The sequence below is a fragment of the Rahnella rivi genome (assembly GCF_019049655.1).
GTDB classification, from domain to species: Bacteria; Pseudomonadota; Gammaproteobacteria; order Enterobacterales; family Enterobacteriaceae; genus Rahnella; species Rahnella rivi.
On the sequence record NZ_JAFMOX010000067.1, the window covers coordinates 170907 to 286249 of the forward strand.

General features: G+C 53.5%; 100 protein-coding genes, 1 other RNA gene and 1 other annotated feature (2 of these 102 cut by a window edge). Of the genes, 53 read left to right on the forward strand and 48 right to left on the reverse strand.

Features of this window, described 5'->3' with window-relative positions; genetic code table 11:
* Both folD and ybcJ read left to right on the forward strand, forming a co-directional pair.
* A protein-coding gene (folD, locus tag J1779_RS23905) for a bifunctional methylenetetrahydrofolate dehydrogenase/methenyltetrahydrofolate cyclohydrolase FolD (RefSeq protein ID WP_056771390.1) crosses the window boundary here: on the forward strand, positions 1–449 show its 3' portion. The gene continues 424 nt to the left of window position 1, outside the view; only the last 449 of its 873 coding nucleotides appear in the window; its start codon lies beyond the left edge, outside the window; the stop codon is at positions 447–449.
* Positions 450–481: 32 nt separating this feature from the next.
* Positions 482–703 (forward strand): ribosome-associated protein YbcJ, encoded by a 222-nt coding sequence (ybcJ, locus tag J1779_RS23910; RefSeq protein WP_056771387.1) that lies wholly within the window; start codon positions 482–484, stop codon positions 701–703.
* A gap of 95 nt (positions 704–798) precedes the next feature.
* Here ybcJ and J1779_RS23915 read toward each other — a convergent pair whose 3' ends face one another.
* Positions 799–1857 (reverse strand): DUF1176 domain-containing protein, encoded by a 1059-nt coding sequence (locus J1779_RS23915; protein WP_238485287.1) that lies wholly within the window; start codon positions 1855–1857, stop codon positions 799–801.
* Positions 1858–2137: 280 nt separating this feature from the next.
* On the opposite strand from J1779_RS23915, the gene J1779_RS23920 reads away from it, so the two are divergent.
* The gene (locus J1779_RS23920) at positions 2138–3313 is read left to right on the forward strand and encodes a hypothetical protein (RefSeq protein ID WP_122095963.1); all 1176 of its coding nucleotides are present in this window, start codon (positions 2138–2140) and stop codon (positions 3311–3313) included.
* Between the two features lie 93 nt (positions 3314–3406).
* Here J1779_RS23920 and nudK read toward each other — a convergent pair whose 3' ends face one another.
* Complete coding sequence (nudK, locus tag J1779_RS23925) at positions 3407–4027, reverse strand: GDP-mannose pyrophosphatase NudK (protein ID WP_056771376.1); 621 nt, start codon at positions 4025–4027, stop codon at positions 3407–3409.
* A gap of 70 nt (positions 4028–4097) precedes the next feature.
* Positions 4098–4382: a winged helix-turn-helix domain-containing protein gene (locus J1779_RS23930; protein WP_056771375.1), complete on the reverse strand. Its 285-nt coding sequence runs from the start codon at positions 4380–4382 to the stop codon at positions 4098–4100.
* Between the two features lie 303 nt (positions 4383–4685).
* Between J1779_RS23930 and acrD the strand changes: the two genes are divergently transcribed.
* Positions 4686–7841 carry a multidrug efflux RND transporter permease AcrD gene (gene acrD / locus J1779_RS23935; protein ID WP_056771372.1) on the forward strand — a complete coding sequence of 1052 codons (3156 nt, stop codon included), beginning with the start codon at positions 4686–4688 and terminating at the stop codon, positions 7839–7841.
* A 194-nt stretch (positions 7842–8035) separates the two neighbouring features.
* Here the strand turns inward: acrD and ypfM are convergent, their stop codons facing one another.
* Positions 8036–8095 (reverse strand): protein YpfM, encoded by a 60-nt coding sequence (gene ypfM / locus J1779_RS25805; RefSeq protein ID WP_112168684.1) that lies wholly within the window; start codon positions 8093–8095, stop codon positions 8036–8038.
* Positions 8096–8294: 199 nt separating this feature from the next.
* Here ypfM and J1779_RS23945 point away from each other — a divergent pair, with 199 nt between their 5' ends.
* From J1779_RS23945 to J1779_RS23960, 4 genes are read left to right on the forward strand one after another with little or no spacing between them, the layout of a single operon-like run.
* Positions 8295–8678, forward strand: a complete 384-nt coding sequence (locus tag J1779_RS23945; protein ID WP_122095965.1) for an ArsC family reductase — start codon at positions 8295–8297, stop codon at positions 8676–8678.
* A gap of 1 nt (position 8679) precedes the next feature.
* On the forward strand, positions 8680–9807 hold the full coding sequence (gene dapE / locus J1779_RS23950; protein ID WP_217204958.1) for a succinyl-diaminopimelate desuccinylase: 1128 nt from the start codon (positions 8680–8682) through the stop codon (positions 9805–9807).
* Positions 9804–10484, forward strand: a complete 681-nt coding sequence (locus J1779_RS23955) for a M15 family metallopeptidase (RefSeq protein WP_217204959.1) — start codon at positions 9804–9806, stop codon at positions 10482–10484. Before dapE ends, J1779_RS23955 begins: the two co-directional genes overlap by 4 nt.
* A 10-nt stretch (positions 10485–10494) precedes the next feature.
* On the forward strand, positions 10495–10680 hold the full coding sequence (locus J1779_RS23960; RefSeq protein WP_056771358.1) for a YpfN family protein: 186 nt from the start codon (positions 10495–10497) through the stop codon (positions 10678–10680).
* Between the two features lie 44 nt (positions 10681–10724).
* Here the strand turns inward: J1779_RS23960 and ypfH are convergent, their stop codons facing one another.
* The 7 genes from ypfH to dapA form a co-directional block, all read right to left on the reverse strand.
* Entirely contained in the window at positions 10725–11369 is a 645-nt protein-coding gene (gene ypfH / locus J1779_RS23965; RefSeq protein WP_217204960.1) for an esterase, read from the reverse strand.
* Between the two features lie 108 nt (positions 11370–11477).
* A complete protein-coding gene (locus tag J1779_RS23970) occupies positions 11478–13472 on the reverse strand; it encodes a tRNA(Met) cytidine acetyltransferase TmcA (RefSeq protein ID WP_217204961.1) in 1995 nt (664 codons plus the stop codon).
* A gap of 1 nt (position 13473) precedes the next feature.
* Entirely contained in the window at positions 13474–13926 is a 453-nt protein-coding gene (locus tag J1779_RS23975; RefSeq protein WP_056771350.1) for a DUF441 domain-containing protein, read from the reverse strand.
* Positions 13927–14049: 123 nt separating this feature from the next.
* A complete protein-coding gene (gene ypfJ, locus J1779_RS23980; RefSeq protein ID WP_056771347.1) occupies positions 14050–14928 on the reverse strand; it encodes a KPN_02809 family neutral zinc metallopeptidase in 879 nt (292 codons plus the stop codon).
* Positions 14929–15152: 224 nt separating this feature from the next.
* Positions 15153–15866 carry a phosphoribosylaminoimidazolesuccinocarboxamide synthase gene (gene purC / locus J1779_RS23985; protein WP_217204962.1) on the reverse strand — a complete coding sequence of 238 codons (714 nt, stop codon included), beginning with the start codon at positions 15864–15866 and terminating at the stop codon, positions 15153–15155.
* Positions 15867–15922: 56 nt separating this feature from the next.
* Complete coding sequence (gene bamC, locus J1779_RS23990; protein ID WP_217204963.1) at positions 15923–17002, reverse strand: outer membrane protein assembly factor BamC; 1080 nt, start codon at positions 17000–17002, stop codon at positions 15923–15925.
* A 16-nt stretch (positions 17003–17018) separates the two neighbouring features.
* Positions 17019–17900 carry a 4-hydroxy-tetrahydrodipicolinate synthase gene (gene dapA / locus J1779_RS23995; RefSeq protein ID WP_056771342.1) on the reverse strand — a complete coding sequence of 294 codons (882 nt, stop codon included), beginning with the start codon at positions 17898–17900 and terminating at the stop codon, positions 17019–17021.
* 145 nt (positions 17901–18045) lie between these two features.
* Between dapA and J1779_RS24000 the strand changes: the two genes are divergently transcribed.
* Together J1779_RS24000 and bcp are read left to right on the forward strand one after the other, a co-directional pair.
* Positions 18046–18612 (forward strand): glycine cleavage system transcriptional repressor, encoded by a 567-nt coding sequence (locus tag J1779_RS24000; protein ID WP_056771339.1) that lies wholly within the window; start codon positions 18046–18048, stop codon positions 18610–18612.
* A gap of 25 nt (positions 18613–18637) precedes the next feature.
* A complete protein-coding gene (gene bcp / locus J1779_RS24005; protein ID WP_056771336.1) occupies positions 18638–19111 on the forward strand; it encodes a thioredoxin-dependent thiol peroxidase in 474 nt (157 codons plus the stop codon).
* A gap of 77 nt (positions 19112–19188) precedes the next feature.
* Here bcp and J1779_RS24010 read toward each other — a convergent pair whose 3' ends face one another.
* Positions 19189–20253, reverse strand: coding sequence for an AI-2E family transporter (locus J1779_RS24010; RefSeq protein WP_056771333.1), 1065 nt, complete (start codon positions 20251–20253; stop codon positions 19189–19191).
* Positions 20254–20512: 259 nt separating this feature from the next.
* On the opposite strand from J1779_RS24010, the gene bepA reads away from it, so the two are divergent.
* Positions 20513–22048 (forward strand): beta-barrel assembly-enhancing protease, encoded by a 1536-nt coding sequence (bepA, locus tag J1779_RS24015; protein ID WP_217204964.1) that lies wholly within the window; start codon positions 20513–20515, stop codon positions 22046–22048.
* Between the two features lie 23 nt (positions 22049–22071).
* Positions 22072–22428: an arsenate reductase (glutaredoxin) gene (gene arsC, locus J1779_RS24020; protein WP_217204965.1), complete on the forward strand. Its 357-nt coding sequence runs from the start codon at positions 22072–22074 to the stop codon at positions 22426–22428.
* A gap of 49 nt (positions 22429–22477) precedes the next feature.
* Here the strand turns inward: arsC and hda are convergent, their stop codons facing one another.
* From hda to upp, 3 genes are all read right to left on the reverse strand, one after another.
* Positions 22478–23185: a DnaA inactivator Hda gene (gene hda / locus J1779_RS24025; RefSeq protein WP_122096119.1), complete on the reverse strand. Its 708-nt coding sequence runs from the start codon at positions 23183–23185 to the stop codon at positions 22478–22480.
* A 176-nt stretch (positions 23186–23361) separates the two neighbouring features.
* Positions 23362–24654, reverse strand: a complete 1293-nt coding sequence (gene uraA / locus J1779_RS24030) for a uracil permease (RefSeq protein WP_056771322.1) — start codon at positions 24652–24654, stop codon at positions 23362–23364.
* Between the two features lie 80 nt (positions 24655–24734).
* Complete coding sequence (gene upp, locus J1779_RS24035; RefSeq protein ID WP_056771320.1) at positions 24735–25361, reverse strand: uracil phosphoribosyltransferase; 627 nt, start codon at positions 25359–25361, stop codon at positions 24735–24737.
* Positions 25362–25592: 231 nt separating this feature from the next.
* On the opposite strand from upp, the gene purM reads away from it, so the two are divergent.
* The 5 genes from purM (at position 25593) to ppx (ending at position 32054) form a co-directional block, all read left to right on the forward strand.
* Positions 25593–26630: a phosphoribosylformylglycinamidine cyclo-ligase gene (gene purM, locus J1779_RS24040; protein WP_056771315.1), complete on the forward strand. Its 1038-nt coding sequence runs from the start codon at positions 25593–25595 to the stop codon at positions 26628–26630.
* 35 nt (positions 26631–26665) lie between these two features.
* Positions 26666–27304, forward strand: coding sequence for a phosphoribosylglycinamide formyltransferase (gene purN, locus J1779_RS24045; protein ID WP_217204966.1), 639 nt, complete (start codon positions 26666–26668; stop codon positions 27302–27304).
* 223 nt (positions 27305–27527) lie between these two features.
* Positions 27528–28103, forward strand: a complete 576-nt coding sequence (gene speG, locus J1779_RS24050) for a spermidine N1-acetyltransferase (RefSeq protein ID WP_056771309.1) — start codon at positions 27528–27530, stop codon at positions 28101–28103.
* 310 nt (positions 28104–28413) lie between these two features.
* A complete protein-coding gene (gene ppk1, locus J1779_RS24055; protein WP_217204967.1) occupies positions 28414–30483 on the forward strand; it encodes a polyphosphate kinase 1 in 2070 nt (689 codons plus the stop codon).
* A 23-nt stretch (positions 30484–30506) separates the two neighbouring features.
* Positions 30507–32054, forward strand: coding sequence for an exopolyphosphatase (gene ppx, locus J1779_RS24060; protein WP_056771304.1), 1548 nt, complete (start codon positions 30507–30509; stop codon positions 32052–32054).
* A gap of 84 nt (positions 32055–32138) precedes the next feature.
* Here the strand turns inward: ppx and J1779_RS24065 are convergent, their stop codons facing one another.
* Positions 32139–34379 carry a sensor domain-containing phosphodiesterase gene (locus J1779_RS24065; protein ID WP_136375633.1) on the reverse strand — a complete coding sequence of 747 codons (2241 nt, stop codon included), beginning with the start codon at positions 34377–34379 and terminating at the stop codon, positions 32139–32141.
* 513 nt (positions 34380–34892) lie between these two features.
* On the opposite strand from J1779_RS24065, the gene J1779_RS24070 reads away from it, so the two are divergent.
* The 3 genes from J1779_RS24070 to J1779_RS24080 all read left to right on the forward strand — a co-directional run bounded on the left by J1779_RS24070 (position 34893) and on the right by J1779_RS24080 (position 39835).
* The gene (locus J1779_RS24070; RefSeq protein ID WP_056771298.1) at positions 34893–35111 is read left to right on the forward strand and encodes a YfgG family protein; all 219 of its coding nucleotides are present in this window, start codon (positions 34893–34895) and stop codon (positions 35109–35111) included.
* Positions 35112–35120: 9 nt separating this feature from the next.
* Positions 35121–36560, forward strand: coding sequence for a magnesium transporter (gene mgtE / locus J1779_RS24075; protein WP_056771295.1), 1440 nt, complete (start codon positions 35121–35123; stop codon positions 36558–36560).
* A gap of 281 nt (positions 36561–36841) precedes the next feature.
* Entirely contained in the window at positions 36842–39835 is a 2994-nt protein-coding gene (locus J1779_RS24080; protein ID WP_338019881.1) for a PAS domain S-box protein, read from the forward strand.
* Here the strand turns inward: J1779_RS24080 and alkA are convergent.
* Together alkA and cysS are read right to left on the reverse strand one after the other, a co-directional pair.
* A complete protein-coding gene (gene alkA, locus J1779_RS24090; protein WP_238485299.1) occupies positions 39832–40695 on the reverse strand; it encodes a DNA-3-methyladenine glycosylase 2 in 864 nt (287 codons plus the stop codon). The genes J1779_RS24080 and alkA overlap by 4 nt on opposite strands.
* A 75-nt stretch (positions 40696–40770) precedes the next feature.
* Positions 40771–42162, reverse strand: a complete 1392-nt coding sequence (gene cysS, locus J1779_RS24095; protein WP_217204970.1) for a cysteine--tRNA ligase — start codon at positions 42160–42162, stop codon at positions 40771–40773.
* A 227-nt stretch (positions 42163–42389) separates the two neighbouring features.
* On the opposite strand from cysS, the gene ppiB reads away from it, so the two are divergent.
* Together ppiB and lpxH are read left to right on the forward strand one after the other, a co-directional pair.
* Complete coding sequence (ppiB, locus tag J1779_RS24100) at positions 42390–42884, forward strand: peptidylprolyl isomerase B (protein ID WP_056771274.1); 495 nt, start codon at positions 42390–42392, stop codon at positions 42882–42884.
* Between the two features lie 11 nt (positions 42885–42895).
* Entirely contained in the window at positions 42896–43618 is a 723-nt protein-coding gene (gene lpxH, locus J1779_RS24105; protein WP_217204971.1) for a UDP-2,3-diacylglucosamine diphosphatase, read from the forward strand.
* On the opposite strand, the gene J1779_RS24110 is transcribed toward lpxH, so the two are convergent.
* A complete protein-coding gene (locus tag J1779_RS24110) occupies positions 43602–44234 on the reverse strand; it encodes a MiaE family protein (RefSeq protein ID WP_056771997.1) in 633 nt (210 codons plus the stop codon). The genes lpxH and J1779_RS24110 overlap by 17 nt on opposite strands.
* 180 nt (positions 44235–44414) lie before the next feature.
* On the opposite strand from J1779_RS24110, the gene purE reads away from it, so the two are divergent.
* On the forward strand, positions 44415–44924 hold the full coding sequence (gene purE / locus J1779_RS24115; protein ID WP_122095978.1) for a 5-(carboxyamino)imidazole ribonucleotide mutase: 510 nt from the start codon (positions 44415–44417) through the stop codon (positions 44922–44924).
* Entirely contained in the window at positions 44921–45985 is a 1065-nt protein-coding gene (purK, locus tag J1779_RS24120) for a 5-(carboxyamino)imidazole ribonucleotide synthase (protein ID WP_122095979.1), read from the forward strand. The genes purE and purK overlap by 4 nt, the downstream gene beginning before the upstream one ends.
* Positions 45986–46026: 41 nt before the next feature.
* On the opposite strand, the gene ybbP is transcribed toward purK, so the two are convergent.
* Together ybbP and ybbA are read right to left on the reverse strand one after the other, a co-directional pair.
* On the reverse strand, positions 46027–48459 hold the full coding sequence (gene ybbP / locus J1779_RS24125) for a putative ABC transporter permease subunit YbbP (protein WP_217204972.1): 2433 nt from the start codon (positions 48457–48459) through the stop codon (positions 46027–46029).
* On the reverse strand, positions 48456–49142 hold the full coding sequence (gene ybbA / locus J1779_RS24130) for a putative ABC transporter ATP-binding protein YbbA (protein ID WP_056771257.1): 687 nt from the start codon (positions 49140–49142) through the stop codon (positions 48456–48458). The genes ybbP and ybbA overlap by 4 nt, the downstream gene beginning before the upstream one ends.
* On the opposite strand from ybbA, the gene tesA reads away from it, so the two are divergent.
* From tesA to J1779_RS24160, 6 genes are all read left to right on the forward strand, one after another.
* Positions 49113–49742: a multifunctional acyl-CoA thioesterase I/protease I/lysophospholipase L1 gene (tesA, locus tag J1779_RS24135; RefSeq protein ID WP_122096121.1), complete on the forward strand. Its 630-nt coding sequence runs from the start codon at positions 49113–49115 to the stop codon at positions 49740–49742. The genes ybbA and tesA overlap by 30 nt on opposite strands.
* 121 nt (positions 49743–49863) lie before the next feature.
* On the forward strand, positions 49864–50640 hold the full coding sequence (locus J1779_RS24140) for an SDR family oxidoreductase (protein WP_217204973.1): 777 nt from the start codon (positions 49864–49866) through the stop codon (positions 50638–50640).
* Positions 50641–50727: 87 nt separating this feature from the next.
* Positions 50728–51585 carry a co-chaperone YbbN gene (locus J1779_RS24145; RefSeq protein WP_217204974.1) on the forward strand — a complete coding sequence of 286 codons (858 nt, stop codon included), beginning with the start codon at positions 50728–50730 and terminating at the stop codon, positions 51583–51585.
* A gap of 403 nt (positions 51586–51988) precedes the next feature.
* A complete protein-coding gene (locus J1779_RS24150; RefSeq protein WP_217204975.1) occupies positions 51989–57970 on the forward strand; it encodes a S6 family peptidase in 5982 nt (1993 codons plus the stop codon).
* A 239-nt stretch (positions 57971–58209) separates the two neighbouring features.
* Positions 58210–59130: an SPFH domain-containing protein gene (locus J1779_RS24155; RefSeq protein WP_056771239.1), complete on the forward strand. Its 921-nt coding sequence runs from the start codon at positions 58210–58212 to the stop codon at positions 59128–59130.
* The gene (locus J1779_RS24160) at positions 59130–59585 is read left to right on the forward strand and encodes an NfeD family protein (protein ID WP_217204976.1); all 456 of its coding nucleotides are present in this window, start codon (positions 59130–59132) and stop codon (positions 59583–59585) included. The genes J1779_RS24155 and J1779_RS24160 overlap by 1 nt, the downstream gene beginning before the upstream one ends.
* Here the strand turns inward: J1779_RS24160 and cueR are convergent.
* The 3 genes from cueR to J1779_RS24175 form a co-directional block, all read right to left on the reverse strand.
* Entirely contained in the window at positions 59582–59983 is a 402-nt protein-coding gene (cueR, locus tag J1779_RS24165) for a Cu(I)-responsive transcriptional regulator (protein ID WP_056771234.1), read from the reverse strand. The two genes, J1779_RS24160 and cueR, sit on opposite strands and share 4 nt — an antisense overlap.
* Before the next feature lie 71 nt (positions 59984–60054).
* Positions 60055–60840 (reverse strand): molybdate ABC transporter permease subunit, encoded by a 786-nt coding sequence (locus J1779_RS24170; protein WP_122095984.1) that lies wholly within the window; start codon positions 60838–60840, stop codon positions 60055–60057.
* Entirely contained in the window at positions 60812–61732 is a 921-nt protein-coding gene (locus J1779_RS24175) for an extracellular solute-binding protein (protein ID WP_217204977.1), read from the reverse strand. The genes J1779_RS24170 and J1779_RS24175 overlap by 29 nt, the downstream gene beginning before the upstream one ends.
* A 184-nt stretch (positions 61733–61916) precedes the next feature.
* On the opposite strand from J1779_RS24175, the gene copA reads away from it, so the two are divergent.
* The 6 genes from copA to J1779_RS24205 all read left to right on the forward strand — a co-directional run bounded on the left by copA (position 61917) and on the right by J1779_RS24205 (position 70606).
* Positions 61917–64424 (forward strand): copper-exporting P-type ATPase CopA, encoded by a 2508-nt coding sequence (gene copA, locus J1779_RS24180; protein ID WP_217204978.1) that lies wholly within the window; start codon positions 61917–61919, stop codon positions 64422–64424.
* A 77-nt stretch (positions 64425–64501) separates the two neighbouring features.
* Positions 64502–65302 (forward strand): TraB/GumN family protein, encoded by an 801-nt coding sequence (locus J1779_RS24185; RefSeq protein WP_056771223.1) that lies wholly within the window; start codon positions 64502–64504, stop codon positions 65300–65302.
* 248 nt (positions 65303–65550) lie between these two features.
* Positions 65551–66030, forward strand: coding sequence for a Cys-tRNA(Pro)/Cys-tRNA(Cys) deacylase YbaK (gene ybaK / locus J1779_RS24190; protein WP_217204979.1), 480 nt, complete (start codon positions 65551–65553; stop codon positions 66028–66030).
* A gap of 42 nt (positions 66031–66072) precedes the next feature.
* A complete protein-coding gene (locus J1779_RS24195; protein WP_056771217.1) occupies positions 66073–67290 on the forward strand; it encodes an MFS transporter in 1218 nt (405 codons plus the stop codon).
* Between the two features lie 230 nt (positions 67291–67520).
* Positions 67521–69212, forward strand: coding sequence for a YbaL family putative K(+) efflux transporter (gene ybaL / locus J1779_RS24200; RefSeq protein ID WP_056771213.1), 1692 nt, complete (start codon positions 67521–67523; stop codon positions 69210–69212).
* Positions 69213–69370: 158 nt separating this feature from the next.
* Positions 69371–70606, forward strand: coding sequence for a sensor domain-containing diguanylate cyclase (locus tag J1779_RS24205; RefSeq protein WP_217204980.1), 1236 nt, complete (start codon positions 69371–69373; stop codon positions 70604–70606).
* 37 nt (positions 70607–70643) lie between these two features.
* On the opposite strand, the gene J1779_RS24210 is transcribed toward J1779_RS24205, so the two are convergent.
* The 7 genes from J1779_RS24210 to dnaX form a co-directional block, all read right to left on the reverse strand.
* Positions 70644–71963, reverse strand: coding sequence for an inosine/guanosine kinase (locus J1779_RS24210; RefSeq protein ID WP_056771206.1), 1320 nt, complete (start codon positions 71961–71963; stop codon positions 70644–70646).
* A 38-nt stretch (positions 71964–72001) separates the two neighbouring features.
* Entirely contained in the window at positions 72002–72964 is a 963-nt protein-coding gene (gene hemH, locus J1779_RS24215) for a ferrochelatase (RefSeq protein WP_217204981.1), read from the reverse strand.
* Between the two features lie 225 nt (positions 72965–73189).
* Positions 73190–73834, reverse strand: a complete 645-nt coding sequence (adk, locus tag J1779_RS24220; RefSeq protein ID WP_056771200.1) for an adenylate kinase — start codon at positions 73832–73834, stop codon at positions 73190–73192.
* A 182-nt stretch (positions 73835–74016) separates the two neighbouring features.
* Complete coding sequence (gene htpG / locus J1779_RS24225) at positions 74017–75882, reverse strand: molecular chaperone HtpG (protein ID WP_056771993.1); 1866 nt, start codon at positions 75880–75882, stop codon at positions 74017–74019.
* A gap of 171 nt (positions 75883–76053) precedes the next feature.
* Complete coding sequence (gene recR, locus J1779_RS24230) at positions 76054–76659, reverse strand: recombination mediator RecR (protein ID WP_056771197.1); 606 nt, start codon at positions 76657–76659, stop codon at positions 76054–76056.
* Entirely contained in the window at positions 76659–76988 is a 330-nt protein-coding gene (locus J1779_RS24235; RefSeq protein ID WP_056771195.1) for a YbaB/EbfC family nucleoid-associated protein, read from the reverse strand. Before J1779_RS24235 ends, recR begins: the two co-directional genes overlap by 1 nt.
* Positions 76989–77029: 41 nt before the next feature.
* Complete coding sequence (gene dnaX, locus J1779_RS24240) at positions 77030–79009, reverse strand: DNA polymerase III subunit gamma/tau (RefSeq protein ID WP_217204982.1); 1980 nt, start codon at positions 79007–79009, stop codon at positions 77030–77032.
* Positions 77633–77697, reverse strand: a sequence feature (DnaX frameshifting element). It overlaps the preceding gene by 65 nt.
* A gap of 321 nt (positions 79010–79330) precedes the next feature.
* Between dnaX and J1779_RS24245 the strand changes: the two genes are divergently transcribed.
* Entirely contained in the window at positions 79331–81394 is a 2064-nt protein-coding gene (locus tag J1779_RS24245; protein WP_217204983.1) for an alpha-amylase, read from the forward strand.
* A 62-nt stretch (positions 81395–81456) separates the two neighbouring features.
* Here J1779_RS24245 and apt read toward each other — a convergent pair whose 3' ends face one another.
* Complete coding sequence (gene apt / locus J1779_RS24250; protein WP_056771179.1) at positions 81457–82008, reverse strand: adenine phosphoribosyltransferase; 552 nt, start codon at positions 82006–82008, stop codon at positions 81457–81459.
* Positions 82009–82192: 184 nt separating this feature from the next.
* Positions 82193–82561 carry a DUF454 family protein gene (locus J1779_RS24255; protein ID WP_122095994.1) on the reverse strand — a complete coding sequence of 123 codons (369 nt, stop codon included), beginning with the start codon at positions 82559–82561 and terminating at the stop codon, positions 82193–82195.
* Between the two features lie 104 nt (positions 82562–82665).
* Between J1779_RS24255 and priC the strand changes: the two genes are divergently transcribed.
* On the forward strand, positions 82666–83202 hold the full coding sequence (gene priC, locus J1779_RS24260) for a primosomal replication protein PriC (protein ID WP_056771173.1): 537 nt from the start codon (positions 82666–82668) through the stop codon (positions 83200–83202).
* A 95-nt stretch (positions 83203–83297) separates the two neighbouring features.
* Positions 83298–83471: a pleiotropic regulatory protein RsmS gene (gene rsmS, locus J1779_RS24265; RefSeq protein ID WP_072158052.1), complete on the forward strand. Its 174-nt coding sequence runs from the start codon at positions 83298–83300 to the stop codon at positions 83469–83471.
* 75 nt (positions 83472–83546) lie between these two features.
* On the opposite strand, the gene mscK is transcribed toward rsmS, so the two are convergent.
* Both mscK and acrR read right to left on the reverse strand, forming a co-directional pair.
* Positions 83547–86942, reverse strand: a complete 3396-nt coding sequence (mscK, locus tag J1779_RS24270; RefSeq protein ID WP_136376040.1) for a mechanosensitive channel MscK — start codon at positions 86940–86942, stop codon at positions 83547–83549.
* 165 nt (positions 86943–87107) lie between these two features.
* Positions 87108–87755 (reverse strand): multidrug efflux transporter transcriptional repressor AcrR, encoded by a 648-nt coding sequence (gene acrR, locus J1779_RS24275; RefSeq protein ID WP_217204984.1) that lies wholly within the window; start codon positions 87753–87755, stop codon positions 87108–87110.
* 141 nt (positions 87756–87896) lie between these two features.
* Between acrR and J1779_RS24280 the strand changes: the two genes are divergently transcribed.
* From J1779_RS24280 to ykgO, 4 genes are all read left to right on the forward strand, one after another.
* Positions 87897–89072, forward strand: coding sequence for an efflux RND transporter periplasmic adaptor subunit (locus tag J1779_RS24280; RefSeq protein WP_217204985.1), 1176 nt, complete (start codon positions 87897–87899; stop codon positions 89070–89072).
* 16 nt (positions 89073–89088) lie between these two features.
* Positions 89089–92241, forward strand: coding sequence for a multidrug efflux RND transporter permease subunit AcrB (gene acrB / locus J1779_RS24285; RefSeq protein WP_056771158.1), 3153 nt, complete (start codon positions 89089–89091; stop codon positions 92239–92241).
* Between the two features lie 121 nt (positions 92242–92362).
* Positions 92363–92617 (forward strand): type B 50S ribosomal protein L31, encoded by a 255-nt coding sequence (locus tag J1779_RS24290; RefSeq protein ID WP_056771154.1) that lies wholly within the window; start codon positions 92363–92365, stop codon positions 92615–92617.
* Between the two features lie 21 nt (positions 92618–92638).
* Positions 92639–92779 carry a type B 50S ribosomal protein L36 gene (gene ykgO, locus J1779_RS24295; RefSeq protein WP_015698299.1) on the forward strand — a complete coding sequence of 47 codons (141 nt, stop codon included), beginning with the start codon at positions 92639–92641 and terminating at the stop codon, positions 92777–92779.
* 124 nt (positions 92780–92903) lie between these two features.
* Here the strand turns inward: ykgO and J1779_RS24300 are convergent, their stop codons facing one another.
* The 3 genes from J1779_RS24300 to J1779_RS24310 are packed head-to-tail and all read right to left on the reverse strand — an operon-like array spanning position 92904 to position 95408.
* The gene (locus J1779_RS24300; RefSeq protein ID WP_217204986.1) at positions 92904–93782 is read right to left on the reverse strand and encodes a metal ABC transporter substrate-binding protein; all 879 of its coding nucleotides are present in this window, start codon (positions 93780–93782) and stop codon (positions 92904–92906) included.
* Between the two features lie 43 nt (positions 93783–93825).
* Positions 93826–94683, reverse strand: coding sequence for a metal ABC transporter permease (locus tag J1779_RS24305; RefSeq protein WP_183848827.1), 858 nt, complete (start codon positions 94681–94683; stop codon positions 93826–93828).
* Entirely contained in the window at positions 94680–95408 is a 729-nt protein-coding gene (locus tag J1779_RS24310; protein WP_183848824.1) for a metal ABC transporter ATP-binding protein, read from the reverse strand. Before J1779_RS24310 ends, J1779_RS24305 begins: the two co-directional genes overlap by 4 nt.
* A 356-nt stretch (positions 95409–95764) precedes the next feature.
* Here J1779_RS24310 and J1779_RS24315 point away from each other — a divergent pair, with 356 nt between their 5' ends.
* The 3 genes from J1779_RS24315 (at position 95765) to J1779_RS24325 (ending at position 96978) form a co-directional block, all read left to right on the forward strand.
* Positions 95765–96118, forward strand: a complete 354-nt coding sequence (locus J1779_RS24315; RefSeq protein ID WP_056771146.1) for a hypothetical protein — start codon at positions 95765–95767, stop codon at positions 96116–96118.
* A 242-nt stretch (positions 96119–96360) separates the two neighbouring features.
* Positions 96361–96729 (forward strand): Hha toxicity modulator TomB, encoded by a 369-nt coding sequence (gene tomB, locus J1779_RS24320; RefSeq protein WP_056771141.1) that lies wholly within the window; start codon positions 96361–96363, stop codon positions 96727–96729.
* Between the two features lie 45 nt (positions 96730–96774).
* On the forward strand, positions 96775–96978 hold the full coding sequence (locus tag J1779_RS24325; RefSeq protein WP_056771138.1) for an HHA domain-containing protein: 204 nt from the start codon (positions 96775–96777) through the stop codon (positions 96976–96978).
* 83 nt (positions 96979–97061) lie between these two features.
* Here J1779_RS24325 and J1779_RS24330 read toward each other — a convergent pair whose 3' ends face one another.
* Positions 97062–98009: a LysR family transcriptional regulator gene (locus J1779_RS24330; protein WP_056771135.1), complete on the reverse strand. Its 948-nt coding sequence runs from the start codon at positions 98007–98009 to the stop codon at positions 97062–97064.
* A 140-nt stretch (positions 98010–98149) separates the two neighbouring features.
* Between J1779_RS24330 and J1779_RS24335 the strand changes: the two genes are divergently transcribed.
* Positions 98150–99937 carry an adenine deaminase gene (locus J1779_RS24335; RefSeq protein WP_217204987.1) on the forward strand — a complete coding sequence of 596 codons (1788 nt, stop codon included), beginning with the start codon at positions 98150–98152 and terminating at the stop codon, positions 99935–99937.
* Between the two features lie 70 nt (positions 99938–100007).
* Positions 100008–101357, forward strand: coding sequence for an NCS2 family permease (locus J1779_RS24340; protein WP_217204988.1), 1350 nt, complete (start codon positions 100008–100010; stop codon positions 101355–101357).
* Between the two features lie 77 nt (positions 101358–101434).
* On the opposite strand, the gene ffs is transcribed toward J1779_RS24340, so the two are convergent.
* Positions 101435–101531: signal recognition particle sRNA small type (gene ffs, locus J1779_RS24345), an RNA gene on the reverse strand.
* 192 nt (positions 101532–101723) lie between these two features.
* Here ffs and J1779_RS24350 point away from each other — a divergent pair.
* Positions 101724–102032 carry an MGMT family protein gene (locus tag J1779_RS24350; protein WP_217204989.1) on the forward strand — a complete coding sequence of 103 codons (309 nt, stop codon included), beginning with the start codon at positions 101724–101726 and terminating at the stop codon, positions 102030–102032.
* A gap of 52 nt (positions 102033–102084) precedes the next feature.
* On the opposite strand, the gene J1779_RS24355 is transcribed toward J1779_RS24350, so the two are convergent.
* Entirely contained in the window at positions 102085–102666 is a 582-nt protein-coding gene (locus J1779_RS24355) for a YbaY family lipoprotein (RefSeq protein ID WP_122096003.1), read from the reverse strand.
* Positions 102667–102912: 246 nt separating this feature from the next.
* Between J1779_RS24355 and tesB the strand changes: the two genes are divergently transcribed.
* Entirely contained in the window at positions 102913–103779 is an 867-nt protein-coding gene (gene tesB, locus J1779_RS24360) for an acyl-CoA thioesterase II (RefSeq protein WP_056771119.1), read from the forward strand.
* A gap of 139 nt (positions 103780–103918) precedes the next feature.
* Here tesB and amtB read toward each other — a convergent pair whose 3' ends face one another.
* The 5 genes from amtB to J1779_RS24385 all read right to left on the reverse strand — a co-directional run bounded on the left by amtB (position 103919) and on the right by J1779_RS24385 (position 110124).
* The gene (gene amtB / locus J1779_RS24365) at positions 103919–105208 is read right to left on the reverse strand and encodes an ammonium transporter AmtB (protein ID WP_056771114.1); all 1290 of its coding nucleotides are present in this window, start codon (positions 105206–105208) and stop codon (positions 103919–103921) included.
* A gap of 80 nt (positions 105209–105288) precedes the next feature.
* Positions 105289–105627: a P-II family nitrogen regulator gene (gene glnK / locus J1779_RS24370; protein ID WP_009639071.1), complete on the reverse strand. Its 339-nt coding sequence runs from the start codon at positions 105625–105627 to the stop codon at positions 105289–105291.
* 339 nt (positions 105628–105966) lie between these two features.
* Positions 105967–107751: a SmdB family multidrug efflux ABC transporter permease/ATP-binding protein gene (locus J1779_RS24375; protein ID WP_217205062.1), complete on the reverse strand. Its 1785-nt coding sequence runs from the start codon at positions 107749–107751 to the stop codon at positions 105967–105969.
* A 7-nt stretch (positions 107752–107758) separates the two neighbouring features.
* On the reverse strand, positions 107759–109531 hold the full coding sequence (locus J1779_RS24380; RefSeq protein WP_217204990.1) for a SmdA family multidrug ABC transporter permease/ATP-binding protein: 1773 nt from the start codon (positions 109529–109531) through the stop codon (positions 107759–107761).
* A 137-nt stretch (positions 109532–109668) separates the two neighbouring features.
* The gene (locus tag J1779_RS24385) at positions 109669–110124 is read right to left on the reverse strand and encodes an Lrp/AsnC family transcriptional regulator (RefSeq protein WP_056771107.1); all 456 of its coding nucleotides are present in this window, start codon (positions 110122–110124) and stop codon (positions 109669–109671) included.
* A 120-nt stretch (positions 110125–110244) separates the two neighbouring features.
* Between J1779_RS24385 and J1779_RS24390 the strand changes: the two genes are divergently transcribed.
* Positions 110245–111288 carry a PLP-dependent cysteine synthase family protein gene (locus J1779_RS24390; RefSeq protein ID WP_136376381.1) on the forward strand — a complete coding sequence of 348 codons (1044 nt, stop codon included), beginning with the start codon at positions 110245–110247 and terminating at the stop codon, positions 111286–111288.
* Between the two features lie 67 nt (positions 111289–111355).
* On the opposite strand, the gene cof is transcribed toward J1779_RS24390, so the two are convergent.
* Entirely contained in the window at positions 111356–112177 is an 822-nt protein-coding gene (gene cof, locus J1779_RS24395) for an HMP-PP phosphatase (protein WP_122096006.1), read from the reverse strand.
* A gap of 192 nt (positions 112178–112369) precedes the next feature.
* Here cof and J1779_RS24400 point away from each other — a divergent pair, with 192 nt between their 5' ends.
* Together J1779_RS24400 and queC are read left to right on the forward strand one after the other, a co-directional pair.
* The gene (locus J1779_RS24400) at positions 112370–114082 is read left to right on the forward strand and encodes an SgrR family transcriptional regulator (protein WP_217204991.1); all 1713 of its coding nucleotides are present in this window, start codon (positions 112370–112372) and stop codon (positions 114080–114082) included.
* 96 nt (positions 114083–114178) lie between these two features.
* A complete protein-coding gene (gene queC / locus J1779_RS24405; RefSeq protein WP_217204992.1) occupies positions 114179–114877 on the forward strand; it encodes a 7-cyano-7-deazaguanine synthase QueC in 699 nt (232 codons plus the stop codon).
* Between the two features lie 53 nt (positions 114878–114930).
* Here queC and J1779_RS24410 read toward each other — a convergent pair whose 3' ends face one another.
* A protein-coding gene (locus J1779_RS24410) for a YbgC/FadM family acyl-CoA thioesterase (protein ID WP_217204993.1) crosses the window boundary here: on the reverse strand, positions 114931–115343 show its 3' portion. It continues 4 nt past the right edge of the window; only the last 413 of its 417 coding nucleotides appear in the window; the start codon falls outside the window, past its right edge — the gene reads right to left on this strand; the stop codon is at positions 114931–114933.

A 115343-nucleotide genomic window follows, 5' to 3' on the forward strand; every position in this document is an offset into this window, starting at 1 on the left:
CGCCGCGCGGCATCGTCACCCTGCTTGAGCGTTATGGTATTGATACCTTCGGGCTGAACGCCGTGGTGATCGGCGCATCCAACATTGTGGGCCGTCCGATGAGCATGGAACTGCTGCTGGCAGGTTGCACCACTACCGTCACGCACCGCTTCACTAAAAATCTTCGTCATCACGTTGAGAATGCCGATCTGGTGGTAGTGGCGGTCGGTAAACCGGGCTTTATTCCGGGTGAATGGATTAAACCGGGTGCGATTGTCATTGATGTCGGTATTAACCGTCTGGAAAGTGGTAAAGTTGTCGGCGATGTGGAATATGATGCCGCCGCTGAGCGTGCTTCCTTTATCACACCGGTGCCGGGCGGCGTAGGCCCGATGACGGTCGCGACGCTGATTCAAAATACCTTGCAGGCGTGTGAGGAATATCATGACATCAGCGCCATTAAGTCTTAATTCATTCGTACCAAACACAAAGTCAGGAATACATGGAAACTTTTTTTCTCGAAAAGCACCCGCACGTTGAACTGTGCGACCTGCTCAAATTTATGGGCTGGTGTGACAGTGGCGGTTCCGCTAAGTCGGTCATCGCTGAAGGCCAGGTGAAGGTCAACGGTAAAGTAGAAACCCGTAAGCGCTGCAAAATCGTTGCCGATCAGCAAGTCGAATTCGCCAGCAATATGGTTGTCGTCAAAGCATCTGTTGAATAACGTTTCAACGACGCAGACCGCGATAAAAGAAAATGCCCTGAAAGCGTAAGCTCACAGGGCATTTTTTTATCCGCAACATAACGCCGCAGCGGGAATTAAGGCGCCTGGGTCACCCACAGAACCGGCCATTCTCCGCCGCTGCTGTAGCCGTCACAGGCGGGTTCAGACGAAAATGCCGCCAGCCTGAACGCTTTGCCATCAAACACCCAGCGCGAGGCGACGCCGCAATCTCCGATCCCACGGCCTTTATCATAGGTCGAAAGCATGCCGGTTTTCGGGTCGAAATCTGTGTTAATCAGCTCGGGCGCCTGTTCATCCTCACCCAGTTTGAACGGCATGTTCAGCGCCAGATTTTCCATTTTGTAAGGTGCCTGACGCGATACCACAAATCCCAAAGCAAACAGATTGTAAGCCCCCATGTCGCAGTTGACGGTCATCAGCGCCTTATCGTTACTCAGGGCGAAAATATGCACTTCACGTTCTGAGGGATCGAGGCTGCAATCATTGTTCTCAATGGTGGTCGCAGCGTTCTGCGTGATGGCTGAGATCTCACTCTCGGACAAGGCGTGCGGTTCACTAAAACGTGGCAATACCGGCGCGACCGGCGCAGGTGGCACGGTATTCGCCGGTTTCGTGCCCCGGCTGGCCCAGGCCGTTTTGGTGCCGACCCGCCCCTGCTGGGCATCGATGGCCAGCAGCACCGCTTTCAACCCTTTGAGCGAAATCATCGGTTTCACCGGTTGTGCGGGATCCGATTTACCTGCCAGCTGAATGCTGCTGCCTTCACGAATGGCGGCGATGAAATCATTGACCACCAGACGGTTACTGCCCGAAAGGTGCTTTTTACTGATATCCCATTCGCGGTGATTAAAACTCAGCGTTTTTCCGTTCATCTGCAACCGCCCGGCAATCGGCGCATCGCTGCTTTGCTCGTCGCTGTTACGCTGGTAATCAATACTGAGGGTTGATTTGCCCTCCGGCCCGGCTTCGCGGGTGATTTTCATCACCAGTTCCTGACCATCCTGACTGTTGCGCGCAGCGCAGTGGTTCAGGTTATCGCAGCTCACCTGCCAGTCGTTATACATTGCCTGTATCGGCTCGGCCTGCACGCTAAAAGCCAGCATTCCGGCCAGCAGGCATAAAGGGGAGGTCATCCATCTGCACATTATGAGTCTCAGCTCTTCTCTAAGTTATCTCCCTGATAATAGCGTAACCTCCGCCGGGAGACTGCTAACAAACCAGCATTTTTTTATTCGAAATTAGAAAGAGATACCTTTCCCGATGGCTTTTTTGGGCAAACGATAATTTTTTTCTACTTATCAGATCACGTAATGGTGACGTAACGAAACTTTCAGTACACTGGCTTTCGCACGTCATTGCCTATAACGAAAAAATAATGGCGCAAAGGATGATTTATTTCTCTGGGAGATACTGATGAAGTTGTGGATTTGGTTGATAGCCCTGCTTGCATTGCCTGCTCTGGCTGAAGAGCCGCCTGTGGTGTATTCCGGTACGCTGGGTAAAACCAGTATTGTGGTCGAGCTGGATTTAAATAAACCCGATGAAGTGACGGGCCGTTACTTCTATCAAAAATACCGTCTCGACCTGCCGCTTAATGGCTCGCTGGACGGGCAGGAGCTGAAACTTCAGGAAGGTCTGGATGATTTTGATGACACCCCGCGCCCTGAATTTTCCCTGACCAAAGATGAGAAAGGCAACTGGCAAGGGAGCTGGACCAATCCGCAAGGCAAAACCTTGCCGGTGAAACTGCAACCTGCGCAGTTACCTGCTGTCACCACCGATGATGCCTGGCTGACCGCACTTGCTCACATCGAACCTTATGAGTTTTTACGCCTTTCAGGCCTGCAGCTGACCGCCGGTAAAAGCGAAAATTTCATGGGGTATCAGCTGCAATGGTGGACAGAGCCGCAATCCAAAATTACGTTGTTCGAAATTGCCTCCGGCTACCCTGACGCCGAGCTGCACGCGATCAATCAGAAGCTGCGCACCCGCCTGTGGCAGGAAGTCAGCGGCTGGCATGCCTGTATGCTCGGCGCAAGCCGCTTCGGTCAGGGTGAGTATATGCAAACCGTGACGCCGAAATACCTGAGTAAAGACATCGTCAGTATCAGTATTTTCACCTCTTACGATTGCGGTGGTGCGCACCCTGATTTCGGTGAAGCGCCGGTGAATATGAATGCCAAAACGGCAGAATCGCTGACGCTGGAAGATGTGGTCTGGGTCGGCGAAGGCGCCCCTTTCCATTATCTCAATGCGGAAGATGGCGTCTCCACCGGGAAAAATGATGTCGATTTCGACACCTTTGCTCAGTATCGCGACAAGAAATGGGCGCCCTGGCTGGTTAAAGAGCTGACGCTGGCGCATCCGGCAGAAATGAAAAAACCGACCGAAGAAAGTGATGACGATTGCGATTACTCGCAACCGGAAATCTGGCAGTTCCCGGCGTGGTATTTCACCCCTGCCGGGCTCTATTTTGATCCGAGTTTTGCCCGTGTTCAGCGCTCGTGCGAAGGACCTGAATGGTCGGTGCTTCCGTGGTCAGCGATCAAGAAGCAGGCTGGCACCACCGCGGTCGCCACGGTGCAGTAACGCTTTTAGCGTCATGCAAAAACAACAAAGGCACCCTCGGGTGCCTTCTTCATTCTTAAGTGCTGAAATGAGTGCTGAACGTACCGGAACGGTTCAGGCCATCCATCCCTGAATCTGAGCGTATTGCAACAGCATGATGGTTTTACCGTCTTTGATACGCCCGTCTTTGATCATGTCCAGCGCCTGGCTGAACGGCACCTCAAGCACATCGATGTCTTCGTCCTCGACCCCACCGCCGGCGTTCTGACGCTGCGACTCATCATATTCCGCCGCAAAAAAGTGCACGATTTCCGTCACGCTGCCCGGCGACATGTAAGCCTCGAACAGTTTATCGACTTTACCGACCGCAAAACCGGTTTCTTCGATCGCCTCTTTACGGATGCAATCTTCAGGGGAATCGTTGTCCAGCAGGCCCGCGCAGGTTTCCAGCAGCATTCCGGTGCTGTTGCCGTTGACGTAGGTCGGCATACGAAACTGTTTGATCAGCAGGACGGTTTTTTTGATTTTGCTGTAAAGAAGGATCGTCGCGCCATTCCCACGGTCATACACTTCACGGGTTTGCGGCTGGCGTTCGCCATTGCGTTTGATTAAGTCGTAGGAGAATTTACGCAAAACATACCAGTTGTCAGAGAGCAACTCGCTCTGGACATTTTCGATTCTGGAAGATGTTGGGTCAGATGCTGTTTCTTGAGAAAAAGTGTCGTGAGATGACATTCAATGCCCCCGCTCAGAAGTGGTGAGAGAAGCCAGGCATCATAGCCGTATTCTACTTCTCCCGCCATACTCAACCCTGCGCTATTGCCGCGATAAGCTGTTCGCGGTGGCGTTCAATCCATTGCCTGTCCAGCGGCCCCCAGCTGGAAAGCTGGTAGTAGCCGTCATTATTGCGTATTCCCTGCTGGATAAAATCCAGTTCAACGCCCATTCCCGGCAGCGCTTTCAGTACGTCCTGCAAGGTGCGGCGCGGCCAGCCGGTGATTTCCATCAGCTTCGGCACGTTGGGTTTTTGTTCGTTGTCCAGCAACCAGCAAAGGTAGAGGCGGCGGGCAAACACCGAATTTAACATCATGTTGAACGCTCCGGGCGTTGTCATTAAAAGGATCCATCAAAAGCGTAGACTGTCTGGTGAAATATAACCCCGTGTTCAGGTGGGCTTTTTTACATTATCTCCTTTATTTCTCCACGTTTTATTCGCCCTGAGAAGGTAAAGTGCTTAGACGTAGAACGACACTCTAACATTCACTCCGTCCTGTTTGGACAGTACTGCCGCTGGGAAAATCTTCTCAGTGGATTTTTTTGTCAGATTACTGACATTCTGTTTGTTTGCTGATGTGAGTCACTCCCGCCAGAGTGATAACGAGGTTTTTGACGCATGGCCAATTTTTTCATCGATCGCCCGATTTTTGCCTGGGTATTAGCGATCATTCTGTCTTTGTCCGGCGCACTGGCGATTTACTTTTTGCCGGTCGAACAATATCCCGATCTCGCCCCTCCTAATGTTCGCATCTCGGCAACATATCCCGGCGCATCAGCACAAACATTAGAAAATACCGTTACCCAGATTATCGAGCAGAACATGACCGGCCTCGACAATCTGATGTACATGTCTTCGCAAAGCAGCAATGACGGTAAATCGCAGATTACACTGAGTTTTACCGCCGGAACTGACCCGAATGAAGCGCTGCAACAGGTGCAGAACCAGCTGCAACAGGCGCTGAAACGTTTGCCACAGGATGTGCAAACGCAGGGGGTGACCGTCTCGAAAACCGGTGATACCAACCTGATGATGGTGGCGTTTGTCTCCACCGACGGCAGTATGGATAAGCAGGATATCGCCGATTATGTGGCCTCGAACATTCAGGATCCGCTGAGCCGCGTGGACGGCGTTGGCAGCATCGATGCTTACGGTTCACAGTACGCCATGCGGATCTGGCTTGACCCGGACAAACTCACTAATTACCAGCTGACTACTGCCGATGTGGTCACCGCGATCAAAGCGCAAAACAGTCAGGTAGCGGTCGGGCAGCTCGGCGGCGCACCTTCTGTCGATTTCCAGGCGCTGAATGCCACGATCAATGCGCAATCGCAATTACAGACGCCGGAGCAATTTCGTCAGATCACGCTGAAAGTGAATAAGGATGGTTCGCAGGTCAAACTGGGGGATGTGGCAGAAATTGGTCTGGGTGCTGAAAACTACAGCCTGCTCAGCCGCTACAACGGTCAGGCCGCGTCCGGTATGGGGGTGAAACTGGCGTCCGGTGCGAATGAACTGCAAACCGACAAAGCGGTGCGCGCGCGCCTTGAAGAACTTTCGCATTACTTCCCTCACGGCCTGAAAGCGGAAGTGGCGTATGAAACCACGCCGTTCGTCAAAGCGGCGATCACTGATGTGGTGAAAACGCTGTTTGAAGCCATCGTGCTGGTGTTTCTGGTGATGTACCTGTTCCTGCAAAACTTCCGCGCAACGCTGATCCCGACCATTGCCGTGCCGGTGGTGCTTCTCGGCACTTTTGCCGTGCTGCATCAGTTCGGCTACAGCATCAATACCTTAACCATGTTTGCGATGGTACTGGCGATCGGCCTGCTGGTGGATGATGCCATTGTGGTGGTGGAGAACGTTGAGCGCGTGATGAGCGAGGAAGGCCTCAGCCCCAGAGACGCTACGCGTAAATCGATGGGGCAGATACAAAGTGCGCTGGTCGGTATCACCCTGGTGCTCTCCGCCGTGTTCGTGCCGATGGCGTTCTTTGGCGGCACCACCGGCGCGATTTACCGTCAGTTCTCCATCACGATTGTGTCAGCGATGGTGCTGTCAGTGTTTGTCGCGCTGACGCTGACACCGGCGCTGTGCTCAACCCTGCTGAAACCTATTGCGAAGGGGCATCATCACGGCAAACGCGGCTTCTTTGGCTGGTTTAACCGCATGTTTGACCGCAACGCGCGCCGCTATGAAAACGGCGTGGCGGGGATTTTACGCAACAGCCTGCGCTGGATGCTGTGTTATGCCGCGCTGGTGGCGTTGCTGGCATTTATGTTTATTAAGTTACCGACCTCGTTCCTGCCGCTGGAAGACCGTGGTGTCTTCACGGTTCAGGTGCAGTTACCGCCGGGTTCGACACTGCAGCAAACGCAAAAAGTGGTCGAGAAAGTCGAAAACTACTTCCTGAAAACCGATAAAAAAGATGTGCTTTCGGTGTTTTCCACCATCGGCGCAGGGCCGGGCGGTAACGGGCAGAATGTCGCTCGTATGTTCGTGCGCCTGACCCCGTGGGATGAGCGTACAGGTGCGGATGACTCCTCCTTTGCGCTGATTGAAAAGGCTACCAAAGAATTCAGTAAGATTACCGAAGCCAGAGTGATCGCCAGCAGTCCGCCGGCCATTAACGGCCTCGGCAGCGCCACCGGTTTCGACATGGAATTGCAGGATCACGCCGGGCTGGGCCACGCGGCACTGATGTCAGCGCGTGATCAGTTGCTGGATATGACCGCCAAAGACAGCAATCTGATCCGCGTGCGTCATAACGGTCTGGATGACAGCCCGCAGTTGCAAATCGACATCGATCAGGTCAAAGCGCAGGCGCTGGGGGTGTCGATCACAGATATCAACAGCACGCTGAGCACCGCCTGGGGGTCGACTTACGTCAACGACTTTGTTGATCGCGCCCGCGTCAAAAAAGTCTACGTTCAGGCCGGTGCAAAATTCCGTATGCTGCCGGACGATATTAACCGCTGGTATGTCAGAAACGCCACAGGAACCATGGTGCCGTTCTCCGCGTTTGCCACATCATACTGGCTGACCGGCTCGCCGCGCCTTGAGCGCTACAACGGATATTCCGCGCTGGAGATTGTCGGGGAACCGGCAGAAGGCGTCAGCAGCGGTACGGCGATGGATACCATGGAAAAGCTGGTGGCGAAATTACCGACAGGGATTGGCCTCGAATGGACCGGGTTGTCCTATCAGGAGCGTTTATCCGGTTCACAGGCGCCTGCGCTGTATGCCCTTTCCCTGCTGGTGGTGTTCCTGTGTCTGGCGGCACTTTATGAAAGCTGGTCGATTCCGTTCTCAGTCATGCTGGTGGTACCGCTCGGCGTGCTCGGTGCGGTGATTGCCACCTGGATGCGCGGGCTGGAAAACGACGTGTATTTCCAGGTCGGGATGCTGACCATCATCGGGCTGTCGGCGAAAAACGCCATTCTGATTGTCGAATTTGCCAATGATCTGAACGTCAGGGGCCGGGAGCTGTTAGAAGCTACGCTGGAAGCCTCGAGAATGCGCCTGCGCCCTATCCTGATGACCTCGCTGGCCTTTATTTTCGGCGTACTGCCGATGGCGACCAGCACCGGCGCAGGTTCTGGCAGCCAGCACGCGGTGGGTACCGGCGTCATCGGCGGGATGATTTCCGCGACCGTGCTGGCAGTCTTCTTCGTGCCGTTGTTCTTCGTGCTGATCCGCCGCCGTTTTCCGGGGAAAACCACGGAACCGGTGATAGCCGATATCGTTGAGACAGCACCGGCAGAACTCAAATAACGGTAAAAAAAGTCGACAAAAAAGGCGTTAATGAGAATTAACGCCTTTTTTATTATTGATTTACTGGCTGTGAGAACCGTCGCTAACTGGACGTAATGGTCTTCCTGAACAAACGTTTTTTATAATGACGTGCTGACACTGAGAATAAATCTGTGTGCTTTACCGGCTATGTTTTTACTGTCACGGTGTGGCTGTTACGCGTTCAACATACGGTCGATAAAGTCTTTCCAGTTTCCTAATTCTTGCTCTAACATTTTGCTCCCCTTGATTGGACGAGGGGATTATACGGTTATATTTTAAACAAACAAATTATACCGACCGCTTATATAACCTGGATCACAATCCCGCCCCGTCTGGATCCTGCCCGCGTTTTGCCTCATTATGTGCCCTATCCTCGCGCCCGCATTCTGTGCTGGTGAAAAGTTCATAATTACTGACAGGTTACGTTTTTCTATGGCAACGACTTCGGCTTCAGCCCCATTTATTCTTTATGGCATTAAAAATTGCGATACCGTGAAAAAAGCCCGTCGCTGGCTGGAAGAAAACGGTGTCAGTTGCCAGTTTCATGATTACCGGGTTGAGGGGCTGGATGACAGCCTGTTGCAGAACCTGATCGACAAACAGGGCTGGGAAGCGATGCTAAACACCCGTGGCACCACCTGGCGCAAGCTCGATGAAGCAACCCGCGCAGGCTGTGACAATGAAGCCCGCGCTAAAGCGGTGATGCTGGCGCATCCGGCTGTCATCAAACGCCCTTTTTTACTGGCACCCAATGGCCAGTCTCTGCTGGGATTTAAACCAGAGAGCTATCAGCAATTCCTTGCGGAGGTAAAATAACATGAGCTGTCCCGTTGTCGATCTTGCCCAACAGTTGATCCGTCGTCCGTCACTCAGCCCCGACGATGCAGGCTGCCAGGAGATCATGATCGCCCGCCTCGAGGCCATTGGTTTCCACGTTGAGCCGATGCATTTTGGCGATACCCTGAATTTCTGGGCAACGCGCGGTGAAGGCAAAACGCTGGCCTTCGCCGGACACACCGACGTGGTGCCGACCGGCGATCACAAACTCTGGGTCACCGGCCCGTTTGAACCCACCCTGCGCGACGGCATGCTTTATGGACGCGGCGCGGCGGACATGAAAGGTTCGCTGGCGGCAATGGTGGTTGCAGCAGAACGCTTTGTGGCCGCCAACCCGCATCACAAAGGGCGACTTGCCTTTCTGATTACCTCTGACGAAGAGGCCAGCGCGGTCAACGGCACGGTAAGAGTGGTCAATGCCCTGATGGAACGTAATGAACGCCTGGATTATTGTCTGGTCGGTGAGCCTTCCAGCACGACCCGCGTAGGTGACATTGTGAAAAATGGCCGTCGTGGTTCCATGACCGCCAACCTTCACGTTCACGGCGTTCAGGGCCACGTAGCCTATCCCCATCTGGCTGACAATCCGGTGCATCGCGCCATGCCTGCGCTGAACGAACTGGTGACTACCCTGTGGGATGATGGCAATGAATTCTTCCCGCCAACCAGCATGCAGATCGCCAATATCAATGCCGGTACTGGCAGCAACAATGTCATTCCCGGCGAGCTGTATGTGCAGTTTAACTTCCGCTTCAGCACCGAACTGACCGATGAAATCATCAAACAGCGCGTCGCCGCGCTGCTGGACAGCCATAATCTGCAATATACCCTGAACTGGGTGGTGTCCGGCCAGCCGTTCCTGACCTCACGCGGGGCACTGGTCGAAGCCGTGATTAACGCGGTTCGTCACTACACTGAGATGACTCCCGAACTGCAAACCACCGGCGGAACCTCCGACGGGCGCTTTATCGCACTGATGGGCGCGCAGGTGGTCGAACTGGGGCCGGTAAACGCCACCATTCACAAAATCAACGAATGCGTTCATGCCGCCGATCTTCAGGTTCTCAGCCGTATGTATCAGCGCATCATGGAGCAGTTAGTCGCATGATAACCCAAGAGATGCTGACCGGACGCTCAACCGCTCACCTGGTCACATTGGGCGACGGGCCACACCGTTTGCAGCCAGAGGCGGCACAGGCGTTTGCCCGGATGCAGCAGGCAGCGCGTGAAGCGGGGTTTGATCTCCAGCCAGCCAGTACCTTTCGTGATTTTGATCGCCAACTGGCTATCTGGAATGGAAAATTTCGCGGTGAGCGACCAGTATTAGATAAGGACAGCCAGCCAGCAGACGTCAGCAGATTGTCTGCCGCACAGCGGTGCGAACTGATCATGCGCTGGTCGGCATTACCGGGCGCCAGCCGCCACCACTGGGGCAGCGATCTGGATGTGTACGATCCGCGTCGGGTGCCTGCCGGCCAGACGTTACAGCTGGAGCCGTGGGAATATGAGCAAGGCGGGTATTTTTATTCGCTGAACAACTGGATGTCAGACCATATGGCGGAGTTTGGTTTTTATCGTCCGTATGCTGAAGACCGTGGCGGGGTAGCTGTTGAACCCTGGCACCTGAGTTATCGCCCGCTGGCGCAGTTGTGTGCATCGCAACTGACGCCGGAGGTGCTTATCAGTGCATGGCAAGGGCAAGATGTGGCCGGTTCTGACTGGGTTATCAGTGAGATGGCCACCCTCTTCCCGAGATTCATCGCCCTACCAACAAACAACATTTAAGGAGCACGCCATGGAGTGGATTAAAGATTACTGGTGGATCATTTTGATCATTCTGATTGGTATGTTGATCAGCGGTGTGAAGGAACTGCGACGCGTTGATGTGAAAAAATACCTCAACGACAAACCTGAAATTCCACCGCATCGCGATAATAATGCCGAGTGGGACAAAGATGATGAATGGCCGAAGAAGAAGTAAAAGCAGTTAAAAACGGAGGCAGCCAAACTGGCTGCCTTTTTTGATCAATGCACCGGCGGCTCGTCATTCTGCAAATGCGAAATGGCGGTGTTGATCATGTGCGAATCCAGCCCGTGCGCCATGCCCGCCTGAATATTCAGGGTACTGACGCAGCCTAAAGCGTTGAGTCGTTCGGCCGCACTTCTGGACTGGAACGGATTGATCACCGGATCCTGCTCGCCGTGAATAAAATGCACCACAGTGCCTGCCGCAATGGGTTTTTCCGGCAGATTAGCGAAACGGCCACTGAAAGCGATAATGCGCGAAGCGAGATGTTCTTCCACTTTGGTGGATTCCAGCGCCATGATGGTGCCCTGTGAAAAACCGACTAACGTGGTATTTTCAGGAGTGACACCGGTTTTTTGCTGCCAGTCGCGGACAATCTCAATAAACAGCGGCATCGCGGCATCAATACGCGGCTGGCGGTTTTTCTCCGTCACGCCCTGTACAGAGAACCACTGAAACCCACGGCCAAAGTCACAAATATCCGGGCTGCCGACGCTGACGACCTGAGCCTGCGGGAAAGAGACGGCGAAAAACTTGCCAATTTCACCCATCGAAATCGGGTTATCGCCCACGCCGTGAAATAATAAAATCAGCTGGTTAGCACGCGCTTCCGGCTGCTGGACGATAATCTGTTCTGAGCTCATGGGTTTCTCCCGTTTTAGGTTAATGCCGTCACTATACGCCGCCTGCCGGTGAGTGAAATCGGGTTTTATTGAATGAGTCTTTCCATTTTTTGCAATGAAATCTGCCCGTTATTCCCCCCGTCCGCAGGATTTGAGTGCCTGCTGCGTTTCCTCTCGCCAGCGGGCCACCAGCGCCCTGCGGCCGGTTAGTTGCAACATTTGCACAATTTCCGCGGTGCTTTTTCCCTGTTGTAACCAGGCACGCAGCGCCTGCAACGGCAACGGGCTGGACATCAACAGGCGGCTGAGGGCGGGAAGACTGCTTTGTGCTGGCCGATGCGCGAAGGCAAATCCGGCCAGTTCGCGCCAGTCGGCGCCATTCATTCGGGTATCACCCTCGGGCGGGAACGGCAGCCGGATATCGGTCAGCGTCGATAGCCAGCGCCAGTCACGGTGAAGCTGATTTAATGCTGCCTGAGCCAATTCATGCCCCGCAGGACTGAGCGGTAATATCGCCATCGCGGCATAACACCCGCTACTGGCCTCTTTCTGCGTGCTGATACGCGCAAGCTGAAAACCGGCCTGATGCCACAGCGCGGTAAGTTCTTCGGTATAACCGAAACTCACCGACAGAAAATCCAGCCCCGCCTGCTGCGCACACTTTTGCTGTTCCGCCAGTAAATGGCGGGCGATCCCCTGCCGCCTCAGCGCCGGGTGTACTGCAATCCGACTGACGCGCCGTGAACGCAATACGGCGGCTTCGGGGAAACCTGCGTGAGCCGCGAGCGACTGCGCCACCAGATTGCCACGCGGACGCCGCCGCCCCGCCCAGACGTCCTGCGCCAGCGCCTCGCTAAGTCCGCCCTCATCCACCAGCCACAGCGCACCGGTTAACGTCGAACCTTGTCTGGCGGCGCTGAAGGTCATCCCCGGCGCATCCAGTAAACGACGTAAATCCAGCGGCGAAGTACGGTAATGCGCGCTGGTCAGCAGGCCGTAAAAATCCTTTAGCAGCGCGGGCTCCTGACACCAGCGTGCGGCGTCAACCGGGAAAATTTCCGGCGTTTCACCGGTGTTATGCACGTCTGGCAAATGTTCTTCAAACAGCAGCAGTTCACTGATAAATGGCTCGAGCGGATCCTGTTCCGACCAGCGTATCGGTGCGCGCAGCCGCAGATCGTGCCATTGCGGCAGTGATGCACAAAACTTCAGCAAAAAACCACGCCCGGTGCCTTCGTAGCCCTCCACCGTGGTGGTAAGTAACACACGCGGGAAGGCTTTGACCATTACCGAAAGCATCGGCGCAGGGATAGCTGCGGCTTCGTCGATAATCAGCCAGTCAGCGCCGTTGACCGCCCCTTCACGACATAAGGTCAGCAGAGCATCAGGCGCAATAAAACGTACCGACTCCGGTGCATGACAGAGAATGTGATCAACCGAACGTTTGCCCGGCGCCGTCACCCAGCAGGTGCCCGACCACTGCGCAGTCAGCATACCTGCCAGCGTTGATTTGCCACGGCCACGAGGCGCAGTCAGCACCCAAACACCGGATTTTGCCTGCATAAGCAGTTGCAGAATCGTCTGCTGCTGCGGCGTTGGCTGACCATCAGGCGGCAGCCACCGCGCCGTATCGGGCAACGGGGAAAGTTCAAAATCGGTGTCTTGTCTGCACAGTGCAACGTGCGGCGCGTTTTGCAGCAAACGCTGAAAACGATGGATAAAACGGGGCGTGGCGATCGGTTGCGGCTGTTCACTCCAGCGCAGGCTGTCGCTGTCGGGCTGTTGCGCCCAAAGCTGCCATGGCGGCACCAGCAAAATCAGCCAGCTTCCGGCTTTCAGCGTGCCGGAAAAGGCGGCCAGTGCCTCGACATCCAGCCCGCTGCGCGCATCAAAAATGCCGTGTAAAACGTCCTGACCCAGCAGCGTCCGTGCCGCAGAGGGTGAGCAGGCGTTCACTCCGGCGGGCGGCGAATCACTGAGCCACAGCCAGTCGCCTTCGCAGCCTGCCGACACATGTCTGGCCTGATCTTCACACCAGCCCGCTTCCCCGCTAAACACCAGTAAACGCCGCACACCCTGGTGCTGCATCTGATGCTGTAATGAGGTCAGGGACGCGGCGGGCATGTCAGCTTTTCCCTACCAGCATCGACAGTAAACCGGCGGCGATCAGCGGCCCGACCGGCACGCCTTTAAACAGCGCGACGCCGAGCACGGTGCCGACCAGCAAACCGGCAACCAGATGGGGCTGCGTTCCCATCAGCGTAAGACCTCGCCCGCCCAGCCACGACACCAGCACGCCGACCAAAATAGCGGCGATAGATTTCCAGTGCAGGAAGGAATGCACAATGGTGCTGGCACTGATTTTTCCGCTGGCAATAGGCGCCATCACTCCGACAGTCAGAATGATAATGCCGATGGTCAGGCCGTATTTTTCTATCCAGGGGAAGAAGTTGTTCAGCGGCGTGATACGTACCGTCAGCAGGAAAAACATCGCGATAGTCACCGCGCTGTTGTGACTGATAATGCCGAGCCCGGCAAACACCAGTAAGATCAAAAGGGTTGGATCGAGAAAAGCCATAGCGTTCCCTGCGTTTTCCTGTCAGGAAGTAAAAAAGGCTCCGGGGAGCCTTTTGAATCGGTCATTGATTATTGAACAGTTTTTGCAGCCAGACCAGAACTGAATAGCCTGCATTTCACCGAATCAGCGGCTGGCAAAGGTGTTGCACTGATCGGGATTACCGGTATCGAAACCGCGCTTGAACCAGGTATACCGCTGCTGAGAGGTGCCGTGCGTAAAGCTGTCCGGCACCACACGCCCCTGGCTTTGCTGTTGCAGACGGTCATCGCCGATCGCCTGCGCGGCGTCCAGCGCCTCTTTCAGATCGCCCTCTTCAAGCACATTTTGTTGCTGCATGGCATGTCCCCAGACGCCGGCGTAGCAGTCAGCCTGGAGTTCCATTTTCACCGACAGCTGATTCACCGCCGCCTGCGATGCGCCCTGCTGCATCTCGCGCACCTTGCGCTCAATGCCCAGCAGATTTTGTACGTGATGGCCGACTTCGTGCGCCACGACGTAACCCTGTGCAAAATCACCGCCCGCGCCCAGTTTGTTCTGCAGTTCCTGATAGAAGGAGAGATCGATATACACCGTGCTGTCCGCCGGGCAGTAGAACGGCCCCATCACCGACTGGCCGGTACCGCAGCCGGTGCGGGTTGCACCACGGTACATCACCAGTTTCGGTTCGCGGTAAGTCATCCCCTGTTTCTGGAAGATTTCTTTCCAGGTGTCTTCCGTAGAAGCGAGGATCACCGAAGTGAATTTCGCCTGCTCATCATCTTTCGGGCTGATGGATTGCGATTGTGTCTGCTTTTGCACACCACCGGACTGCCCGCCATCGATGAGCGGTGTCAGATCAATGCCGTAATAACCGGCGACCAGCACCACGATAATAATCACGATGCCACTTTTCCCACGGATCGGCAGACGCATTCCGCCACCGCCCGGACCACCACCGGAGTTGGATCCCTGTCCGCGTCTGTCTTCCACATTGTCGCTTTCGCGACGCCCTTGCCAACGCATACTCCACCTCCAGACTGTTTTTATAAAGACTAGCCAGCGCGCGCGGTTAATACCATCCGCGCAAGGACGTAATTTTAGGTCAGAAGGCATTAAATGAAATAAAACAGTGGGGAAAAGGGGAAATTAAATGCGCAGGAAGAAATCGGGTGGCACAAATACCACCCGGTTTGATACAGCCCTGCTACGTAAACGATTGCGCGTCAGGGCTGAAAAATGACTGACGATCAGTCCAGTTTCACACCGATGCGGCGAGCAACTTCTTCGTAGGCTTCGATCAGGCCACCCAGACTCTGGCGGTAGCGATCTTTATCCATCTTGTTCAGGGTTTCTTTATCCCACAGGCGGCTGCCATCTGGCGAGAATTCATCACCCAGTACGACTTCACCGTTGAACAAACCGAACTCGAGTTTGAAATCGACCAGAATCAGACCGGCATCATCAAACAGTTTGGTCAGCACGTCGTTGGCTTTGTAGCTCAGCTCTTTCATGCGTGCCAGATGCTCTTCGTTCACCCAACCGAAGGTTTTGCAGTAAGACTCATTGATCATCGGATCATGCATCGCATCGTTTTTCAGGAACAGATCGAACAACGGTGGATTGAGTACCAGACCTTCTTCAATGCCCAGACGTTTTACCAGCGATCCTGCAGCACGGTTACGGATAACGCATTCAACCGGGACCATATTCAGTTTTTTCACCAGTACTTCGTTGTCAGACAGCAGGCGTTCCATTTGTGTCGGAATACCGGCTTCTTCCAGCTTAGCCATGATGAAATGGTTAAATTTGTTGTTAACCATGCCTTTACGGTCGAACTGCTCAATACGCTGACCATCCAGTGCTGACGTATCGTTGCGGAATTCCAGCACCAGCAGGTCCGGGTTTTCTGTGGTGTAGACGGTTTTCGCCTTGCCGCGATACAACTCAGCTAACTTTTGCATCTTTACTTACTCCAGTGGAAAAAACAGATGTAAAAAGGGGCCGAAGCCCCTTGGTATTATTTTGCACTGCTCTGGCTAAATGCGGCCTGCATGACCGCCACCATCGCGTCGTTCTGCGACTGGCTGAGAGCATGTCCTTTTGGATCAAGGAACTGCAAGCTACTGCGGTTGTCGAGGTCGCCAACCTGAAGTTTGTAATCACCGGATGACAGACCCGGATCTTTCGCACCCAATGTCTGCCACGCATCGTCATTCAACGGTTTGTAGGTGACGGATATTGTGCCCTGCGGACGGCTGCTGTCGGTCACTTTCATGCCGGCTTTCGCCAGGGCATTAGGCAAGCGATCCCACACCACGCCATAGCTGGTACGCACGATCAGCACCGGCAGGCCGGTATCGTCTGCGCCACTCTGCACGTCGATCTCGCCAACGCGACGATTATCGAGACGGGCTTGCGTATCCTGCTGCACTTTATCCAGACTTGCGGTGATGGAGTTCATCATCTGGCTGTTATAACGCTGGATTTCAGCCGATGTGGTGACCGCTTTATCCTGCTGTTTCAGTTCAAGCGTTTTCACGGTCAGGGCTAACTGGTAGCTCTGCTGTTTCACGCTGATCTGATAACGGCCCTGATACTGGAAGTCTTCATCTGCACGATTCCAGTTAACGAAATCAGTGGTCAGCGTCTGGTTAGCATCATCACGGTTAGCGATGGTGTAATTGTTTTGCTGAACGGCTTTCACCACGTTGTTCCACAAATCACGGTTCTGAGCGGTGTTTTCCAGCAGCACGGTACTGCTGTCGCCGGAGAATTGCGTTTGTGAACCGTTCAGCAAGGCCAGAGGCTGCATCGGTGGACGGATGTCGAGCTGTTTGCCCACCGCACCTTGCATTGCACCGGCCTGAACATCGTACGTTCCGTTCTGTACAGGCAGAATCATCCCGGCAGGGGCTTTCAGCTCATGCAGGGCGGGTGCATCCAGATAGGATTCATCGCCGCTCACCTGGCGCTTGTAGCGCTGGTCGCTTGAACAGGCCGCCAGCAGCATGATCAGGGAAACCCCAACCACTTTCGCTACGGCTGATTTCTGCAATCGGGTCATCTGGAAACTATTCTTGTCAAATAAAGAGGCCATCAAATCTTCCTAAGAGTTACAGCAAACCGGCGCTTTTTAATGCGTGTTCCACGACCGGACGGGCAGCATCTGTTAACGGCGTCATAGGCAGACGCAGAGTATCTGTTGCCATCAACCCCAGTGCCTTACAGGCCCATTTCACCGGGATTGGGTTTGCTTCTACAAACAAATTCTGATGCAACGGCATCAGGCGCTGATTCAGGCGACGCGCTTCGGCAAAGTTGCCACATGCCGCCAGTTCACAAAGTTGAGCCATTTCACGCGCAGCCACGTTGGCCGTCACAGAAATCACCCCTTTGCCACCGAGTTGCATAAAGTCCAGACCGCTGGCGTCATCGCCGCTCAGCAGAATGAAATCTTCATCATCAACCAGCACTTGGATCTGACTAACACGACTTAAGTTCCCTGTTGCTTCTTTAACAGCAACAATATTCTTTAATTTGGCTAAACGCGCGATGGTCGGCGGCAACATATCGCAGCCGGTACGTGAAGGCACGTTGTAGAGAATTTGTGGCAGAGAGGTGTTTTCAGCGATGGCTTTAAAGTGCTGAAACAGACCTTCCTGAGTCGGACGATTGTAATATGGGGTGACTGTCAGACAGCCCACAACGCCACTCTTTTCAAAACGTTGCGTCAGTGAAATCGCTTCGGCGGTGGCGTTTGCCCCGGTGCCTGCGATAATAGGAATGCGTCCATCGGCCAGTTCCAGCGTTTGCATGACCACGTCACCGTGTTCGTCATGACTTAACGTCGCCGACTCGCCTGTTGTGCCAACGGAAACGATCGCCGCAGTACCACTGGACACATGATAATCAATCAGTTTTTTCAGACTCGCGCGATCGACAGCACCTTTGGCGTCCATCGGCGTAACCAGTGCAACAATACTTCCCGTAAACATTGACCTTCCCCTCCACAAACAGGTCACTCATGGTACTTTTGACACCACTGCAAAAGCAAGCAAACAACGTGTTGTAAGCGCTTGTCCGGCGGTTTTTTTTATGTTTACCTTGGGAATACTCCCAAGCACGACAGGAAGACCCATTTTGCCGCAGCCACAACAACATTATCTGGTTATCACCGCGTTAGGTGCCGATCGCTCAGGTATCGTCAATACCATCACCCGCCAGGTCAGCAGCTGCGGCTGTAATATTGAGGACAGCCGGCTGGCGATGCTCGGTGATGAATTTACCTTCATCATGCTGCTTTCGGGCAGCTGGAACGCGATTACGTTGATTGAATCGACACTGCCGCAAAAAGGCGCCGAGCTGGAATTGCTGATCGTGATGAAGCGCACCAACGCGCCGGAACGCCCGCCGATGCCAGCGACCGTATGGGTGAAAGTGGAAGTGAAAGACTCCCCGCACCTGATCGAGCGTTTCACGGATTTATTCGATACGCACCAGATGAATATTGCAGAACTGGCGTCAAAAACCCGTCCTGCTGAGGGCACAACGCCCGCCCAGCTTTCCATCCAGATGACGGCGCACAGTGCTGCTAATACCGATCCGGTAATTATTGAACAAGCCTTTCATCAGCTATGTACAGAACTGAATGCGCAAGGCAGTATTAACGTCGTCAGTTATTCTGAGAATGAAAATAAACTGCAGTAATCGCTAAGAGATACGGAGAAAGACAATGAGCCCACTGAAAGCCGGTGATCCTGCGCCGCAATTTAGTTTACCCGACCAAGACGGTGAACAAATTAATCTGGCCGACTTCCAGGGACAGAGAGTCCTGGTTTATTTTTATCCAAAAGCTATGACCCCTGGCTGTACCGTACAGGCCTGTGGACTGCGCGATAACATGGATCAGTTGAAAAGTGAGGGTGTGGAAGTGCTGGGTATCAGCACGGATAAACCTGAAAAACTGTCGCGTTTTGCTGAGAAAGAGCTGCTGAACTTCACGCTGTTGTCCGATGAAGATCATCAGGTTTGCGAGCAGTTTGGCGTCTGGGGTGAAAAATCCTTTATGGGGAAAACCTACGACGGTATTCATCGCATCAGCTTCCTGCTTGACGGCACTGGCAAGGTCGAGAAAGTGTTCGACGACTTTAAAACCACCAACCATCATGACATCGTGATGGCCTATCTGAACGAAAAGTCCGCCTGATAACTCACAGATGACCCACGTTCATAAAAAAAAGCGCAGACGCGCTTTTTTTATTTCCTTCATTTCGCCCTGCCGGTTCAGACGCTTTCGTTGAGCAGTTCATCCGGCCAGACGTGCACCACCGCTTTGACCAGGGTCGCCAGCGGTATCGCAAAGAATACGCCCCAGAACCCCCACAAACCGCCGAACACGACAACCGAGAGGATAATCACCAGCGGGTGCAGATTCACGGCTTCCGAGAATAGCAGCGGCACAATCACGTTTCCGTCCACGCCTTGTACCACCAGATAGGCAACGAGCAGCGTCCAGAAATCGGCACCCAGTCCCCACTGGAACATCGCCACAATCACCACCGGGATGGTCACCAGCATGGCGCCGATATAAGGGATTAACACCGAGATCCCCACCAGCACCGCCAGCAGCAGCGAATAACGCAAGTCCATCACCCAGAACACCAGATAGGTGGCGACACCCACGATGATCATCTCAAGCACTTTGCCGCGAATGTAATTGGTGACCTGCTGATTCATTTCTGCCCAGACCTGCCCCGCCAGCCCGCGATCGCGTGGCAAAACGCGACGCACGGCATTCAGCATTTGCTCTTTATCCTTGAGCAGGAAAAAGACCATCATCGGCACCAGAATCAGGTAAATCGCCAGCGTCAGCAAACCAACCAGCGAGGCCACTGAATACTTCACGACCGATTCGCCCAGCCCGGAAAGTTTGCTGCGCATATTTTCGGCCATCATGTCGATGATACCGGCATCAACCAGCGCCGGATAACGCCGGGGCAGCGTAGCGGCAAAATCATAGAAACGGTTAAGCATGCTGGGTAAATCCGCCAGCAAATTAACGCCCTGTTGCCAGGTCACCGGCGCAACAACAAAAATGCCCAGCATCAGAATACCGGCGAACAGAATCAGCACCACGCTGACCGCCAGCGTGCGCGAAAGCCCGACATGTTGCAGGCGCACGGTTGGCCATTCCAGCAAATACGCCAGCACTATCGCCACCAGCAGCGGTGCCAGAATACCGTTGAGAAAGTAGAGAATACAAAAACCTGCAACCAAAATTGCCAGCAACGCAATGGCTTGCGGGTCGGTAAACCGGCGGCGATACCACTGTAATAACATGTCCAACATCAGAGAATGCTCCTGTAAATTCCGGTATCTGGTAGGGTTGCGCTCTTCGTTCCCTGCGCACTCTGACACAAGTAACTATCTTTTATATTTGTTGTCACACAACTGTAGCCGCAGAGTGTTTTAAACTCTCACGAGGATAGCTACTATAAAGTTCAGCGCAAACAATAGCGCCAGAAATAATGTTCATCCCTTCAGTTCACGGAAGAAAAGCTCTTAAAGCTCATCGGTGTGCGGATAAATTATTGGGAAGCAAATGTATATGGTAATGCGATTGAAAAAAACCGTGATCGCCCTGTGTCTGGGCAGCCTGTTCAGTAGCGCAATTTTTCCGGCAGGCGCTGATGACAGTTCATTCTGGTCGACACCGGCCACGTCTTCCGCCAAAACGACGACATCCCCCTTAGCGCCTTCGGTGAGCGATCAGTTACCGGATATTGGCACCACGGCGGGCGGAACGCTGAGCATTAATCAGGAATTGCAGATGGGCGATTTCTACGTCCGTCAGATGCGCGCCAGTACCCCGCTGATTAACGACCCTTTGCTCAATCAGTACATCAATGAACTCGGGCAGCGTCTGGTTTCTCATGCCTATTCTGTCCGCACGCCGTTCCATTTCTTTATTGTGAATAACGACGAGCTTAACGCCTTCGCTTTCTTCGGTGGCAACGTGGTGCTTCACTCTGCGCTGTTTCGTTATACCGACAACGAAAGCCAGCTGGCATCGGTGATGGCGCATGAAATCTCCCACGTCACCCAGCGCCATCTGGCCCGTGCGATGGAAGATCAGCAGCGCAATGCGCCACTGACCTGGGTCGGCGCACTGGGCTCTATTCTTCTGGCGATGGCCAGCCCGCAAATGGGGATGGCGGCGCTGACCGGCACCCTGGCAGGCACGCAACAGGGGATGATCAGTTTCACCCAGGGCAACGAGCAGGAAGCGGACCGTATCGGTTTGCAGGTTTTACAGCGCTCCGGGTTTGATCCGCAGGCAATGCCGGCGTTTTTACAGAAACTCGCCGATCAGGCAAGTTATTCCACCCGTCCGCCGGAAATGCTGCTGACGCACCCCCTGCCCGACAGCCGTCTGGCGGACGTGCGTAACCGTGCCAATCAGATGCCGCATACGGTGGTGCAGTCTTCGCAAAATTACCTGATGGCGAAAGTGCGAATGCTCGGTATGTACGGTTCCGAAAGCTTCCCGCTGACCGATGACTATCTGCAAAAACTGAGCAACGGCAACGTGCGCGAACAACTCGCCGCGAAATACGGTCAGGCGCTGCAGTTTTATAAAGCCAAGAAATACGATCAGGCACGGGCAATACTGGATCCGCTGATAGCGCAAAATCCGGGCAATGACTGGTTGCTGGATTTATCAACTGATAACGATCTCGAAAGCAAACGCGCACCTCAGGCCATCGCCCGTCTCGAAGCCACAGGGGCCGCCAGCAGCACCAATCCGGTTCTTCAGCTCAATCTGGCGAATGCCTATTTAGAAGGCGCTAAACCGGCCAATGCCAGCAGGATCCTCAACCGTTATACGTTCAATTATCCGGGCGATCCTAACGGATGGGATTTACTGTCTCAGGCGTCTGCCGCGCAGGGGATGCGTGCGCAGGAACTGGCCGCCCGCGCTGAAAGCATGGCGCTGATCGGCAGGTTAGATCAGGCGATAGAAATGCTGAGTAACGCCAGCGCATTGCAAAAATTAGGCAGTCTGGAGCAAGCCCGCTACGACGCACGTATCGACCAGTTGCGTCAGCTGCAGGGACGTTTCCGCCAGTATCAGAAAGGCTGAATTTGATGATTAAGGAAGAGTGTATGCCAAAAGATGTCGCTATCTACCACAACCCGCGCTGCTCAAAGAGCCGCGAAACGCTGAAATTGCTGGAAGATGCCGGGATCGAGCCGGAAGTGATTTTATATCTGGAGACGCCACCGACCGTTGCAACCTTGCAGGATCTGCTGAACAAGCTGGGGTTTAGTTCGGCACGCGAACTGATGCGTAAAGGCGAAGAGATGTATAAGACACTGAACCTGAGTGATAAATGCCTGAGCGAAACACAGTTGTTGCAGGCGATGGCTGAAAATCCAAAGCTGATTGAACGTCCGATTGTACTGGTAAACGGCAAAGCGCGTTTAGGGCGGCCACCGGAACAAGTCAAAGAGATTTTGTAACCCCGCACGCCGGTTCGGGTTCGTGATGCGAACCCGGACTCCTTTCCGCTTACAGCCCCAGAATATCTTTCACGAACGGGATGGTCAGTTTCCGCTGAGCGGTAATCGATGCGCGATCGAGCTGATCGAGCGTTGTGAACAGCGTGCGCATTTCCCGATCCAGACGTTTGAGCAGGAACCTGCCAACATCTTCCGGCAATTCAAATCCGCGCAGTTTTGCGCGCAACTGTAATGCCTGAAGTTTTTCTTCATCGGAGAGCGGCTGCAGTTTATAGATTTGCCCCCAGTCGAGGCGCGAAGCCAGATCCGGCAGGCTGAGGTTCAGCTGGCGCGGAGGACGGTCGCCGGTAATAAACAGACGCGTGCGACCGGTTTCAAGAATGCGGTTATAGAGATGGAAAACTGCCGCTTCCCATTCGTCATCTCCGGCAATGCCCTCGATGTTATCAATGCAGACCAGCGCAAGATGCTCCATGCCGTCCAACACTTCTGGCACAAAATAGGCGCGTTTATCTAAGGGCACATACCCCACGGCTTCGCCACGCTGGGATAATTCCGCGCAGGCCGCGTGAAGAAGATGGCTGCGGCCGCCGCCTTCGCGTGACCAGAAATAAATATACGTGCCGTGTTCCTGATGCAATGCGGTCTGAATAGCAGATAGCAGAGAGGGATTCTCACCCGGATAAAAACTGGCAAAGGTTTCATCATCGGGAAGATAAAGTGGCAGGGAAAGCTGTGCCGGCGTATTCAGAAGCACCTCAACCAAAGCGGTATGAAGACCGCAGATGTTGTCTCGTCAATAAAAAGGAACGACCGAATTCTAGCAAGGATCCGCAACGAAATGAACTCTGCCGAGTGCAACCGCTTGTGATCCGAGCACCTGACCGGGAAGCGCTGCGCCCGCCGGTCAGGTGTTTCGTGAAAATACCGCCATCAGACAGGCGGATTTTCCCGCTCGTCTTCAATATCAATGATCTTTTCTTCGCCACGGAAGATCTCAATCACCTTAAACAGCAGGCTGAGGAAGATGCCGACGATGGTCGCCAGCGCCATGCCTTTCAGCTCCGCCGCGCCGATGTGGATCTTAGCCCCGCTGACGCCGATGATCAGGATCACCGCCGTCAGGATCAGGTTCTGTGCTTTGTTGTAATCGACCTTTGATTCGATCAGTACGCGGATACCCGATGCACCGATCACGCCATACAACAACAACGACACGCCGCCCATCACCGGAACCGGCACCGCCTGAATGGCCGCCGCTAATTTACCGATGCACGACAGCAGGATCGCCAGTATTGCCGCGCCGCCGATCACCCAGGTGCTGTAGACCTTGGTGATCGCCATGACGCCGATATTTTCGCCGTAGGTGGTATTGGGCGTGGAACCGAAGAATCCGGACAGCACCGTCGACAGGCCGTTCGCCAGCATTGAACGGTGCAGGCCGGGGTCACGCAGCAAATCTTTTTTGACGATGTTTGCCGTCACAACCAGATGCCCGACGTGCTCTGCAATCACCACCAGCGCCGCAGGCAGGATGGTCAGGATCGCCACCCATTCAAAACGCGGAGTGTAGAAGGTCGGCAGTGCAAACCAGTGCGCACTGGCAATCGCGGAAACATCTACCACGCCCATAAAGAAGGAGAGCGCGTAACCGACCAGCACACCGATCAGGATCGGGATAATCGCCAGAAAACCACGGAATAACACCGAGCCCAAAATGGTCACCGACAGCGTCACCACTGAAATGGTCACGGCGGTGGAATCCACCGGCGCGCCATCAGCAGGCAGCAGCCCGGCCATGTTCGCCGCCACACCGGCCAGCTCCAGACCGATGACGGCAACGATTGCGCCCATCGCCGCCGGAGGGAACATCACGTTGATCCAACCAATGCCCGCTTTCTTCACAATCAGCGCCACCAGGCAGAATAACAGCCCGCAGGCGATGAACCCGCCGAGCGCCACTTCATAACCCATCGGCAGCAGTAGCAGCACCGGTGAGATAAAGGCAAAACTCGAACCGAGATAAGCGGGTATTTTCCCTTTACAGACAAACAGATACAGCAAAGTCCCTATGCCATTGAACAGCAGCACCGTCGCCGGATTGATTTTGAACAGAATCGGCACCAGAACGGTGGCACCAAACATGGCAAAAAGATGCTGGAAACTCAGGGGAATGGTCTGCAATAACGGCGGACGTTCGCTTACCCCGATGACACGACGGGTCATGGATTGATCCTCTGTAAAAAATGGCGGGTAAAAAAATATCAAAAAAAAGCCGACTGCTTAGTCGGCTTATTGCTTGCTGCTTATTTCGTACCAAATATCTTATCGCCCGCATCACCGAGTCCCGGGATGATGTAGCCTTTTTCATTCAGCCCCTGATCAATCGAGGCGGTGTACAACTCAACGTCAGGGTGCGCAGCTTCCAGCGCGGCAATCCCTTCCGGTGCAGCCACCAGTACCAGCACTTTAATGCTCTGGCAGCCGGCTTTTTTCAGCAGGTCGATGGTGGCAATCATAGAACCACCGGTCGCCAGCATCGGGTCAACAACCAGCGCCAGACGTTCTTCGATATTAGAAACCAGTTTCTGGAAATACGGCACAGGCTTGAGGGTTTCTTCATCACGATACACGCCAACCACGCTGATGCGTGCGCTCGGTACGTGCTCCAGTACGCCTTCCATCATGCCCAGACCGGCACGCAGGATAGGCACAACGGTGATTTTCTTACCTTTGATCTGATCGATTTCGACCGGGCCATTCCAGCCTTCAATCGTCACTTTTTCAGTTTCTAAATCGGCAGTCGCTTCATACGTCAGCAGACTTCCCACCTCAGAAGCCAGTTCGCGAAAACGTTTCGTGCTGATGTCGTTCTCACGCATCAGGCCCAGCTTGTGTTTCACCAGCGGGTGTTTCACCTCGACGATCTTCATTTTTTATTCTCCTAAGGTGGTTGAGCTGCAAAAAAAATCGCGAGATTATAACGCCATTTTTTTTCAACGCCATAGCTTATAGCCTGATCTGGATCATCAGGAGCCCCGATAGAGTATAGACAGCCTAAAAATCATCATCGAATAAGGCGCTCGCAAACGTTTGCCTGCGCTGTTAGAATTGCCGCGCTTTATTCTTCAACCACCAACCCAAACCGCCGTGGGGACTTCGCAGTGACCGACAAAACCTCTCTCAGCTATAAAGACGCAGGCGTAGATATCGATGCCGGTAACGCATTGGTAGATCGCATTAAAGGTGTAGTAAAACAGACTCGCCGCCCGGAAGTGATGGGTGGACTGGGCGGTTTTGGTGCTCTCTGCGCGCTGCCGCAAAAATACCGTGAACCCGTTTTGGTTTCGGGCACCGACGGCGTTGGCACCAAGCTGCGTCTGGCGATGGATTTGAAACGCCACGATACTATCGGTATCGATCTGGTCGCGATGTGCGTCAACGATTTAATCGTTCAGGGTGCTGAACCGCTGTTCTTCCTCGACTATTATGCCACCGGCAAACTGGACGTCGATATCGCCGCCAGCGTGATCACCGGGATCGCCGAAGGCTGTAAGCAATCGGGCTGTGCGTTAGTCGGTGGTGAAACCGCTGAAATGCCGGGCATGTATCACGGCGAAGATTATGACGTCGCAGGTTTCTGTGTCGGCGTGGTGGAAAAATCAGAAATTATCGACGGCAGCAAAGTGGCTGACGGCGACGTGCTTATCGGTCTTGCCGCCAGTGGCCCGCATTCCAACGGCTATTCTCTGGTGCGCAAAATTCTGGAAGTCAGCAACACCAATCCGGAAACCACCGATCTGGCAGGCAAACCGCTGGCCGATCACCTGCTGGCACCGACCAAAATCTACGTGAAATCGATCCTTAATCTGATCGAAAACGTGGATGTTCACGGCATCGTTCACCTGACCGGTGGCGGCTTCTGGGAAAATATTCCCCGCGTTTTGCCGGACAATACGCAGGTCATTATCAACGAATCCAGCTGGGAATGGCCGGACGTCTTCACCTGGTTGCAAACCACCGGTAACGTCAGCCGTCATGAAATGTACCGCACCTTTAACTGTGGCGTGGGCATGGTCGTGGCACTTCCGGCAGAGCTTGCCGACCAGGCGATTGCTTTACTGAATGACAATGGTGAAAAAGCGTGGAAAATTGGCTATGTTAAAGCCTCTGATTCCGCTGAACGCGTAATCATTGAATAATCAGGTAAATCAACTGACTGAAGACAGGTACTGATATGAAAAGGATTGTGGTTCTGGTATCGGGCGAAGGGAGCAATCTCCAGGCTCTGATAGAAGCCTGCCAGCAGGGACGAATTAACGCGCAGATCAGCGCTGTCTTCAGTAATAAATCCGCCGCTTACGGTCTGGAGCGCGCGCGACTGGCAGACATTCCGGCACATGCCCTGGATGTTAAAGCCTACGAAGACCGCGCAGCATTTGATATCGCGCTTGCCGATGCCATCGAGGCTTATCAGCCTGATCTGGTGGTGCTGGCGGGGTATATGCGTATTCTTACCGCGGATTTCGTCCAGCGTTTCGCCGGGCGCATGATCAACATCCACCCTTCCCTGCTGCCGAAATATCCCGGTTTACACACTCACCGTCAGGCGATTGACAATCAGGATGATGAGCACGGTACGTCGGTGCATTTCGTGACAGAGCAGCTCGACGGTGGCCCGGTTATTTTGCAAGCCAAAGTGCCGGTATTCAGTGATGACAGCGAAAACGATCTGGTGGCCCGTGTGCAAACGCAGGAACACAATATCTATCCGCTGGTGGTCAGCTGGTTCGTTGAAGGACGTTTATCTCTGAAAAACGATCAGGTTTTACTGGATAATAATCCACTCCCCGAACAGGGTTACGCAGCGGATTAATCTGCCTTATCGCGATGATTTCACCAGAAACCGGCCCAGTGCCGGTTTTTTATTTCCTGTCATTTGACACTTGTTTACAGTGTAGCCGATATAATCCCCTTCCCGGCGCACGTTTAAACGTCGTTTGTGCGCCGACCTTCGTCTGAAACTCAGTCGTTTCAGATTTCATCTTCAGGAAGGTTACCTCAGGTAAAACGGCTTTTGATTTTTTGAGGAACACCCCATGTTTAGCAATAACAGCGTCAGATTACGTCCACTGGAAAAGGACGACCTGTCGTTTGTTCATCGTCTTGATAATAACGCCAGCATTATGCGTTATTGGTTTGAAGAGCCTTATGAGGCCTTTGTCGAGCTGACCGATCTTTATAACAAGCATATTCATGACCAAAGCGAACGCCGCTTTATCATTGAATTCCAGGGCGGACCTGTCGGCCTTGTGGAGCTGGTGGAAATTAATCACATCCACCGCCGCGCGGAATTTCAGATCATCATTGACCCGCAGCATCAGGGCAAAGGTTTCGCCGGAGACGCCGTGCGTCTGGCAATGGATTACGCCTTCTCTGTGCTCAACCTCTATAAACTGTATTTAATCGTCGATAAAGAAAACCAAAAGGCGATCCATATCTACAGCAAATTAGGGTTTGAACTGGAAGGCGAATTGAAACAGGAGTTCTTTGTGAACGGAGAATATCGCAGCGCCATCCGCATGTGTATTTTCCAGCCGCAATTCCTGGCGAAATATAAAACCAAACCGGTGCAGATCAAACCGGAAGCGGTGATTGGCGCAGGCGCAGTCTGATTTAATTCAGCGGATCCTGACTCATTTTCTGCGGGTGAAGGGCGTGAATGTCCTTCATCCGTAAGACTTTTCCCCTATTTTCCCCTCTTTTATTCCTTCTTCTAAAACTCTCCCTGTTATGTTGGACTTTCCTGTCAATCTTTCGCAATATTGTTAGTAGACACTAGGCCCCTCACACAAAAGGCTTGCTGTTACGCTGACGGTTTCGAAAAGCGAACGGCACGAAGATGATGTTGAGCTAAATTGCGGTGTTTTCAGGCAAAATTTTGCCTGTATGGGCCAGGTTGCAAGCTAAACGAACGGAGTGAAAATGGGTCAGGAAAAGCTTTATATCGAGAAAGAACTAAGCTGGCTGTCCTTCAATGAACGCGTCTTGCAGGAAGCAGCAGACAAAAGTAATCCCCTGATCGAACGGATGCGGTTTTTAGGCATTTATTCCAACAACCTCGATGAATTTTACAAAGTCCGGTTTGCCGATTTAAAACGACGCATCCTCATCAGTGAGGAGCAGGGATTTCTTGGCGCTTCCCGGCATTTGCTGAAAAAAATTCAGGCGAAGGTGCTGCGCATCGATCAGGAATTCGACAGCCTTTATAACGATTTGCTGCTGGAAATGGCGCGTAATCAGATTTTCCTGATTAACGAGCGTCAGGTGTCTGAGAATCAACAGCTCTGGCTGCGACAGTACTTCAAACATCATCTGCGCCAATTTATCACGCCAATCCTTATCAATCACGACACCAATCTGGTGCAGTTCCTGAAAGACGATTACACCTATCTGGCGGTCGAAATTATCCGTGGCGAAGAGATCCATTACGCTCTGCTGGAAATCCCGTCGGATAAAGTGCCGCGTTTCGTCAATCTGCCGCCGGAAGCGCCACGCCGCCGTAAGCCAATGATCCTGCTGGACAACATTTTGCGTTATTGTCTGGACGACATTTTCAAAGGCTTCTTCGATTACGACGCGCTGAACGCCTATTCGATGAAAATGACCCGTGACGCCGAATACGATCTGGTCACGGAAATGGAATCGAGCCTGCTGGAACTGATGTCATCGAGCCTGAAACAGCGTCTGACCGCCGAACCCGTGCGATTTGTTTATCAGCGCGATATGCCCAATGAGATGGTCGAATTGCTGCGCGGCAAGCTCGGCATTTCTAACTACGATTCAGTGATCGCCGGTGGCCGCTACCATAATTTCAAAGATTTCATCGGTTTCCCTAATGTCGGTAAAGCCAATCTGGTGAACCGCCCGCTGCCAAGATTACGGCATCTCTGGTTCGATAAATTCCGCAATGGTTTTGCAGCGATCCGCGAGCAGGATGTGCTGCTGTACTATCCGTACCACACGTTTGAACACGTGCTTGAGTTGCTGCGTCAGGCGTCATTCGACCCGAACGTGCTGTCGATCAAAATCAATATTTACCGCGTCGCCAAAGACTCGCGCATTATTGAATCGATGATCCACGCGGCGCACAACGGCAAGAAAGTCACCGTGGTGGTTGAGTTACAGGCGCGCTTTGACGAAGAGGCAAATATTCACTGGGCGAAACGTCTGACGGAAGCCGGTGTACACGTTATTTTCTCTGCGCCGGGCCTGAAAATTCACGCAAAACTCTTTCTTATTTCTCGCCGCGAAGGCGACGAAATTGTCCGCTATGCTCATATTGGGACCGGGAATTTTAACGAGAAAACAGCACGCCTTTATACCGACTATTCGCTGCTCACCGCGGATGCGCGAATCACTAACGAAGTACGTCGGGTGTTCAACTTTATCGAAAACCCTTACCGTCCGGTGTCCTTTGAGCATCTGATGGTATCGCCACAGAACTCCCGTGACATGCTTTACCGGTTGATCGACCGGGAAATTGCCAATGTTCAGGCCGGCGATACCGGTGGTATTACGCTGAAAATCAACAACCTGGTGGACAAAGGGCTGATCGACCGTCTTTACGTGGCATCCAACGTCGGCGTGAAAATCCGTCTGCTGATCCGCGGGATGTGTTCACTGGTGCCTAATCTGCCCGGTTTTAGCGAAAACATTCAGGTCACCAGTATCATCGACCGTTATCTAGAACATGATCGCGTTTACGTGTTTGAAAACGGCGGCGATGCCAAAGTGTTCCTGTCTTCCGCTGACTGGATGACGCGTAATATCGATTACCGTATCGAGGTGGCCGTCGCGTTGCTCGATCCGCGTCTTAAACAGCGCGTGCTGGACATTCTGGAGCTGCTGTTTAATGACACAGTCAAAGCCAGAGTGATTGATAAAGAACTGAGCAACCGGTATGTTCCACGCGGAAATCGCCGCAAAGTCCGTGCGCAGCTGGCGATTTACGACTATCTGAAAGATCTGGAACAACAGAGTCAGCAAGCCTGAACCCCCTGGAGCGTTACATAACTATGCCCCTTAAAAACAGCTCATTGAGTGCCAAGCCACAGGAAATTGCGGCGATCGATCTCGGGTCGAACAGTTTCCACATGGTGATCGCGCGCGTCGTTAACGGCGCATTACAGGTTTTAGGTCGCCTGAAACAACGCGTTCATCTGGCTGACGGCCTCGACAGTAAAAATGTGCTCAGTGAAGAAGCCATTCAACGAGGGCTGGATTGCCTGGCTTTGTTTGCCGAACGCCTGCAAGGTTTTCCGGATAACAACGTCACCATCGTCGGGACGCACACTCTGCGTCAGGCGGTGAATGCTGAGGAATTCCTCAAGCGCGCCGCAGAAGTCATCCCCTACCCGATCGAAATCATTTCCGGTCAGGAAGAAGCTCGCCTGATTTTCATGGGTGTGGAGCATACGCAGCCGGAAAAAGGCCGCAAACTGGTGGTCGATATTGGTGGCGGATCCACGGAACTGGTCATCGGGGAGGATTTCGAGCCATTGCTGGCCGAGAGCCGCCGCATGGGCTGCGTCAGTTTTGCGCAGATGTTTTTCCCCAACGGTGAAATCAGCCGCAGCAATTTTAAACGCGCCCAGCTCGCCGCCGCACAAAAACTGGAAACGCTGGCATGGCAATACCGTCTGCAAGGCTGGCAGTATGCGCTTGGCGCATCCGGCAGTATTAAAGCCGCGCATGAAGTCCTGGTGGAAATGGGCGAAAAGGACGGTTTGATTACGCCTGAACGTCTGGAAATGCTTACCGAAGCGGTGCTGAACTTTAAGAACTTCGACGCGCTGGATCTTCCGGGGCTGTCAGAAGATCGTCAGTCAGTTTTCGTGCCGGGGCTGGCCATTCTGCGTGGCGTGTTTGATGCGCTGGCGGTCAAAGAACTCCGTCTTTCTGACGGCGCGCTGCGTGAAGGCGTGCTGTATGAAATGGAAGGCCGCTTCCGTCATCAGGATATCCGCACGCGTACCGCGAAAAGCCTGGCCGAGCATTACAACATCGACCGGGAACAGGCGCGCCGCGTACTGGAAACCACCGAGCAGCTTTACAGCCAGTGGCTGGCGCAGAACACCAAACTGGTTCAGCCTCAGCTCGAATCACTGCTGAAATTCAGCGCCATGCTGCATGAGGTGGGTTTGAGCATCAACCACACCGGTATGCACCGTCACTCTTCCTATATTCTGCAAAACACCAATTTGCCGGGGTTCAATCAGGAACAGCAAACGCTGCTGGCAACGCTGGTGCGTTTCCATCGTAAAGCGATCAAGCTGGAAGAGTTGCCGCGCCTGAATTTGTTTAAGAAGAAGCACTATATTCCGCTGATCCAGCTATTGCGCCTCGGGGCACTGCTCAATAACCAGCGTCAGTCCACCACGACGCCGGAATCTCTGCGGTTATCGACGGATGATAATCACTGGACGCTGCGCTTCCCTGCCGGTTATCTGGCGCAGAACAACCTGGTTCAGCTGGATTTCGAACGTGAACAAAGTTACTGGGATGACGTCACCGGCTGGAAACTGATGCTGGAAGAAGAAGATGTGGGGTCTTCAGAAAGCTAAGCCTTTCCGGCGATAAACCCCCAAAAAAAACCTCTGCACGCGAAGGCGTCAGAGGTTTTTTATTTTTAGGATGAAAACTGCAGGTCAGTCTTTGCGAAACGCCAGCAGGGACGCCAAAGGTTCAGGTTTGCCCACCAGATAACCCTGCATGTAATCAACCCCCAGCGCGTGCAGGGCTGCCTTCTGCTCTTCGGTTTCGACGTACTCCGCCACAATGCTCAGATGTTTCATTCTGGCGACCTGACAGATCGACTGCACGATATAGCCATCCAGCGAATTGGTCAGCATGTTGCGCACGAAGCTGCCGTCAATTTTGATGATATCGGCCTGAATGGCTTTCAGACGGCCATAACTGGCATAACCGGTACCGAAATCGTCGATGGCAATCCGGCAGCCGTAATTACGCAGCTCGCGCATGGCTGAGTCAGCATATTTCACGTCCTGCAATAAGTGTGATTCCGTCACTTCCAGAACGATCTGGAAAGGCTCCACCTCAAACTCAGCCATCAGGGTTTTGAAATCACGGGTGAACGTCGGGCGGCACAGCGTTGATGGCGTAAAGTTGACGGCAAAACGCAGGCTCGGCAGACGCGAGCGGTTCGCGTTGATAAACATCAGCGTGTGCCTGAGCACCCACATATCCAGCTGATAGGAAAGACCAAACTCATGCACAACCGGCAGGAACTTATCCGGCATGACCAGATTTTCCTGTGCGCCATCGAACATGCGCAGCAGGATTTCATAATAATTGTCACCCCGCACGCCTGAGATAGGTTGCGCCATCAGAACGAAGCGATCGTCATCCAGCGCGCGCTGGATTTTATGCAGCATATCGACCTTTTCTCTGATTTCCAGCTGCACCTGGCTGTGATCGCTTTTGTTCGATTCCGGTTTACCGGTGGTCAGCGACACTTCGGCAATCCCGCTCAGTTCGCCCAGCAAGATCGGCAGATGCTCAACCGGTGAGTAGACCGTGCAATAAGACAGACCGATATTAGGATGGAGCGGTAATCCGTTCCAGATCAGACGAAAATCTTCCACATACTCATACAGTTGCTGGAGTTTGCCTTCCACGTCTTCACTGTTAAGCCGCAGCACCAGATCGTAACCCGGTAAGTGATACACTTTTTCGCCCGGCTGCAGATACGGCTTCAGCCCCATCGCCAGTTGCTGCTTAAACTGAATACGCAGCTGCATACCGTAATTACGGCTCAGCACATCCATATCGGAAACACGAACAAAGCACAGCAAGGAGCGCGGATAAATCGCCAAATCACGGTTAAAAGCGCGCAGGTTCGGCAAGGCGAAAACCGGATCCTGTAATGCGGCAGCTTTGAATTTTTTCATCAGCAGCCGCTGGCGGGAGGAGATCACCGCCATCAGCAACAGCGTGATGGTATAAACCAGCATCAGGGCGGAGACGAAAACCAGATTATGGACAAAGTTAGTTTCAGAGATAAAACCCTGATAATAATGGAATAAAATGGTGAGCGTGATGGTCCAGACAATGCTGATGAAGTAATAGCCATAGCGCAGTGCACCGAACAGTAACACCGGGAACAGCAACGTCAGCGTGTAATCACTCAGCAGGATTTTCATGAAAGGCTCGCTGAGCCCCTGAATGCACAGCAGCGCCACCATTGTGCCCAGCACAATAAACCACAGCACCATTTCAGCCGGTTTCACACCGGGCGCACATTGTTTTCGCAACATCATGCGCAACACGCGCCAGTAACGCGGGCGGCGGATAATGCGGATAATCAGATAGATCAGATGCGAGTTGAGCAGAATACCCAGAATCATCGCCTGAAGATTGATAAGCGTGCGCAGCGTCATGAAATCGCGTGTCGCCATCCCCAGATATTCTGGCAGCAGGCCGCTTTCCACGACAATTTGCAGCACAATAATGAAGAAGAACGTCAGGAAAATCAGCAGCCAGCCGACACGCACCCAGGCCTGATTCATCAGCCCGAGCGGTGCAGACCAGCGGCTTCCCGCCTGCCAGCGGTACCCCAGCCAGGCAAGAAACAGAGACGTGAAATAAATCACCGTCATCAACGTTCCCATTTCCGCGCCCACGCGCAGGTAGTAGCGCAGGAAAAGCGTCAGCACAATGCCGGGGAATGCCGCCCAGTCAAACACCATCAGCAAGGCCACACAGGTCGCCAGCGGCATGTAAATCAGATAGGTGCGACCTTCCGGCAAGAAAATGATCGGAGAAAGCGACGAGCTGAGCGGGATCAGCACCAGCGCACAGAAGATCGGAAGCCCCCACCATTTATGGCGCAGTTCATTCCACGAGAAGAGTTTTTGCATCGGATCCATCGTAAGTTTCGCGTATGAAAGTCATGACGCAGTATAGGTGTCAGGATGAAACGGGCGTGTGTAAAACGCCGGGTGACAGTGACAACGGGTTCCGCGCGCAGTTATCGGCATAAACATCTTTTCACTGAAAAACGCAGAAAGAATATAAACAGCGGAGGTTGGTGTCATGAATCACAAATTATGGCTGAATTCTAATCGGCTTTATATTAATGCTCTTGATGCTGATCAATAAACACATTCTTCCAAATATCCGCTAAATGAAGCTCAAACAATTTCGCACGTGATTAACCAAATAATAAATACATTCAAATCCATGAGATTAACTTTAAACGTATAGATTGTCTGAATGGTAAAGTTATCGTGCGACTTTACTTACCGGTGAAAATAAACCGCACTTTTTGCATTTTTCCTTTATCTGGAGCGTCGTTTAGTTGTGCGTTATATTGTAAACGTTATCATTTACACTCTTTCATCACTTCTACCGGAGCAAAGATCCACTGAGCCGACACGACTATGTCTCGAAAATCCAACATCAAGATGACGAAAATTGTTCTTTCGGTAAGCTTCATTATTTTGTTCGGGCGACTGGTTTACTCCGCTTTCGGCGCGTATTCGCATCACCAGAATCAAAAGCAAACGCAGACCGATACGCAGACAGTGGGGCCACAGCAACAGACGCCGGAAAAAACCTGTACCGGTACGCTGAAAACCTGCCGTTACTCAAAGGACTAAGGATCTCAAATGTCGGGTGAAAAACCGAAAAACTACGGCCAGAAACTGGCCGAAAGCCGCAGCAGGATCCTCGATCTCCTTCTGAACACCGATGACCTCGCCGACAGTATTCTGGGCGAGGAACCTGACGTTGATGACGCCACGCGCGCGCAACTGATGGATTACACCGCAGAGCTCAGCTCGCGGGTGCAAAAACTCCACGCAGCCGACGTCGCTGACGTCCTGGAAGCGTTGCCGATCCGCGAACGTCTGGCGCTGTGGCGTCTGGTCGAACCGGCAGCGCGCGGTAAAGCACTGGTCGAAGTCTCCGAAACCGTCTGGGACAGCCTCATTGAAGAGATGAGCGACAAAGACCTGCTGAAAACCATGTCGCTGCTTGATGTAGACGATCAGGTGTATCTGGCAGAATATCTTCCCCGTGACCTGACTGGCCGAGTGCTGACCTCGCTGGAGCCAAAGCAGCGGGAAAAAGTCCGCGAAGTGATGAAGTTCAACAAAGAATGCGTTGGCCGAATCATGGATTTCGAGCTGCTGACCGTCCGTCCGGACGTCACGCTCGGCGCCGTTCAGCGTTTTCTGCGCTCCCGCAAAATCATTCCGCAGGCCAGCGACAAGCTCTTTGTCACTGACCGCAAAAACACGCTGCTTGGCGAATTGCCGCTGACCACCATTTTACTCAATCCGCCGGAGACGAAAGTCGCTGACGTGATGATTACCGATCTCACCAGCTTCGAGCCGGAAGATAAAGCCGAAGACGCCGCCAGCGCGTTCGAACGTTATGACCTGATCACCGCGCCGGTAGTGGATAAAAAAGGCAAGCTGATGGGACGGCTGACGGTGGAAGAGATCGTTGATTTCGTCAACAACGATACCGACAGCAATCTGCGCCGGATGGGCGGGTTAAGCCCGGAAGAGGATGTCTTTTCTCCGGTCAGCAAAGCGGTACGCAACCGCTGGGCGTGGCTGGCTATCAATTTGTGTACCGCCTTTGTGGCTTCGCGCGTGATTGGTCTGTTTGAACACACGATTTCGCAGCTGGTGGCGCTCGCCGCCCTGATGCCGATTGTGGCGGGCATCGGCGGTAACACCGGGAATCAGACCATCACGATGATCGTGCGCGGTCTGGCGCTGCACCATGTTCAGGTAGGGAACCTGAAATTTCTGATGTTCAGGGAGCTTGGCGTGGCGTTGATTAACGGTCTGGTCTGGGGCGGGCTGATGGGTATCGTCACCTGGCTGTTGTACGGCGACTGGCAGATGGGCGGCGTAATGACCCTGGCCATGATCCTCAATCTGCTGCTGGCGGCGCTGATGGGTGTCATTATCCCGCTCACGATGGTCCGCATGGGCCGCGACCCCGCCATCGGTTCCAGCGTGATGATTACCGCACTGACCGACACCGGCGGCTTCTTTATCTTCCTCGGCCTCGCCACTATATTCCTGATCTAAACCTCTTTTCCGGCCTGCGGGCCGGTAAAAGTTTTCCCGCAGAATTTTCCCGATAATACCCGCTGAAAAACGCGTTTGATTTCTGCTACTGATTATTCGTTATCGCTGTAAGAGTGATGTAGAATTCATACTAATAATCCTAAAAAAATAGATATCCCTCCGACACGAAGAATGCCGTCTTAACAGACGTTGTCTCAGGTGATGCGGCGGTTAATAACAGAAAAAACAAGTTTCACCGTTACTGCCTGCCACTCACGGCCAGTCAGAAAAAGGTTTGCACCGTGGAAAAAATAAAACAGACCACTTTCTTTACGGAAAAGGTCAACTGGAAGGTGCCTCTGCTGACGGGCATTGCCATTTGTCTGCTGGCCCTTGCCTGCCTGGAAATCATTCAAAAAACCTCGAGTCTGGCCGGATTGTGGTTGCCGACGGCGTTGCTGATCCCGGTGCTGTTTCATCACCGCTATCTCGACTGGATCCCGCTGCTCTGCGCTGCGGCGCTGGGCATTGTTGCCGCGCATTTTATCGCGGGTACGCCGGTGCTGCTTTACCTGCCCTACACGGTGAATAATCTGATTGAAGCCACGCTCTGCGCCTTGCTGCTGCGCCGCGCGTTACCGGCACAAGATCCGCTTTCCGGCCTGAGCCACTGGGTCAAATTTCTGGTGATCGCGGTGATCTTCTGCCCGCTGGTAAGTTCAGTGTTTATGATGCTGTTCATTCTGCACATCCACACCGCGGCGGAATTGCAGGATCGTTTTGCCACCTGGTATATGTCAGAAGCGGTGGCTATCCTCGCGCTGACGCCGCTGGGGCTGATTTATCAGCGCGGCTACCTCAAACAAATTCTGACATCACGTCGTCTTGTTGAACTGCTTGCCACACTGGTCATCACGCTGGCGCTCGGTTTTATGGCGCTTAAATGGCTGCCTTATACCTTTGCCTTTATCACTATTCCGTTGCTGTGGTCAGCTATCCGCCTGCCGCGCCTTGAAGCCTTTATTATTTTCCTGTCGATGACGCTGATGATCGCCCTGCTGCAAACCAGCGGTATTATCACCGTCCAGCCCCATGCCATACAGATCCCGCAAGGGCTGATCTTCCTGCCGCTTTTACTGATCCTGCTGCCTGCCAATGCGATGGCGATGGCGATGCACACCCTGCGTACCGAAAAGTCACATATCACGCAGAGCGAAAACCGCTTTCGCAATGCCATGGAATACTCGGCAATCGGCATGGCGCTGGTTTCCCCGCAGGGTAAATGGCTGCAGGTGAATAAATCGCTGTGTAAGCTGCTGGGCTATGAAGCCGACTACCTGAAAACCTTATCTTTTCAGGACATCACTCATCCGGAAGATTTAGGTAAAGACCTCGCCTTGCTCCAGCAATTGCTGGATGACGAAATTCAGAGCTACACCATGGAGAAGCGCTACCTGTGCCGCAATGGTGAAATGGTCTGGGTGCTGCTGGCCGTCTCCCTGGTGCGTGATGAGGATCAGAAACCGCTCTATTTCATCTCGCAAATCGAAGATATTACCGAGCTGAAACACACCGAAGTGACTAACAAGCGGCTGTCCGAAGCGCTGCATGAAGAAAAAGAACTGCTGCACATCACGCTTAATTCCATCAACGAAGCCGTGATCTCCACTGACCGGGATTTGAACGTCACCTTCATGAATCCGGTCGCCGAGAACATGACCGGCTGGAAAGAGTCTCAGGCACAGGGTCAGCCGGTCGGGCGCATTGTCCACATCACCAAAGGGCCGGAGGGGCCGCTGCTGGGTAATTTGCAGCAGTTCGATATCAACGAAAATTTGCACTCCTCCGTTGAACAGTCTCTGGTGCTGCACGGCCACAATACCGGCATGTTTGACGTCCAGCTGGCCGTCTCGCCGTTGCGCACCCTAAAAGATGAACCCATTGGCATTGTGCTGGTGTTGCAGGACGTCAGTAAATCCCGCGAACTGATGCGCAAACTCAGCTACAGCGCATCACATGATTTACTCACCGGTTTAGCCAACCGTGGCAGCTTTGAAAAGAGCCTGAAAAAAGCACTGAGCCTGACCGCTATACATCAGCAGCCGCACAGTCTGGCGTTTATCGATCTCGACCGGTTTAAGGCGATCAATGACACGGCGGGCCACGCGGCGGGGGATGAACTGCTGCGCCAGCTGAGCACGCTGATGCAGGATCACATCCGTAACAGCGACCGCCTGGCACGCCTGGGCGGCGATGAGTTTGCACTGATCCTGTTTGATTGTCCGCTGGAACAGGGGTTGTTAACCCTTCAGCAACTGGTGAACAAAATCAACGCGTTCCAGTTTATCTGGGAAGAGCAGATTTACCGCATCGGCGCCAGCGCCGGGTTGACGCAAATTAACGATGCCAGGATCAGCGGCAGCGAATATATGGCGCAGGCCGACGTCGCCTGTTACACCGCCAAACACAACGGGCGCGGCCGGGTCTTTACCTATGAATCGCGGCAAAAACTGCAACTGTCTTCACACACGGCGCTGTTCCGCCCGGAAGATATCACCCGCATTCTCACCGAAAATCAGCTGACGCTGCATTGCCGCGCCGCATCCCCGCCGAAAACGCCGCTGTCAGTGTGTTTCTATCAGATATCGGTACAGCTGGCGATCCCCAATCAGATAGTGCAAACGGCAGCGCTGTTCCTGCAGGCCGCCCATTTTTACGACATGATGGCGGACGTTGACCGCTGGCTGTTACGGCGCGTGCTTTTGGATTACGGACAAGGCATCGCCAATAAAGGCATTTGTGTGGCCATCCCGCTCTCAACCGAAGGTCTGTTGCAACCGGCGCTGCGTGATGAATTGCTGCATCTGCTGGAGACCACGCCGCTGCCGCTGTCGTCGTTCACCCTGATGATTGATGATGCCGTCTTGCTCAAGCATCCCGATTTGCGGACATTCATCGCCGGTATCCGTCAGCAGGGATGTAAGATCGTGGTGCAGAATATCGGCAAAAATATGCTCGAATTTAACCAGTTAAAGGCCAATATGGTGGATTACGTGCAGATTGATCCGAGCTTTATGGCACAGATCCACTACAACCAGATGCATGAAGTGCTGGTGACGATCCTGCATGGCAACACTCACCGCTTAAACGCGCAGACGCTGGCGGGCCCGGCGGATATCAATGAGACTCTGGATAAACTCACCGGCATTGGCATCGATCTGGTCGGCGGCGATACCATTGCCCCGGAAACCTCACTGGAAAAACTGCTCAACACCGGTTACTTCGGCATTCACTAAGGCGTATCGGGCTGCCAGTCATTATTGAACCATAAATGCAGCGTGGCATAAGTGCGCCATGGCCGCCAGACTTCGGCGTAACGGGCAATTTTACCCGGTGTCATCCCCGGAAAACGCTGCTTAATCAGATAGTCCCCACCGAGAAAAACGTCGGGCGCCGACCAGGCGCGCATCGCGACATAACTGGCGGTCCAGCTGCCGATGCCAGGCATTGCCAGCAGCAATCGGATCCCTTCCTGCGCATCGGTTATGGTATCTAGCGGTAACTCCCCTGCTTCGACCGCCTGCGCCAGCCCGATCAGACAGGCTGCGCGTTTGGCCTGCACGCCGATACCGCGCAAATCATCCACCGTTAATTGCCCGATAGCGGCCGGAGACGGAAACAGATGCGTCAGGGCCGCAAACGGCGTGCTCACGGGTTCGCCCCATTTTTCCGTCAGCCGGGTGGCAAGCGTCGCCGCCATTTTTACGCTGACCAGTTGCCCGAGGATTGCCCTGACCGTCAGCTCAAAACGGTTAACGCATCCCGGTAATCTGAGTCCCGCCGCATTGTCCGCCAGCGCCCCCAGCCCGGCGGCAATCACGTCGGGTCGGGCATCCAGATCCAGCAAACGCCGCACCTGCTGCGCAACCTTTTCGGCAGCCGGCTCCAGCGACGGTGAGAGTTCCAGTTCAACGCGATTTTCCGCCGGTACGGGCCGCAAGCGCAGCCAGCCGGTCAGCCGCTCGCCGTTGTGTAACACCGCCAGGGTACGCTGATAATCATCGCCGTCCTGCTGCTCAACGCCCTGCAACGCCCGCGCGCCGAGAAACGCCGTCATCCACTGCCAGTCATACGGAGGCTGATACGTCAGAAGCATGTTGCTCACAGGACAATCCTTATAAAAATGGCCCCCGGTTGGGAGCCATTGGTGTCATTTCAGGTAGCAATGAGATTACTTGCGACGCCAGGTGGTGCCCGCCGCACCATCTTCTAACACGATGCCCATTTCATTGAGACGGTCACGCGCTTTGTCCGCCATACCCCAGTCTTTGCTGGCGCGGGCATCGTTGCGCTGTTTGATCAACGCTTCGATTTCAGCGACTTCATCGTCGTTATCCGCCTGCGCACCGGATTTCAGGAACTGCTCCGGATCCTGCTCCAGCAGACCGAGCACACCCGCCAGCTGACGCAGTTCTGCCGCCAGACCGTTGGCCGCCGACAGGTCTTCCGCTTTCAGGCGGTTGATGTCGCGCGCCATATCGAACAGCACGGAGTAGGCTTCCGGAGTATTGAAATCGTCGTCCATGGCGGAGCGGAAACGGGCAACGAAAGCGTCACCACCGGCTGGCGTTGCGGCAGCATCCGTCCCGCGCAGTGCGGTGTACAGACGTTCCATCGAAGTACGCGCCAGTTTCAGGTTCTCTTCGCTGTAGTTCAGCTGGCTGCGGTAATGGCCAGACATCAGGAAGTAACGCACACTTTCGGCATCATAATATTTCAGCACATCGCGCACGGTGAAGAAGTTATCCAGCGATTTGGACATCTTTTCGCGGTCGATCATTACCATGCCGGAGTGCATCCAGGTGTTCACATACGGGCCGTCGTGCGCGCAGCTGGACTGCGCAATTTCGTTTTCGTGGTGCGGGAACATCAGATCAGACCCGCCGCCGTGGATATCAAAATGATCGCCCAACTGTTTGCAGTTCATCGCAGAACATTCGATATGCCAGCCCGGACGGCCTTCGCCCCACGGTGACGTCCAGCTCGGCTCGCCCGGCTTGGACATTTTCCACAGCACGAAATCCATCGGATTGCGTTTTACATTGGCTTCCACTTCCACGCGGGCGCCCGCCTGCAGCTGGTCGAGATCCTGACGGGACAACAGGCCATAATCAGGATCGCTTTCCACCCAGAACATCACGTCGCCGTTTGAGGCCACATAAGCGTGATCGCGGTCGATAAGCTTCTGCACGATTTCGATAATTTCCTGAATATGCTGCGTCGCGCGCGGTTCGGCGTCCGGCGGCAGAATATTCAGCGCAGCAAAATCATTGTGCATTTCAGCGATCATACGGTCGGTCAGTGCGGAGAAATTCTCGCCATTCTCAGCGGCACGTTTGATGATCTTGTCGTCGATATCAGTGATATTGCGTACGTATTTCAGGTCATAACCGAGGTAACGCAGGTAACGCGACACCACGTCGAAAGACACAAAAGTCCGGCCATGACCAATGTGACACAGGTCGTAAACAGTGATCCCACACACGTACATCCCGACTTTACCGGCATGAATTGGCTTGAATTCCTCTTTTTGGCGACTCAGGGTATTAAAAATCTTCAGCATCAGGCTATTCCGTGTGTTGGGCGTAGAAAATGATGGTTGCGCGCTTTCGCGACGCTCGGGCTCATAATATAACGAAAACGCCTTCACCGAAACGGCATAAGGCCGCCGGACGGGCTTTAGTCCTCACAAACCGCCTGCTGACGGCAACTTTTGAGTTATGGTATAAGAAAAGGCTATAGTAGCGGCTCTTACTGAGAGCACACATCAACATAAGCAGGATGATTAATATGGTCACTTTCCACACCAACCACGGCGACATCGTAGTAAAAACTTTTGCTGACAAAGCACCCGTTACGGTTGAAAACTTCCTGAACTATTGCCGTAAAGGCTTCTACGACAACACAATTTTCCACCGTGTTATTGATGGTTTCATGATCCAGGGCGGCGGTTTTGAGCCAGGCATGAACCAGAAAAACACCGACGCACAGATCAAAAACGAAGCAGACAACGGCCTGAAAAACACCAAAGGCACGCTGGCGATGGCGCGTACCAACGATCCGCATTCTGCCACTGCACAGTTCTTCATCAACGTAACTGACAACGATTTCCTGAACCACAGCGGCAAAAACGCACAGGGTTGGGGTTACTGCGTATTCGCAGAAGTGGTTGAAGGTCAGGATGTGGTTGATGCGATCCGCGCAGTGAAAACCGGCCGCAGCGGCATGCACCAGGATGTTCCAAAAGAAGATGTTGTGATCAAAAGCGTCACAGTCAGCGAATAATCAACGTCGGGATGACCACGTTTTTTATCGCAGATATTCATCTTTGCGCACAGGAACCGGCAATCACTGCCGGTTTTCTGCGTTTTTTACGCGAAGATGCGCCGCAGGCCGACGCGCTGTACATTCTCGGGGATTTATTCGAAGCCTGGATTGGCGACGATGATCCACAGCCGTTACACGCAGACATCGCTGCGGCGTTAAACCACTTACACCAGCAAGGCGTTCCCTGCTTCTTCATTCATGGTAACCGCGATTTTCTGCTTGGCCGCCGCTTTGCGCGCGACAGCCTGATGACCCTGCTGCCAGAGAAAAAAGTCCTCGAACTTTATGGCCGCCGCGTCCTGATCCTGCACGGCGATACGTTGTGTACCGACGATGTTGCCTATCAGAACTTCCGCAAGAAAGTGCATAATCCGCTGATTCAAAAGTTGTTCCTGATGCTGCCGCTGAAATGGCGTTTAGGTATTGCCGCCAAAATGCGCGCCAACAGCAAAGCGTCTAATCAGGGGAAATCACAGGAAATTATGGATGTGAACCCGCAGGCGGTGGTGAATGACATGCAGGCGGCAGGCGTAGAATGGATGATCCACGGCCACACCCATCGCCCGGCGATCCATGATGTACAGCTTGTGGCGAAAACCGGCCACCGCGTGGTGTTAGGGGCGTGGCACGAAGAAGGGTCGATGGTCAAAGTCACCGCCGATAACGTAGAGCTGATCAGTTTCCCGTTTTAAGGCTGCACACCGGCGTACCGCTGTGGAAACGGAATTGCTCATCCGGCGCCAAAATCAGTTCCGCTTCTATTCTGCCAAAAAACTCTACCCGATCGCTGATGTCCCCTCCGGCATATTGCTCCGCCAGCGCCAGATAATCGGCAAAATGACGTGATTCTGAGCGCAGCAGCGAAGTGTAAAAACGCGACAACGTGTCATCGAGATGCGGCGCGATTTTGGCAAAACGCTCGCAGGAACGCGCTTCGATGTACGCCCCGATAATCAGGCGGTCGACCAGAATATTTAAATCATCATGATGACGGGTGTGTTTAATCATCCCGCTGGCGTAGCGCGACGGCGAAAGCTGGGTGTAGGTGACATTGCGTTTTTGCATGATTTCCACCACCTGCTCGAAATGATGAAGTTCTTCCCGCGCCAGACGCGCCGCGCAAAACAGCAGTTCAGTGCGATCCAGATATTTCGTCATCAGGCTCATCGCCGTGGCCGCCGCTTTTTTTTCACAGTTGGCGTGATCAATCAGCATCACCGCCTGATTTTCCAGCGCCACATCCACCCACAAAGCCGGTGTTTCACAGTGCAAAAAATCATAAATCGGTGCCAGTAAAGCCTGCGTCATCATTCAGTTTCCAGTGTTGATTGCTCATCATAGTGTGGTCCGGATTATACAAATCTGCCCGCCACTTCTCATCAAAAATGCACCGTATTCCGGCGACGCAACCGTTTTCCTTGCTCCGTGAGCATGATATCATTTGCGCCCTCGCAGTTTCTATTTCCGAATCACAGGAGCTTTACAGACATGTCATCCAACGTTACCCCGGCAAAAATCGCCATCGTTATGGGGTCTAAAAGTGACTGGGCGACCATGCAGTTCGCCGCCGAAGTCCTCACAACGCTGAATATTCCTTTCCATGTCGATATCGTCTCCGCACACCGCACGCCGGACAAATTATTCACTTTCGCTGAACAGGCTTCAGCGAATGGCTTTGATGTGATCATCGCGGGTGCAGGCGGCGCGGCGCATTTACCCGGTATGCTGGCAGCGAAAACGCTGGTGCCGGTGCTCGGTGTGCCAGTGCAAAGTGCTGCGCTGAGCGGCATCGACAGCCTGTATTCCATTGTACAAATGCCGCGCGGTATTCCGGTTGGGACACTGGCGATTGGTAAAGCCGGTGCGGCAAATGCTGCGCTGCTGGCCGCACAGATTCTCGCGCTGCACGATGCTGAGATTGCGAAAAGTCTGGCCGCATGGCGCACCGCGCAAACCGATGAAGTGCTGAATAATCCCGATCCACGGGAGCAAGCATGAAGCCGGTTTGCGTGCTCGGAAACGGCCAGTTAGGCAGAATGCTGCGTCAGGCCGGTGAACCGCTGGGGATCGCTGTTTTTCCCGTCGGCCTGGATGCTGAACCGGAAGCTGTGCCGTATCAGCAAAGCGTTATTACCGCTGAAATCGAACGCTGGCCGGAAACCGCGCTGACCCGCGAACTGGCGACACACAATGCGTTTGTTAACCGCGAAATCTTCCCGCGTCTGGCCGACCGCCTGACGCAAAAACAGTTGCTCGATCAGCTCGGTCTGGCAACCGCACCGTGGCAGTTACTGGCCGATGCCGCCGAATGGCCGCAGGTATTCTCCGAAATTGGCGAACTGGCGATTGTGAAACGTCGCGTCGGCGGTTACGACGGCCGTGGTCAGTGGCGTTTGCGCTCCGGCGAAGAAAATACGCTGCCGCAGGATTGCTACGGTGAATGCATCGTTGAACAGGGCATCAATTTTTCCGGCGAAGTGTCGCTGGTCGGTGCGCGGGGTCATGACGGCAAAACCGTGTTTTACCCGCTGACCCATAACCTGCATCAGGATGGCATTCTGCGCACCAGCGTCGCGCTGCCGCAGCCGGACGCCGCCCTGCAACAGCAGGCGGAACGCATGTTGTCAGCCATCCTCAACGAACTGAATTACGTCGGCGTGATGGCGATGGAATGTTTCGTGGTCAGTGAAGGTTTGCTGATTAACGAGCTGGCCCCGCGCGTGCACAACAGCGGTCACTGGACGCAAAACGGTGCATCTTACAGCCAGTTTGAAATGCACCTGCGCGCGATCCTCGGTCTGCCGTTGCCGCAACCGGTGGTCAGTACGCCGTCGGTGATGGTCAATCTGATTGGCACAGAGGTGTCAGAAGCATGGCTGAGCCTGCCGCTGGTCAATCTGCACTGGTATGAGAAGGAAGTGCGTCCGGGGCGTAAAGTCGGACACCTGAATCTCAACGACGCCAGCGCCAGCCTGCTGAAAGACAATCTCAACGCACTGATCCCGATGCTGCCGGCAGAATACGCCAGCGGTATTGAATGGGCGATTGAAAAGCTGTGATTTTCAGGCTTCCTCCCCTGCAAAGGGGAGGAGTTTAAACACTACGAATCATATTGCCTGAACAACGCCCTTCCCCGCAGTAACCGCACACCCAGCCAGCCACCGCAGACCGACAGCAGCAACGCACTCACCACCGGTACGGCGATCCACATCAGGTAATTCGGTTCCCATGGGAAATCGAACACTTTGCGTTGCAGCAGCCACAATGCGGCTTCCGCACCGATGGCGGCAGCGACACCGGCCACCAGCCCGAGCACGGCAAACTCACACCACAGCGTGCGATGCAGCATCTTTTTGCTGGCGCCCAGCGTGCGGTAAACGATCAGCTCCTGACGGCGCTGACGCATGCCGACCTGAATCTGCGCCAGCAGCAGTAAACCGCCGCACAGCATCACCAGAATCACCATTACTTCCAGCGCCCTGCTCACCTGCTGCAATACCTGCCCCACCTGACGCAGGATCGAGCCGATATCCATCAGGCTCACCGTCGGGAACTGGCGGTTGAGCTGCGTGATGGTGCGGTCATCGCCGTGATAACGGAAGCTGGTCAGCCAGCTTTGTGGCTGGCCGTCGAGCGCGCCCGGCGGGAAGATGAAGTAGAAATTCGGCTTCAGGCTGTCCCAGTCCACTTTTCGCAGGCTGGTGATTTTGGCGCTGAACTCCTGAGTATCGCCGCTGAACGTGACCGTATCGCCGAGTTTCAGCCCCAGACGCCCCGCCAGCCCTTCGTCGATCGACACTTCACCGGCTTTCGGCGGCCCGTTGCCTGCCACCAGCGGATTATGATCCGGCAGCCCTTCCATCCAGGTCAGATTCAGTTCACGGTTTACGGCTTCACCGCCCGCGTCGTCCGGTTTGATGATCTCGGTGGCGACCTTGTCGTTAATCCCGGTCAGGCGAACCCGCACAATCGGATAGAAGGTTTCCGGCTGTGCTTTATGCTGATGCAGGAAATCCGTCACCTGCGGAATTTGCTCTTTCGTGATATTGAGCAGGAAGTAATTCGGGCTGTCCGGCGGCAGCTGTTGCTCCCAGCGATCCAGCAAATCCCCGCGCATCACCAGCAGCAAAGCCAGCAACATAAACGACATGGAGAACGCCGCCAGCTGGCTGAGCGTCACCCACGGCTGTCGCAGCAGACGGTTGACGGCTAAACGCAGCGGCAACTGACGGAAAGTCAGACGGCGCAGTAACAGCAGCGCCCCCCAGCCAATCACGCCCAGCAGCAACGACAGCACCAGCACGCCAGCCAGCAAAGACCACAGCAGCGAACTTCCGCCCATCAGCGCCGCCAGCAGACCAACCACCACCAGAATCATGACCGGCAGGAAGTAGCGCAGCGGCCAGACGTTGGCGACCACATCATTACGCAGCACGCGCAATGGCTGCGTAGCCAGTAACTGGCGATAAGGGCGAATACCAATCAGGAAAGAGATCACCACCATCGCGCCCATCGACCACACCCACGGCCAGACACCGGCGGGAGGAAGCGCCGCAGGCAGTACCGGGGCCAGAACTTTCATCAGCACCGCTTCAAATGCCAGACCGACCAGACTGCCGCAAATCCCCGCCAGTACCATCACCGCAACCCACTGGCCGATGATCAGCCTGCGCAGGGCTTTTTTCCCCGCGCCGAGGGTTTTGAGCACCGCCACCAGATCGTAACGGCTGCGGCAGTAATGCCCCATCGACACGGCAATGGCGGCAATCGACAGCATCAGCGTCAGCAATGCCGATAGCGTCAGGAACTGCTGCGAGCGCTGCAACGATTTACCCAGCGCACCGTCGGAATCTTCCATTCCGGTCCAGCGCTGATCGGGTTTCAGCAGCCCTTTTATCGCATCGCCATAGATCTGAATCGCCTGCGGCGAACCGGCAAACATATAACGGTAGGTCAGGCGGCTGCCCGGCTGAACCGCGCCGGTTTTCGGCACATCCGCCAGATTCATGATCACCCGTGGCGCGGTCTGGAACGGGTTGAAGCCCGAATCCGGCTCCTGCACCACCACACCGGCAATTTTCAGCGTGGAGTCACCCACGTCCAGATTGTCGCCCACTTTCACGTTGAGCAACGCCAGCAGACGCGGCGCAACCAGCACGGTGCCCGGCTCAGGTTTCAGCCCGACGGGTTCGGTTTGCAACGTTCCATACAGCGGGTAAGCCAGATCGGTGGCTTTTACCGCCGCCAGCTGTGGCGTTTCACCGGCAAACGTCATGGTCATGAAAGAGAGCTGACGGCTGACCTTCAGCCCCTGCTTTTCCGCGTCCTGCAACCAGGCTTCGGTGATCGGCCGGGCGGAGCGCAGCACACGGTCACCGGCGATAAACTCGCGGCTTTGCTGACTCAGCCCTTTGTCCATGCGGTCACTGATGCTGCCGAGCGCCAGCACGCAGGCCACCGCCAGCGTCAATGCCAGCCAGACAATCAGCAGCGAAGGCGAACGCCATTCGCGCCAGAACCAGCGCCAGATCATGCTTCCTCCCACAACTTCCCGTCACGCAGACGCAGGCGCCGCTGGCAACGCGCCGCCAGTTGCTCGTCGTGGGTGACCAGAATCAGGGTGGTGGCCGCATCGCGGTTCAGGGAGAACAGCAGATCGACAATGCGTTCGCCGGTTGCACGATCCAGATTGCCGGTCGGCTCATCGGCGAACAGCAGTTTAGGTTTACCGATAAATGCCCGCGCCAGCGCCACGCGTTGCTGCTCGCCGCCCGAAAGCTGCGCAGGCAGATGGTGCAGACGCCCGCCGAGCCCGAGACTTTCCAGTAACTGCACCGCCTGCTGACGGCTGTTGCTGTCGCTTTCGCCGCGCAGCAATGCCGGAAGCTGGACGTTTTCCAGCGCGTTGAGCGTCGGCACCAGCATGAAGGACTGAAACACGAAGCCCACATTTTTTGCCCGCAGCGCGGCGCGACCTTCTTCGTTAAGTTTACTGAGAGATTTGCCGAGCAAAACCACATCGCCGCTGGTGCCGTCATCCAGCCCGGCAAGAATGCCCAGCAGGGTGGATTTACCGGAACCGGATTCCCCAATCAGCGCAATTGTCTGCGCCGGTTTGACAACCAGCTCCACACCGGACAGGATGGTGAGCTGTCCTTCACCCTGACCGACGTGCTTATTAAGATGATGAACTTCAAGAACGTTTTCCGCTGGCATCTCCCCTTCCTTATGTTGTTAGGATTATTGAGTTTTCGCGCCGTTGCTGCTGATAACTTGCTGATTATTGGCGACAGTTTAAGTGCTGTCTATCGCCTGCCTGTAGCCGAATCATGGCCGTCACTGCTGAATAAAAAATGGCAAAAAGAAGGGGGGAAACCCACCATTATTAACGCCAGCATCAGCGGAGATACCGCCGAACAAGGGCTGGCGCGATTGTCTGCGCTGCTGCAACAACATCATCCGCGCTGGGTGCTGATTGAGTTGGGTGCCAACGACGGTTTACGCGGATTTCCGCCACAAACCATTTCGCAAACCCTGACCCAAATTATCGCTCAGGTTAAACACGCCGATGCCCAGCCGTTGCTGATGCAAATCCGCCTGCCGCCAAACTATGGCCGCCGCTACGGTGATGCGTTTTATGCCATCTATCCGGCGCTGGCGAAGCAGGAGAATATCCCGCTGGTGCCGTTCTTTATGGAACAGGTCGCCGTGAAACCGGAATGGATGCAGGATGACGGCTTGCACCCGGCGCTGGCAGCCCAGTCGTTTATTGCCGACTGGATGTCTGAAAAACTCACGCCGCTGCTGACGCATTAGGTTTAAAATACGAAAAATAAAATAATACCGGGACGTGAGTAAAACCAGGACGTTACCTTTTTCACCCGACTCCCTAGTAAATCACAGCCATAAAAAATAGGGACACCTCACAGGTAAAGTTATGCAAAAAGCAGTATTAATCACCGGTTGTTCCAGCGGTATCGGGCTGGTGGCTGCACAAGATTTGCGCAGCCGTGGTTACCGGGTGCTGGCTGCATGCCGGAAACCGCAGGATATCGACACACTTCAGCAGATGGGTTTTGAAACCATACCGCTGGATCTTGATGATGAAGAGAGCGTCATACACGCCGCTGCGCAGGTGATCGCGTTGACCGGCAACCGCCTGTATGGCCTGTTCAACAATGCCGGATATGGCGTTTACGGCCCGCTGAACAGCATCAGCCGCGCGCAGTTCGAGAAACAATTCTCCACCAACCTGTTCGGCACACATCAGCTGACTCAACTTTTGTTGCCCGCCATGCTGCCGCACAGCGAAGGCCGCATTATTCAGACCAGTTCGGTGATGGGGCTGATTACCACGCCCCGCCGTGGCGTTTATGCCGCCAGTAAATTCGCGCTGGAAGCCTGGTCCGACACGCTGCGCATGGAGCTGCACGGCACGGGCATTCAGGTCAGCCTGATTGAACCCGGCCCGCTCAGCAGCAATTTCACCGCCAACGTCAGTCAGTCACAAGCTGACCAGCCGGTAGAAAATCCGGGCATCGCCCGTCGTTTTACGCTCAAGCCGGAGGCGGTTTTACCCAAACTGCACCATGCTTTGGAGAACCCGCGTGCGCGCCTGCGTTATCCGGTGACCCTGGTCGCCCATGCGCTGACGGTGCTCAAACGCCTGTTGCCCGGCCGGTTGCTGGATAAAATATTGCGCGGAAACAGCTAAGTAAAAGCGCCGGGGGGTTGAAGCAGTAAGAGTCGCCCCCATCTCATTTTTAACGCTTTAAACGCCTTAGTCAGAGAGAACGAATTCATGCTTGCACAACCTACGATTATTGATATTGACGAAACAAACCTGCAACAGGCACTGGAGCAATCCATGTCTGTGCCGGTGATGTTCTATTTCTGGTCAGAACGCAGTCAGCATTGCCTGCAACTCGGGCCGATTCTCGACAAACTGGCGGTGGAATATGCCGCTCAGCTGATTCTGGCGAAGGTCGATTGCGATGTGCAGCAAATGGTCGCTCAGCAGTTTGGTCTGCGTTCGATCCCGGCGGTTTACCTGTTTAAAGACGGTCAGCCGGTTGATGGTTTCCAGGGCCCGCAGCCGGAAGAAGTGATCCGCGAACTGCTGCAAAAAGTGCTGCCGAAAGAAGAAGAGCTGAAGCTGGCTCAGGCACAGGAACTGTTGCAGGCAGGCAATGCGGCTGAAGCCCTGCCCCTGCTCAAAGAGGCCTGGCAACTGAGCAGTCAGCGCAGTGATATCGGCCTGTTGCTGGCCGAAACGCACATTCATCTCAACCGTAGTGATGACGCTGAGGCCATACTGGCCACCATTCCGTTGCAGGACAAAGATTCCCGCTATCAGGGGCTGGTCGCGCAGATCGAGCTGCTCAAACAGGCAGCGGATACCCCGGAAATTCAGCAACTTCAGCAGGAACTGTCGCAGGATCCTGATAATGCAGAGCTCATTGTTAAACTCAGCCTGCAACTGCATCAGGTTGGCCGCAACGAAGAAGCGCTGGAATTGCTGATGGCGCCGCTGAAGAAAGATTTAGCCGCGGCTAACGGCGCGGCGCGTAAAACGCTGATGGATATCCTGGCCGCACTTGGCACCGGTGATGCACTGGCTGCGAAATATCGACGTCAGTTATATTCCTTGCTTTACTGATTCATCAGAATTTTAATTTAAAAATGCCGGCCTTGCGCCGGCTTTTTTATTTCCACATATTAAGAAGAAGTTACATATCCCATCACAATATAAAATATATTCATCGCTTTTAATTTGATATGTGAATGTATTTATTTTCTCTTAAAGAAGAATACATCCTTACAATCACGTGATATTCTCGCCGCCCTAAAAACATCGAAGACAGATGTTATTCGCAAAATAATTAAGCGATCAACGCAGAACCTGAAAAATAATCGTCAACAAAAACAATTCAATAAAACCATTATTATCCATCGAGCATGAGTAATATTATTTACATGGAGTTTTTTATATGAAGTTTAAAAAAGGATTAATTTCTTCAATATTATTCATGGGGCAAATTAGTGATGCGTCAGCTGCCTTAATGCGTGATGATATCAATGTTCAGGTTTACCGGGATTACGCGGAGAACCGTGGCGTATTTTTCCCCGGCGCCGTCAACGTTCCGGTCTATCATATTGACGGTTCCATGAGTGGTACGCTTAACGTAATCCCTGATTTCAGTTCGAATGCTGATGGCGGTTTTTCGACGCTCATCTCTGCACAGGTCGCCCCCTCTGCTGTCCATGTTGGTTATACGGACAATCTCACTTTCGGCAAACGATTCCAGCAATTAGATGCCACCCTTTTCAGCGGTGCAGAGAAAGCCGAAAGCTACACCTTAATGAACGAGGTGACCAAACGCGCTTATGATGTGGAGACAACTGACGATTATAAAATTACACGTTTGCGCACCCTCGTGACCGATGCGGCCCCTTCAGAATTATTTACCGATACGTCGCAAATAAAAAAAGGACTTGTTATTGCCCGTGTGGGTGGCGGGACTTTTGCCGTTGCTCTGGACAAAAATACGATTCAAGATCTGGGTTATGGGCCAATGGCAGGCGGCACAAACATCATTGAAACCGTGAGCCTTAATGGCCAGGTATACAACCTAAGAATAACGCTGACAGAAGCGCAGAAGACCGCTCTTGATGTCGGCACTCTGGGCGGTGACAGTGGCAGTGGCGTATGGGGATGGGATACAAAATCTCAGAGCTGGAAACTGGTGGCGATCAACTCGGCTGGTGGCGGAACGAAAGGCTACGGAAAGACGAGTTTTTTCAGGACAGCCCCGCAATGGACGCTGGACACCATGGAAAGCTTTAACGATGCGGCGATTAGCACGTTAAATAGCTCGGATATTATTTACGCAGGCGCACAAGACAGTAAAAGTGGCGAAGGTTATTTGACGCTCAATGGTAACGATATTCTTTACCACGGAATACGCACAGATATCGCCGCTTCCGCATTGGTCAATAATGACTTCAAAAGTAACAAGAACCTTATATTTGGTGGCGCGGGCGGCACTATCCAGCTCACGGAAAAAAACCTGAATTTAGGCGCGGGATCGATAACCTTTAATTCCGATTACATTCTTTCCGACGGCGGCGATAATAACCGCCGGTTAAACAGCGCGGGCTATATTATCAACGCGGGTGCGGTCGTCACCAGTTTACTTACCGGCGGCGTCGGCGATATCTGGCGTAAAATTGGCGATGGCACGCTGATTATTGCCGGTAACGGGAATAATCAGGCCGGATTAAATGTTGGCGACGGCCTGACTATTCTGCAACGCGTGGGCGGTTCCGCGCTGAAAACCCTGCATATCGGCAGCGGACGGGCTATCGTCCGACTGGGGGCCGCCGATCAGCTGGTGGGGACGCAGGTTGGCTTCGGCACGCGCGGCGGGATCCTTGATCTCTACGGTCAGTCGCTGAGCTGGAATGACATTATCCATATGGACAACGGCGCGACCATTGCCGCCACCAAATCCGGCGCGCAGTCCACCTTCACCTTCACCGGCAGCGGACCAAAAACGTTCCTCGGGAACTTCATCGACGGCGGCTCACTGAGCGACGGGCTGCTGCATCTGGTGTATGCGCCAGCGACGAAAGATTCTTCCTGGACACTGAAAGGCTATATCGATACACGCGGCGGAATGGATATCACCTCCGGTAATCTGGCGGTTCAGGGCGCGCTGACGCTGCATGCCGGTGGATATATCGATCCGACCCAGTATGAGAAAGCCAGCTTTGATCTGGGCGACAGCCTGGTCAATCTTACTGATGCCAGTTTCACCGTAGCCCGCAACGCCACGGCACGCGGACGTTTTGTGCTTGATGATAAATCGACTCTGATCGTCGATTCCCGTGGTGAGACGAGCAGCGATGCTCAGGGCGTGCTTGAAGGCGCTTATTTAGACGGCAGCGTGAATTTAACCACCAAAAACTCAACCCTGCGCGTGACGCCTGATGACAAATTCAGGGTACAAATCAATGCCGATTTAAGCGGGCAAGGCCGGATTATCAAAGAAGGTGCAGGCACCCTTTTTCTCACCGGCATCAATGCGCTCACCGGAAGCAGCCTGATTTCAGAAGGCCGCGTGATCGTCAACACCCTCGCCAGCCTGGGTACACAGCGTGACGGCTGGATCATCGAAAAAACCGGCGTGCTCGATGCAGGCAACAACGCCGGCAGCATTGCTTCCATTTTAAACACCATTTCTGCTGCATCCCGCGGCGTGCTGGCGCTGAGCGGTTCAATCACCTCTGCCGCTGATATGAAGAGCCTGAAGGATGAGTTGTATATCGGCAGCAGCGGCTATTTGTCGCTGGGTACTTTCGGGCAAAACCTGACTGCGGGCGCTGATACATTCTATCTGGGCGGCGGTGATGGCGAAGTCGGCATCAAAGGCAACCTCACAACGGGAGACTCGCTGTTCCTCGGGAACGGGGAAAGCAGCGGCATTGTTCGTATAGAAAGTCACAACGCCAACTGGGTGGGCGACATTGATTTGCGGCGCGGAATTACCCTTATCGGTGATTTTGATGATTCCCTCGGCAATGGCACCCTGAGCGTGGGTTACGGCGCGATCGCCACTTCGAAATTTATCTCAAATATCTCCCAGGATTCTGCCGGGATGATCAACATCGATCAGGCGCAACGTTTTGGTTACGACCTCAGCAATTTCGAGCGGTTAGCGCTGGGTGCGCTGGCAGGCGAGACGCTGACGATCGACCAGCCGCTGATTGCCGCCCAAAACGGCTATTACTTCTCAGGTACGGGTAATGTGCTGATAAACAGCGCTCTGGATAAAAACAGCGATCTCAGCATTGATGCGCAAGATAACCAGGGCGGTATTATCACCCTCAACCATGCCTCTGATCTGGAAAGCATGGTCAACGTGCGTGGTTTTAACGCCAGCAATATGGCTTCAGCGAAAAGTGACATGACCCTGAAAATGGGCGTTGATGAGGCGATTGGCGGCAAAGCACACGTAATGTTAGAAGATGGCGGCGTTCTCGATCTGAACGGCCATATTGCTTCCCTGAATATTGAGAAAAGCAGCACTCTGTCAAAAATTACTTCCTCGCAAACTCAAAGCGATTCCACACTGAATCTTCTGGTTAATTCAGATACCACACTGAACAGTTCCATTTCCGGTTCCCATATTCACCTGAACAAAATGGGGCTCGGTACGCTCATTGTGGCCGGGGATAATACCTTCAGCGGAGAGACGTTGTTAACCGCCGGGAAAACGCGGCTCAATGGCAGCCATGCCTTTGGTCTGAAGACGAATGCCGTGACCATCGCGAAAGATGCAGTGCTCGATCTGTATGGCCACAGTATTGAAAACACTCTAACCCTGAATTCTGGCAGTTTGCTTAATACGCACTCCGGAGCTGTCAGCATTGGGGGGATTAACCTTCAAAATGACAGTACGATGACCCTCTACGGGACATCGGACAGAGCAACCATTGGCTCTTACCGGCTAAACGGCCATCACCTTACTGTCAATAATACGCTGACGAGGTTAGACGCATCCGCTTTTGATGACGGCGATATCACGTTCAATAAAAGTAAACTGGAATGGAACGCTAACAACAGTCTGCTAAGTCATAGCACCGGCTCCTTCACGGTCGGAAACGGAACCACCCTCGAGTTGCGAGATGTGGATCAAACATCCGGGCCTTCAAAAACACTGGTACTCGATGGCGGTATCATCGCTTCAGGCACGAACGGCAATGGCGGCGGAGGCGGGGCAAAACTTCGTAGTGACATTAATGTCGCCACCAGCGGAACGTTAGTGGGAAACAACACCGCATTTAACATTATGTTCCGCATTTTTGGCTCATTGACGGGCAAAGGGATACTCACTATTGCGGGCAGTCATTCCGTAGGGTTACTTGGCGATACATCGGCCTTTACGGGCAAAATTTATATACAAAACAAAAGTACTTTGCGTCTGTTGCCGGAAATGGACACCTCATTGTCAGCCAGCATGGAGAGTCAGGGGGCTGGGAAGATTATTAAAGAAGGAACCCGCAAACTCACATTAAGCGGTAACAATCATCTCTATATGAATGAACTGGAGATTAAAGCAGGCGATTTGGTATTCACGAATGCCGACTCCTTAACCGGTGGCAAAATTAAAATGACCGGCGGGAACCTAGGGTTCGCCAGCGATGAAAACCTGATCCTCAATAACGCCATCAGCGGCACATCCGGCAGCCTCGTTAAACAAGGCACGGGCAGCGTCGTTCTCAATGCGGTGAATACGTTCAACCAAAAAACAGTGGTTGAAGACGGCACGCTGGTGGTGGGTGATGCCCTGCATGCCAGCGCGCAGTTAGCCGGAAATATAGAGGTTAATCCTTTCGGCACATTGCAGGGTTACGGCACGGTTGGCGGAAATGTCTCCAACAGCGGCCTTGTACGCCCGGCGGGTGCAGGGAACACCTTCAACGTTAAAGGCAAATACACCCAGACGGCGGATGCGACGTTGTTCATCGATATCGATCCCCTGCTGGGTGCTTCAAAACTTGCCGTTACGGGAATAGCAGAACTTGCCGGACACGTGCAAACGCTCTTCGCACCAGGCACATACACTGAACAGGCGTATGAAATTCTGACCGCCGCGGGCGGCGTCACCGGAGTGTTTGCCGATAACCTTCAGGTGGGCAACGACGTGATGAGTCAGTCGCTGACTTATGCGGCCAACGGCGTGACCCTGACGACAGTGGCGAACCCGGTTAATCCTGTAAACCCGGTTAATCCTGTAAACCCGGTCAATCCTGTAAACCCGGTCAATCCTGTAAACCCGGTTAATCCTGTAAACCCGGTTAATCCTGTTAATCCGGTTAACCCCGTTGATCCGGTTACCCCTGTTAACCCGGTTGATCCTGTAGACCCGGTTAATCCGGTCGACCCGATTGACCCCGCTGATCCGGTTATCCCTGTCGATCCGATTGACCCTATTGACCCCGTTGATCCGCTTATCCCTGCCGATCCGACTGATGATGTTAAGCCGCAGCCAAGGTTTGTCGTGCGTCCGTCGAATATTCACGCCTATGACCCGCAACTGATGGCTATCGGTTTGCAGAAATCCACGCAATGGAGCCTGCACCAGGTGGACTGGGCATTAAATCCGTTCGTTAAATCGGGCTGCGATATGTCCGGGCAATGCTTCAGTGACGATGCGATGTGGATTATGCCGCACACCAGCAAGGGTTCCGGCAGTTCCGGCCTGAGTGCTGATATTAATGGCATTTCTATCGGCGGATATATTGAGAGTCACGCCACCCGCGTAGGCGTCTCTGTCGATTACTCGGATTTTGACCTCTCATCCGACGGCGCCTCTTCTTCTGCCAGTCGCTACGCCGTGAATGTGTTCGCATCCGAAAAATTAAGTGACATCGTGCTGTCCGGCTCGCTGGGATATACGCACTCCCCTACCGATACCACACGTCAGGTCACCCGCAGCGGCATCTCTCTGGGCGAAGGTAAAAGCTCAGTGTCCGCCGAGGCGATAACCACGGCCCTCAGCGCCAGCTTACCGCTGACGTTGGGTGACATGAGCATCGTTCCTCAAATCGGTATAGAAGGCCTGAACGTTTATTATTCAGGCTTTGATGAAAGCATGTCAGCGAATAATGAAATGTTCGATTCAGTCATCGGCAAGATGAAAGTTCGCGGTGACGCCGATCGCTACACCAGCGTGCAGCCGAACATCGGCGTCAGCGTTTCCAACACCTATGTTGTTGCGGGCAAAGAAGTCACTCCGAATCTGAACCTGACCTACCGAAGGGAATTGATGAATGACAACGACAGTCAGGTCTACAGCAATGACGGCACGCCATTCACGGTTTCCGGCAATACGTTAGGCCGTGATATTGCGGAGTATTCCGCTGGCGTTGACGTGAAACTCACACCGAATCTGCGGGCAACACTCAGTTACACCGGCAGCCATCAGCAGGGATATCAGTATCAGGAAGGCATGGCTCAGGTGAAATACAGTTTCTGATGACAGAGGAAGCAGAAATTCACCCTGCTTTATGACATCAGCACTCCTCAAAGGCCGCCGATTTTTCGCGGCCTTTTCATTATGTTCATTCACAGCAAGCTTCTTTATTAATACGAAGCCTTATTGAATTGTGCGACAATTCGCCATGCGCCTGACCGTTTGGTGAGTGCGCCAGGGAGATATTTTATCGGGATGTTCCAGCCGGAATATTCAGGACTCAATTTACAGGAGTTTCATCTATGTTTGATCTCATTCCCATTCCAATCCTTATCCTGATCGTCCTTGCCGTGCTGGTGGTTTTTGCCGGCATCAAAATCGTGCCGCAGGGCTACCAGTGGACCGTCGAACGTTTCGGGCGTTACACCAAAACGTTGATGCCGGGGCTGAACCTGGTGGTGCCTTTCGTTGATCGCGTTGGTCGCCGGATCAACATGATGGAACAGGTACTGGATATTCCGTCTCAGGAAGTGATTTCCCGCGATAACGCCAATGTCGCCATCGACGCCGTCTGCTTTATTCAGGTGATCGACCCCGCGCGCGCAGCCTATGAAGTCAGCAACCTGGAGCAGGCCATTGTGAACCTCACAATGACAAACTTCCGTACCGTACTCGGCTCAATGGAGCTCGATGAGATGCTGTCACAACGCGACAACATCAACGCACGTTTGCTGCATATCGTCGATGAAGCGACTAATCCGTGGGGCGTAAAAATTACCCGTATCGAAATTCGCGACGTGCGTCCACCGGCAGAGCTTATCTCTGCCATGAACGCGCAGATGAAAGCCGAACGTACGAAACGCGCCGATATTCTTGAAGCCGAAGGTGTGCGCCAGTCGGCGATCCTGCGGGCTGAAGGTGAAAAACAGTCGCAGATCCTCAAAGCGGAAGGTGAGCGGCAGTCAGCGTTCTTACAGGCCGAAGCCCGTGAACGTGCGGCAGAAGCGGAAGCCCAGGCGACCAAAATGGTGTCAGAAGCCATCGCCGCCGGCAGCGTCCATGCCATCAATTACTTTGTGGCACAGAAATACACCGACGCACTGACAAAAATCGGTTCTGCCAACAACAGCAAAGTGATCATGATGCCGCTGGATGCCAGCAGCCTGATGGGCTCGATTGGTGGTATCGCTGAATTACTGAAAGAATCAAAAGGCGAAAAATAATGCTGCAAAACCTGATGGCGACGCCGCATCTGTTCTGGCTGTCGCTCGGCGGTCTGTTACTGGCGGCTGAGCTGGTCGGGGCGAGCGGTTATTTACTGTGGAGCGGCGTGGCAGCCGCGCTGGTAGGGTTAATCACCTGGATCCTGCCCCTGCCGTGGGAATGGCAAGGTGTGGCTTTTGCACTGCTCACCGTTATCGCAGCCTGGCTGTGGTGGAAATGGCTCAACCAGCGCATGGATAAAAACAGTGCCAATGCTTCATTAAACCAGCGCGGGCAGCAGATGGTCGGTACCTATGCCACCGTCATTGAGCCTGCGGAGAATCACTTCACCCGTGTAAAAGTCGGTGACAGCAGCTGGCGCGCGGTGTGTACTTCGCCGCTCAACGTCGGTGACGAAGTGATGATCACCGGCGTGGAAGGCGCGACGCTGCGCGTGGAGCCTCATCGCCGTTAACGGGTGTGGCAGCAGCCGCTGAGGTTGTCGATGATCGGGCAACTGGCGCCGTCGTCACCCGGACAGGATTCCGCCAGCGTCAGCAGACGCTGGCGCATCACGTTCAGTTCTTCAATATGCCGCGCAATATCTGCGGCCTTTTCCAGCGTCCTCGCTTTCACATCCGCACTGTGCCGCTCCGGATTATGAAATAACGCGATCAACTCCTGACACTCATCCAGCGTGAACCCGACCTGCCGCGCCTGTCGCAGCAGCGTCAGCTCTTCAATGTGTTTTTGCGCATAGCGGCGATAGCCGTTGTCACCACGCATCGGCGCAGTCACCAGCCCCTTCTCTTCGTAAAAACGAATCGCTTTGCTGGTCAGCCCGGTTTTTTTTGCCACATCACTGATATTCATTTCGCCTCCACGACGTGCTGGTTTTGCGCAACAGGTCACCATCATACGCCTGGTATGCCCATTCGCAGAAATCAGCGGTAATGAATGGCCTGTTTTTTAGTGCGCAGAAGCAGCCACATTGGCAGCGGCAAGGTGACAATCAGCAGGATCCACAACAGGGAATAGACCGACGTCACGCCGTCGTTTTGCAGGTTGATAAACATTTTGACCGGAATGCCCTGCGGGAAGTAGCAGAACACCATCACGATGCCAAACTCCCCGATGGCGCGCACCCAGGCTATCGCCACGCCAGCGGCAATTCCGCGTGAGGCCAGCGGTAATGTCAGACGAACCAAAACCTGAAACGGTGAGGCACCGAGCGTATTACCGGCTTCTTCGACATCTTTCGGCACGGCTTCCAGCGCACCTCTGGCGGATAAAATGAAATAGGGTAACGCGCCATAAATCTGCGCCAACACAAAAGCTGGCGCATTATTATTGAGGGTCATGCCGATGGCAGACAGTATTTCACCCACCGAGCCGTAAGGTCCGTACACCGACACCAGCAAAATCCCCATCGCCAGCGGCGGCGTCAGCAGCGGGATCAACACCAGCATTTCCACCAGAACACGCCAGCGCGATGCAGTTTTTGCCAGCCAGTAAGCCACCGGAAGTCCGAGCAGAATAATCAGCCCTACCGACACCAGACTGAGCCCGAGAGACACCGCCACCGCGTGGCTGTCGCCGTAAGCCAGATGAAAATCCGACCACGGCGTCAGGAACAGCAGCGTAATAAACGGCACCAGCAGCAACGCCAGCGCGGGAACCGCCAGACCTGACGCGCGCAACTTAGAGGTTTCCGCCTTTCGGTTTGTCATAGCCATTTTGTTTAAACAGCTGCTGCGCCTCCGCGCTTTGCAGGTAGCGGATGAACTCTTTGGCCAGTTCAGGGTGCGGGGCGTTGTTCAGCACCACGGCGTAGAAGACCAGCGGTTGCGTGCTCAGGGTTTTCTCTTTTCCGGTCGCGTCTTTCACGCTGAAAGTGACCTTGCTGTACCAGTCTTTCGACATCTGCGGATTACTGAGGTTAATTTCATCGGGCAATTTGATGTACGGCAAGTGAGCAGAAATAGTGGCACTTTCGTAACCTGAGGCCGCATCAACCTGCCCCGCTTCCAGGCGGGTCAGTAATCCGCCTTCACCGGAAATCTGTTTAGGATTTTGCACATCCCCCAGCACCGCTTTTTCCAGCCCCGGTTGTTTGTAATAATTTTCCGCCAGCATCAGGGTGAAAATGATGTTCTGCCCCTGCGGATCACTGACCGGATCGGTACGACCGAATTGCAGCCCCGGCGTCTGTAACACTTTCCACCACGGCTCTGCGCCCGCTTTACCGTCTTTAATCGCGGTAAATTTTTCGGCGTATTTGCCTTTCGGGTTGTAGGCGATCACCATGCTGGTGCTGGCAACCGGAACAGCCTGCCCGGCAAGCCCGGCTTTTTGCAGGATTTCAACCGGCCCCGGCGTGATAGAAACGAAAACATCTGCCACCACTTTTTTAGACGCCAGCAGATTTGCCATGCCGTAAGCGCCCTGCCCCTGTCCCTGATAATTCACATTTTTTTGCTTTGCAAAATCTGGACCCAGAAATTTATCCATTACCACGCCCATCGAACCGGCGTACGTCACACGAAAATCCTCCGCCGCCTGTGTGGACTGTGCCACCAGCAAACCGGCCATCAGCAGAAACGTTGTTTGCATCTTTGCCATTATCTTTCCCTTATTACCCACCGTTATATAGTTAGGTAGATAACGATAATCCATCAGAGAGGGAGATTCCTAAATAAACTGTTAATGAACAAGAACGCGAAAGCGAAAAATGCAGGCTTGACCTTCCCCTTGCTGGAAGGTTTATCCTCTGTCCTTAGTGAAGTTAACCCTGAGGAAATTCATCATGACGACGACCGTATTATCGCTGCAAGGCTTGTCCTGCGGGCACTGCGTGGCTTCAACGCGTAAAGCGCTGGAAGCTGTGGAAGGCACTACTGCCGTTGAAGTCTCTCTGGATAAAGCCATCGTCAAAGGCGATGCCAGCAGCCAGAGCCTGGTCGATGCCGTTGTTAACGCCGGTTATGAAGCGCAGGTTGTGGAGGACGCCTCCCCAAAATCTGAGCCGCTGACCGATAAGGCGAACATTTTGCCGGAACCCCTGTCAGCGGCGGCGTCATCTGTTCCGGCATCTGATGAGAGCGTGCAGTTGTTACTCAGCGGCATGAGCTGCGCCAGCTGTGTCAGTAAAGTGCAGAAGGCGCTGGAAGGCGTCAGCGGCGTCGAACGGGCGCGGGTCAATCTGGCGGAACGCAGTGCGCTGGTCAGCGGTGACGTTGATCAGGCAGCGCTGATTGCCGCCGTTGAACGCGCAGGTTACGGCGCTGAAATTATTATTGATGAAACCAAACGCCGCGAGCGCCAGCAACAAACCGCGCGCAGCAGTATGATCCGTTTCAGCTGGCAGGCCGCTCTCGGTCTGGCCGCCGGTATTCCACTGATGCTGTGGGGGCTGCTCGGCGGTGAAATGATGGTCACCGACGCCAGTCAGACTGGCTGGTTAATCGTCGGCATTCTGACGCTGGTGATCATGGTTGTCGCGGGCGGGCATTTTTACCGCAGCGCCTGGAAAAGCCTGATGCACGGCAGCGCCAATATGGACACGCTGGTGTCGCTCGGCACCGGCGCGGCGTGGGTATTCTCCTTCGCCGTCTGCCTGTGGCCGGAGGCGTTCCCGATGCAGGCCCGCCACCTTTACTTTGAAGCCAGCGTCATGATTATCGGCCTGATCAATCTCGGCCATGCGCTGGAGCAACGCGGACGCCAGCGTTCGTCTCAGGCGCTTGAGCGATTGCTGGATCTCACGCCGCCCACGGCCCGCGTGGTCACCGCGCAGGGTGAAAAAAACCTGCCGCTGGCCGAGGTTCAGCAGGGCATGACGCTGCGCCTGACCACTGGCGATCGTGTGCCGGTTGACGGTGAAATTCAAAGCGGCGAAGCCTGGATGGATGAGGCCATGCTGACCGGTGAACCGGTTCCGCGGCAGAAATCGCAGGGTGAAAAAGTGCATGCGGGGACGCTGGTAAAAGATGGCAGCGTGCTGTTTCGTGCAGACGCCATTGGCAGCCAGACCACCCTGTCGCGCATCATCAAACTGGTGCGCGAGGCGCAAAGCAGTAAACCGGAAATTGGCAAACTGGCCGACAAAATCTCTGCCGTTTTCGTGCCTGCCGTGGTGCTGATTGCGCTGTTCAGCGGCGCTGTCTGGTATTTCTTTGGCCCTCAGCCACAGCTGATGTATACGCTGGTGATTGTGACGACGGTGCTTATCATCGCCTGCCCTTGCGCACTGGGACTGGCAACGCCGATGTCGATTACTGCGGGTGTGGGCCGCGCGGCGGAATTTGGCGTGCTGGTACGTGATGCCGATGCGCTGCAAAAAGCCAGCACCCTCTCCACGCTGGTTTTCGACAAAACCGGCACGCTGACCGAAGGCCAGCCGAAAGTGACGGACATTCATACGTTTGGCGATATCAGCGAGCCTCAGGCGCTGCGCTTTGCTGCCGCGCTGGAACAGGGATCGCATCACCCGCTGGCGCAGGCCATTGTCGAAAAAGCGCAAGATCAGGCCATTCCCGACGTGCAGAACTTCCGCACGCTCGGCGGTCTGGGTCTGCGGGGCGAAACGGAAGGCAAAACGCTGCTGCTGGGCAATCAGGCGCTGATGCAGGAAAACGGCATTGACGTTCAGGTTACCGACGCGTTGCTCAATGCAATGACCGCGCAAGGCGCAACGCCGGTTCTGCTGGCGGTTGACGGGCACCTCGCTGCGCTGTTCGCCCTGCGCGATCCGCTGCGCGAGGACAGCGTCAGCGCCTTGCAGCGTCTGCATCAGCTCGGTTATCAGCTGGTGATGCTGACTGGCGACAACCCGCGCACCGCGCAGGCCATCGCTGCACAGGCGGGTATCGATACGGTGATTGCCGGTGTGCGGCCGGAAGGCAAGGCTGATGCCATCAAAGCCTTGCAGGCCAAAGGCCAGCAGGTGGCAATGATTGGCGATGGCATTAACGATGCTCCCGCGCTGGCACAGGCGGACGTCGGCATCGCAATGGGCGGTGGCAGCGATGTGGCTATTGAAACCGCCGCAATTACCCTGATGCGCCCCAGCCTGCACGGCGTTGCCGATGCACTGGCGATGTCGCAGGCCACACTGAGCAATATGAAACAGAACCTGCTCGGCGCCTTTATCTACAACGTGATTGGGATACCCGTGGCCGCCGGCGTGCTGTATCCGCTGACCGGTACGTTGCTCAGCCCGGTGATTGCGGGCGCGGCGATGGCTCTGTCATCCATCACTGTGGTGGCGAACGCGAACCGACTGTTAAGGTTCACACCGAAAAAACCGGCCTAAAAAACAAGACGTTTCCTCTGTTCGCTCAACCGCTGACGCGTTAGCATGGTCTTTCATTTTTCGGGAGACCATGCGATATGGCGAAGTTTTTCAATCAGGCATTCAGCTGGCTCCGCAGGCTGTTCCCCGTCGAGTATTCCTATCCCGCCCTTGATATTCAGCTTCCCGGCAACCGCTTTTTACATCTGGTGGGCAGCATTCATATGGGCACCCAGGACATGCAGCCTTTGCCCGCGCAGTTATTACGCCGCCTGCAAAAAGCCGATGCGCTGATCGTCGAGGCCGATATCAGTGGCACCGAGTCTCCTTTTGCGATGTCAGGTGAGTTTCCGCCGCTGGCGGAACGCCTTCCTGAATCACACTATCTGCACGTAGAACGCCTGTGCGAAGAGCTGGGCGTCTCGATGTGGACGCTGAATCCGCTGCCCTCGTGGCAGGTCGCCCTGATGTTGCAGGCCACTCAGGCCCAGCGCCTCGGGTTACGCGGAAACTACGGCATTGATTATCAGCTTTTGCAAAAAGCCAAACTGCAAAACACCCCGGTGATTGAGCTGGAGGGACCGCAGGAACAGTTCGCGTTGTTGCAGCAACTTCCCGACGACGGTCTGGGGCTTTTGGAAGATACGCTGACGCACTGGCATACCAACGCCCGGCTGCTGCAAACCATGATCAGCTGGTGGCTGGATACCAAACCGGTGATGGCGTTAGATCAGCTGCCGAACACTTTCAGCGGCGATCTTTACGACGTGCTGATGAATCAGCGAAATATTCGCTGGAAGCAACTGCTGCTGGAACTGCCGCCGGGACATTACGTGGTGGCCGTCGGCGCGCTGCATTTGTATGGCGAGGGGAACCTGCCGGAGCTGCTGAAAGGATAAAAAAATGGCCGGGTTTTAAGGCCGGCCAGTCAAAGAGGAATTTCATTTTATTTTTATAGCTACAGTGCCTGCCCTCGCGGACGCGACACCGGCGGGCACAGGGTAACAACCTGTGTTGGGTCTTGGCAATAACCATTCATTGCACTACTATTTCTCCCTCGCTTAATAATCATACTTTATTGTTAAATTTCATCGAATTGAACTGCCGACGATTTTTCGAACAAAAAAGTAATCAGAGATGAAAGATCATGACCCCAGCGGTACTTCTTCTGGAAAAAAATAAAGTCAGCTTCACTCTTCATTCGTATGAGCACAGCAGCGACGAAACCCACTTCGGCGATGAAGCGGTGAAAAAGCTGGGGCTGGATGCGCGTCAGGTCTACAAAACCCTGCTGGTTTCCCTGAACGGAGACGCTAAAAACCTGGCCGTGGCGGTAACGCCGGTGGCGTCCATGCTGGATCTGAAGAAGGTGGCGAAAGCCCTCGGGGCGAAAAAAGCCGACATGGCGGATCCGGCCATCGCGCAGCGCGTAACCGGTTATCTGGTCGGCGGCATCAGCCCGCTCGGGCAGAAAAAACTGTTGCCGACGGTGATCGACAGTCCGGCGCAGACATTTTCCACCATTTATGTTTCAGGCGGTAAACGCGGGCTTGATATTGAGCTGACGGCAGGCGATCTTTGCCGGTTACTGAAAGGCCAGTTTGCTGAGATCGCCAAAGTCGACTGATCTCCCGGCCCCCTCTGCACAGAACATTAAGGTTTACGCGCCATGACCGACAATACGGCAACGCCGGACAGCCCGCAGAAAGACGCAGTCAAAAAGACTGCGTTTTCTATTCTGGCGGCGATCAGCGTTTCTCATCTGCTTAATGACATGATCCAGTCGCTGATCCTCGCGATTTATCCGTTGCTGCAAAATGAGTTTTCGCTCAGCTTCACCCAGATAGGCATGATCACGCTGACCTATCAGATCACGGCTTCTTTGCTGCAACCGCTGATCGGTTATTACACCGATAAACACCCGCAGCCCTACTCCCTGCCCGTCGGCATGGGGTTCACCCTCTCCGGCCTGCTGTTGCTGGCTGTCGCGCAGAGTTTCCCGGTGGTTCTGCTGGCCGCCGCGCTGGTCGGCACCGGCTCCTCAGTTTTCCACCCGGAGTCTTCCCGCGTGGCGCGCATGGCTTCCGGCGGACGTCATGGCCTGGCGCAATCGCTGTTCCAGGTCGGTGGAAATTTCGGGGCTTCCCTGGGGCCGTTGCTGGCGGCGCTGATCATTGCGCCTTACGGTAAAGGCAACGTTGCCTGGTTCTCACTGGCGGCATTACTGGGCATTGTGGTGTTACTGCAAATCAGCAAGTGGTACCGCCAGCAGAATCAGATCGCCAAAAAGCGCGGGCCGGTGAAAATGAACATCACCGTCCTGCCCCGCAAAACGGTGGCAATGTCGCTGGGCATTCTGCTGATACTGGTATTTTCAAAATATTTCTACCTGACCAGTATCAGCAGTTATTACACCTTCTACCTGATCCATAAATTTGGTGTATCGGTGCAAAGTGCTCAGATTCACCTGTTTGTTTTCCTGTTTGCCGTCGCAGCAGGCACCATCATCGGCGGGCCGGTGGGAGATAAGATTGGGCGCAAATACGTCATATGGGCGTCAATTCTCGGCGTCGCGCCATTTACCCTACTTTTGCCACACGCCAACCTGATGTGGACCAGCGTACTGAGCGTGATTATTGGCGTGATCCTCGCCTCGGCATTTTCGGCGATTCTGGTGTTTGCACAAGAGTTAATGCCAGGAAAAGTCGGTATGGTTTCCGGGCTGTTCTTCGGGCTGGCCTTTGGTATGGGCGGTCTGGGCGCTGCGGTACTGGGGTATGTGGCAGACATCACCAGCATTGAGCTGGTGTATCAGATTTGCGCCTTCCTGCCGTTGCTTGGGATATTCACCGCCTTCCTGCCGAATCTGGAAAATCACCGCGCCTGATAGCCTGCCTTTCGCTGCCGGCAACCCAAATGCCGGCGGCTTCTTACCCCTTCTCCCCTTGAGCTTTGTCGGATAAAACCCATTTAAATCATCCGTTGGGATTTTTTTTGTTGTCTGCGGGGGATTTACTGCAAAAAAGGCCAAAATTCCTCAACGCCGGAACGATTTTTACCATAAACTTAGAAACAATCTGCAACACATTGCTTTGTGCATCACCAGAAGGAGTCTGAATGCATCATTCTACGCCCTTGATTACCACGATTGTCGGTGGCCTGGTACTGGCCTTTCTTTTTGGCATGATCGCCAATCGTTTACGTATTTCTCCTCTGGTTGGCTATCTCGCCGCGGGCGTGCTGGCCGGACCTTTCACACCTGGCTTTGTTGCTGATACCTCTCTTGCTCCCGAACTGGCTGAAATTGGCGTCATTTTGCTGATGTTTGGCGTCGGGTTGCATTTCTCTCTGAAAGATTTACTGGCCGTAAAGGCGATAGCCATTCCCGGCGCTGTAGCGCAAATCGCGGTAGCGACGCTGCTTGGGATGGGATTATCACACCTTATGGGCTGGGACCTCGCCACCGGGCTGGTGTTCGGGCTCTGCCTGTCTACCGCCAGTACTGTGGTGCTGTTGCGCGCTCTGGAAGAACGGCAACTTATTGAAAGTCAGCGCGGGCAAATCGCCATCGGCTGGCTGATTGTTGAAGATTTAGTGATGGTGCTGACGCTGGTGCTGCTTCCGGCCTTCAGCGGTATGCTGGAAAGTCATCACTCCAGCCCGGTGGAACTGCTGACCGGCCTGGCGGTGACTATCGGTAAAGTGATCGCGTTTATGGTGCTGATGATGGTGGTCGGACGCCGCGTGGTACCGTGGATCCTGGCGAAAACCGCCAGCACCGGTTCACGCGAACTGTTCACACTGTCGGTTCTGGCGCTGGCGCTGGGTATCGCTTACGGCGCGGTTGAAATCTTTGATGTCTCGTTCGCACTCGGTGCGTTCTTCGCCGGGATGGTGCTGAACGAATCCGAACTGAGCCAGCGTGCCGCGCACGACACCCTGCCGCTGCGCGACGCTTTTGCGGTGCTGTTCTTCGTGTCGGTGGGCATGCTGTTCGACCCGATGATTCTGGTGCGCGAGCCGCTGACGGTGATCGCAACCCTGGCGATTATCGTATTCGGTAAATCCATCGCTGCCTTCCTGCTGGTGATGATGTTCGGGCACTCAAGACGCACCGCGCTGACCATCTCCGTCAGCCTGGCGCAGATTGGTGAGTTCGCCTTTATTCTTGCCGGCCTTGGGATTTCACTGGGGCTGCTCTCCGAGCATGGCCGCAATCTGGTACTGGCGGGGGCCATATTGTCGATAATGTTTAACCCGCTGTTGTTTACGCTGCTGGAAAAATATCTGGCGAAAACAGAAACCATCGAAGATCAGAGCGTCGAAGAAGCGGTGGAAGACGAGAAGCAAATCCCGTTCGATTTGTGCAATCACGCGCTGCTGGTCGGCTATGGCCGCGTCGGCAGCCTGCTCGGTGAGAAACTTCAGGCCGCCGGTATTCCGCTGGTGGTGATTGAAAACTCCCGCCCGCGCGTTGAAGCGCTGCGCGAACAAGGTATCAGTACGGTGCTGGGCAACGCGGCCAATCAGGAAATCATGGATCTGGCGCGTCTCGACTGCGCGCGCTGGCTGCTGGTGACCATTCCTAACGGTTACGAAGCCGGAGAAATTGTCGCTTCAGCCCGTACCAAACGGCCAAATATCGAAATTATTGCCCGCGCGCATTACGATGACGAAGTGACCTATATTCTGGAACGCGGCGCCGATCGCGTGGTGATGGGCGAACGTGAGATCGCCAACAGCATGCTGGGTATGCTGCAGATCGACATCATGACCGAAGACGAGAAACGGCCATTTTGTCCGGTGTGATGACGCCTTAACAACGTAATGAATCAGGGGTGCAGTCCTGCGGCTGCGCCCTTTTTATTGCCCGTTTTTTTCCCTTTTACCTCTGTAACATAAAAAACGCCAAATCAGATCATTTCGCGGTATTCTGTGGTTATGCCACATATTGATCGGTCGTCGCAATGTCGTTACCCCATCTGGAAACGTTAAACATATTGAGTACGCCGATCTGGGTTGTTTCGGCGCAAAGTCAGCACATCCTTTTTGCCAATATCGCCGCCAGAAAGCTGGCAGGCAACAGCCTGCTGGGGCCGCTGCGTAACGGCCAGTTTTCCGTTCATTCTCACCAGTCTCTCGATGCCTATTTGCCGAATCTGGCGAAGGGCGATCAGATTGTCGAAATCTGGACGATCCACAAAGAAGGCCGCGCATTTCCACTGACCTGCCGCTTATCATCGATACCGCTGGATGGCAGTGAATATGCCATTGTGTTCGAAGGTGCCCACACGTCCACCGCCAATGTTCCGGTACCCGTTCCCAGCAACACACGCTATCGCCGCGATGAAAGTGGTTTCTATGAGCGTTTCTTTCAAACCAACAGCGCCCCGATGTTGTTAATCGATCCCGCCAATAATGGGCAGATTGTCGATGCCAATCAGGCCGCCACCCGTTTCTATGGCTATACGCGCGACGAAATCTGCATGAAACACACCTGGGAAATCAATGCGATGGGGCTGGACGTATTGCCGGTGATGCATGAAATTGCCCGACTGCCCGGCGGCCACAAGCCGCTGACGTTCGTGCATAAACTGGCGGACGGCAATTTGCGCCACGTCCAGACCTATGCCGGGCCGGTGGAACTGAACGCAGTACGGCTGATGTTGTGCATCATTCACGACATCACTGAGCAAAAACGGCTTGAGCAGGAACTGGAACATGCAGCGCTTCGTGATCCGCTCACCGGGCTGGGTAACCGTCGTCAGTTCATGCAGCTGGTGGAGAATGCGCGCACGCAAAATCCGCAGCGGACACATAATTTTAGCCTGATGCTGGTGGACGCCGATCATTTCAAAACGATCAACGATCAGTACGGGCATAACAAAGGCGATGATGCGCTGGTGATGCTGGCCAGAACGCTGGAAACCGGGATCCGCGAAAGCGATACGGTCTTCCGCTGGGGCGGTGAGGAGTTCCTGATTTTGCTGCCGCTGACGCCTCTGGAAGGCGCGATGATCGCTGCCGAAGCCCTGCGTGAAAGAGTGCAGCAGTTATCGCAGCCGGAAATGCCTGCGCTGACAGTCAGCGTAGGCGTGGCGCAGTACGAAGCGGGGGAAGATTTTACCAGCCTGTTTAAACGTGTGGATGACGCGCTGTATCGCGCCAAAACGTCAGGCCGTAATCAGGTGCAGTCAGGATAATCAGAAAGCCGGACGGGGATCACCCCGCCCGCTTCACTCAGCGTTCCCAGTAACTCTCTTCCAGACTGTCTTCACGCTCCGGCAGGCCACGCGTCAGACGTGGTGAATGCTGGTTAAGCACCTGATAACTCACACGGTTGGCGTATTTACACACCTGAGCCAGCGAGGAATAGGTCAGATACTCGCGCGAATGCTTGCTGGAATTGGGAACGGACGTGCGGTGAAAACCGTTCGCCGCAATGTCATGCAACAGCGCCGATAACGCGCCATCGCCTGCCCCGTTGGTATTCATGATTTTTTCCGGGCCGCCCATGTAGGGAGCGATGTGGGAATAAATCTTCAGCGGTTGCTCACAACATTCACGGCGCATCGCACGGCTGAATTCGTATTGGTTAAATTCGGCAATCGCCCCCGGCAGCAGGGGATGCTGCGTGGTACGTTTGAACGCTTCTTCGGTATAACTCGCCATAAACAGGCCGTTCGGCCCGGCGGTACACAACACCAGATCGACCCAGTCCAGCGCCTTATCGGCAGCCATCAGCGGATCTTTCATGCCGGTCAGTGCAAATCCTTCATCTTCGTTCATCGCCAGAATCGAGACATGATCGCGCAGGAAATCGCGCCATGCCTGCGGATCATCTGCAATCACATATTGCGTCCCGAGCGTTAGTACCACCGGCACATGATATTTTTTCGCGTACTCAATCGCCTGCATGGTGGCTTGCGGAATAGGCTCGCCGGGTTTGCTGCGTAACAGGTATGAGGTCAACAGCAGCGCGGAGGCACCGGCGATGACGTCTTCCGGTACGCTTTCGGCTTTCAGTCCGTTCATCTTGCCCGGACTGATGGCAAACGTACGTTCGCCGGTGTCGCTGATAAGCGTAAAGCATCGGCCGATTGCGCCATCGACGCCCTGCAGGAAGTTAAGATCTACACGGCTTGAGGTGTTGCACAGGTAGCGGTAGGCGTAATCACCGATTCTGACGTTGTTACACATCACCCCCAGCAGAACCGAGCGGTCATCGGCCAGCACGGAATAGTTGTGCAGCGTATTGCCCACGGTGCCGCCTGCAAACTGGTGCGTAATCAGCGCGTTTGCCATCAGTTCCTGGTAAAGCGCTTCCGACATGTCATCATCAAGAATATTGGACTCGCCGGGCGTCAGACCGTAACGGGCGACAAAACTTTCATCCACGCGCGCTTCGATATCCACCATCGTCTGATCGATACCGACAATATAGGATGCCCCGCCCTCGGATTCCGGCTGCATCGCCTGCAGCATAGAATCACGCAGTAATGGGTCACGCGCGCTGACCGGAAAATAGTGTTTTGACTTACGCTTACCAGGAAATTTCATTGCTTGTTCTCAGGAAATTCAAAAAGCTCAGCCTTCCATCAGAAGTGCTGAGTGACCAGTTGTTGCAGCAGATCGATATGCTCCGGCTGGTCGTTTAAGGCGTCAATATATTCGAAGCGCTCGCCGCCTGCATGCATAAAAATCTCACGATTCTCTTCTTTGATCTCTTCCAGCGTCTCCAGACAATCCGAGGCGAAGCCGGGACAGATAATCTGAATAGACTTAACGCCCTGAGCCGGAAGGCCTTTGAGGGTTTCGTCCGTGTACGGCGTCAGCCACGGTTCACGGCCAAAGCGCGACTGGAAAGTCAGCATAATTTTGCCGGTCGGCAGTTGCAGCGCATCGGTCAGCGCCTGCGCGGTGTCGCGGCAGCGCTGTTCGTAATCATCACCTTCCGCCACAAAACGCTTTGGAATACCGTGGAAGGACAACACCAGACGGTCCGGTTCGCCATGTTGCGCGAAAGAACGTTCGATACTGGCTTTCAGCGCGGAGATGTAGACCGGATGGGTGGCGTAATCACGAATAAAGCTCAGGGAAGGCAGACGGCGCTGTGATTTCAGCACCCGCGCTACGCCGTCGAAAACGGCGGCACTGGTGGAACAGGAATATTGCGGATACAGCGGCAGCACCACCATTTTGGTCACGCCCTGCGCCAGCAGTTTTTCGATCGGATCTTTCATGCCCGGCTTGCCGTAGCTCATCGCCAGTTCAACCGGCGTACCCGGCAGGCGCTCAGCCAGGGCTTTTTGCTGTCGACGGCTGAAAACCATCAGCGGCGAGCCTTCTTCCATCCACACGGATTTGTACAGCTTGGATACGCGCGGAGAACGCAAAGGCAAAATCACCAGATTCAGGATTGGCCACCAGAGCAGGCGGGGTGTATCTACGACGCGGATATCACTCAAAAACTCACCCAGGTATTTTTTTACGGCCTTAGGCGTCGGTGCTTCAGGTGTTCCGAGATTAACCAGGAGGACCCCGAATTTGGTCTGCGTCATGCTGAATTTCCTAAATTGATGGCGTTGAAGCCAGAGTGAAAAATCATGGGCGCTCCCGTTTACGGTAGCTCAGGAAGAAGCGCACGTCATTGTAACGAAAACAAAGGCGATCGGAACAACGGCAATGGCTATCAATGCGAATTGTGACTATTTCTGGCGGGGGATGGTGTAAAAACAAACGGGGCGACCTAAGTCACCCCGTTAACAGAACCGGTACAGCGGAAATCAGCTTAAGATAGCCGCAAGTTCATCACGCACGGCAGAAACCTGCTGGGTGCCGTCAATTTTGACGTAGCGGGTGTTGCCTGCTTCTGCTTCTTTACCGTAGTAGGACACCAGTGGCTCAGTCAGCTCATGGTATTCCACCAGGCGTTTACGCACGGTTTCTTCCTGATCGTCTTTACGGGTGATCAGGTCTTCGCCGGTCACATCGTCTTTACCTTCCACTTTTGGCGGATTGTACTGGATGTGATACACACGGCCAGAGCCCGGATGTACGCGACGACCGACGATGCGATCCACAATCAGTTCGTCAGGTACGTCGAATTCCAGCACGTAATCGACCTTGATGCCCGCTTCTTTCATGGCATCAGCCTGCGGAATGGTGCGAGGGAAACCGTCTAACAGGAAACCGTTACGGCAATCTTCCTGCTGAATACGTTCTTTCACCAGAGCGATAACCAGTTCGTCCGTCACCAGTTTACCGGCGTCCATAATCTCTTTTGCTTTCTTGCCGAGCTCACTTCCGGCCTTCACAGCGGCGCGCAACATATCACCGGTAGAAATCTGAGGAATACCAAATTTCTCCATGATGAATTGGGCCTGAGTACCCTTACCTGCGCCCGGAGCGCCCAGCAGAATGATACGCATTGCGTAAATCCCCTTGCATGTAATTTTTATGAATCTCGAAAAACGGTCAACCATACCATTCTGAGCGCTTTTGCTCAAGGAACAACCCCTACGGGCACTGGGGTTAACGCGGCAGATTAGGGGGCGACCATAAAAAAAGGGCCTCGTTTTCACGACGCCCTTTTCAGTTTTATTTCAGCAGATTACGCCTGCAACAGCGTATTCATACGGCGAATAAACAGGTTTGGATCTTCCAGCGTGCCGCGTTCTGCGAACAGCGCCTGATCCAGTAACAGTTCGATCCACTCACTGAACTGGTCTTCGTCAGCCACATCAGATGCGCGTTTTACCAGCGCATGTTCAGGGTTCAGCTCGAAGATGTATTTCACTTCAGGCGCTTCCTGACCGGCAGCGGCAAACAGTTTGGCCATTTGCGTGGTCATCTCGTCGGCACCAGTGGTCACAATGGCTGGCGTATCGGTCAGACGGTGCGTCAGACGCACTTCTTTCACACGCTCACCCAGCAGCGTTTTCACGCGCTCAACGAACGGCTCCAGCGCTTTTTCCGCTTCTTTCTGCTCTTCGCTTTCGTCAGCCAGTTTGTCCAGTGTGTCGTCAGCCTTGCTGACAGACTGGAAGACTTTGCCATCAAACTCAGTCAGATAGCTCATCATCCATTCGTCGATGCGGTCAGACAGCAACAGAACTTCGATGCCTTTCTTACGGAACAGTTCCAGATGCGGACTGCTCTTCGCCGCGGCGTAGCTGTCGGCTGTGATGTAATAAATCTTGTCCTGACCTTCCACCATGCCCGCCACATACTCTTCCAGCGACAATGTCTGCTCGCTGCTGTCGTTGCGGGTGCTGGCGAAACGCAGCAGTTTGGCGATGGTTTCTTTGTTCGCGCCGTCTTCTGCCGGACCTTCTTTCAATACCAGACCAAACTGTTTCCAGAATTGCAGGTATTTTTCGTTGTCGTCTTTCGCCAGTTTTTCCAGCATTTGCAGAACACGTTTGGTCAGCGCACTGCGCAGGTTCTGGGTGATGCGGCTGTCCTGAAGAATTTCACGGGACACGTTCAGCGGCAGATCGTTGGAATCTATCAGACCACGCACAAAACGCAGGTAGTTCGGCATGAACTGCTCGGCTTCGTCCATGATAAACACGCGCTGAACATACAGTTTCAGGCCGTGCTTGTGATCGCGGTTCCACATATCCCACGGCGCCTGTGAAGGGATGTACAGCAGGCTGGTGTATTCCTGCTTACCTTCAACGCGGTTATGGCTCCAGCTCAGCGGATCACTGAAGTCATGGGAAATATGTTTGTAGAACTCAACGTATTCTTCGTCGGTGACTTCAGACTTGCCACGGGTCCACAGGGCCTGTGCCTTGTTGATTTGTTCCCAGGTGACAGTGCCGTCTTCTTCGTTACGGGTTTCAACTTCAACCGGCAACGCAATGTGGTCAGAGTATTTGCTGATGATGGAGCGCACGCGCCAGTCATCAAGGAATTCGTCCTGATCTTCGCGCAGATGCAGGGTGATTTCAGTCCCGCGATCGGCTTTCTCGATATCCGCCAGGGTATATTCACCTTCACCGGCAGATTCCCAGAACACGCCTTCGTCGGCGCTGGCACCGGCCGCACGGGTGCGCACGGTCACTTTGTCGGCCACGATAAAGGCAGAGTAGAAACCGACGCCAAACTGGCCGATCAGCTGGCTGTCTTTCGCCTGCTCAGAACCGACAGATTGCAGGAAAGCTTTGGTGCCGGATTTGGCGATAGTACCGAGGTTGTCGATGACTTCATCGCGGCTCATACCGATACCGTTGTCGCTCAGCGTCAGGGTGCGTTTTTCTTTATCAAACGCCAGACGCACGTGCAGTTCGCCATCGCCTTCATATAACTCAGGCGTGGACAGCGCGCGAAAGCGCAGTTTGTCAGCCGCATCGGAAGCGTTGGAGATTAACTCACGCAGGAAAATTTCTTTGTTTGAATACAGAGAATGGATCATCAGATGAAGAAGTTGTTTTACTTCAGACTGGAATCCGCGTGTCTCTTGTCCTTTCATACTCATCAAATTACCTCAATCCAGATACTGTTATTGACCAAATCAGACGTTGAGGAATAAGTGGGGTTAGGGACGGGGGTTTTCAAGCATGCGGCAAAATAATTTAGAAGAAATTCAGCAGGACAGGAGAAAGTAAACCGGGCGCGCTGTGCTGCGCCCGATCCATAACAGTCAGAACTTGAAGGGATTACGCCCGGCGAGGGAATGTGACAGCGTGGTGCCGTCCACCATATCCAGTTCGCCACCGACCGGCACACCGTGCGCGATACGGCTCGCCAGCACGCCGTACTGGCCGCACATTTCAGCGATGTAGTTGGCCGTCGCTTCACCTTCGACCGTCGGGTTAGTCGCAAGGATCACTTCCTGAATGTTTTCACTTTCAAGACGCTCTTCCATACGGCCCAGACCAATGTCGTCCGGCCCGATGCCATCAAGCGGTGACAGGTGACCCATCAGCACAAAATAGCGACCAGAGAACTGACCGGTTTGTTCTATCGCGTGAATGTCTGCCGGGCTTTCCACCACGCAAATCTGGCCGTTTTCTTTACGCCGTGGATTGGCGCAAATCGTACAGATTTCCTGCTCAGTGAACGTACGGCAATCGGCACAGTGGCCGATTTCAGACATCGCACGCGTTAAAGACTGCGCCAGCCGCATTCCGCCGCTGCGATCGCGTTGCAGCAGTTGGAATGCCATACGTTGCGCAGACTTCGGGCCAACGCCCGGCAGGCAACGCAACGCCTCCATTAAAGATTCAAGGAGAGGGCTGGTTTGCATCAGAACGGCATCTTAAAGCCTGGTGGCAACTGCATGCCGCCAGACACGGCTGCCATTTTTTCTTTCTGAGTTTCTTCGATACGACGTGCAGCATCGTTGAACGCCGCAGCGATCAAATCTTCCAGCATGTCTTTATCGTCTTCCAGCAGGCTTGGATCGATTTCAACGCGACGCACATTATGCGCACCGTTGATGGTGATTTTTACCAGGCCAGCGCCTGATTCACCGGTGACTTCCAGCAGAGCGATTTCCGCCTGAGCCTGTTGCATTTTTTCCTGCATTTGCTGGGCCTGTTTCATCAGGTTACCAATGCCGCCTTTTCCAAACATAGTCTTCTCTCTCAGCAATGGCCGCGTCACAATCGCGGCGTTTAAATTGGGCGGATACTTTCTTCATCCAGCTCCGCGTCGAAGAACCGGCGCAGTGTCTGAATGTTGTTATCCGCAATAATTGACTGACGCGCCTGCGCCAGTTTTTCTTCATAAATGGCCTGTCGCCACTCAAGCGGCGTTTTCACCGCCAGATTATCATCTTCCAGCACGGTGAGTTCAACCGGTGTCTGATGCAGCGCCGATAAGGCCTCCGCCAGCACTTTCTGCGCGGACGGCGAATTCAGATGCTTTTGCGAAGAACGCAGGTGCAGGCAGATTTTGCCCGGTTCCGGCTGTTCCCGGTACGCATTCAGCGCCAGTTGCTGAACCAGTTTCGGAATGGTCAGACGGCTGATTTCGGCCGCCCATTCATCACGTTCAATCGCTTCTTCTGCCAGACGGGAAGCCAGTTCCGGCGATTTTTCATGCTCAAGGGCCGTTCGCAAGGCCTTCGGCGTGGCCACTGGTTCGGAGGACTCTTCCGGCTCAGTCAGCGCTTTCCAGCGGTACGCTTCTTCTTTGACCGGCGCAGCGGGCTCTTTCTTCGCGCTGGCCTGTGTCTGCGCACGTTCAGTCACCGAAGCGAGGCGCTCCAGTGCTGAGTTTGCCGGCCGCGCTTTTCCTGGCGCTGCCGGCTCAGCTTTTTTTGGGGTGGTACTCCCCTGCTGCCTGAGTAATTGTGTTCGCGCCTGCAACAGCTGTGCGGTGGAATCCGGCATCGAAGCCGGTTCTGCGCCGCCGTGCGGCGGTGGCGAATCATTGTGGCCCTGCTGCGGCGACGGCTGCTGCGGTGTGGCGGCGCGCGGCGCGGCATGCTGTGCGGGTGCGTGAGGTTGCGGCGCAACGTAAGCAGGTGCCGCGGCCGGTTGCGGAGCCGGTTCAGCAATGATCACTTTCGGATGGAAGGCCAGCGCGCGCAGCAGCGTCATTTCAACGCCCATGCGTTTGTCCGGCGCGTACGCCAGCTCTTTACGGCCAATCAGTAAGGTCTGGTAATAAAGCTGGACGTCAGCCGGCGGAATGACACGCGCCAGTTCACGCAGGCGTTGTTCAATCGCCGAGTAATGATTATCGAGCACTGACGGCAACAGCTGAACCATGGCAATGCGGTGCAGCAGCGCCAGCGTTTCTACCAGCAGATTTTCCCAGTCCACACCACGGGACGCAGCTTGCTCGACCTGCGCCATCATCTGGCCGCCATCAGCGCTGACCAGCGCTTCCAGCATCGCCAGCGGCTGTTCGTCGTCGAGGGTACCGAGCATTTGTGCCACGGTTTCGGTGGTCACCGCGCCCTGCCCCATAGCGATGGCCTGATCGGTCAGGCTCAGCGCATCACGCATACTGCCGTCGGCAGCACGGGAAAGCAGCTGAAGCGCGCGCGGTTCAGTGGCAATGGTTTCCTGCGTTAATACGTTTTCGAGCTGTTTGCGGATTTGTTCCGGATCCAGCGCTTTCAGATGGAACTGCAAACAACGCGATAAAATCGTGACCGGTAATTTCTGCGGATCGGTCGTCGCCAGCAGGAATTTGACGTGCGCGGGCGGCTCTTCCAGCGTTTTCAACAGCGCATTAAAGCTGTGACGCGAGAGCATGTGAACTTCGTCAATCAGATAGACTTTGAAGCGGCCACGGGCCGGCGCGTACTGGACGTTATCCAGTAATTCGCGGGTATCTTCGACTTTCGTCCGGGAGGCGGCGTCGATTTCGATCAGATCGACAAAACGGCCCTGTTCGATCTCGCGGCAGTTATCACACACGCCGCATGGCGTGGAGGTGATGCCGGTTTCGCAGTTCAGTCCTTTCGCCAGCAGACGGGCAATGGTGGTTTTCCCCACGCCACGGGTACCGGAAAACAGGTAGGCGTGATGGATGCGCCCGAGCGACAGGCCATTAGCCAGTGCGGTCAGCACATGTTCCTGTCCGACGACGTCGGCAAAAGTTTGGGGGCGCCACTTACGGGCAAGAACCTGATAGCTCATTAACACTTCATCGTTGATTTATAATGAATAATTTGACGATACACGAAAAAACATCGTTTAACCCGTCTTTCTGCGCTGGTCTGCGAAACGGAGACTGAGGACTCAGCATAATGATGCCGGAGCCAGACTGCCACTCCTTAGTGTACCAGCAGGGTCGCCATCATTCCTATTACTTTACTTTTTGCGCAGCGCGCCGCAGTTTCTCCGCCTTCGTCCTCCTCCTGATAATTCGCGTCAGGGGATGAGGGCAAATTTTGTGCACTGATTACACTCAATTCACCTCTGTTCCGATAATGCTTCCTGCCCCGCGTAAGGAGAGCCATGAAACGCCTGACACTGCCGTTATTACTGCTCGTTTCCCCTGCTGCCCACAGCTGGACGCTGCAAGGGTTCCCCACGTTTGCCGAACCGGTGAGCGGAATATTCATCAGCCACGCCGCGCTACCCAAAGGTCAGCGCGCACTGGAATTACATCAGGATAATCAGTGCTGGCAACCCACCGGCGCGGTAAAGCTTAACGAGATGCTGTCGCTGCAACCCTGTGAAAACAATGCGCCGGTTAGCTGGAAACAGTTCCGCGCAGGGGATTATCAGGTGCGGATTGATACCCGCAGCGGCACCCCCACGCTTCAGCTGAGCCTGAAAACGGCGCAGGAAAGTGTCGCCGCCGTGACAAAAACCTGTCCGCAATGGGATGGCAAACCGCTGAACGTCGATGTCTCCGGCACATTTGCCGACGGCGAAACGGTGCGCGACTTTTATTCCGGCCAGACCGCACAGGTCAACGGCGGTCACATCACGATGACACCCGATCCGGCCAGCGGCGGTTTACTATTGCTCGAATCTGCGGAGCACAAAAAACCCGCCGCCTTTAGCTGGAAAAACGCCACGGTCTATTTTGTGCTGACCGACAGATTCGTAAACGGCAATCCGGATAACGATCACAGCTATGGCCGTCACAGTGACGGAATGCAGGAGATCGGCACATTCCACGGCGGCGATCTGGCCGGGCTGACCGGCAAGCTGGATTATCTGCAACAACTGGGCGTCAACGCGCTGTGGATCAGTTCGCCGCTGGAACAAATCCACGGCTGGGTCGGTGGCGGCACCAAAGGCGATTTCCCGCATTATGCCTATCACGGCTATTACACCCTCGACTGGACAAAACTGGACGCCAATATGGGCACCGGCGAAGACTTGCAAAAACTGGTCAGCGAGGCGCACAAACGTGGGATCCGCATTCTGTTTGACGTGGTGGTCAATCACACCGGTTACGCCACGCTGGCGGATATGCAAACCTATCATTTCGGCTCGTTATATCTGAAAGGCAACGACATCGAAAAAACGCTCGGCAAAAACTGGACCGACTGGAAACCCGGCCCCGGCCAGAACTGGCACAGTTTTAATGATGACATCAATTTCATCGACAAAGACGGCTGGAGCACCTGGTGGGGCAAAAAATGGATCCGCACCGACATTGGCGATTATGACTCACCCGGTTATGACGATCTGACCATGTCGCTGGCGTTCCTGCCGGATATAAAAACCGAATCCACACAAGCCAGCGGCCTGCCCGTTTTCTATCGTCACAAACCTGATACCGCCGCCCGTGAAATTCCGGGGGCAACGCCGCGTGATTATCTGGTGACCTGGCTCAGCCAGTGGGTGCGGGATTACGGCATTGACGGATTCCGTGTCGATACCGCTAAACACGTGGAAAAACCGACGCTGGCCTTACTCAAAGCCCGCTCAGCCGAAGCGCTGAAACAGTGGAAAGCCGCCAATCCGTCCCAGGCGCTGGATGACACGCCATTCTGGATGACCGGTGAAGCCTGGGGTCACGGCGTAATGAAAAGTGATTATTACGACAATGGCTTTGACGCAATGATTAACTTTGATTTTCAGGATCAGGCCGCGGCGGCGCTGAGCTGTTTTACCAATATCGATGCAACTTATCAGCAGATGGCAGAGAAAATGCAGGATGTTAATGTGCTGAGTTATCTCTCATCCCATGATACCCGGCTGTTTTTTGCGGCTGATGCCAAAGGATCTCTGTCTTTGCAGCAACGCGCAGCCGATGTGCTCCTGCTGGCACCCGGCGCGGTACAGATCTTTTACGGCGACGAAAGCGGACGACAGTCTGGCCCGACGGGCTCGGACCCTTTGCAGGGAACGCGATCTGACATGAACTGGCAAGAGCTGACCGGCGCGAAACAGGCACTGCTCACGCACTGGCAAAAGCTGGGCATATTCAGGGAGCGGCATCCGGCGGTCGGCGCAGGGGTACAGAAATCGCAGCAGACGGCGCAATATTACGCCTTCAGCCGTCAGCATAATGACGATAAAGTGATGGTGGTCTGGGCGGGAGAAAGCGGAAAAGAGTAACACAGAAAGCAAAAGGCCTCGCGTTAACGGCGAGGCCAGTTCACATCAACTGTTTATATCAATCAATGCCCGTCGAAAGAAACCAGGCTGTAACAGTGAATGTTCAGGGAGTTCAGGCGTTTTTCACCGCCCAGTTCCGGCAGATTGATGATGAAAGCAGCATCGGTCACTTCCCCACCCAGACGGCGGATCAGTTTCGCGGTGGCTTCAATGGTGCCACCCGTTGCCAGCAGATCGTCGATCACCAGAATTTTTTCGCCCGGCTGAATGGCATCAACGTGGATTTCCAGACTGTCAGTGCCGTATTCCAGATCGTAAGTTTCGCTGATGGTTTCACGCGGTAATTTACCCGGTTTGCGCACGGGCACAAAGCCTACGCCCAGAACCAATGCCACCGGGGCGCCAAACAGGAAACCACGCGCTTCGGTGCCCACCACTTTGGTGACTCCGGCATCGCGGTAACGATCGGCCAGTAATTTAATGCTTTCAGCGTACGCTTTCGGGTCTTCCAGCAAGCTGGTGACGTCGCGGAACAGTATGCCTGGCTTAGGGTAGTCAGGGATGGTTTTAATACTGTCTTTAATAAACTGAAGCTGCTGTGCGGTAGCGGTCATAATGTCATTGCCTGATATAGCTGCTGTTCATACTTAAACGCGGGCGGTCAAATGTCCCCCGTCATGCCTTGTAAAAAGCATGTCGTCTAAGGAAGGAAATTGGGAGCGCACCGACGTACGAGATGCCCAAATCTATGCAAAGCCGCTTTAAAAAGCAACCCGCAGCCGGACATGATCGCCTTTTTTATTGCTCAAGGTCAACCACTGGTAATCGCCACATCATAAACAGCAGCATAAACATCATGCAGAGCAATAAAATACGCACCCATAATAACGGTACGAAATATATCGAGACGGCGAAAGTGACCAGAATCAGGGCAACCGCTTTGGGTTTTGCTCCTTTCGGCAATGCGCGATGTTGTTGCCAGTGGCGCAGATAGCTACCGAACCAGGAACGGTGCAGCAGCCAGTGATGAAAACGCGGCGACGAACGGGCAAAACACCAGGCGGCCAGCAAAAGAAACGGTGTGGTGGGCAGTAATGGCAGCACCACACCCAGCGTCGCCAGCACCACGCAGATCCAGCCAGCGATAATCAGTAGTACGCGTTTCATTCAATTCCTTTTAATTCGGATAAACCACGGCAAGTATTGCTCCGGCCAGTGTAAACTGACGCGGCAAAGCTGTCATATTTGCGAACTATCAATGGAGATTTCCCGTGAGCACAGAACGAATTTTACATGTCCTTGATCAGCAGATCGAAACACTGTCGCGGGAAATTGAACCTATCGGCCATGTCTCCGCCACGCAGGCGCGCTTCGATATCGCCCTTTTTTCCACCAAAGGCACACGTCTGCGGGATTATCTGGCAGAAATCAAAAATAATTTGCGTCAGCTGAATCAGGAAGTGGCAGAAAAGCGTTCCGCTCAGGTGGCTTTTATCGCAGAGCGGCTGGTGGCACAAATCACCGCCATGCAACGCGAACTCGCCACCCAGACCCTGCGTAAAACGCATCAGACCCCGGAACGTAAAAGTCATGATAACTACACCAAACTGGCGGAAACACAGCAGTTTGAGCGTCGGCTGATTGCGATGATTGAAGACCGGGAAACGACGCTGGGACAACTGTCGACGTTCAGCGATCAGCAGCGCGTACAAAAGGAGCTGGCGGCATTAGAGGGACGGCTTATGCGTTGCCGCCAGGCGCTGGCAAAAATCGAGCGCCAGATTGAAAGACAGGAAAAAGGTTTTTGAATCTTTATCACATTTTTTTAATCCGGCCTGCTAACCCGGCCTTTTGTTATCTATAATGATAAGTCCAAAACCTGCTAATTATAATGTTGGCCAATATGTCAGTAGAAAATGCGCCTCCCGAACTTCAGCTTGCTGTCGATCTGATTTACCTGCTCGAGTGCAATGAAATCGCCCCTGAAACCGCCCTTGCCGCACTGGAAATTGTGCAGCGCGATTATCAGGAAAAGCTGAAAAACAGCAAAAGTTCGCTTTCAGTGAGTTACCTGTAAACCGTCAGCCTCGCTGAGCGCCGACGTGTGGCTTGTCAGGGGATCTGATACTTTCCCCTGATTTGCACCCCCTGCCTAACCTTGCGTGACCGCGTCCGGTTCATCTCCCGGCTGCCTCATCATCCGCTTCACTTCCTGAATTTCATTGCCGTCCTGATTGTGCAAATACACTTCGAGCTGATTGAAGGCGATATTGATGCCGTTTTCACGGCAAAGTTTATCAATGCTGCGGTTCAGCTCATCGACGGTGTAACTGCGGTCACCCAATTCACGGACATACACACGCAATTCATGATCCAGCGTGCTTGCGCCGAAGTTAAGGAAAAATACCAGCGGCGAAGGATCGTTCATTACCCGCGGGTTTTCATGCGCCGCCTGCAATAAAATCTCCTTCACTTTGTCGAGGTCTGACCCGTACGCCACGCCGATTTTTATCAGCACGCGGGTCACGGTATCGGTCAGCGACCAGTTGATCAGCCTTTCGGTCACGAAGGCTTTGTTGGGAATAATCACTTCTTTGCGATCAAAGTCAGTGATGGTGGTGGCGCGGATCCGGATCCGGCTCACCGTGCCGGAGAAGCTGCCGATAGTCACGGTATCGCCGATACGTACCGGGCGCTCAAACAGGATGATCAGGCCGGAGACGAAGTTGGCGAAAATTTCCTGTAAGCCGAAACCAAGACCAACCGACAGCGCGGCTACCAGCCATTGTAATTTGTCCCAGGAGACACCGAGCGATCCGAGCGCAGTCACGGCACCGATCACCGTGATCGAATAGGTGAGGATCGTCGTAATTGCGTAAGAGGTGCCCTGCCGCAGTTGCAACCGCGAGAGAACCACCACTTCAAGCAAGCCCGGTAAGTTGCGCGTGAGCACATAAGCGACAATCACCGCCAGGAAGCCGAGCAGTAAATTCCCCAGCGTCACGGTTTGCTGTGTCACCGTGCCCGCGACCGTGCCGGAGTAATGCCACAGCGAAATACTGTCTAGATAAGAGATGACCGTCAGTAAATCCGACCAGATCCAATAGAACACCGAGGCGAAAATAAAGAACAGCACCATGGTGGTCAGTCGCAATGACTGCTGGTTGATCTGATCCAGCCCCAGCGGAGGTTCTTCGACCGGTTCATTTCCTTCCACGCCGTCTTTGACCGCCGTGGTCTGACGCCGTGCCAGCGCACGCCGGTACGCCAGACGCCGTGCCGCCACGCTCAGTCCGCGCAGCGCGGTAAGGTAAATAATGTTCCAGAATATCAGCAGATACAGGCTGTCAAGCCAGCGCCCGGCCAGACGCAGCGTGGTGTAAAAATACCCCGTGACCACCAGCCCGACGAGGAAAGCCGGAGCCAGCGCGATGGCCGTCACCATGACCAGACGAATGCTGTGTGAGTCTTTATCCCGCCAGCCGTCGCGCGCGATCGGAAAGACCAGCACCGTCAGCGCAATAAGCGTCAGGAAAATCACCACCTGCCCGATGATGTCATCCACCAGACCGAGCGGCGCTTTTTCACCACGTACCGACCAGAAAATCAGTGGCAACATCACCAGACTCAGGCGGATCACCGAGCGGCGGTAATGCGCACATGTCGTCGCGGGCATCGCGAAGTGGCGCTCATTGATTCCACCGGGTTTAAGTATGCGATAGCAGAATCCCATCACCAGCTGGAAAACGGCCAGCCGCTGCGAGAGCGTCCATAAGAAGTCGTTGAGTGCGATATCGCACTGCGAAAACCAGTAACCAACACCGAGCATCAGTAATACGCCCGGCAACACGTTGAGCACCATCAGCAACAGCGCCTGCGGCGTGTGCATCTGGCTGTCGCGCCTGAGCTGCCCGACATCGTTACTCAGGCTTTCGATCCGCTGATTGATGTATTTTCTTCGCCACAGCAGCACAAGGATCGCCACCAGCAACGGAACGGTCACCGGCAACGAGTGAATCGCGCCCAGCATCAGCTCGCCACGGGGAATGCTGATGCTCAGACTGCTCAGCTGGTTTTTGACGTCACCGGGCAGCGATTTGATGAACTCCCAGTTCATCGGCTTATTACTGCTTACCCAGAAAATCTGCTGCGTCAGCGTTTCCGTCAAAGACTGGTTGATGCTGAGCAACTGCTGCTGATTAATCTGCAAATTAATCGCCAGCGAAAGCTGATTACCGAGCTGTTTATTCAGCTGATCCAGCAATTCGCGGCGCATATCGACGATCTGATCTAACGCGTCGCTGATATCTTCATTAATGGTTTCTTTACTATTGCTGACCACGCCCTGAATGTAGCTGTCACCCTGAAACAGCGCATCACGCTGCTGGTTAATTTTGAACTGTTCCAGGCGTAAATCTGCAATACGCGTACTCATGTCGGTCACCAGCCCTGAAGGCGGGATGGTATTTTGCTGCTGCTGATAAAGGATGCGCGACAACAGGAGGCTGCCCTTGAGCACGTTAATCTGTTCTTTCAGGTCGTGCTCCGCCTGCGCTGAACGGTCCAGCCAGTTTTTCACCGTGATGTTGTTTTGCACCAGCTGATTGCCCTCTTCGGTCGCGGCAATCAGACGCTCACTCAGCTTGCGGTTGATGTCCAGCTCCTGCGCCACCAGCGGGTCGTTCTGAATATTGGAGGTGTCGTCCGGCGTCTGGGCTTCTTTCGCGGTGCGCTCGGAGAGGATCAGGCGTTTACCGTTCACCACCTCCTGTAATAACTGAGCGGTATGTTCTAGCTGATTAATATGCGCATTGGTGTAATCACGTTGTTTTTGCAGCAAATCTTGCAACGTGGTGTTGGCTTCAAGACTTTTACGTTGCAAATCAATCTGCGCATTCAGCAATGCCTGCTGGGTCACCAGCATGGTTTGCTGCGTATTACGTAAATCCTGCTGCCCTGGCGACATCCCGTTAAGCTGATTGCGGATTTTCTGGATGGCCATGGAATAGGAATACATGGCGTTCTGCACCCTTTCCGGCTGGGTTTGCAGCGAGATTAACTGGGTGTTGAACGTCGAGAGATCTTCCTGTGAAGACTGGAGATCGTCGAGGGTATCGTTAAGACGGTTCTCCAGCTGGCGCAGGGCCAGAGAAGAAAGCTGCGCTTTATTCACGTCGTCTTTCGCGCTGTTTTTGAGTTGATCGAGCCCGTCCATTGCCGCGCGCAATTTCTGTGGCGCTTCGGTCACCTGCTGATGCAATTGCGTGGCGTCCTGCTTCACGCGATCCAGCGCATCAAGGTACTCAAGGGTGTGAATCAAATCCTGTTGTGACAATTTATCAACCGGCGTGAGATTTTTTTGCCGGTTAAGGGCATCGAGCTGGTTTTGCACTTCATTGCGGGAGGGAACATCGTTACTTGCCGCCAGAGAAGGAAGCGAGAAAAGTAAAAGTGCTGCGCACATAATCAGCGAGTAAATACGAATTATCCCGTGTTTTTTCCGGGTTAATGTGCGGTCAGAAGGTGCGGTCAGAAACCGGATCAACATACGTAAACTTCAACTCATTTACCGAATGAATAGATGGTGACGACAATAGCAGCCTTCAGTCTGAAAGGAAGGGGAAAAGCGTTTCAGAATACAACATGCGATGGGCGATATTTTACACAGAATAAGGGATAAAGATTGCAGGCTTATTATTTTTAACAGAAATGATTAATGCGGCGTTTTAGTTGCAATGAGATAGGTGGAATGGCGAAGCATATCAAGATAGGTATCGATGAATCTGCCGGCATTGGCTTCTAAATCAAAGCTTTCCGGTATAAATAACCAGTTTTCCATCAGACCCGTGATGTAAGCGCGCAGGATAATGGCCGCCTGGCGGGTATCCAGTTCGGCGGGCAACTGTTTTTCATCTATGCAGCGCAGCAGAATACGTTCAATTTTACCGTACCCTTCCATATAAAGTGATTTGCGCGCTTCGTGTACCGACGTCATCTCCCCAACAAATTCACATTTATGGAATATAATCTCCATCAGTGCTTTACGTTGTGTATCGGTCACCGTAGAAACAAGAATGTAAATTAAGATTTCGCGCAAAATGCGCAGTGGATTATTCGGAAACTTTGTCTGATACTCTACTTCGAGCACTTTTATACGGGATTCATAGGCTTCCCAAATCGCGTTAAATAGTTCTACTTTGTTCCTGAAATGCCAATAAATTGCGCCCCGCGTCACACCGGCTGCATTCGCAATATCAGTCAGTGATGTCGACGATACCCCACGGGCAGAAAACTCTCGCACAGCAGCATCCAGAATCTGTTGTCTGGTTTCCAGCGCCTGTGATTTGGTTTTTCGTGCCATAGGTTTATCTTTCAGGGGAGTTTGATTTACATACATTCTTGAATGTATGTAACATAGCACGCACATACTAAAAGCGCAGCAATGGATTTGGAATGTTGTGATCCATTGGACAATTTGAAATCGGACACTTGAGGTTTATTTATGAACAAAAACAGAGGGTTAACGCCTCTGGCGGTAGTTCTGATGCTATCCGGAAGCATAGCACTTACAGGATGTAACGATAAAGAAGCTCAACAAGGCGCACCCCATGCTCCGCAGGTTGGCGTCGTTACCCTGAAAACTGAACCGCTGAATGTGACTACCGAACTTCCAGGTCGTACTGCTGCTTTCCGCATTGCTGAAGTACGTCCGCAAGTTGGCGGTATCATTCTGAAACGCAACTTTGTTGAAGGCAGCGAAGTCAAAGCTGGCACCTCTTTATATCAAATTGATCCAGCCACTTATCAGGCCGCGTATGACAGCGCTAAAGGCGATCTGGTTAAAGCTCAGGCCAACGCACAGATTTCCCGCGTGACCGTGAATCGCTACAAACCTCTGCTCGGCACCAACTACATCAGTAAGCAAGATTACGACACCGCAGTCGCAACCGCTGCACAAGCTGATGCTGCCGTGGTCAGTGCTAAAGCGGCCGTCGAAACCGCCCGTATCAATCTGGCTTACACCAAAGTCACCTCCCCTATCAGCGGACGTATCGGTATTTCGTCTGTGACTGAAGGTGCGCTGGTGTCAAACGGTCAGGCGACAGCGCTGGCGACCGTGCAACAACTCGATCCTATCTACGTTGACGTGACTCAGTCGAGCAACGATTTCCTGCGTCTGAAACAGGAACTGGCTGACGGCTCCCTGAAACAAGCCAACGGTAAAGCACAAGTCAAACTGCTGATGGACAACGGTAAGGAATATTCACAGGCGGGTACATTAGAATTCTCTGATGTGACTGTTGATGAAACCACGGGCTCTATTACGCTGCGTGCCATCTTCCCGAATCCACAGGACTCACTGCTGCCAGGTATGTTTGTGCGCGCGCGTCTGGATGAAGGCGTAAACAACAACGCTCTGCTGGTTCCTCAGCAAGGTATTACCCGTAACCCACGTGGTGATGCAACGGCGATGGTGATTGGTGCTGACAACAAAGTTGAGCTTCGTACCGTGACGACCACACAAGCAATCGGCGATAAATGGGTTGTGACCGAAGGCCTGAAAAGTGGCGATAAAGTCATCGTAACAGGTCTGCAAAAAATTAAGCCGGGCGTACAGGTTACTGCACAGGAAGTTGATCAAAAAGCAGCTGCATCCGATACAGCGACGAAGTCTTAATAGGAGCCGGTAATTCATGGCTAAGTTTTTTATAGATCGTCCCATCTTTGCATGGGTGATCGCCATCATCATCATGTTGGCAGGGGCATTGGCAATTCTTAAATTGCCTATCGCACAGTATCCAACGGTTGCGCCACCGGCTATCCAGCTGACCGCAACTTATCCGGGCGCCGATGCGCAAACGGTTCAGGATACGGTCACCCAGGTTATTGAACAGAACATGAACGGTATCGACAACATGATGTACATGTCGTCGACCAGTGACTCTTCAGGTACTGTCCAGATCACGCTTACGTTTGCTTCCGGTACCGATGCGGATATCGCACAGGTTCAGGTTCAGAACAAACTGCAGCTGGCAACGCCGTTGCTGCCACAGGAAGTTCAGCAACAGGGTATTTCCGTAGAGAAATCGAGCAGCAGCTTCCTGATGGTCGCAGGCTTTATTTCTAATAACGGCACAATGACGCAGGATGATATCGCCGACTACGTGGGTTCGAACATCAAAGACCCGGTCAGCCGTACATCAGGCGTAGGTGACGTTCAGCTGTTTGGTGCTCAGTACGCAATGCGTATCTGGATGGATCCGAACAAACTGAACAACTTCCAGCTGACGCCGGTTGATGTCATCAATGCCATTAAAATCCAGAACAACCAGATTGCAGCAGGTCAGCTCGGTGGTACACCGCCGGTTCCTGGTCAGCAGCTGAACTCCTCTATCGTGGCGCAGACACGTCTGAAGTCCGCCGATGAGTTCGGTAAAATCATTCTGAAAGTGAATCAGGACGGCTCTCAGGTTCGCCTGAAAGACGTGGCGAAGATTGAACTGGGTGGTGAAAACTACGACGTTATTGCCCGCTTCAACGGACAACCTGCTTCCGGTTTGGGTATCAAACTGGCGACCGGCGCGAACGCCCTTGATACAGCAGCATCGGTCAAGGCAACGCTGGCTAAACTGCAGCCGTTCTTCCCGGCAGGCCTGGAAGTTGTTTATCCTTATGACACCACGCCGTTTGTAAAAATCTCGATTAAAGAAGTGGGTAAAACACTGTTCGAGGCCATCGTCCTGGTATTCCTGGTGATGTTCTTGTTCCTGCAAAACTTCCGCGCAACGCTGATCCCAACGATTGCCGTTCCGGTGGTATTGCTCGGTACGTTTGCCGTCCTTTCTGCGTTTGGCTATTCGATAAACACCCTGACGATGTTCGGGATGGTGCTCGCGATAGGCTTGCTCGTCGATGACGCCATCGTCGTGGTCGAGAACGTCGAGCGCGTCATGGTTGAAGATGGGCTGCCACCGAAAGAAGCTACCAAGAAATCCATGGAGCAAATCCAGGGTGCACTGGTGGGGATCGCGATGGTGCTGTCCGCAGTATTCATCCCGATGGCCTTCTTCGGCGGTTCGACCGGGGTTATCTATCGTCAGTTCTCCATCACCATCGTATCTGCCATGGTGCTGTCGGTTCTGGTGGCAATGATCCTGACGCCTGCGCTTTGTGCGACCATGCTTAAGCCGATTGCCAAAGGCGAGCACCACGAGAAGAAAGGTTTCTTCGGCTGGTTTAACAAGAAATTCGAGCAAAGTACGCACCACTACACCGACAGCGTGGGTAACATTCTACGCAGCACGGGTCGTTATCTGGTGATTTACCTGCTGATCGTTGTCGGCATGGCATTCCTGTTCATTCGCCTGCCAACCTCCTTCCTTCCGGAAGAAGACCAGGGCGTATTCCTGACCATGGCACAGTTGCCTGCAGGTGCGACCCAGGAACGTACACAGAAAGTGCTCGATGAAGTCAGCGATTACTATCTGACGAAAGAAAAAGCCAACGTGAACTCCGTGTTTACCGTAAACGGCTTTGGTTTCGCGGGTCGTGGTCAGAACACCGGTATCGCGTTCGTCAGTCTTAAAGACTGGTCTGAGCGTAGCGGCGCTGAAAACAAAGTTCCTGCGATTGCAGGCCGTGCAATGGGCGCATTCAGCACCATTAAAGATGCACTGGTGTTCCCGTTCAACTTACCGGCAATTGTTGAGTTGGGTACGGCGACAGGCTTCGACTTCCAGCTGATTGACCAGGCTAACCTTGGGCATGACAAACTGACGCAGGCACGTAACCAGTTGCTGGGCATGATTGCTGAGCATCCGGACTTGCTGACTCAGGTTCGTCCGAACGGTCTGGAAGATACTCCACAATATAAAATCGAAATTGATCAGGAAAAAGCTACAGCGCTTGGCGTGTCTATTTCCGACATCAACACCACGTTAGGTGCTTCGATTGGTGGTAGCTACGTCAACGACTTTATCGACCGTGGTCGCGTGAAGAAAGTGTACGTGCAGGCTGAAAATAAGTACCGCATGTTGCCTTCAGACATTAACAATCTGTACGTCCGCGGCAGCGCGGGTCAGATGGTGCCGTTCTCCGCGTTCTCCAGCGCGAAATGGGAATACGGTTCACCGCGTCTGGAACGTTATAACGGTTTGCCATCGATGGAAATCCTTGGTCAGCCAGCTCCGGGCAAGAGTAGTGGTGATGCGATGGCGATGATGGAGTCTCTGGCTTCTAAACTGCCAAGCGGCATCGGCTATGACTGGACGGGTCTGTCTTATCAGGAACGTTTATCCGGTAACCAGGCTCCGGCGTTGTATGCTATCTCGCTGATTGTCGTCTTCCTGTGTCTGGCGGCGTTGTATGAGAGCTGGTCGATTCCGTTCTCGGTCATGCTGGTCGTTCCACTCGGTGTTGTGGGTGCGCTTCTGGCGGCAACGATGCGCGGTCTGAGCAACGACGTTTACTTCCAGGTGGGTCTGTTAACCACCATAGGGCTGTCAGCGAAGAACGCCATATTGATTGTTGAGTTCGCCAAAGACCTGATGGATAAAGAAGGTAAAGGACTGATCGAGTCAACGCTGGAAGCCGTCCGTATGCGTCTGCGTCCGATACTGATGACGTCACTGGCCTTCATCCTCGGTGTAATGCCGCTGGTTATCAGCTCCGGCGCAGGTTCCGGTTCTCAGAACGCCGTAGGTACCGGCGTTATGGGCGGGATGATCACGGCAACGCTGTTGGCGATCTTCTTTGTTCCGGTCTTCTTCGTGGTGGTTCGCCGCCGCTTCGGTAAGAAGAATGAAGACATTGAACATACGCATAAAGTAGAGCATCCGACGCTGTAACCGGATCCCCTACCCTGACGAAAGGCCGCTTATGCGGCCTTTTTTTTCGTCTGATGCTTGAACATGAAAACAGATGGGCGCATACTTATTGTTATAGTATAACATAACATTTAGAGGCATTATGAAACCCGCTATCCATCCTGCTTACCGCACGGTTGTATTTCACGACACCAGCGCTAACGAATACTTCAAAGTCGGTTCGACCATCTCGACTGACCGTACCATTGATCTGGAAGGTGTCACTTTCCCCTATATCACTATTGAAGTGTCTTCCGCATCGCATCCGTACTACACCGGCAAGCAGAAAGAGTATTCAAAAGAAGGCAGCACCGCACGCTTCAACCAGCGTTTCGGCAGCTTCCTCGGTAAGAAGTAATCAGCATCAGGGAGAATTTTTATGCAGGTTCTGAGTTCACTACGTTCGGCTAAAAAACGTCATCCGGATTGCCGCGTTGTTCGTCGTAAAGGGCGGATTTATGTGATTTGCAAAAGCAATCCACGGTTTAAAGCCGTGCAAGGCAAGAAGAAAAAACGCTAAGCGCTGTCTCATACGGCCTTACGCCTGAAAAAACAAAAGCCCCGTCGCTTGCCCGACGGGGCTTTTTCTGTGCTAAGACATGATGTAAATCTCCCCACGTAAAAACCGTGGGGAGGGTTAGATCTTATTTCATGCTGGCGACAATTGTCTCAACGTTATGTTTGAACGCTTTGACGTAAGTCGTTGCCGGGCCTTGTGGCCCTGACAGCGCTTCCGGATACAACTCCCCACCCGGTTGTGCTCCGCTGGCGGCAGCAATCTGCTTCACCAGGCGCGGATCGGTCTGATTCTCGATGAAATAGGTTTTTACCTTCTCATCTTTGATCTGCTTAATCAAAGACGCCACCCCGCTGGCGCTGGCTTCCGATTCAGTTGAAAAGCCTACCGGCGCCATAAAACTCACATGATATTCCTGGCCGAAATAACCGAAAGCATCATGGCTTGTCAGCACTTTACGTTTTGACTGAGGAATGCCGGCGAACTCGGTTTTCGCCCACGAATCCAGTTTTTGCAGTTGTTCAATGTAGGCCTTACCACGCTGACGGAAATAATCAGCATCTTGTGGATCGGCTTTGATCAACGCATTCATCACGTTGGTCGCATAAATCACGCCATTTGCCATACTGTTCCAGGCATGTGGATCCGTGATTTGCTTTCCGTCTTCTTCCATTTTACGGGAATTGACGCCTTCAGATGCGGTCACCAGATGGCCTTTGTAGCCCGATGCCTTCACCAGACGATCGATCCAACCTTCCAGCCCTAAGCCACTGACGAAAACGACATCAGAGGCATTAATGGCTTTGCTGTCCTTTGGCGAGGGTTCGAAACTGTGCGGATCACCATCCGGCCCCACCAGCGAAGTGACCTTCACGTGCTCGCCCCCTACCTCCTGAACAATGTCACCCAGAATAGAAAAACTGGTCACCGCATTCACGGTTTTCGCCATCGCCAGCGGGCTCGACAGTAGGGCAGCTACTGCGAGTGATACAGGTAATACTTTCATCATGTCCCCTTAATTGTGGTACTGCATTTTCATTGTTTTACTGCTAACAACGCGAGGCCGTTAACATCCCGCCCCGCCTTCCAAATAATACTGAAATAAAGAAAATCACCGTTGCGCTGAGGACGATCGCCGGTCCGGCGGGCAATGAGGCGTAATAAGACCAGATCAGCCCGACAACGCTGGAGAGGATGCCGATAATCATCGCGCTCAGAAGAGTGTGAGGTAAATCCCGGGCCCAGAATCGCGCGCTGGCCGCGGGTAACATCATCAACCCGACGGACATCAGCGTGCCGAGGATTTGAAAACCGGCCACCAGATTGACCACCACCAGCGCCAGAAAAATGCCGTGGATCACCGCCAGCCATTTTCCGGCGCTGACCCGCAAGAATAACGAGTCAAAAGACTCAATCACCAGTGCGCGATAAATGCAGGCAAGCATCAGTAATGACGCGCTGCTGATGATCCCAACCATGATCATCGCGGAAGAATCGATGGCCAAAATGGAGCCAAAAAGCACATGCAGCAGGTCAACGCTCGACCCCCGCAACGAAACCAAGGTGACGCCCAGGGCAAGCGAACCGAGATAGAACCCGGCAAAGCTGGCATCTTCTTTCAATTGCGTTTTACGACTCACCAGCCCCGACAACATCGCGACCGCCAACCCGGCAATAAACCCGCCAATGCCCATCGCCACCAGTGACATACCCGAAATCAGATAACCGATCGCCGCACCCGGTAAAACGGCATGAGAAAGAGCGTCACCCACCAGGCTCATGCGACGTAACAGAAGGAAAACACCCAAAGGCGTGGCGCTTATCGATAACGCAATACACGCGATCAAAGCACGGCGCATGAATCCGAATTCAATAAACGGGTCGGCAAGCAAATGGAAAAGCATCATGAATTTGCGACTCCCGCCGCCAGAGCAAAAGGTTCTACCGAGACACAGGCATGCGACGGGTTGGGGAAATGGCTCAGAACCTCGCGGGCGCTTCCCCACAGATTCTGCTGAGCACTGAGGTAAAGCACGTCAGGAAAATGCCGCGCTACCATAGAAATATCGTGTAAAACCGCGATGACGGTCTTACCTTCCTGATGCCATTGCGCAATCACTTTTAACAACAGCGCGGTGGTCTGGCTGTCAATGCCGGTAAAAGGCTCATCAAGCATAATCAGCGGCGCCTGCTGGACCAGCAAGCGGGCAAACAAGGTGCGTTGCAGCTGTCCGCCGGAGAGCGAACCTACCGGGTAATGTTCCATTCCGGTCATGCCAACGGTTTCCAGCGCCTGCGCAACATTTGCCGCAGACTGCCGGTTAATACCACCAAATAAACCGCTCTGCGGCCAGCACCCCATGGCGACAAGATCCACAACGCTGATGGGAAATCCGCGATCCAGTTCAGTCTGCTGAGGTAAGTAGGCCAGGCGCGGCCGCTGGCCCTGACTGAAAGTAAAATCTCCCGTAATCGCCTGTTGCAGGCCTGCCACTGTTTTTAAGAAAGTCGATTTACCGGCACCGTTCGCGCCAATCACCGCCGTCAGCGAACCCGTTAAAAATCGTCCACTTAGCGGCATGGCAACAGCGCGGCGGTCATAGCCGACTTCAAGGTTGTTCACGAAAATCATGGTAGCGAAATCGCCCAGTAAATTGCGGTCCAGAGAACAACGAGCACGGCCAAAACCCCCATGCAGCGTAGTGGCGAAGAAATGGTAAAGAGTGTTTTAGTCATGGCGCCCCCAAATAGTTATAATATAACATCACATGAAGGCATTTTTATCAATACATGAACTGTTTCAGTTTCTTAACGGCGTGAAGTCCCCCAAAACTGTAAGAAAAGGGTAAAAAATAATGTACATATCCTAAACATGATGAAAATCAACTGACTATGCGTAAAGGCATTGGAAATTTTTTTTTCCACTAAATCCACAGAATACTCAAAGTATGTAATAATGAAGAGATACAGGTTTAGAGGATAAAAGGCGTGCGGAAAATCATTCCCGGTAATATTTATGGGCAAAATCCGTCTCTTAAAACGTTACAAGAGATTATTGAACGTTCTTTATCTGAAATTGAAGAACCTTTAATTGGCGATTTATCTTATTTTTCTGAAAATGCCCGTTATGAGCCGAATTCCATGGAAATCGTGTCTATAACTCAAACAGGCGAAAGCATATATTCAATGAGTTACAGGTTCAAATGGACGATTTTCAATGGATGCCTGGACATTAATGCTGATGAATTCACAACGCAAAATGTCACATTCTCAGTCACCCCTGAAGGGCTTGAGTTTGATATTATTGATATGTCCAGAGGAACAACTTCAGACGAATTGTAAGTTTGAGTAATACGTTTGCACAGCGTTCTAAAAATGAATTATATTTAAACCGTTGACTGTAGAATTATCCCATGTAAAACCTCCTGTCTGAGTCCGTTTTATTGTGATTGTTACTGATGTTTAACTCATGATGTGTAGTTCTTAAAAAGTGTAGTGAGAGCTGTTTCCTGTAAGCCATTAAGTTTTGTTGTTTACTCACAGAGTGTTATCAACACCGAATAAACCATTACGGAGGGGATGATATGGATGAGTACTCGCCTAAGCGGCACGATATCGCTCAGTTACGATTCCTGAATGAAATGTTGTATGATGAAGGGATTGCGACACTGGGTGACAGTCATCATGGTTGGGTCAATGACCCTACATCAGCTGTTAACCTGCAACTCAACGAACTGATAGAACACATTGCATCTTTTGTGATGAGTTTTAAAATTAAGTACCCCGACGATAACCATTTAAGTGATCTGGTTGAAGAGTATCTGGATGATACCTACACCCTCTTCAGTAATTATGGAATTAACGATTCTGATTTACGCCAATGGCAAAAGACCAAAAAGCGATTATTCAGAATGTTCTCAGGGGACTACATCTGTACCCTAATGAAGACTTGAGTAATAATTTATATGTTGTCATCAGAACAAAATGAAAAGGCTACGATGAACAAAATCGACTATTTGATGCGTTTAAGAAAATGCACCACTATTGATACGCTTGAACGTGTTATTGAAAAAAATAAGTATGAGCTTTCCGACGACGAACTCGAATTGTTTTACTCGGCAGCTGACCATCGTCTGGCTGAACTGACGATGAATAAGCTGTACGATAAAATCCCCGTTGCCGTATGGAAGTTTGTACGTTAAGTGCTTGCACTGAGCCGAATTATCGTGCGGCTCAGTGTTTATTATTTCAGCAATACTACGTTAGCGTTGTTAAACAATTTCCCTCACAGCACTCTTTCATTCTTTTCTTTGATTCGTTGATGAAACGTCTTTAAGAGAAATTGAAAACACTGTTCTGTTTTTGCCGATCGTAATGGAACCGGTTTACGCATCATAGCGACCGTTCGACTTAACATCGGCTGCTGCAAGTGAATGACCGTTAATTCATTATCGTTCAGCGTTGCCGTGTATAATTCCGGTAAAATCGCCAATGCCATGCGCGACCGCACCAGTCCATATAACGTTTCCTGAAAATCTACCCGGTAACTGACGCGTAAATTCAGACGATGACTCTCATTCATCGCCGTCACCAGCCTGCTCACATTCCCTTTTGAAAACAACGCAATGTCCCTTTTTGCCAGTTGCCGCCACGGGATGTTATGCCCTTCTGCCAGCGCATCATCACGCCTGATCACCACGACGAACGGATCCTCGAGCAGCGGATATATTGCTATCGATTCCGGTACGGTACTGTCGGTAGCGCCGATACCAAAATCAACAGAACCGTTCTCGAGTTCCAATAATAATGCGTCATTTGTCAGGTCATGGAATTCCACACGCATATCAGGGAAATATTCAGATAATAATTGTGGCACCGCCGGAAATAATAATGTGCTGACTGAAGGCACTAATCCGATACGTAAAGTTCCATCTCCGCCCTGGTGCATAATTTGCTGCATATCATCGAACACGCTGTGAGCAGTATTCAATAAGCGTTCTGCATACGGCAGCACAGCTTCACCCTGCTCAGTGAGACTGACGTTCTGTGCCGTCCGGTGCAATAACTTCCCACCCAACACGGATTCAATCTGTCGCAGCGCACTGCTTAACGCAGGTTGGCTGATTGCCAGCCGGTTCGCCGTTTCAGTAAAACTGCGCAATTGCGCCAGCGTCACAAAATATTGAATTTGCTTGAGAGACAGCGCAGGCAGACGACGCCAGGGTTCAGACATAATGTGCAGAGGTTCCGGTCAAAATAGAAAACGTTTGCCCAGCATAACCGCATCTTATAATCGGATAAAATAAATCATCTGTGCAAAGCCCCTTCCTCTCCCTACATTAGCCACATCATTCTGCAAATCCGGAAACTGCTATGACCGAGAACCTCGCTTCCCTGCCCCTACGCCAGCGGGCGATTGATGCCGCATTAGGGAAAATTCCTTTTGACCATTTGCTGATCAACGCAAAGATCGTCGACATGGTGACGGGTGAGATCCGTGATGCAGACGTGGGTCTGGTCGGTCATATGATTGCCAGTGTCCACCCGCGTGGAAAATTTACCCGGTCGGAAAATATTGATGACTTATCAGGTTTTTATCTTTCACCCGGCCTTATCGATACCCATGTTCACATTGAAAGCTCCCACCTGCCCCCTGAAAAATATGCGGAGATCGTTGTCGCTCAGGGGACGACAACCGTGTTTTGGGATCCTCATGAGCTGGCAAATGTGCTGGGCGTGGCCGGCGTTGAGTACGCCGTTAAAGCCAGCCGGGGTTTGCCATTACGTGTGATTTGCGCGGCGCCTTCCAGCGTGCCCTCAACGCCGGGTCTGGAAATGTCGGGAGCGGATTTCAAAGGCCAGGAAATGCAAACCATGCTGAGCTGGCCGGAAGTTGCCGGCGTCGCGGAAGTCATGGATATGTATGGCGTGCTGAACGGCAGCGAACGCATGATGGAAATCCTTGATGCCGGATTACGCAGCGGCAAACTGATCGAAGGCCATGCGCGCGGGCTTAAAGACGAGCAGCTCCAGGCCTATCTGGCGGCAGGTGTGACTTCCGATCATGAACTGACCTCGGCGGAAGATGCGCTGGAGAAATTGCGCGCAGGCCTGACTCTGCAAATTCGTGGTTCTCATCCTTATCTGCTGCCGGATATTGCAGCCGCTCTGCTGGCCTTACCGCATCTTTCCTCGCAAATTACGCTGTGCACTGACGACGTGCCACCGGATCATCTGCTGGAAAAAGGCGGACTGATCGCGCTGGTCAAACTGCTGATCTCCTTTGGCTTACGTACTGAAGACGTGTTGAGAATGGCGACATTTAACGCCGCCATCCGTATGCGCCGCTCAGATCTCGGGCTGATTGCCGCTGGCCGCACTGCTGACATTATTGCATTCGACTCTCTTGAGACGCTCAACCCGCGCAAAGTGTATGTCGCCGGAAACTGCGTTGCAGAACACGGGAAAATGTTATTCAGCCCTGCTGCCGCCAGTGACGTTATCCCGCCACGCGACACCATGCGCCTGCAAAAAGTGGCCGAAGCTGATTTCCATTTAAAAATCCCCGGACTGAAAAAAGGTAAGGCGCGCTTACGTAACATCAAGGGCGCTCGCTTCACGCAATGGAGCGAAGTGATTGTGGAAGTCAAAAGCGGAGTCGTACAAATTCCGGAAGGTTTCAGCCTGATTTGGGTACAGCACCGGCATGGGCGTCATGAAGCCACGCCGAAAATGGCGTTGCTGGAAGGCTGGGGAGAATTACGCGGAGCGATAGCCACCTCTTACTCCCATGACTCACATAATCTCGTGGTTATTGGCCGTCATCCCGCCGATATGATGCTGGCCGCCAATCAGCTGATCGCCAGCGGCGGCGGTATGGCGCTGAGCCAGAACGCGACGTTGCTGGCCAGTGTCGATATGCCAATTGCCGGAATGCTCTCAGATTTACCCGCAGATGTGCTGGCCGCACAGTTTAAAAATCTTCGCGAGCTTAGCGCACAGATCGCTGACTGGGAGCCGCCGTACCGGGTCTTTAAAGCGATCGAAGGAACCTGTCTCGCCTGTAATGCAGGGCCACATCTGACGGATTTAGGGCTGACGGATGGCGGATTGCGCGAGATTGTCGATCCTGTTTTGCAAATCTGGCCCGACGAGGCCTGATCTTTATTAATAAGAAACACAAAAAAAACAGCACGCACCACTCATTAATGACGATGTTCAGGGGAATTTTATGACCGACAGCTCTGTGAAAAATGTGACAGCCTCATCGGGTGAAAGCTGGTTGCAGCGCCGCTTTCAGCTTCGTCAGCGGGATACAAAAGCGAAAACCGAATGTCTGGCCGGGATCACCGGTTTTCTGGCAGCGGCTTATTTGCTGATAGTGATCCCCGGTCTGCTGGCGGCGGGTGGCATGGATAAAGGAGCCGCCACCACCGGCGTCATTTTGGTATTTGTATTGGGTTCTTTGCTGATGGCGTTCTACGCGAATCTGCCGTTTATGGTTGGCCCTGGCATCGGCGGTTCGGTACTGGTCGGTATCACGCTGGCCGGAGACGGTATCACCTGGCCAATTGCGCTGGGTATTGCCTGCTGGTCCGGGATCTTATTTTTTGTGATGACGGTATTCGGCCTGCGTGAAGTCGTCACCCGCTCGGTTCCGCAATCCATCAAACTGGGTCTGACGGCATCGATCGGTATTTTCGTCGCGCTGCTGGGTTTTCGTAATGCAGGCCTGGTGCTGGCCAATGCCAAAACGCACGCGCTGGCACTGGGAGATTTCACTTCTCCGGGTGCGCTGATTGCTTTGCTGGGTTTGCTGGTAGCAGTGGGTTTACAGGCTCGTAAAATTCCCGGTGCTATTCTCTGGGCGATTCTGCTGGCAACGGTAGCCGGGATCCCGTTTGGCGTAACGCATTTACCTGAACAGTGGATCGCTTTGCCACATTCTCTCGCCCCGCTTTGGGGGAAAGTCGATCTGACTGGCGCCATCAATATCGCCTTCCTGCCATTTCTGTTTATCTTTTTCGCCTCAGAATTCTTCTCAACCATGGGCACCACGCTGGCGGTTGGCGGTGAAGCCGGACTGCTGGATGAACACGGCAACATGCCGCACATCAACCGGCCCTTTATGGTGGATTCGATTGCTGCGGCGCTGGGTCCGGTTGTCGGTATTCCTGCGGCAACCGCATTAATCGAATCCTCAGCGGCGGCTGAGGCGGGAGGGAAAACGGGTCTGACGGCGCTGGCGGCGGCGGTGATGTTTCTGCTGATGCTGCTGTTCACGCCGGTGGCACTGATGATCCCCAAAGAAGCGACCGCACCGGCGCTGATCCTCATCGGCCTGAATATGTTCAGTAATTTGCGCAAAGTGAACTTAGCGAATTTCACCGATGCTTTACCGGTGCTGCTCATGGTGATGATTACCCTGATTTCCAACAGTTTTGGTACGGGCATCGCGGGCGGATTGCTGTTTTACATCATCATCAACGTGGTGGCAGGAAAAATGCGCGAAGTGCCGACAGGGCTGTATATCCTGGCGATCCCGCTGGTGTATTACTTCACGACGCTGGTGCATCACTGAAACAAAAGAAAAAAGAGGATGAGGTCTGGAATCGAAAAGAGAAGGCGTAAAGTTTGCGGGGCCTGAAATGGTGGAGGCCCTGCCAGCTACATCCCGGCACACACGACACCTGCTATGGCTGCTTCCTTCCGGACCTGACCGAGTTAACAAGTTAGTGTTGCGGGAGAACCAACAGGGCCCCCATTGTCGTTGTTGGCTTCACTTTTCTTTACGGAGAACTGAAGCGGTGGGCATTATCAGTGATGCCCACCGCAAAAGCAAGTTAACCGCCGACAACCGGTGTTTTCTTAAACAACAGAGCCGAAACTCGCCTGTCTGAGACGCAAAATTACGTCATACTGTCGGGCAGACACTGAGGAGGATGTAATGTCGGAGCCCGATAACTTTCGTCAGCGCGTATTTCAAATTATAGCGGCTATCCCCGCAGGCCAGGTCACAACGTACGGTAATGTGGCACAACTGGCAGGATCGCCACGCGCTGCCCGTCAGGTTGGCGGCGTCCTGAAGAAATTGCCCGAAGGCAGCACCCTTCCCTGGCACCGTGTGATTAACCGCCACGGCGAGATTTCACTGCAAGGTGAAGATTTTAAACGCCAGCGTCAGGCGCTTCTGGCCGAAGGCGTCGTCTTTAGAAAAGGCAAAATCGATTTAGAGAAGTATGGCTGGAAGTGGTAATGCACATAAAAAAACACCGCCGGAGCGGTGTTTATTGTGACAGCAGCGGACATTAATAAGCAGGCGACGGAGCGACTGCGCTGACCGGTGCCGGAGCGGTGCCTAATCCTGTAGGCTCAGACGGGTTGCTCAGTGGCCCTAATGCACCCGGCTTGGTGGCAACAGGAACGGAGACAACCGGCACAAGTTGCAGATCCGCACGTGTACCCTGTCCATTGTTAATCACTTCTTTAATGGAGTCGGTCACGAAGGTCATCTGACCATTGATGGTCACCGCCGCACTCAGGATAACGTGTGAGTTCGGTGGAATGTCCTGTGGGTTATACGGCAGGATAAACGTGAATGGTGCCTGCTTACCCTGCGTTCTCGCCACTTTCTGCGAGATCACACGCGATGGTGCATCAGCAACAGAGGCATCGGACAATGTCACGGTCAGTACCGCATCAGGCGGCAACGCCACACGCTGAGCGATAAACACACTACCGGATACGTTTGGCCCCGTTATCGCGGGTTGGGTGGCCGGACTGGCTGCCGTATTCACCGGAGCCTGCTGCGCGGGTGCCTCATGATGCTGTGCGCATCCGGCAAGAGTCAGAGACAGCGCGGTTCCACCTACTATCTGCCAAAGTTTCATAGATCGTACTCCCTTTTTATTATTCGCTTGTCGACAAGCTGTAATAAACGCCGACATGAAAATGGTTTCTTTAACCAGCGTACCTGTTAATCATGGCACAATAATCTGAATTTTTCCTCCCGGTGGCTAAACAGGTCTTCTGAGCGCCCGTAAGATCCTCTATCATTAACAGGTTAGACCTGTGCTTTTGCTGCGCTTACGGGCTGCATCAGGCATGAATTAACCGGTAACTTTCATGAGGCCACTATGAGTCAGGCGTTAATAAATCTGCTGGATCTTCTGGATCTGGAAAAAATCGAAGAAGGGCTGTTTCGTGGTCAAAGTGAGGATCTGGGCTTACGCCAGGTCTTTGGCGGGCAGGTTGTCGGGCAGGCACTCTACGCAGCCAAACAAACGGTGCCGGTTGATCGCGGGATCCACTCGTTCCACAGTTACTTTTTACGTCCGGGTGACAGCAGTAAACCGATCATCTATGACGTGGAAAACTTGCGCGACGGCAACAGTTTCAGCGCCCGTCGTGTGAAAGCGGTACAAAACGGTAAACCTATTTTCTACATGACAGCCTCTTTCCAGAGTCATGAAGAGGGTTTTGAACATCAAAACACCATGCCTGATGTACCGCCGCCGGAGTCACTGATTTCGGAGTCAGACATTGCCAAAAATCTTGCGCATCTGATCCCTGAAAAAATTCGTGATAAATTCCTCCGTCACCGGCCGATTGAAATGCGCCCGGTGAAATTCCATAACCCGCTGAAAGGCACTAAAGAAGAGCCGCACCGCGCGGTGTGGTTCCGCGCCAACGGCGAAATGCCTGACGATCTGCGCATCCATCAGTATCTGCTCGGTTATGCTTCAGACTTTAATTTCCTGCCGACCGCATTGCAACCACACGGAATTGGTTTTCTGGAGCCAGGAATGCAGGTCGCGACCATTGATCATTCGATGTGGTTTCACCGGCCATTCCGTATGGACGACTGGCTTCTTTACGCGGTTGAAAGCACATCAGCTTCCGGTGCCCGTGGTTTTGTACGCGGTCAGTTCTACACCCGCGAAGGGGTGCTGGTTGCCACTACGGTGCAGGAAGGTGTGATCCGTCAGAGAACGGCAGAATAAGATTTCAGTCTGAAAATCAGGCATTAAAAAGGGGCGATAGTGATATCGCCCCTTTTGCTATTCATCATTATTTTTAGTTTTGATACTGCCGTTCAGAAAGCGTTAGCGCACTGCCTTCTCTGAATGTATATGACTGAGATTACTGGTTGTAAGCATTTTCGCCGTGGCTGTTGACGTCCAGACCTTCACGTTCCTGTTCTTCAGGAACACGCAGACCGACCAGCATATCAGCTACTTTATAAGCGATGAAGGCAACAACACCTGACCAGACCAGCGTAACGCAGACGCTGAAGAACTGTACCCAGACCTGATGGCCCATGGTGACGCCTTCTGCATAACCCACGCCGCCCAGTGAGCTGGAAGTGAATACGCCGGTCAGCAGGCAGCCTACGATACCGCACACGCCGTGCACACCGAATACGTCACAGGTGTCATCAACACGCAGCCATTTTTTCAGGGTAACCACACCCCACAGACCGGTAGCACCACCGACCAGACCGATAATCAACGCACCACCCACGCCGACCGTACCACAGGCTGGCGTGATGGCAACCAGTCCTGCGATGGCACCGGAGCTTGCGCCAAGCAGAGAAGGTTTACCGCGAACCATCCACTCTACAAATGTCCATGACAGGATTGCGCCAGCCGTTGCGATAACGGTATTGAGGAAAGCCAGAGCCGCAATTGGACTTGCTGCGCTTGCTGAACCGGCGTTGAAACCGAACCAGCCAACGTAAAGGATCGCAGCACCCGTGAAGACCATTGGCAGGTTGTGTGGCTTGAATGCTTCTTTGCCAAACCCTGCACGTTTACCCAACAGGTAGGCACCGACCAGACCCGCGATGGCGGCGTTAATGTGAACCACCGTACCGCCGGCAAAGTCCAGCGCACCGTCTGCTGCCAGGAAACCACCCGCCCAAACCATGTGAGCCATCGGAATGTAGGAGAAGGTCAGCCAGATCACAGTGAAAATCAAGACCGCAGAGAAACGTACACGTTCAGCGATACCGCCCACGATCAGCGCCACGGTGATACAGGCGAATGAACACTGGAACGCCACGTGAATCATCTGCGAGAAGGTGCCGGTGACCGAATCAAGGCCGATGCCTTTCATCATCACATTACCGAAACCGCCGAAGAACGCGTTGCCTTCGCTGAAGGCCAGGCTGTAACCGTAGAGGATCCACAGAACGCAGACCAGCGCGAACGTCACGATGACCTGAGTCAGCATAGATAACACGTTTTTAGAACGCAGTAAGCCGCCGTAGAACAGCGCCACACCGGGCACGGTCATAAACAGCACCAGTGCAGTACAAATCATCATAAAGGCATTGTCAGCACCGTTAGCGGCTGCTGGCGCTGCTGCCATGGCAAGCGAAGGCAACAATGCAACCGCCCCAAGCCCCATCATGGATAAAAGTTTTTTCATTAGTAGCCCACCCCTGTTCTCAAAACTGTTTTTCTAAGCTCTTTTATCTCAACTCTTCATTCAAAGAGATGAACCTGAAATTACAGTGCTGCTTCGTCGGTTTCACCGGTACGAATACGGATAACGCGTTGCAATTCAGCAACGAAAATTTTGCCGTCACCAATTTTCCCGGTGTAGGCCGCTTTGCTGATCACGTCGATCACTTCATCAAGCTGATCGTCAGCGATAGCAATATCGATTTTTACTTTTGGCAGGAAGTTCACGCTGTACTCTGCACCGCGATACAGTTCAGCGTGACCTTTCTGACGGCCGAAACCTTTAACTTCCGTTACGGTCAGGCCCTGAATTCCAACAGCAGACAGCGCTTCGCGCACGTCTTCCAGCTTGAAAGGTTTGATCACCACAGTAACCAGCTTCATTTTGCCACTCCTCGAATTAAGGGCTTGCCGCGGAAAAACCGCGCCCGATACGAAATGGATAAAGCAAAGGCTGTGCCAGAGTTGAAATTGCAGAGAGATTCGTTTGATTACCGCGTAATACGGCATTTTCAGAATATTCGTGACGAGGCGCACACTTGGCCGTTCACATCATTATCATGACGCACGCACCAATAAGGTGCCGACCGCTGCTTTTTAGTGCAGTGACATCACGCCCAAAGACTTGATGCCAGATGAAGGTGCAGGCCAGAAAAAAGGAGGGGGGAAATCGGGAGAAAAAACCACCCCAACGCGGTGCGCCATGCTGCGTTGAGGCGGGTATCAGGCGTTTTGCGTCGCCGGCGTGGCCTGCTCCGCTGAGGCAAGTTCCTGACCGGCAAGCTGTAGCTGATACATCTGATAATACCGGCCTTTTTCAGCCAGCAGTTGCAGGTGATTGCCCTGCTCCACTGCCTGACCACGATGCAATACCAAAATGTTATCCGCATCGACAATCGTCGAAAGACGATGGGCGATCACCACCAGCGTCGTTTGCTGTCGGATGGCCCGAAGTGCACGCTGGATCGCCTGTTCAGTACCTGAGTCGATATTGGCTGTTGCCTCGTCAAGGATCAAAATCTCCGGTGCCTGCACCAAAACGCGCGCCATGGCCAGCAACTGTTTCTGACCCACCGAGAGATTATTTCCCTGTTCGCCGAGGCGAGTGTTTAAACCTTCCGGCATTTCGCGAATAAGAGGCGAAAGCTGCACAATATCCAGCGCGTGCCAGACTTGCGCTTCATCGATATCACGCCCTAACGTGACATTGGCGAAAACCGACTCAGCCAGCACCACCGGATCCTGCTGAACCATCGCAATCCCTTTACGTAAGCTGGCGTGCGAGAGATCGGAAATGTGACGGCCATTAACCCGGATCTCTCCTTTATTGAGCGGGTAATATCCCATCAGCAAATTCGCCAGCGTACTTTTACCACTGCCCGTATGCCCGACCAGCGCAACGAAACCTCGCGATGGCACGTGCAGGGATATATTTTCCAGCACCCATTTGTCCGGCAGATAGGCAAAACTGACGTCTTTAATGTCTATCTCGCCGCCGGTAAGTCTTTTGTCGTCAGCCCCGTATTGCTGCTGGGTTCGGTCCATCAGGTCAAAAATTCGCTCACCCGCGACGACGGCCTGCTGAAGAATCGACTGCTGCGAGGTCAGCTCGATCAAAGGCTCGTTCAGACGCCCCAGATAATTGATGAAAGCATAGAGAACACCGACGCCGACTGAACCTTCTGCGCTGAATCCGAACAGCAGTAACAATCCGCACAGAATTAACGAGGAGAACAAACTGAGCAATGGTCGCAGAAGAAAGCCTTCCAGCCGGAGCGTTTGCATACGCGCCAGATAATGCGACTGACTGGCACGGGTCAAACGTTCGCCAAAACGCTTTTGCTGGCGGAACTGCTGGATGACATTCATGCCGTTAATGACTTCGTTGAAACCGTCATTGATGTCCGCCAGATAGCTCCGGACTTTACGAACAATCGGGGTACTGTAAATCTGGTACAGCCCCATCACGACGAAAACCGCCGGGAAAATGCATATCGCCACCGAGGCCAGACGCCAGTCGAGGCTGAACATTGCCACCAGCATCGCGCCGATCAACGCAATACTGCGCAATACGGTCGAGACGACGGTTACGTACAGATCGCGGATCACTTCCGTATCATTTGTGACACGAGAAATCAGTTGCCCGACGGGCTGGGTATCAAACGCACTCAGCGGCTGGCGCAATGCAGCATCCATCACATCGGTACGCAAACGCTGAACCACGCCCACTGCGGCCCGGTTAAACAGCAGCGCCTGGAAATAGTGCAATCCGGCAGCCAGAAACTGCAGCAGGATAAAGCACAGTGCCAGCAGACTGATTTTGTCCCACGGCATTTCGCCTTTGGCGACATAGTGGTCGATAAAGAAACTGATCAGAATCGGCCCGGTCACCTCTGCTGCTGCCGCAATCCACAACATCAGCACCGCGAATGAAAGAGGTTTTCTGTATGGCTTGCCGTAGCCCAGCAGGCGCTTCAGCGTCGGCCACATCTTTTGAATTTTACTCACTTTTTGCTCAGCCACGTTGTTCCGGCTCCTGTTCCTGCGGTACATCGTCCAGTGCGGCTTCCAGCTGCTGATAACGGAACATATCGCGATACCATCCTGACTCAGCAGCAAGTTGCTCATGGCTTCCGCGCTGGGAAATACAGCCGTGGTTAAACACCAGAATCTCGCTGGCTTCGGTCAGTGCGGATAGACGATGGGCACTGATGATAACGGTGCGGTCGCTGCCCCACTGACGCAGGTTGTGCAGGATCTGATGCTCTGTCCTGCCATCAACCGCAGACAATGCATCATCGAGGATCAGGATTTCCGCTTTCAGCAATAAAGCACGGGCAATAGAAATTCGTTGCTTCTGCCCGCCAGAAAGCATCACTCCGCGCTCTCCGACCTCTGTTTCATAGCCGCCGGGTAAACGCAGAATATCGTCATGAACGCTGGCAAGCCGCGCCGCTTCCTCGATCTCTTCCCGGCTGGCCTCCGGACGTCCCAGCGCAATATTTTGTGCGACGGTGTCAGAGAACAGGAAAGGGGTCTGGCTCACAATCGCCAGACGTGCGCGCCAGTCATCCAGGCGGATCGTTTTCAGCGACAGGCCGTGATAAAGCACATCCCCTTCAGTGACATCAAACTGTCGCTGAAGCAGCGACAGCAAAGTACTTTTACCGGAACCTGTCGGGCCGCACAGACCGAGCATTTGCCCAGGTTGCAGGGAGAACTTCACAGAGGACAAGGCCGGATGCGTTGTGTCGGGATAGTGGAAATCCGCAATGTTTGCTTCAAGTACAGCACGTCCGGCAGGCAGAGGCGCAGTACCATCCACGACACTGGGCGCTTCCTCAAGCAGGCTGCGGATGCGGCTGTAGGCGGCGCTCCCGCGTTCAACGATATTGAACATCCAGGCCAGTGCAAGCATCGGCCAGATCATCAACCCGAGATACATGACAAAACTGGTTAACTGCCCGAGTGTCAGATGCCCGTTAACCACCATCCAGCTACCACCGCCGATAGCCAGCAAATTAGCCATGCCAATCGAGACATAAATAGTCGGGTCAAAACGGGCATCAACACGCGCTACACGCATGTTTTTCGCACCGGTATCAGCGGCCACATCAGCAAACTGGGAAGACTGATGGTTCTCAAGGCCGAAGGCTTTGATCATGCGAATACTGGTCAGGCTTTCCTGCGCCTGATCGTTTAATGAGGAAAAGGCAGCCTGCGCGGTTTTAAAGCGATGATGAAGTTGGTCGCCGTAGCGTTTAATGATAATTGCCATCACCGGCATAGGAACCAGCGACAGCAGCGTCAGCTCCCAGCTGATTTGCGTCGCCATCACGATAAGAACAGCAAGCCCCATGACCAGCGAATCAACCAGCGTCAGAACGCCTTCGCCTGCGGCGAAAACCACGCGATCGACGTCATTGGTTGCCCGGGCGATAAGATCACCCGTTCGGTGGCGTAAATAGAAGGCCGGATGCTGACGGCTGAGCTGCCGGAAGAAATCCTGACGCAGTTCAACGGCCAGCTGATAGGACGCACCGAACAACAGCACGCGCCAGACGTAACGCAGCAAATACACCACAATTGCCGTGGCGACCATGAGCCCAAGCCACGCAAACAGTACGCCGGTTGACATCGTTTTGGTCGTGACGCCATCAATAATGACACCAACTAGCTTAGGCGGTATCAATTGCAGAATGGCAATGATAATCAGCAAGGCAACGGCACCCAGATACCGGCGCCATTCACGTCGGAAGTACCAGCCTAATTGGGCGAACAATCTCACGCAGTGTTTTCCATACAAATAATAATGATGATTTTATTGAGAAAAAGCGCCCGAAGCAGGACTTTTTTCTCATCAGGCGACAAGGATAACAGAGTTAACTGGCGATTCTGATGAAACTTTTTACTGTAACTTTTGCATCAAATCGGCAATGCGGTGGTGGATTTTATGCGTTCCATCGCAAAACTGGAGGTCACATCATTCAGCCCTGGAATGCCGTTCACAAGTCGCTTGTAAAAGTTATCGTAGCTTTTCATATCGGACACCTGCACCTGCAGTAAATAGTCATATTCACCGGCCATCCGGTAGAAACCCAGCACTTCAGGAAATGCCTCAACCTGCTGAACAAAGCGCTGGTACCACTCGCTGTTGTGATGCTGAGTTTTGATGAGCACAAACGCCGTCAGGCTTAGCCCTAACCGATCGCCGTCCAGCAGGGCCACTTTCCCGCGAATAATGCCGTCATCTTCGAGGCGCTTAATCCTTTTCCAGCACGGCGTGGTGGTGAGATTGACCGCATCCGCCAGTTCATTCAGAGATAATGTGCAATCTTTCTGCAACAGGGAGAGCAATTTAAGGTCAATTTTATCTACCATACCGGCCTCCGGGAGGAAATTTTTCTATTAAATCTTATCTTCTTGGGTTAAAGGGTAACTTATTTCTCCGTGAGTTACGTTATTCTTGTGTGCATCAAGACACTTTTATGAGCCTGCATCATGCGCAATTCCTGGGTTAGTCACGCTATTAAAGAAATCGACGCCGATTTTCAGCGTTCCGCCGATACACACCTGATTCGCCTGTCACTCAACGACTTTCCCGGAATTTCACTGTATCTGAAGGATGAAAGTACCCATCCGTCCGGCAGCCTGAAACATCGCCTTGCCCGCTCTCTGTTTTTGTACGGTTTGTGCAACGGGTGGATACGTGAAAACACGCCTATTGTGGAAGCTTCTTCAGGCAGCACCGCCATCTCTGAAGCCTATTTCGCACGCCTGCTGGGATTGCCTTTTATCGCCGTGATGCCTTCTTGCACTGCTCCACGAAAAATCCAGCAAATTGAGTTTTACGGTGGCCAGTGTCACTTCGTCCAGAACTCAGGGCAGATCTATGCCGCATCCGAGCAACTCGCCCGTGAACTGAACGGGCACTACATGGATCAGTTTACCTACGCAGAGCGGGCAACCGACTGGCGCGGGAACAATAATATTGCTGACAGTATTTTCCGTCAGATGTCGCATGAGCCGCATCCGATACCGCGTTATCTGGTGATGAGCGCGGGTACCGGCGGTACTTCCGCAACGCTGGGCCGCTATATTCGCTATCAGGGGCACGATACGGAACTGGTGGTCGTCGATCCGGAAAACTCAGTATTTTACGATTATTATCAACAGCGTGATGCCAGCGTCACTGCGCAATGCAGCAGCCGTATTGAGGGTATTGGCCGCCCTCGCGCCGAGCCATCGTTCATACCAGGTGTAATAGACGACATGATGCGCGTGCCTGATGCGGCCAGCATCGCGACGCTTCACTGGCTTGAGAAGGTGCTGGGGCGTAAGGTCGGCGGCTCAACCGGTACCAACGTCTGGGGGGCGCTGCAACTGGCTACGCAGATGCGTGAGAGAGGGGAAACCGGCTCTATCGTCACCCTGCTCTGCGACAGCGGCGAACGTTATCTGAATACATACTTCGATGAGAGTTGGGTAGCGAAGAACATCGGGGACATTTCACCATACGCACAGCAGCTGGAAGGACTAAGTTAACTCCGCGTTAAATACGGCGTAAGAAAGGAAAAAAGCCGGGACAGATGACCCGGCTTGCTGCAAAACCTTAATATTCGGGGGAATAGGTGAGGTTTGGTGTGTGCAGCCAGTGTTGCAAAAAGTGAGACACCGCCTGATGACGGCAATGCCCGATAATTTGTAAGTGCGGCGACTTCTCTTTCAGAACGGGTAACGCGTTCCCCATAATCAGCCCCATCCCGACGCCCTCGAGCATTTCCTTGTCGTTCATGGCATCCCCAAACGCCATACACTCTGACATGTTGATCCCCAGACCGTCCGTCAGCAATGCAAGCGCGCTGCCTTTGTTGCTGCCTGCGGGCTGCACATCAAGACAATCCATCGCAGAGAAACATAAATCGATGCGCGGGCCAAAGTGAGCTTCGAGCTGAGGCACCAGCGACAACAACACGTCATGCGGGGCGCAGAAACACACTTTGCTGTTACCGGAATCCGGTAATAAGCGCAGATCCTGTAACTGATAGCGAAAACCACTGAACTGATGCGGAATGAGTAAATCCGGATCGTCGAGAGAAGTGAACCAGCCGTCATCGCGGAAAACATGCACACTGGCTGGCGTGTCCCACGAGGTATGCAGTAATTCGTGCGCACAATCCTCGGGTAAATCGCTGGCGTGCAGCCGGTGGCCACTGAGATCATGAATACGGGTACCGTTGCCGGTGATGAGATAGCCATCCAGCCCGATGTTAGCAAGAATATCTTTCATTTCGAGATAATGACGCCCGGTGGCAAAGGTCAGCGTTACCGGCTTTTCAGCTAACTGTCGCAACGTGGACAACGTTTTGTCGCCCAGCGTGTGGTCAGGTAAAAGCAGCGTGCCATCCATATCAAATGCAGCTAAACGGTACATATTTCCTCTCTGAGCGGCGTTGTTTTCACCCGCAAAGTATGGACTGAGATTTACGGAACTAATAGTGAACACTTTATGAATACTGTTCCGGTTTTAGCTCACACTTTGGTTTTTTACTTCAAGTCTGGTCGCGTCAGCTGGGATATGCTGAACAGGAAAAATTTACCCTACTCCTGAGGTTCCGTATTTACCGTGCGTCTGCAAAATCGGCTTAATCAGTTTCAGCGTCTGTACCTGAAAACCGGATCGCATCCGGCTCAATTTACCGTGGCAGAACTGGCAGAAATCTTCTGTTGCAGCGAACGCCACACCCGAACGCTACTGATGCACTTTCAAAATGCCGGCTGGATCCGCTGGCAGTCGCAGGCTGGTCGCGGAAAACGCGCATCGCTAAGCTGCCTCAAAACACCGGAAGAGTTACGCGGAACGTATTTACAGGAATTACTGAAAAAGGGTGAACATTCTGCCGCGCTGCAACTGAGCCAGCTGGATCCTTCGCATCTGAATACCCTGCTCGCGCCGCATCTTGGCGGCCAGTGGCAGGAAGATGCGCCGACGCTGCGCATTCCCTATTATCGCCCTCTCCAGCCTTTAGATCCGCTAACGCTTACCGGCCGCGCTGAACAACACCTGGCGCATACTATACATGCAGGTTTAACGCGCTTTATCCCCGGTGATACCTCACCGCAGCCCAATCTGGCGCATCACTGGCACGTCAGTAATGACGGAAAAACCTGGCAGTTTTTTCTGCGCAGTCAGCTTTTCTGGCATAACGGTGAACCGTTAAAAACCGCGCAACTGGTCGCACGCTTTCAGCAACTTCGCGAGTCAGCACGCGGTAAACATAATCTGGCGTCAGTGGTGACATTATCTCAGCCTCATGCGCTGTGTTTGCAGTTCGATCTGGATAAACCGGATTACTGGCTGGCACACCGTTTTGCCGACCTCAATTGTCTGTTGGCTCATCCGGACGATCCGCATATCGGCGCCGGACCGTTTCGCCTGACCACCTTCACCCCTGAGCTTATCCGCCTCGAGCAACACACCTATTACCCTTTACAACATCCCTATCTGGCCGCTATTGAGTTTTGGATCACTCCACAACTTTTTGCTCAGCGGGACAATGTCAGTTGTCAGCATCCGGTCAGAATTATTCTTGGCGAACAGAACGAGCTTTCGCAGGTAAAACCCGTCCGGCGAAGCACCAGTCTTGGTTTTTGTTACATTGCTACTAACTTGCGACGCGGCGTGCTCAGTGAAGCACAGGCGCAAAAAGTCATCCGAATTATCCAGCGCAGCGGCATGCTGGATAATCTGCCGATCGATCATGATCTGGTGAAAGCCAGTAAAGAAATGCTGCCCGGCTGGCCGATCCCGGTTCACGACCTTGCGGATGTTCAGCTGCCTGAAACTCTGCGTCTGCTTTACCATCCGCCCGTGGAGTTTGAACTGGTGGCTCAGGCGTTACGGGAAAAGCTGGCGGAAGAAGGTTGTGCGCTGGAAGTGGTTTATCACGCGGGCCGGTTGTGGGAAGACGGCGAATTACTGGAATCGGCAGATCTGCTGCTGGGCGACCGGCTGATCGGTGAATCTCCGGAAGCCACGCTGGAGAACTGGCTGCAACAGGATCCGTTGTGGCCGGGGATTTTGCGCGAAGAAGATCTTATCTTGCAGCAAGGACGATTGAGCCATATTCAGCAAATCCCGCAGGAAAACAGGCGGTCTGAAGAACTGCGCGATCATTTTTATCAGTGGATGGTGCGCAGCATTATTACACCGCTGTTCAACTATCAGTATCAGGTGAGCGCGCCGCCGCGCATCAGCGGAGTTCAGCTGACGGCATGGGGCTGGTTCGATTTCTGTCAGGCGTGGGTTCCGCCGCCGTTGCAATCTGAAAATGACTGAAGCAGCTGTTTCGCTACACTACGGCGGCAAAGGTAAGTACCATGAGCGTGGTTTTGCTGCCCGATGCGCGGTCAGTTCAGTAAACAGGAAATCAGAATGAAAAGAGCAGTGGTGGTTTTTAGCGGTGGACAAGATTCAACAACCTGTCTGATTCAGGCTTTGAAAGAGTATGACGAAGTACATTGCGTCACTTTCGATTACGGTCAGCGACATCGTGCTGAGATTGAGATCGCGCAAAAACTGTCAGTGCAGTTGGGCGCGCGTGCCCACAAAGTGCTGGATGTCGGTTTGCTCAATGAACTGGCGGTCAGCAGCCTGACTCGCGATAACATTCCGGTACCGGGCTTTGGTGAGGAAACTGAAGGCGGTTTACCCAGCACATTTGTACCGGGTCGTAATATTCTGTTCCTGACACTGGCGGCCATTTACGCTTATCAGATCCAGGCAGAAGCGGTCATTACCGGTGTGTGCGAAACCGATTTCTCCGGCTACCCGGATTGTCGTGATGAATTTGTCAAAGCGCTGAATCATGCAGTGTCTTTGGGTCTGGCGCGCGATGTGCGTTTTGAAACCCCGTTGATGTGGCTGAACAAAGCCGAAACCTGGGCGCTGGCAGATTATTATCAGCAGCTCAACCTGGTTCGCCATCATACTCTGACCTGTTACAACGGCATCGCCGGTGACGGGTGTGGGGAGTGTGCCGCCTGCCACCTGCGCGCCAACGGTCTTCAACAGTATCAGCAAGATCAGGCGGGCGTGATGGCCAGTCTGAAAAAGAAAACCGGTCTGCGTTAAAGTACCTGACGGATAACCGCGGGCAGCCCTTTCGCCGCCCGTGGTTATGTCAGTCATTCATGATTGGCCGCGTCATTTTCCAGCTCAAGTTCACGTAATCTTTCCAGCAACTCACCTTCCAGCGGCAAGGCCTTTTGTGTGCGTAAATCAATACACACGAAGGTCAGCGTAGCATCCGCCACGACATCACCCTCACGGGTTACCACCTGCTCAATGACTCCACTGCGACCATTCAACTGCTGAAGGCTGCTGTCGATGCGTAAAACATCCCCGAGCACCGAAGGCTTGCGGTAATTGATGTTGATATTTACCACAATGAAAGCAATGTTGTTTTGGCTCATCCACTGGAAGCCGGACTGATTGTCCAGCCATTCCCAGCGGGCGGTTTCCAGAAATTCCAGATAACGCGCATTGTTAACATGCTGGTAAACATCGATGTGAAAACCACGAACTTTAATAAACGTAT

What these genes read in the sequence shown, in the direction of transcription:
- ybcJ (WP_056771387.1), top strand. Translation starts at nt 482, where the DNA reads ATGGAAACTTTTTTTCTCGAAAAGCACCCGCACGTTGAACTGTGCGAC.
- J1779_RS23915 (WP_238485287.1), bottom strand. Translation starts at nt 1,857, where the DNA reads ATGACCTCCCCTTTATGCCTGCTGGCCGGAATGCTGGCTTTTAGCGTG.
- J1779_RS23920 (WP_122095963.1), top strand. Translation starts at nt 2,138, where the DNA reads ATGAAGTTGTGGATTTGGTTGATAGCCCTGCTTGCATTGCCTGCTCTG.
- nudK (WP_056771376.1), bottom strand. Translation starts at nt 4,027, where the DNA reads ATGTCATCTCACGACACTTTTTCTCAAGAAACAGCATCTGACCCAACA.
- J1779_RS23930 (WP_056771375.1), bottom strand. Translation starts at nt 4,382, where the DNA reads ATGATGTTAAATTCGGTGTTTGCCCGCCGCCTCTACCTTTGCTGGTTG.
- acrD (WP_056771372.1), top strand. Translation starts at nt 4,686, where the DNA reads ATGGCCAATTTTTTCATCGATCGCCCGATTTTTGCCTGGGTATTAGCG.
- J1779_RS23945 (WP_122095965.1), top strand. Translation starts at nt 8,295, where the DNA reads ATGGCAACGACTTCGGCTTCAGCCCCATTTATTCTTTATGGCATTAAA.
- dapE (WP_217204958.1), top strand. Translation starts at nt 8,680, where the DNA reads ATGAGCTGTCCCGTTGTCGATCTTGCCCAACAGTTGATCCGTCGTCCG.
- J1779_RS23955 (WP_217204959.1), top strand. Translation starts at nt 9,804, where the DNA reads ATGATAACCCAAGAGATGCTGACCGGACGCTCAACCGCTCACCTGGTC.
- J1779_RS23960 (WP_056771358.1), top strand. Translation starts at nt 10,495, where the DNA reads ATGGAGTGGATTAAAGATTACTGGTGGATCATTTTGATCATTCTGATT.
- ypfH (WP_217204960.1), bottom strand. Translation starts at nt 11,369, where the DNA reads ATGAGCTCAGAACAGATTATCGTCCAGCAGCCGGAAGCGCGTGCTAAC.
- J1779_RS23970 (WP_217204961.1), bottom strand. Translation starts at nt 13,472, where the DNA reads ATGCCCGCCGCGTCCCTGACCTCATTACAGCATCAGATGCAGCACCAG.
- J1779_RS23975 (WP_056771350.1), bottom strand. Translation starts at nt 13,926, where the DNA reads ATGGCTTTTCTCGATCCAACCCTTTTGATCTTACTGGTGTTTGCCGGG.
- ypfJ (WP_056771347.1), bottom strand. Translation starts at nt 14,928, where the DNA reads ATGCGTTGGCAAGGGCGTCGCGAAAGCGACAATGTGGAAGACAGACGC.
- purC (WP_217204962.1), bottom strand. Translation starts at nt 15,866, where the DNA reads ATGCAAAAGTTAGCTGAGTTGTATCGCGGCAAGGCGAAAACCGTCTAC.
- bamC (WP_217204963.1), bottom strand. Translation starts at nt 17,002, where the DNA reads ATGGCCTCTTTATTTGACAAGAATAGTTTCCAGATGACCCGATTGCAG.
- dapA (WP_056771342.1), bottom strand. Translation starts at nt 17,900, where the DNA reads ATGTTTACGGGAAGTATTGTTGCACTGGTTACGCCGATGGACGCCAAA.
- bcp (WP_056771336.1), top strand. Translation starts at nt 18,638, where the DNA reads ATGAGCCCACTGAAAGCCGGTGATCCTGCGCCGCAATTTAGTTTACCC.
- J1779_RS24010 (WP_056771333.1), bottom strand. Translation starts at nt 20,253, where the DNA reads ATGTTGGACATGTTATTACAGTGGTATCGCCGCCGGTTTACCGACCCG.
- bepA (WP_217204964.1), top strand. Translation starts at nt 20,513, where the DNA reads ATGGTAATGCGATTGAAAAAAACCGTGATCGCCCTGTGTCTGGGCAGC.
- arsC (WP_217204965.1), top strand. Translation starts at nt 22,072, where the DNA reads ATGCCAAAAGATGTCGCTATCTACCACAACCCGCGCTGCTCAAAGAGC.
- uraA (WP_056771322.1), bottom strand. Translation starts at nt 24,654, where the DNA reads ATGACCCGTCGTGTCATCGGGGTAAGCGAACGTCCGCCGTTATTGCAG.
- upp (WP_056771320.1), bottom strand. Translation starts at nt 25,361, where the DNA reads ATGAAGATCGTCGAGGTGAAACACCCGCTGGTGAAACACAAGCTGGGC.
- purN (WP_217204966.1), top strand. Translation starts at nt 26,666, where the DNA reads ATGAAAAGGATTGTGGTTCTGGTATCGGGCGAAGGGAGCAATCTCCAG.
- speG (WP_056771309.1), top strand. Translation starts at nt 27,528, where the DNA reads ATGTTTAGCAATAACAGCGTCAGATTACGTCCACTGGAAAAGGACGAC.
- ppk1 (WP_217204967.1), top strand. Translation starts at nt 28,414, where the DNA reads ATGGGTCAGGAAAAGCTTTATATCGAGAAAGAACTAAGCTGGCTGTCC.
- ppx (WP_056771304.1), top strand. Translation starts at nt 30,507, where the DNA reads ATGCCCCTTAAAAACAGCTCATTGAGTGCCAAGCCACAGGAAATTGCG.
- J1779_RS24065 (WP_136375633.1), bottom strand. Translation starts at nt 34,379, where the DNA reads ATGGATCCGATGCAAAAACTCTTCTCGTGGAATGAACTGCGCCATAAA.
- J1779_RS24070 (WP_056771298.1), top strand. Translation starts at nt 34,893, where the DNA reads ATGTCTCGAAAATCCAACATCAAGATGACGAAAATTGTTCTTTCGGTA.
- mgtE (WP_056771295.1), top strand. Translation starts at nt 35,121, where the DNA reads ATGTCGGGTGAAAAACCGAAAAACTACGGCCAGAAACTGGCCGAAAGC.
- alkA (WP_238485299.1), bottom strand. Translation starts at nt 40,695, where the DNA reads ATGCTTCTGACGTATCAGCCTCCGTATGACTGGCAGTGGATGACGGCG.
- cysS (WP_217204970.1), bottom strand. Translation starts at nt 42,162, where the DNA reads ATGCTGAAGATTTTTAATACCCTGAGTCGCCAAAAAGAGGAATTCAAG.
- ppiB (WP_056771274.1), top strand. Translation starts at nt 42,390, where the DNA reads ATGGTCACTTTCCACACCAACCACGGCGACATCGTAGTAAAAACTTTT.
- lpxH (WP_217204971.1), top strand. Translation starts at nt 42,896, where the DNA reads ATGACCACGTTTTTTATCGCAGATATTCATCTTTGCGCACAGGAACCG.
- J1779_RS24110 (WP_056771997.1), bottom strand. Translation starts at nt 44,234, where the DNA reads ATGACGCAGGCTTTACTGGCACCGATTTATGATTTTTTGCACTGTGAA.
- purE (WP_122095978.1), top strand. Translation starts at nt 44,415, where the DNA reads ATGTCATCCAACGTTACCCCGGCAAAAATCGCCATCGTTATGGGGTCT.
- purK (WP_122095979.1), top strand. Translation starts at nt 44,921, where the DNA reads ATGAAGCCGGTTTGCGTGCTCGGAAACGGCCAGTTAGGCAGAATGCTG.
- ybbP (WP_217204972.1), bottom strand. Translation starts at nt 48,459, where the DNA reads ATGATCTGGCGCTGGTTCTGGCGCGAATGGCGTTCGCCTTCGCTGCTG.
- tesA (WP_122096121.1), top strand. Translation starts at nt 49,113, where the DNA reads ATGAACTTCAAGAACGTTTTCCGCTGGCATCTCCCCTTCCTTATGTTG.
- ybbA (WP_056771257.1), bottom strand. Translation starts at nt 49,142, where the DNA reads ATGCCAGCGGAAAACGTTCTTGAAGTTCATCATCTTAATAAGCACGTC.
- J1779_RS24140 (WP_217204973.1), top strand. Translation starts at nt 49,864, where the DNA reads ATGCAAAAAGCAGTATTAATCACCGGTTGTTCCAGCGGTATCGGGCTG.
- J1779_RS24145 (WP_217204974.1), top strand. Translation starts at nt 50,728, where the DNA reads ATGCTTGCACAACCTACGATTATTGATATTGACGAAACAAACCTGCAA.
- J1779_RS24150 (WP_217204975.1), top strand. Translation starts at nt 51,989, where the DNA reads ATGCGTGATGATATCAATGTTCAGGTTTACCGGGATTACGCGGAGAAC.
- J1779_RS24155 (WP_056771239.1), top strand. Translation starts at nt 58,210, where the DNA reads ATGTTTGATCTCATTCCCATTCCAATCCTTATCCTGATCGTCCTTGCC.
- J1779_RS24160 (WP_217204976.1), top strand. Translation starts at nt 59,130, where the DNA reads ATGCTGCAAAACCTGATGGCGACGCCGCATCTGTTCTGGCTGTCGCTC.
- cueR (WP_056771234.1), bottom strand. Translation starts at nt 59,983, where the DNA reads ATGAATATCAGTGATGTGGCAAAAAAAACCGGGCTGACCAGCAAAGCG.
- J1779_RS24170 (WP_122095984.1), bottom strand. Translation starts at nt 60,840, where the DNA reads ATGACAAACCGAAAGGCGGAAACCTCTAAGTTGCGCGCGTCAGGTCTG.
- J1779_RS24175 (WP_217204977.1), bottom strand. Translation starts at nt 61,732, where the DNA reads ATGGCAAAGATGCAAACAACGTTTCTGCTGATGGCCGGTTTGCTGGTG.
- copA (WP_217204978.1), top strand. Translation starts at nt 61,917, where the DNA reads ATGACGACGACCGTATTATCGCTGCAAGGCTTGTCCTGCGGGCACTGC.
- J1779_RS24185 (WP_056771223.1), top strand. Translation starts at nt 64,502, where the DNA reads ATGGCGAAGTTTTTCAATCAGGCATTCAGCTGGCTCCGCAGGCTGTTC.
- ybaK (WP_217204979.1), top strand. Translation starts at nt 65,551, where the DNA reads ATGACCCCAGCGGTACTTCTTCTGGAAAAAAATAAAGTCAGCTTCACT.
- J1779_RS24195 (WP_056771217.1), top strand. Translation starts at nt 66,073, where the DNA reads ATGACCGACAATACGGCAACGCCGGACAGCCCGCAGAAAGACGCAGTC.
- ybaL (WP_056771213.1), top strand. Translation starts at nt 67,521, where the DNA reads ATGCATCATTCTACGCCCTTGATTACCACGATTGTCGGTGGCCTGGTA.
- J1779_RS24205 (WP_217204980.1), top strand. Translation starts at nt 69,371, where the DNA reads ATGTCGTTACCCCATCTGGAAACGTTAAACATATTGAGTACGCCGATC.
- J1779_RS24210 (WP_056771206.1), bottom strand. Translation starts at nt 71,963, where the DNA reads ATGAAATTTCCTGGTAAGCGTAAGTCAAAACACTATTTTCCGGTCAGC.
- hemH (WP_217204981.1), bottom strand. Translation starts at nt 72,964, where the DNA reads ATGACGCAGACCAAATTCGGGGTCCTCCTGGTTAATCTCGGAACACCT.
- adk (WP_056771200.1), bottom strand. Translation starts at nt 73,834, where the DNA reads ATGCGTATCATTCTGCTGGGCGCTCCGGGCGCAGGTAAGGGTACTCAG.
- htpG (WP_056771993.1), bottom strand. Translation starts at nt 75,882, where the DNA reads ATGAAAGGACAAGAGACACGCGGATTCCAGTCTGAAGTAAAACAACTT.
- recR (WP_056771197.1), bottom strand. Translation starts at nt 76,659, where the DNA reads ATGCAAACCAGCCCTCTCCTTGAATCTTTAATGGAGGCGTTGCGTTGC.
- J1779_RS24235 (WP_056771195.1), bottom strand. Translation starts at nt 76,988, where the DNA reads ATGTTTGGAAAAGGCGGCATTGGTAACCTGATGAAACAGGCCCAGCAA.
- dnaX (WP_217204982.1), bottom strand. Translation starts at nt 79,009, where the DNA reads ATGAGCTATCAGGTTCTTGCCCGTAAGTGGCGCCCCCAAACTTTTGCC.
- J1779_RS24245 (WP_217204983.1), top strand. Translation starts at nt 79,331, where the DNA reads ATGAAACGCCTGACACTGCCGTTATTACTGCTCGTTTCCCCTGCTGCC.
- apt (WP_056771179.1), bottom strand. Translation starts at nt 82,008, where the DNA reads ATGACCGCTACCGCACAGCAGCTTCAGTTTATTAAAGACAGTATTAAA.
- J1779_RS24255 (WP_122095994.1), bottom strand. Translation starts at nt 82,561, where the DNA reads ATGAAACGCGTACTACTGATTATCGCTGGCTGGATCTGCGTGGTGCTG.
- rsmS (WP_072158052.1), top strand. Translation starts at nt 83,298, where the DNA reads ATGTCAGTAGAAAATGCGCCTCCCGAACTTCAGCTTGCTGTCGATCTG.
- mscK (WP_136376040.1), bottom strand. Translation starts at nt 86,942, where the DNA reads ATGTTGATCCGGTTTCTGACCGCACCTTCTGACCGCACATTAACCCGG.
- acrR (WP_217204984.1), bottom strand. Translation starts at nt 87,755, where the DNA reads ATGGCACGAAAAACCAAATCACAGGCGCTGGAAACCAGACAACAGATT.
- J1779_RS24280 (WP_217204985.1), top strand. Translation starts at nt 87,897, where the DNA reads ATGAACAAAAACAGAGGGTTAACGCCTCTGGCGGTAGTTCTGATGCTA.
- acrB (WP_056771158.1), top strand. Translation starts at nt 89,089, where the DNA reads ATGGCTAAGTTTTTTATAGATCGTCCCATCTTTGCATGGGTGATCGCC.
- J1779_RS24290 (WP_056771154.1), top strand. Translation starts at nt 92,363, where the DNA reads ATGAAACCCGCTATCCATCCTGCTTACCGCACGGTTGTATTTCACGAC.
- ykgO (WP_015698299.1), top strand. Translation starts at nt 92,639, where the DNA reads ATGCAGGTTCTGAGTTCACTACGTTCGGCTAAAAAACGTCATCCGGAT.
- J1779_RS24300 (WP_217204986.1), bottom strand. Translation starts at nt 93,782, where the DNA reads ATGAAAGTATTACCTGTATCACTCGCAGTAGCTGCCCTACTGTCGAGC.
- J1779_RS24305 (WP_183848827.1), bottom strand. Translation starts at nt 94,683, where the DNA reads ATGATGCTTTTCCATTTGCTTGCCGACCCGTTTATTGAATTCGGATTC.
- J1779_RS24310 (WP_183848824.1), bottom strand. Translation starts at nt 95,408, where the DNA reads ATGATTTTCGTGAACAACCTTGAAGTCGGCTATGACCGCCGCGCTGTT.
- tomB (WP_056771141.1), top strand. Translation starts at nt 96,361, where the DNA reads ATGGATGAGTACTCGCCTAAGCGGCACGATATCGCTCAGTTACGATTC.
- J1779_RS24325 (WP_056771138.1), top strand. Translation starts at nt 96,775, where the DNA reads ATGAACAAAATCGACTATTTGATGCGTTTAAGAAAATGCACCACTATT.
- J1779_RS24330 (WP_056771135.1), bottom strand. Translation starts at nt 98,009, where the DNA reads ATGTCTGAACCCTGGCGTCGTCTGCCTGCGCTGTCTCTCAAGCAAATT.
- J1779_RS24335 (WP_217204987.1), top strand. Translation starts at nt 98,150, where the DNA reads ATGACCGAGAACCTCGCTTCCCTGCCCCTACGCCAGCGGGCGATTGAT.
- J1779_RS24340 (WP_217204988.1), top strand. Translation starts at nt 100,008, where the DNA reads ATGACCGACAGCTCTGTGAAAAATGTGACAGCCTCATCGGGTGAAAGC.
- J1779_RS24350 (WP_217204989.1), top strand. Translation starts at nt 101,724, where the DNA reads ATGTCGGAGCCCGATAACTTTCGTCAGCGCGTATTTCAAATTATAGCG.
- J1779_RS24355 (WP_122096003.1), bottom strand. Translation starts at nt 102,666, where the DNA reads ATGAAACTTTGGCAGATAGTAGGTGGAACCGCGCTGTCTCTGACTCTT.
- tesB (WP_056771119.1), top strand. Translation starts at nt 102,913, where the DNA reads ATGAGTCAGGCGTTAATAAATCTGCTGGATCTTCTGGATCTGGAAAAA.
- amtB (WP_056771114.1), bottom strand. Translation starts at nt 105,208, where the DNA reads ATGAAAAAACTTTTATCCATGATGGGGCTTGGGGCGGTTGCATTGTTG.
- glnK (WP_009639071.1), bottom strand. Translation starts at nt 105,627, where the DNA reads ATGAAGCTGGTTACTGTGGTGATCAAACCTTTCAAGCTGGAAGACGTG.
- J1779_RS24385 (WP_056771107.1), bottom strand. Translation starts at nt 110,124, where the DNA reads ATGGTAGATAAAATTGACCTTAAATTGCTCTCCCTGTTGCAGAAAGAT.
- J1779_RS24390 (WP_136376381.1), top strand. Translation starts at nt 110,245, where the DNA reads ATGCGCAATTCCTGGGTTAGTCACGCTATTAAAGAAATCGACGCCGAT.
- cof (WP_122096006.1), bottom strand. Translation starts at nt 112,177, where the DNA reads ATGTACCGTTTAGCTGCATTTGATATGGATGGCACGCTGCTTTTACCT.
- queC (WP_217204992.1), top strand. Translation starts at nt 114,179, where the DNA reads ATGAAAAGAGCAGTGGTGGTTTTTAGCGGTGGACAAGATTCAACAACC.